This is a genomic window from Pseudoflavitalea rhizosphaerae (assembly GCF_003991355.1).
Classification (GTDB): Bacteria; Bacteroidota; Bacteroidia; order Chitinophagales; family Chitinophagaceae; genus Pseudobacter; species Pseudobacter rhizosphaerae.
The window spans coordinates 1-115,343 of sequence record NZ_RCSU01000009.1; the positions used below are offsets into that span (position 1 = coordinate 1).

A 115,343-nucleotide genomic window follows, 5' to 3' on the forward strand; every position below is an offset into this window, starting at 1 on the left:
ATCTTTCGGCCCTACTTTTTCCTTTTCAAACCGCCTCTCTTGCGAGCGGGGTGCAAAGGTAAGGGACCGCAGTATACTTACCAAATATTCTGTCAGCTTATTTTTCGATTTCCATCGACTTTTCAACTAACCAATACCTGAAAGAACTTGCTGTTTCTCAACGGGTTGCAAAGGTAAGTGGCTATCTCTTCTCATCCAAATCTTTCTTCACTTTTTTACCACCTTTTTTTCTTTCCCCTTTCCGTCTCATCATCGCCATTGCTTTGATTTTGAACGGGTTGCAAAGGTAGATGCTTTTCAAATACTCACCAAATTTTTCTATCACTTTTTTTCATCTTCCCTGCTGCGGGTCAACCCTGAAATCTACAAAGAACTGCTTGTTTTTAAATGGGTTGCGAAGGTAGGCCGTCTGAATATACTCACCAAATTTATTTTGAAATAAATCCGGTTTTCTTTCCGGTTTCCATCTTACCAATCATTTAAAGAACTCCCTGTTTTTTAACGGGTTGCAAAGATAACAGTATTTCATTCATTCCAACAAATAAATTGCAATTATTCTCAAAATAATCCTATTTCCCTGGTATACATATATATTATGAAGCTCATCCCCCTTTCTCATCTTCGCTCTCTCCCTTAAACAACGTATATTGTAGAGTATAAAACCATAGTTATGAAAACCGCAATGCTGATATTCCTGTCCTTGTTGTTTTCTCACCCCTCCTTCAGTCAGCACATACCTGCTGCACAAGTTCCACCGGCAATAACCAAAAGCTTCAGCAGTTATTTCCCCAATACCTCCAAAGTAGAATGGGAAAAGAAAGGGAATCTATATGAGGCTGAATTCAATGTGAAAAGAGCGGACCATAAGGCCCTTTTCGAAAGCAATGGCAAACTCATCGTATATAAGAATGACATTCCGCAATCGCAACTCCCGGCCGCAGTAAAGCAAGCCATCCGTCAACAATATCCAAACTACAGGATCGATGATGTAGAGAGGATCGCCAGAAGAGGTCATGTTTATTACCAGGTAGAATTGAATGGCCAGCCGCAGGACCTCAAACTGGTATTCACCAAAGAGGGAAAACTGGATAATAGTAAGGGCTATTAGGTTTGGGTACCATCCTCCCCAGCAAAGCGGGCGGTATTGTTTTTTAACCCAGATGACTATACCATAGTCATTCATATGGGGCTTAAAGATACTTTACGAAAATTACCAGGTTGCCTGAAGAACACATTCAAGGAGTGGAACAATCGTATGCCTTTTGCCAGCAGCGCTGTCATATCTTATTATACCATATTCTCCCTTCCGGGCTTATTAGTAGTGATGATCAATGTGGCCGGTTATTTCCTGGGCCGCGAAGCGGTTACCAATCAGCTGACCCGTGAGCTGGGAGGGCTGATCGGACAGGATGCCGCCCAGTACATTCAGAATGTTGTGGCTATGGCCAGCAAAACGAAAGATACCTGGATCGCTTCGGTGCTGGGGATTGTCACTCTCCTTTTCGGCGCCACGGGTGTATTTGTGAGTGTGCAGCAGATCTTCAATAATATCTGGGAGATCAAACCAAAGCCGAAAGGGAAGTTCCTGAAACTGATCCGCGATCGTCTCTTCTCATTTGGGCTGATATTAGCGATGGGCTTCATGTTGCTGGTATCTTTATTATTATCTACCCTGCTCAATGTGCTGAGCTCCTGGGTGGCTGGCTATTTATCAGAATCATTCCTGGTGATTTTCAAAATACTGGACCTCGCCTTTTCCATCACGTTCATCACTTTTCTATTTGCAGCTATGTTCAAATACCTTCCGGATATTAAGATCAGCTGGAAAGCAGTTGTCCCCGGCGCGCTCCTGACCTCTGTATTATTTGTGATAGCGAAATTTGCATTGGGATTGTATTTCGGCACCAGCAATCCCGGTACTGCTTATGGAGCAGCAGGTAGTGTGATACTCATTATGCTCTGGGTTTCTTATTCCGGGCTTATCCTGTTGTTTGGCGCAGAGTTCACGAGGGAGTGGAGTAAATGTTCCGGCATGCGCGTAAAACCAACCGATGTGGCTGTCAAAACCGATGCAGCTCATTCAACCGGTTTGGGGAAGAAAGAACTGAAAAATTAATGCCGTTTATTATTTACAAATAACTGTTCGGTTTAGCGGATAACTATGATAATATTGCGGAGAAAATCAAATTCAGCAAACCTTCCAAGTATGCAACGAAAATACAGAAGGCTTTGTCCACTGCTAAAACCCTGCCATGCGAAATTCCTTTACCCTGCTTTGTCTATTTTCCCTATTCCTCACAGGCTGCGTTTCTGAATCCTATTTTCAAAGTCCGATGCACAGCAATAATGCATCCTACAAAACCATCCCGATGCACTCAGACAGTATCGGGTCTGCCACTTATATTGGCGGCAATTTTTTCCCGGGCTTTGCCAATCACAGGTTGAGGGACACGTATTTTGGCGGCAATGCCAGTTTGTTCAGGAGCCACAACTTTGGCAATTTCCAGGGATATTATGGCCTGAATGCTACTGTAGGACAGTATCGCGTGAATTATAACAAGGATATCGATGGAGATCTGCAGACTTCTCCTTATTTCAAACAGGGCGATCATTTCTTCGGAGCGGTTGGTGGTTCCGGAGGCATCAATGTAGTGAGTCCATTCAGAAAAGGAGAATGGCGTGTTCTCGGAGCAGAGTTATCGTATCAGCAGGAGTTTGGCGATTATTACAAATTCAGGAATAAACTTCCGGACTCAGCAGTTCGTTATGTAGATAAAAGAGATCATTATTTTACCTGGGGATTGAATACAGAGATCCTCGGCGATGTTGGCAAAAGCTGGCTGCTCGGATATAAAGCCGCCTACATCATGAACCTCCATACGCTGAGAAGTTACCAATCCGGCAACAGGCTTCATCCTGCCTATTTTTCTCAAACCATTCACCTGTCTCACCTGAATACTACCGGTTATGTACAAATGAATGCCGGAACAAGAGTGCTCAGCCTGCATTTCGGAGTGAATTACAGGCTAGGGAGATAACTTATCAACTAATAATAAAGAACGGGAGCACCTACGCGGACGCTCCCGTTTTCATTGCAAGCCATTGATAAAGCCTTACATTTTTCCTATTATTTCATACTCAGATTGTGTTCTTTCAATATCCTGCGCGTTTTTTCCGCCTGTAATTTCAGCACTTCAGGAGTGCTGCTGCCAGCCATCAGCTCATTGCACATGGATACGATTCTCTCTTTCTGGTAAGAATGGAAGAACCATCCCAATGCTTCCACCACGGTGGTCCTGACACTAAGGTCTTCTGCGGGATCAATAGCCAGGCTGATCAGCTTCGGCACTTCAGAATGGTAATTATAGTTCCTGAAAATGGTGATCTCGGCCAATCTTTCTTTCACGGGTTTGGATTTGTCCATCACCACTTTCATATCACGATTGATCTTGAAGGCTGTATAATCCTGTTGTTTCAGCAGGTATTCCAATTCTTCTTTTCCATTATGCAGGTGTGTATGTTTTGCATAGATGGAGGGTAGCATTTCTTTCACTTTTCTCGTATCCATGAAATCCAGGGCATCCTTTGCCTTACCTGCAACGCGCTTCGAGTGACCATCATTGATATACAATTCTACCGCAGGAACAATCATTTCTTCGCTGCCAATATCGCTAAGCAGGTAAGCTGCCTGGCGGCGTACAAACTCATAGGGATCATTGCAACCGGCCAGCAGTACAGTTTTGAAGTCGGCGTTATTGATCTGCGCAAGACATTTCAAAGCTTCCATTCGTACTACGCCGTAATTTGACTGAAAGTATTTATTACGAAGCATAGCAGACGCAGCAACACCTTTGATACGGAATATTTTTTCCATAGCCAGACACTGAACGTCTGCAGAAGGATGATTCAGTAATGTTTCCCAGTAAGCGGCATTGTTCTTTTGCAGCACAATGGCTTTGTTCAGATCGATGGATTTATTGCCGGCGAAACGGAAAGTTGGATCACCAAAAAGATGAGTTTCCAGGTAGGCCACATGTTTCATCCAGTTGCCGGTCCTGACATTGTATTGCAACAATCCAAGCATCTCGTCTGGCCAGAGGTCCTGCAGCACACCAACGCTGTTGGCAAGCGCCACGATGGTTTTACCGTTGTTGAATGGATAGTATCCCGCCATATAATCATCGAGATGCAATGATCCGGTAAGACAGGCATCCACCATCACGAACCTCGCATTCGGTTGTACATTACGGATATCAGGTATAGCGAAGTCTGTACTGGCGTCGAAAATGGAATCAGCGATCTTCACAGAATCCACAAACGCATCATCCATCCATGCCATCGGCACACCAAGACTTTCCGTGAATCCTTTTTTCGTTTTTTCCACATCTCCACCTTTTCTTTCCGCTGCTGCGCGCACTTTGCTGCGCAGGTATCTTCTGATATTTTCGATACTCGGCTGAGGATTGCTCACATAAGGATAACCGCTCAACAACTGCACATCATCAGAACCATGATCATGGAAGATGGCCATATCCAATTCCTCACGCTGGATCTCGTTCATCAGTGTGAACTTCATATGCATATCCATTCTGAAGTTCATGAACTTGATGGTGTTTCCAGGTTTGAAAAGATCAGGGAACTGTTCGCGCAATGAGATCTGCTCTCCTGCCCAGGCATTGAGCGATTCCGAATTATAACCATGACCGGTATACACGAAGAAATCGTTCAGGGGATTGATCTTGCTTTTTTCAGCCACTACCTTGTTCAGGTAAGCGCGGATCTTTTCTACAGCATTTTCACCTTTCTGAACCGGTGGTTTGATACGTGCGGTATAAATATCCATTTCGATGCGCTGCGGCGAAGTAGGGCTGAGTGCATAATAGAACAGGTTCTTTTGTGCGGAATCCTGTTTCAAAAAATTGAATTGAAGATCAAAATCATCATAGTATCTGTCAGAAGGAACACTGGATGATTTCCAATTCCTGCGCTGGTCCATTTTGAATGCAGAGGTCATATGCTGCGCATCGCGGACCATGGGAACAGGAATATCGCCTACCAGTACAGCGCCTTCCAGTTTGGGCGACTGCGCATACAGTTTTTGCAACACAGTTCTGATCTCATCCGGTTTCGACCAGTTATGGGATACGATATAAGTACCTAGACCTTCTTTCTCTACAGCTTTTTTATAAGCTATGATCTCATTCTTTACACTACCGTAAGTTCCGGCATCAATCACTATGGCAAAGCTGGTAGGGCTGGCGATGCCGGGCTTTTCGATCTGCTGGGCTTCAGCATTGATTGTACCAAGTGCAAAGCAGATGCTCAGTACAGGGATGGAAATTCTTTTACTCATCATTTTTTGTTCTGTTTTATTTTCATCAGGGCAAAATCCAGGATTGTAAACGACCAATGGTTTGAATGGCTTCTGCCTTCAATACTCCAGGTATATCATTGGATGCAGTCAGTTTCCTGCAGGCATCGATGATCAGGGTTTTGTTATAGGAATTGGAAAACCAGCCAAGCGCTTCGATAATATTCTTTCTCAGTTCCACGGGTTCTGACGCATCAGCAATTACCGGCAACAATTGAGGGATCAGCTGATGGTAGTACATATTGCGCAGCAATCTTACTTTCTGGACCCTGGCCTGCTCTGTTGCGTTTTTATTGAGAATACCATTCAGGGTTTCTGCTGCGTCACGTTTACCATTAAGCGCCAGTTTTAGCAGCTCTTCATACTTTCCCTGGTTATCGTATTCAAAACTTAAGGCTGCTTTCTTCACTTCGATTTGTTTCAGCAACTCATCGCTGTTTAATACAGAGAGCGCGCGACCGGCAGTCCAGTTGGTCCTGGCATCATCAGGAAAAGCGATGAGCAGGTCCAGCAGTTGCGGGATAAATTGATCATGCCCGGCTTTGGCGATCCATTCGGCGGATTTGCGTCGAACCAGCTCATAAGGATCATGCAGGGCCTTTCCCGCCACAGCCAGGTAGTTGGCATCACCGGTGAGGCTGAGCAGGCGCAGCGCTTCCATTCTCAGGTTACGGCTGGATGCAGTATCGTAGATCTTCCTGAAAATCGGCGCATATTCTTTGGCGTCAGCTTCGAACATTCTTCTCATAGCCACCATTTGCCATACGATATCTTTTTTCCTCAGCTGTTCTTTCCAGTATCCCGGCGATCGTGTGGCTGCCAGCATTTTATTGATGGATGCGGATTGCGCATGATCGAAATGGTAAGTAGGATCGCCATTCAGGGATGACTCAAGTGTATTGATGATCCTGCTCCATTGCCCTGCCCTGGCGCCATGCTCCAGGAGACCGATATGTTCGATGGTCCATTTGTCTTGCAATACATTGGTAGTATTGCCATGAGCCACCAGCGTTTGTCCATCACCGAAAAGATATGCTGCGGAGATATTATCAGGATGATGAAAAGAACCGTTGTAGCAGGCATTGAAGATCACGATCCTGCTTGCAGGCTTTATATTGGCAATTTCGCTGCTGTAGATATTACCGGAAGCTGCAAAAATAGAATCGGCAATCCGGAGCGAATCATTATCGAGAGCGCCATCGAACCAGTCAAGAGGCACACCGTATTTTTTGATCAGGGCTATTGTTGCCTGTTCTATATCCTGTCCTTTCTGAGCAGCCCTTCGCAGGGAACTGCGGAGGTATTGCCTGATATAAGACAGTGAAAAATCCATATCATCTCCTGAAGGAGGATTATTGATGTATTGTTTTTCGATATCTCCATGTTCAGTAAAAATGGTGAGATCGAGACCGGGTCGTTGTATTTCACTGAACAACCTGTATTTCATTTTCTGGTCCATGGAAAAATGCAAAGCGCGATAACCGTTCGCATTCCTGAACACAGCAGGTAATGATTCCTGCAATGCGTGTTGCTCATGCATCCAGGAAGTAATGCTTTCCGAGTTGTAAGCACCGCCTGTAAATGCGATCATCTGGTCAAGCGGGTTCTTCGTGTTGCGTGCGGCCACAGCCTTATCCAGGAAACGGCTGATCTCCAGCACACGTGCAGCACCGGAGGCATGGCTCATGATCCTGCCGGAATAAAGGTCGGAGCGAATGGACTGCGGCGACGACTCATCCAGTTCATAATAGAACCAGAGCGGGTTCTTATCGTCCTGCCCAATGGCCCTGAACTTCAGGTCTACATCATCATAGAACCTGTCGCTTGCAACGGAGGATTGTTTACGATCGAATTTGATCTCATCCATTTTGAAGGCAGTGGTCATATGCTGTGCATTGCGGACCATGGCAACGGGCACATTACCGATCAGCACCATCCCTTCAAGAGCCGGGTATTTTTTTCGGATATCCATCAACGTATTACGCACATGATCAGGGTCTTTCCAATTTGCGGCCACAGCGTAAACGCCCAGCGCCTCTTTGGATTCCAGCATCTGGCAATACTGACGGAAAGATGGTGATGCCGCTACTTCTTCATCAGTTATAACGGCTATCACAGCATCTGTTCTCAGGGGCCGGGCAAGCAACTGCTGTGCAGCCGCCTGCTGAAAGAAAAAGGGTACGGACCCGAGCAAAAGTTTAAACAGGTGTTTCATTAAGGTTCAGTGGATTTAATAGGTCATGCCAATGGTAAGGCAGGCAAAATTCCTGGACGCGTTGCCCAGCTGGCTGGCATTGATGCGTTTCCAGATATTCCCTTCCGCTTTTACAAACAAAGAGGTTTCTGAACCACGTTTCAGGGGAAAACGGTATTCGGCCGACAGTCCGGCTTTGAACATATCGGATGAAAGCCATTCCTGGTCGGGGTTCAGCAAGCCATCTACCACAATATTGGATTGCAGTCCGGAGGGCACAAAATCGATATAATGATTGAAGCAATCGCGCAGTGCGATATTGGCGCTCCAGATGAAGTTCTTATTATCGGCAAACACAAGGTTTCGTGTAAATGACAACCTGTATTCATTTGCATCCACTGTATTCCTCGATCTCGGATTATGATAACGGTTATCCATACCTGAATAGATAACGGATGCCTGAACTATCCATTTAAAATCATCCTGGAACCTGTCTTTTATCCAACGGTAATGGAATGCTCCTTCATTGTAGAAAGTAGTGCTGAGAATTTCTGAGTTCACGAGTGGCGGCGGCTCCTTCCCTATCGCATCACCATAATGATTGTCCCTTCCATCTCCATCGAATGTTTTCCAACTGGCTTCCCACTGATGGGAGAAAGAACCTGTAAGCAGCGTAGCATTGAGAGTTCCATGGTATTGCTGTTCTGTAAAATCTCCGTATGTCCTTGGCTGCACGGTACCGTCTTCCGCATCTTCTTTCCTGTTGGAATAACCTGCGTCGAAGAGGAGACGGAAATTCTCTTTTTCCCACTGTAGCTGTACTGAACCGCCGAAAGTTTTACCGGAATAATACCGGGTTTCGGAAACGGTCTGGTCGCGGTAATAATACCCGAGCCCTGCAAGCCTGTACCTGTAATGGATATCATCATAGTTGCTGGTGGCAAAACTGAGTTTTTCTTTGTAGAAATTGAAGTTACCGGTTAAGCCCAGTTTCAGTGAGTTGGAAGCAGCCCAGATCAAAGAAGGGTTGAGTGTGATATCATTGGTATAGGCAAGTGGACGTGGATCATTTTGCCTGGCGCCGGTGCCTACTTTATAGCGGATGCCTGCGCCAAGGAAAAGCTTACGGCTATCAGTAACCGGAGTGGAGGCTTTCAGTTCCAGGTCATACAATTGTTTTTTCCAGTCGCCTCCCATCGAATCGGCCACCACATAGGGGTTACGCCTGTAGGGGTCCATTACATCAGACCACCTGATGTCATCATCCCATTTCTGATGGAAAGAAAATTTTCCGTAGAAGGAAGCATTTTGTAACGACTGGTATCTTTCAGAAACAAAATGAAAATCCCTCGCAGTAGTTGGTTGCTGAGGTCTTTTCAGGTCTCCGTCCCCGATAGCTCCGCCGATATAAGTTCTGCCAATTGATGGTACCGGCAGCACAGAAAGACCTGCAGCATTTTGTGAACTGAGCCATGGATTCCGCAATGGCGCCACCTGCAGCTTTCCATTGACGGTACTCAGTGTATCCTGTGCAATTACTGCAGTGCTGCAGAAAAGTGGAAGCAGGTATATGATTCGTTTCAACATAAACTTGGTTTTAAGGGGATGGTTACTGGTGTCTTACAACAGGAGGCTTTACCATATCAAAATCGATCGTGGAATTGTTGAGGTCCTGCAACACTCTCCGGCCATTTTCTATGCGTGCAACGCGACGGCGGATCCCTTCTCCCACATAAGTACCGGAGCAGGATTTGAAACCTGCGTCCAGTGCATCGGGGACCCTTTTGAAATTGCCGGCTGTTGAGTTGGCAAGACAATCCACGGCATCATATACACTATCGATGGGCACTTGCATGAATTGGGAAGCGCTGACAGTACCGGGTTCCGTGAACAATGGGAGGTTGGCAACATCCCTGTGTTTGAAGATCACCATGCCCGGTCCGAATACAGGTGTGAGCCAGTCGAAGCCCACGCTACCGAGATATATGGCCTGGAGGTTGGGAACATCGGCATCGAGATCGCGGTTATCGGCGCGTGGCACATAACTTTCCCATTGAGCATATGCTGTTCCGAGATTTACGGGAGATTTCTCATTACCCAGCGGATCGGTCTGATGATCGATCCCATCCTGTGCAATCACAATGGATTCGCCGGGCTGGATCGGGTGGTCATGACCGTTACCAGGGATCATCCACACATTCTGAAGATACACGAACTGCTGGTCAGGTCTGAATCCCCAGGTCCTGCCAGTGGGTGTTTGCCCGGAACTGCCGCCGGTATTGCCGATACAGAGACTATCGGCATAGATCACACGATCTGTATTGTTGTAGATCTCATAGAACTGATCGGAGAAATAAGCTCCATTGGCAGGTGTTCTTGAACCCGTATAATAAATTTCCTTGAACACAAGCGGTTTCGGGTTGCTGCCATTGAGTGGTATCACTTCTTCGGGCGCCCCTTCCCGTACGATGAACCTGGAAGAGCCATTCACCGGAAAACTGACAGCAGTGCCGATCAGCTCAAGCGCTTCTTCTTCAGAGATCATTTTTGTTGCCAGCGCTGTATAGGTGCCACTGATCAGACCGGGCACATCCACTTTTCCATTTTCATCTGTCAGTACTTCTATCACCTGACCGGTATTGATATTGGTGATGGTGACCGTTACATTACCAGCTTCCCTTTTGGAAAAATGATCGGGATAAGTAGTTGCAATGGCACTGCTCACAGCGGGCAAATCTTTGTACGCCTTACGGCAAGCTCCCAGTAACAGCAGCACTGTTGCGATATATATAAGATGAGTCCTTTTCATGAACTTACTGTTGATAGTTTACAATTTGATGGTGACTTCTGTACCAAAGAACAGATCAGGATTTCTTCTTGAATAATTGGTAGTGTACCTCGTATTGCGCACCAGGGGCTGGTGGCTGAACACATTATTGGCGAAGAAGGCAAAACTGAAATTTGTCCCGATCTCTTTTGAGAGACGAAGATTGAAGAGCCAGACAGGTTTCCATTTTTCCACATTATGAAATCCTTCAGCAAAGCTTTCCACCAATTCGGCCCGGGAGGTTGTATTAGGCCCAGTGTACAATGCATCACGTTCTGCTTTGTCCAGCAGGCGAAAATCACCGGTAGCCCTTGAGATATAGCCGATAGCAACGGAGTCGTAGCCGATATTCCGCTCCCGCTCCATCCAGATGGTCTGAATGGCCAGCGATACCACAAATCTGAACTCAGGGATATTATGGATGATGCGCAGGGTGGAATTGAATCGTTCATTCTTTTTACCACGTCCTTTATCAAAAACTGCGATGCGCTCGGGATCGCGGCCACCATTCTGCTTCTTCAAGATGGTGTAATCTGTTGTCACGGATTTGGATTGCATGTATGCTCCATTCAATACAAAGGAAGTTCGGATAGCATCGATCCGGCCCATATCGAAATCAAATTCGATCCCCCTGTTGGTATTGGTGATGAAGTTCAGCGGCATCATGTAATCCGCGATGTAGTTCACAAAGCTGTCTGTGTTGGTATTCACTTCCGGTTTTTGCCCGGGTGTGGTGGAAATGGTCTTGTACATTTCCAGGGGAATTATCTTCACACTATTGAAGGAGTAATCGAAATCATATCCATTGTTTGTTTTCTCATGATAGGCCATCACTGTAAGCCTTTTTTTCTTTCCCAGGCTCAGGTCGAATCCAACTTCGGCTTTATTCGTTTTCATCACTCGCAGATCAGGGTTCTCTGTATTGAATACCCTGGTGGTCAGATAAACGAGCGATTCATCAGGGTTGGATGAGTACCTGTTGTAATTCACGAGATCGAAATACGCATTCTGCGGATACAGATAGAGTAAGGTGGGCGCTTTGGCGGTGATGCCCCATCCTGCGCGGAGCGTGAGGTTTCTCATCACTTCATAGCTCCAGTTAAAACGCGGTGCAGCCACAGTATTCTTTTTTGTGGTCCAGATACCGGTTGGTTGAATATTATCGAACCGGATCCCTGCCTGGAGCGACATGCGTTTTCCCAGTACATTGGCGATCATCATATCTTCTGCAAAGAAGGCGAGTTGGTTCATCACAGGAATATCTTTGTAAGACCTGGGCCTGAAGCCATTTCCGCCCTGCATGCGTGGAGGCCTGCTCAGATCATAAGTTTTTCCATTGCCAAAATTCGCATCGGTTTTCCAGTCAGCTCCCATCAATACGCGATGATTGAGCCATTTGCCGCGGAGAGAAAATGTATTGGTGATCTTTGCAAAAACATTGAGCGGTTTTCCATCGATCCAAACCTGCGAGAGATATTCTGAAGGAACAAACTGACCTTCTTTTGTCACGTTTTCCATTTCAGTGGAAAGTGGATAAATGGCCCCTGAAATAAGCTGCTGCTGAAATCCTTTCTGTTGTGTGTAATTCACCATCACATTGTATTGCAACTGACGCGCGAACTTTTTCCCGATGTCCCATCTGCCTTCGGAATTGAAACGAAAATTGTAGTCCTGCGCTTTTGTGACGGCCTGTGTTCTTTTATCATCTGGGTCCAGTTTCTGTTCATCCAGGTTCATGGAATAAGTGAATCCCGTATTGGTAGTGAATGGTTTTACCTGGCCGATTTTTTTTGTGTACAGCAAACTACCGGTGAGCCTGTGGTAGCCCCTGTATTCGAAGCGCTGATCATCGAAGGAGCGTGTATAATCGAGGTCTGCGCGCAGGGCATCCCCATTCTTACCGATGCCGAAACCTTTGCTGCCGGAGACTTGCGTGATACGCGGATTGATCCTTGCCTTGATAGACAAGGGCTCTATGCCGGCCTTGGTTTTAATGATCAATGCGCCTGAAGTGAGATCGCCGTGTTCTACAGAAGGCAGGCCCCTGATCACTTCCACCGATTCGATATTGTTGGTGGAGAACTGACGAAGGTCCAGACCGCCGCCGCTGGAAGTGGCAAAGCTGGCATTGGTGCCGCCGGTGCTGGTATTGATGGCCTGCAGGTTGGCGTTATTGGAGATAGGTGCGCCATTGATGACGATGGAAGTGCCAAGGCTGCCCATATTATCAGGTTTTATCTGCCGGATAGCAAACTGGTTGGGTCCATTGAGATCGGGATTGGTGGCGATACCACCAGGCAACAATTGCATTACATCCGAGAGGCTCACGGCTTGCAGGTGCTCTATGGCTGTTTTGGAGATGGTGGATGAAGTGGCGCCATGCCTGTTCTCTTTGGCTACCACCGTTACTTCTTTCAGTCCGAGCGCGTTGGTGCCGAGTTGAAAAATCTGGATACGTTCCCGCGGATCAGCCAGGTTGATATCCCTGTCTTCCCTGATCATGCTCAACCCACTAACGGAAAGGTGTACTCGCGCCACAGGTGCATCATTGAAAATATAAGCGCCATCCTTTCCGGTAACCGCAAACAGACCGTAGGGTGATAATTCAATAGTAGCGCCTTCTACGGGCTTATTGGAGCCTCTTTCCCTTACCACTCCCCGCAGTACTGTAACGGCACTGCCCCTGACAGGTTTTACGGAATCTTCCCGCGCACCTGTTTTGAGAATTAAAGTGTTGGGCTGGTTGCTAGTACTTTTGTTCTCCGCCGGTTTTTTGGATTTTCTTATTGCATAATAATTATTGCCTACGGGAAGGGAGAACAATCCAACCTGGGATAATAATTCATTGAGCACATCCTGTGCTTTTTTGCTTTTTACATCGCTCCAGTTATAATTGACGCGGAGCCCTTCCACTACAGACCTTTCAAAAATGAAACGGGTCTTCTTTTCTTTCGTTAACAGGTCCAGGGCTTCTTTCAAAGATTTCTCTGAGGACTGTGCAAAGCCTGCCGTTACCCCGCATAGGAGTACCAGCAGAAAAATTAGTTTTCTACGCATGCATAGCTGTTTGATATATTGGGTTTATTCAGCCGTACTAAACACCCAGGTCCGGGCATCTGTTTGTCTTACGCGGATATCGAGGATACCCGAGAGCGCAAACAACAGGTCTTTTTCATGGCAAAGCGGCAATACACCATCGATCTTCCGGGAAAGCAGGGTGGTATCATCCACCATCACTTTCTTTCCATAGGTCTTTGTAATGAGATCGATTATTTCGGCAACCGATGTGTTGTTAAGATTATACAGTTTATCATGGTCCGGGCCTTGCAGCACCAGGTCTGATTTCTCCTGATTGAGTTGTAACGATGAACCGTTGATGGTGGCTACTTCTCCGGGTTTCAGCAACATTTCTTTTGCCGACCCTTTCATACGGAGTTTCACTTTTCCTGATTCGAGCTCCACTTCTGTTTTTCCATTCCTGTTCCACACATTGAACACTGTGCCAAGCACTTCAATTTCCAGTTGATCGTTCACATGAACCAGGAACTTTTCGTTATCATTGATTGCGGATTCGTTCCTGTTGAAATGTTTCACTTCAAAATGAGCATCTCCTTTCAGCCAGACTTCTCGCTTTTTTTTACTATTCCATTTTTCATTATACCTGATATTGGAATTGGCACCAAGCATCACTTTGGAGGAGTCCGGCAGGCTGATCAGGCGGAAGGCGCCACGGTTGTCTGTTGTTTCCGAAACCTGGGCGTTACCTGCATGCTGTGTATGGTGCAACCAGATCACCAGTGCGGCCACTCCCAGCATCATCAATACTACTGCGGCTACAGCAGGCCAGCGGATAAGCTTTGCGGAGGAAGTAGCCGGCTGTGATTTTTCGCTCTTCATCACTTCGCGGATGGCTTTCCAGACCAGCCGTTCCCCTTCCGGGTCCTGCAATATTTTTTTCGGACGCAGTTCGCGAATCAGGCCAGCGGCTTCTTCCATTACGGATTGCAGTTCAGGATAACGTTGTTGTACCTTTTTCCAGTGTGCAAGCAGCGCCACGGTATCACCTGTTCCACTGACCCAGTCCTGAAATGCGGGATCCGCCATGAATTCGGCCACACCCCAGTTTGCATATTGCTGTTCAGACATACTCATAAAAGTTCCGGAATAAGGTCCTCTAATAGAAATACAGTGATGGGACGATAATTATCCCAAAAATTTAATAATTATTTTTTAGTAGCAGAGCCAGTAGCAGATCATGAAGAAAATTGGTGTGCTTTCACGCAGTTTTTCGAGGGCCCGGTAGATGAGTTTGTAGGTACCTCCAACCTGCATTTCCAAGATATCGGCGATTTCTTCGTAAGAGAGATTACTGAAAAAGCGGAGCTGGATGGCTTCTTTCTGGCGGGGCGTAAGGGTGCTCAGCATTTCCTGCAGCTTTTGTGCATTATGATGAGCTGTTTCCAGCCGGATGATCTTTTCTTCGCGTGAATCCTGCACCAGGTTGATCTCATCTTCATCAACCGATAATTCTTTCCTGTATTTTTCCTGCAGGGAAAACAGATGGTTCCTGAATGCTTTGAAGAGGTATTGTTTCACATGCGGGGTGGCTGAAAGACCTGCACGGTTAGTCCATAATTTCACAAAAAGTTGCTGAATGGCTTCCCTGGTAAGACTTTGATCGGTTGTTACACGGAAACCGTAATTGAACAAAACAGGGTAATAGCGCCGATAGAGCTGCTCGAAAGCCTGCTCATTTCCCTGGAGGAAAAGTTCCCAACGAGTGGCATCTGCCAATGTATCCGTTAATTCCTGGTTCATTTCTTCCTGCAATTTTACCAAGTTCAGGAGCCGGTTTCAGTAGCGATCGGGAAAAATAGTTGTGCGTTAGGGAAAGGTTTTTGAAAACGGCTGGTAGGTATAAATATATAAAAATTATCCAGTGGATACAGGGAAGATTTATTCAGGCTGGCAGATAATCCAATACAACCAGGCCATTCTTTTTGATGGAACTGTTCACGAGTTTCAGATCAAGCTTGTTTTTTATACCATGAAAAACAGGTGTGCCATTTCCCAGCGCAACGGGATTGATCATGATCTGCCAGGCATCGATCAGCCCAAGATCCGTGAATTGTGTTACAATGCTGCCGCTTCCAAGAATGGTCAGGTCTTTCCCTGGGGTTGCTTTCAGCTCCCGGACCACTTTGCCTATATCGCCACCAATGATCCGGCTATTCTTCCAGTTTGCTTCTTTGAGGGTATTGGAGAAAACGATCTTCTCCGCTTTGTTCATTCCTTCTGCCACTTCAGGCATTTGTTCCATTGCCATAGGCGTGGGCCAGAAACCAGCCATCATCTGCCAGGTCCTTCTACCAAAGAGCAAGATATTATCAGCCTGCAGTCCTGATTTTGCATGATCTGCTTCTTCCGTATCATGAATGTTCCAGCTTATATCTCCGCCTGGTCCTTCAAAAAATCCATTGAGGGTGATAAAATTGAAAACCGAAAGTTTACGCATAATGAAAGGTTTGAAAATATTATCAATGCAATACAGCAGCCAGGTGCATGTACAATAAAAATACCCAATAATACCGGCCTGCGGCATGCTTGACGCAAAAACGCCTCATGAAAGTCGCGATCACACTCGGCCGGTTTGGCAAAGGCGCACTAAGTTTGTGTCATAATCAAAAACAGTAAATCAATAAAACAACAAATATGGAAACGATCAATCAAAAAGCAATAACAGTTCAGGCAACCATCAACGGCAGCGTAGAAAAAGCATGGAAGCAATTCAATGATCCCAAAGCGATCGTAGAATGGGCTACAGGTCATCCCGACTGGCATACGCCAAGTTCCGAGAACGATCTGCGCGTTGGCGGCAAATTCAAAACGAGAATGGAAGCCAAAGACGGCAGTATGGGTTTCGACTTTGAAGGCACTTATACTACCATTGAAGAAAACAAACTCATCGAATACACTATGGCCGACGGCAGAAAAGTGAAAGTGGTTTTTGAAACCGCCGGTAATGGTGTTTTGGTTACAGAAACATTCGACCCGGAAAACATGAATTCAGAAGAAATGCAACGCGCAGGATGGCAGGGAATACTGGACAATTTCAAAGCATACGTGGAATCTCACTAATATTCCCGGCCATATTTTTCAAAGGGGCTTCACCGCTGGGTGCAGGCCCCTTTTCATTGGTTAGCATGATTATGCTATTGGCGCCGGGCCGGCAGAAACTACTTTTGCATCGTTAACATACATACTATGAAAGTAGTCATCATCGAAGAAGAAGTCAACATCGCCAGCCGCCTGCGTGAAGACATGCTGCAGTTGAAAGAACGTCCGGAAAGCATCGATCATTTCACTGATTTTTTCGAGTTCGTCCGTTACCTGAAAATGAACAGTGAGCCTGACCTGTTGCTGGTTGATATTCTCCAGCTCAACAACCGCGCCATGCGTTATCTGCAGGAAGGACATCTCAGCAGTCCGCTTCTTTTCACCAATTCCTACAAGCATACCAGCCTCCGCAAATTTGAACAACAGGATGCATTACCGTCTAAACTGCAGCATGTGCAACTGGCCAAAAGCATCCTGGACCTGAATGAACCCGAAACGCAAGCAGTAACCAGTCATCGCAATTATGGACCAGGCAAACAATTCCAAAGCAGGTTCCTCGTGAGAACAAGGGAGAAACTGATCTCCGTGCGGGCGGAAGATATCGCTGTTTTCTTTGCGGAAGGCAGACTCAACTTCATCAAAACGAAAGACAACAAGAAATATATTCTTCAGCATTCCATTGAAACACTCAATCAGTGTTTGCTCGATCCGCAGAAATTCTTTCGCGTGAACCGGGCCACCATTGTGGCTTTCGATGATATCCGTGAAATGTATTCCTATTTTGGAGGAAGAGTGAAACTGGTGCTGAACACGCCATTCGAAAAAGAAATTATCGTGAGCCGGGATAAGGCAGGTGAATTCAAACGCTGGCTGGGCGAATAAGATATTTTGGACCAGGGTCGGTTTTAGATTCCCGTTTCTTTTTGGAGCGGGATTTTATTTTGGAGTGCCAGTCGCTCGCCTCCGGCGAGTGACTTGTATTCAGTCGCCTCCGGCGACGCAGTGTTCGCCGGAGGCGAACAATTAGAAGTCACTCGCCGGAGGCGAGCGACTGGCCACACCCGACCTTTTTTGTCGGCCCCTGCCACTCCATCGCTATTTGCAAAAAGCGAAAAAACTTTCTTTCTTTGCGGCATGTTTTTCGAAAACAACTATTATTACTATATCGTGATCGGTTTACAGGCCATTTGCGTGGTCCATGCCCTCCGCAGGAACCTGCACCAGAAATGGATCTGGCTGATCGTTTTCCTGCCGGTGATCGGTTCACTGATTTACATTTTTACAGAAATGTTCAACCGACGTCATGTACAGAATGTACAGACGAATTTATCCAGCGTACTGAATCCCGGTGGACAGATCTCCAAACTCGAAGAGCGGCTACGCTTCTCCGATACTTTCAATAACCGCATCGCCCTCGCAGATGCCTACCTGGCCAATAAACAGACCGATAAGGCCGTGAAGCTCTATGAAGGCAGTCTTACCGGCGCATTCACGGAGAATGAACATGTGTGTGGTCAATTGTCGCTCGCCTATTTTGCTCTCAACCGGTTTGAAGATGTAGTGAGCATGGCTTCCAAAATTGTCAATCTTCCGCAATTCGCCAAATCCCGCGTACATGTTATTTATGCATTAAGCCTGGCCTATTGTGGTGAGGAAGAAAAAGCGGAAAAGGAATTCAAACAAATGAACGGACAGTTCGCCAATTACGAAGCCCGTTATAATTACGGCATCTTCCTGGAAAAAGCTGAAAGGAAAGAAGAGGCCATTCAACAGTTCAACCAGATCCTGCACGAATCCACCCACCTGAGCGCCCGGGAAAAAGCCAGTTACCGGGAATGGTTCCAGTTAAGCAGAGACGCCCTCAAGAAATTGACCGCCTGACCACAAGTCGGGCGTTTTTTTTGGTATCTTAACCATCATGAAACATCTGCTATTCACCGGCTGCCTGCTGGCAGTTGTATTGACTGTTGCTGCACAACAGACACAGAAGCCTCCGCTTCATGGCAAACACTGGATGGCCATTACCGGCAAGCCCCTGGCGGCCACTGCCGGAAGTATGATCTTTCAGAAAGGCGGCAACGCCATCGATGCAGCCTGCGCCATGCTGGCCGCCACCTGCACCATGTGGGATGTGCTCAGCTGGGGTGGCGAAACACAGGCCCTCATCTACAATCCCAAAACAAAAAAAGTGATCGGCATCAATGCGCTGGGCGTAGCCCCCACCGGCGCCACCGCCGCGCATTTCAAATCGCAGGGACTTGATTTTCCTCCTGAGTTCGGGCCACAGGCCGCCGTTACGCCGGGAACGCCTGCAGGTCTCTGTCATATGCTGGCAGAATACGGAACCATGAGCCTGAAACAAGTGCTGGCGCCCGCCATGGAACTGGCAGCAGGTTATCCCATAGAAGCGCAGACCGCCAATAGCATCGAACGCGGCAAAGCACGCATCAAAGAATGGCCTTACTCCAAAGCAGTCTTCCTTACTCATCCCGGGGAAAAAAGGGAAGCGCCGCAAGCCGGTGAGATCTTCATTCAGAAAGATTTGTTGGAAACACTCAAAAAAATGGTGCAGGCAGAAGAGGAAGCGCTCAAACAAAGGAAGAATAGAAAAGAAGCGATCTACGCTGCCGCTACCAGATTCTATAAAGGCGATATCGCGAAAGAATTCGTAAGAGGTTGCCAGGAACAGGGCGGTTTGATCACCCTGCAGGACCTCGCCGGTTATAAGGTCCATGAAGAAGAACCGCTTCATACCAATTACAAAGGCATCGATGTTTACAAACTCTCCCAATGGACGCAGGGCCCTATGATGTTGCAGGCGCTCAACATCCTGGAAAACTTCGATCTTAAAAAGATGGGATACAATTCCGCGGAATACATCCATACCGTATACCAGGCTATGAACCTCAGTTTTGCCGATCGTGATTTCTATTATGGCGATCCTTATTTCCCTCCGGAAGAACCCATGAAGGGACTGTTATCTAAAGCGTATGCGCGCCAGCGTGCCGGTCTGATCAGCGCCGATAAGAATGATGCGACGGCAGGCCCAGGTGATCCCTACCCTTTCGAAGGAAAATCGAACCCATACCTTGAGCTGCTCAAAAAAAGAGGACTACTGATCGATACCACCAATCGCTCCAATCCGCAGTTCATGCCTTCACATGATGTGAGGAACAGTTCTGCGTATATCCATTATAGTGAGCTGGAAGATTCACTGTACCACGACCGCCTCTGGCGTGGCACCACCAGCGTGGAAGCAGCCGATGAAAGCGGCTGGGTAGTGAGCATCACACCCAGCGGCGGCTGGGTGCCGGCCTGCATTGCCGGAAAAACCGGTGTTGGCATGAGCCAGCGCATGCAAAGCTTTGTGACCAATCCGGAACTCAATCCATTCAATGTGGTGGAACCAGGCAAACGCCCCAGGGTAACGCTCACGCCTACACTCGCATTGAAAAATGGAAAACCATACTTATCATTCGCGGTGCAGGGAGGCGATACGCAGGACCAGAATTTATTACAGTTCTTTTTGAATATGGTGGAATTCGGCATGACTGTTCAGCAGGCAGCAGAAGCTGCCAATATCAACAGCAATCAACTCTGGCTCTCATTGGGAGGAACAAAGGAAAAAGACAGGCAGCCTCGCGCTGGTCATCTCCTGCTGAAGAATACCACACCGGAACCCGTTCGCAACGCGCTGAAGCAAATGGGTTACACCCTCAGCTTCGACGACAGGACCAGCGGACCGATCAACGCTATCTGGTTCGACTGGGAACACGGCAGTTTCTGGGGCGGCAGTTCCAATCATGGGGAAGACTATGGGATCGGCTGGTAAAATATTTTTTTACTTTTCAGAAGGCTGCTGACATAAGGCTGTCACTCTGCGCTGGTAGGTTTGTATCATTAAAACAAACAACTATGTACCACGCAAAAACACTCCTTACAGAACTGAATAACGAAGCAGCTACCACCCGCAAATTCCTGGCGCTGGTGCCTGAAGACAAATACGACTGGAAGCCGCATCCCAAGAGCATGAGCCTGAAACAACTGGCCTCGCATGTGGCGGAATTACCCGGCTGGACGCATATGGCTCTGACCACCAGTGAGCTTGATTTTGAAAATAACCCTTACACGTACCCGACAGTTGGCAATACGCAGGACCTTCTGAATTTCTTTGATGAGCAACTGCAAAAAGGAAGGACAGAACTGGAGAAAGCAACGGATAATGACCTGCTTCCGATCTGGACGCTCCGCAGCGGCGCCAATATTTACAGTGCCGAATCGAAAGGTGAAGTGATCCGTATGAGCCTTAACCAAACAACCCATCACCGTGCCCAGTTAGGCGTTTACCTCCGCCTTTTGGATATTGCCATTCCCGGCAGTTACGGACCCAGTGCAGATGAAATGGAAGGGTTCCAATTTTGATATTCAGTCCGGAGCCGGTTTTGCAATGGCACGATTTTTTAGATGGACCATGTTAATTTCATCATAAAACAGTACTGTTATGCAAAACTGGCTTCGTACTTTACTGGCAGGCGCCGCAGCCTGGAAATGGGGCGGAGGCTGCGTTGGAACGATTTTACTCTTTATCTTTTTCTATTGGCTGCTCGGCCATTGTTAAGACGGTTTTAATGTAACTACCCTATATTGCGGCCCGTGAACAAACTCGGCGTCCGCCGGGAAAAACATGTTCATGCGGTTACATTGAAAAACGTTTTACATAAAATACAATCGGTTTACCCGCTCTCTGCAGACGCCATGCATTTATTTGTTTCCCACCTGGAACAGGTTAATCTTCCCAAAGGTCATCAGTTGTTCAAGGAAGGCAGAACAGGTTCACAGCTTTACATTATCGAAAAGGGTATTGCACGCGCATTCTCCATGAGAGACAATAAGGAATTTACTTTCTGGTTCGGCATTGAAGGCGATGTTGCCATGAGTTACTATAGCTATATTGCCAACAAACCCGGTTATGAAACAATAGAATTGCTGGAAGATGCTGTATTGTATTCCATTTCCCTCAACAAACTCCAGGAATTATTCACTACCAATATCGAGATCGCGAACTGGGGCCGCAAACTAGCAGAGTTTGAACTGGTGAGAACGGAACAAACCTTCATGATGCAGCAAAGCCTTCCCGCTGCAGTCCGTTACCAACTCTTGCTGGAAAAGAACCCGCAACTGATCCGTCGTGTACAACTTGGTTATATCGCTTCTTACCTGGGAGTTACACAGGTAACGTTGAGCCGTATACGCGCCGGTCAGACAGGAAGCCGTTATTCCAGTTTTATAGCGTTACTCGCTTCATTCTCGGAACCAGCAGGTGCATCACTAGCCATGCTGTAAGATAGGCCAGACCGCAGATCACGAACATGATCATATAACCCACCGTGATATCTCCCTGTCCTTTGTAATATTCGAACAGGTAACCTGCGCACTTGGCAATCAGGATGCCGCCGAGACCACCTGCCATACCACCGATACCGGTGATGCTGGCCACCGCTCTCTTGGGGAACATATCAGATACAGTAGTGAAGATATTAGCGCTCCATGCCTGGTGTGCCGCTGCCGCCAGACCAATGATCAGCACAGCATACCACATACCGAATGATCCTAGGTACTGCGCCAGCATTACAGGCAATACACAGAGCGCATAAATGAACATGGAAGTTTTCCTGGCTTTGAATACAGGCCAGTTCTTTTTGATGAGATTACCAGGCACCCATCCACCGAAAATGCTGCCGATAGCTGCAATAGTGTAAACGATGGCTACCGGTACAGCAATATCTGTATTGGTGAGATCGTATTGTTTCTTCAGGAAATCAGGAAGCCAGAAAAGATAGAACCACCAGATGCCGTCTGTCAAGAATTTACCAAGTGCAAAAGCCCAGGTCTGACGATAGCCCAGCAATTGTCCCCAGGAAATTTTCTTTGCGGCATTCGCTTCTGTTTGTTCCGCTTTTTCATCTTCATCACTGTGGATATAATCGAATTCGGCTTTGCCTAAACGTTTGCTGCGCGCAGGTATTTCGTACAACCAGAACCAGAAGATCAGCCAGATCAACCCTACAGCACCGGTGATCACGAATGCCATACGCCAGTTCAATGCTTCTGCAATGAAGGGCACAGTAAGTGGCGCAATGATGGCGCCGATATTGGAACCGGAATTGAAGATACCAGTTGCGAGTGACCTTTCTTTTTTAGGGAACCACTCGGCCGTGGTTTTGATGGCGGCGGGAAAGTTACCAGCTTCGGTAACGCCCAGCGCTGCGCGGGCCACAAAGAAGCCGCCGGTGCTGCTGATGAAACCGTGGCCAATAGCCGCAATGCTCCAGGCGATCAGGGATACGGCATATCCCATCTTGGTGCCGAGCTTATCTATCAGGCGACCGATGAACATCATCGCAATCGCATAGGAAAGCTGAAATGCTACGGTCAGGTTGGCATAATCAATTTCAGTCCATTTGAATTCTGTTTCCACATAGCCTTTCACAAGGCTGATCACCTGTCTGTCCAGATAGTTGATGGTAGTGGCGAAAAAAATGAGCGTACAGATCGTCCACCTGTATTTTCCTATGACTTGCTGCATGATCGTTCAGGGTTTTGGTTGTGTTGAATGAAAAGATGAAGATTACCTGTTTATCTTACCTCTTTGATAAGCTGTAATGCAGCGCTGGCGGCTGCTGTGAGCTCATCATATTTTTTATCCTCAAGTACAGATCTCGTGATCAGTTTGCTGCCCATGCCCACGGCGCTTACGCCGGATTTGAACCAGGCAGTCAAATTTTCTTTCTCTGCCTCCACTCCACCGGTAGGCATAAAGAGCAGATCAGGGAACAGTTCGCGGATAGCGCTCATGAAACCGGGCCCCAGCAGATTACCGGGAAAGAGTTTGACCAGCGATGCGCCGGCCTGTTCTGCTTTGATGATCTCGGTGGTGGTCATACAACCGGGGATCCAAAGCATTTCTTCCTTGTGAACGGTCTCCGCCACTTCTTCGATCATACCAGGTGCAATAATGAAATCAGCGCCGGATTTGATGAAGGCTTTCGCATCTTTTTTCGTTTTGATGGTGCCGATGCCGAGCAACAGGTCTTTGCATTCCTTGTCGCGAACTTTCAGCATCGCTTCAAAATTCTCCTGCGCAGCCGCACCACGGTTGGTGAACTCCACTACCCTCACGCCACCTGCGTAGAGAGCTTTCATTACGCCGATGCAGGTATCGGGATCCGGATGAAAATATAAAGGGATAAGACCCTGTTCTGTGATCGTCTTCCTGATCAGTTTGTTTTTATCCATGTGCGCTGATTCTTTTTTTAATGGTTTCCATATCCTGGCTGGTGGCATCGCCTTTCTCCATGAGTTTGCCGAAAGCCGCAGCCGCAGCGGTATCAATCACTTCCTGCGGATCATGACGGTGATAAAGCCCGTAAATGAGACCGGCCATGAAGCAATCACCGCTTCCTACTTTGTCTACTATTTTGGATGCTACCAGTTCTGCTGAATGATGCTGATGCCCCGCTGTATCCAGTGATGCGTAATAAAGAATACCGCCATCACCCTGATCGAAGCGGAATGTATTGGCGATCGTTTTTACTTTGGGGAATTGTTTGTGGATGGCGAGCGCAGTTTTGCCGGCATGTTCCAAAAGATCCTGTTTGCTGCCATGCAGGTGGATCTCATGATCTACAGGAATGCCGAGCAATGAATTGGCGGCCCAGATATTGCCCATCACTACATCACAGTACTCTACCAGCGAAGGCATCACTTCCACTGGTTTCTTTCCATATTTCCACAAACTTGCACGATGATTGAGATCGATGCTGACTGTAATGCCTTTGGCAGCAGCAGCTGCGGCGCCTTCGCGGCATACAGCAGCTACCTGCTCTGTGAGCGCCGGACTGATAGCGCTGAAATGGAACCAGCGGGCATCGCGTAATACTTCGTCCCAGTCGATCATTCCCGGCTTGAGTGAACCGAAGGAGGAATAAGCGCGATCATAGATCACACCTCCGTTCTTCAGGTCCGTTCCCTGGGGAAGATAATAGGTTCCGATCCGCTCACCGGAAAAATGGACCGGTTTTGTACTGATCCCTTTCTCTTCTATATGTTCACAGATCTCGCGCGCAAGGTAGTTATCCGGCAGGGCTGTGCTGTATTCCACCGGCACTTCCCATTTGGCAAGCGCCGTTGCTACATTCAGTTCAGCTCCGCCCACAAACACTGGCATGGATGCTTCGTGTATCCATTGCCGGTTGAGCGCCGGAGAAAGGCGCAACAGCAGTTCGCCAAAACAACATACTTTTTTATTCATACTGCAATTAGTCTCGTTTGGTTTACCTGATCTCACTGATGGCAACGGCGTCCATATCAGTGAAAACTAAATTCTCTCCTGCCATTCCCCAGATAAAGGAATAGCTGGCAGTGCCAGCTCCGGAGTGAATGCTCCAGGGCGGTGAGATCACTGCGTCGTGGTTGGCCATCAGCAGGTGACGTGTTTCCGTGGGCTCACCCATAAAATGGAAAACGCGATGCTGTTCCTGCACGTCGAAATAGAAATAGGCTTCCATCCTGCGCGTATGCGTGTGTGCAGGCATGGTGTTCCAGACACTGCCTTCGTTCAGAACAGTAAGGCCCATCACCAGTTGGCAGCTCTTCAGGCCATCGAGGTGAATGTATTTATAGATCGTGCGTTTATTGGCGGTGCTTTGATCGCCCAGGGTTACCGGCGATGCTTCTTCCTTGCTCAGTTTTTTATTTTCATAAGTCTGGTGCGCGGGTGCGGAGAGCAGGAAATAAATGGCCGGGTTCTTCGGGTCATTGCTTTTGAAAGCCACGTCCTTTGTGCCTTTGCCAAGATAGAGCGCATCGAGTTTGCTGAGGGAAAATGATGTTCCGTCAGCAATAACTGTTCCATCGCCACCAACATTGATAATGCCAAGTTCCCTTCGTTCTAAAAAATATTCAGCGCGCAGCTCAGGATGATTAGCCAGTGTAACATTGCTGTTCACAGGCTTGGCGCCACCGAGGATCACGCGATCATAATGGGAATACACCAGTTGCAACTGGTCGTCTTTCATCAGACCGGGCACATGGAAATTATCACGCAGTTGCTGCGTGTTCATGGCGCTGGTCTCTTTTGGACTGTTCTGAAATCTGATCTCCATTTTTCTATTTGTGTTGTTCTTCTTTTCGAAAAAATTATCTGCCCATCCAGCCACCGTCTACGGTGAGAATGGTGCCGTGAACATAGCTACCCGCTTCTGAAGCGAGGAAGATCACAGGCCCTTTGAAGTCCTGCGGCTCACCCCAGCGTCCGGCAGGGATACGGTCAAGTATCGATTTACTTCTTGTTTCATCGGCGCGCAGGGCTTCTGTATTATCCGTTGCGATGTATCCGGGTGCGATGCCATTTACATTCACTCCTTTGCCTGCCCATTCATTGGCAAGCGCTTTCACCAGGGAGCCTAATGCACCTTTGCTGGCTGCATAGCCAGGCACATTGATGCCGCCCTGGAAAGTGAGCAATGAACAGGTGAAGATGATCTTTCCGCTGCCGCGTTGGATCATATCTTTTCCAAATTCGCGCGCGAGGATGAACTGTGCATCGAGATTGATGTTCATCACGGTGTCCCAGTATTCATCCGAATGTTCGGCAGCAGGCTTGCGCATGATGGTGCCTGCATTGTTGATGAGAATGTCTGGTTGAACAGGGCCGCTTTTCACAGCATTGATGAAATCATACACCCCATTCCTGTCACCAAGATTGGCTTTATGTGTATAGAATTTTCTTCCGAGGGCTGTTACTTCTTTTTCAATATCGCTTCCGGGTGCGAGTGAAGCGGACACCCCGATGATATCGGCTCCTGCCTCTGCAAGGCCCAGGGCCATGCCCTTTCCGATGCCTTTGTTACAACCTGTTACCAGTGCGGTTTTGCCGGTGAGGTCAAAATAATTTTTCATAAATCAATTCCTTTCGATTGTGCATGATTACTGTTGTGCTACCAGTGTGGCCTGATCTGCAAACTGCCAGTTGAAATAGTTTTTGGCGTTGTTGTAGCAAATATCCTGCACTACTTTGCCGATCCAGTTGAGATCATTCGGCAATTCACCATTTTCGATCTCTTCTCCAAACAGATTACACAATATACGACGGAAATATTCATGACGGGGAAATGAAAGAAAGCTTCTCGAATCAGTAAGCATGCCTACGAAACGACTTAGCAGTCCCATATTGCTCAACGCATTCAATTGTTTTGTCATACCATCTTTCTGATCCAGGAACCACCAGCCTGATCCCCACTGTACTTTACCGGCAATGGAACCATCATTGAAATTACCGATCATGGTGGCCATCATTTCATTGTCGGCGGGATTGAGATTATAGAGAATGGTACGAGTGAGCTTGTTGTTTTTGTCGAGCCTGTTGAGGAAAGCTGCGAGTGAGCGTGCCTGTGAGAAGTCGCCGATAGAGTCCCAGCCTGTATCCGGACCGAGCTGCTGCAACATGCGGCTATTGTTGTTGCGCAATGCGCCGAGATGGTATTGCTGCACCCATCCCCGCTCCCAGTCCCACTCGGCAAAGATCACCAGCATGGCTGATTTGAACTGTTTTCGTTCCTGCAGTTCCAGTGTTTTTCCACTGCGTACTTTATCGAAGATGGCGCGGAGTTCTGCTTCCGTATATTCTTCCGCATAGATCTCTTCCAGGCCATGATCGGAAACGGAACAGTTCATGCTGGCAAAGAAATCATGTCTTTTCTTCAGCGCCGTGAGATAATCATCAAATGAACCGATATTGGTATTGGCAGCTTTTTCGAGCCTGCCGAGATAATTATTGAATTTGGTGGGATCGTCTACATTCATAGCTGCATCCGGACGGAATGCAGGCAGGATGGGGATTTCAAAGCCATCATTCTTTACCTGCTGATGGTATTCCAGTGAATCCACAGGATCATCAGTAGTACAAATGATGCGCACATCCATTTTGCGGAGCAGGTTACGCACCGAGAAATCAGGCGTATTCACTTTGGCGCTGCTGGCCTCGTATATTTTTTTTGCCGATGCCGGATTGAGGATATCCTTTATACCGAAGTAACGCTGCAGTTCCAGGTGCGTCCAGTGATACAGTGGATTACGGAGTGTGTAGGGAACCGTTTCCGCCCATTTCTGAAATTTCTCCCAGTCGGATGCATTGCCGGTGCAATATTTTTCATCCACACCATTGGTGCGCATGGCGCGCCATTTGTAGTGATCTCCGTATAGCCATACCTGTGAGATATTTTCAAATTGGGTATCTTCTGCAATCTGCTGGGGAGGAAGATGGCCGTGATAATCGATCACCGGCATGTTCTTAGCGAAATCATGGTACAATCGTTGTGCCGTAGCGGACTGGAGCAGGAAATGCTCGTCAAGGAAATTCTTCATATCAATGTTTTTGGTCCCGGCTGATTCACAGATCAGGCAGGTTTTTCATGAAACAACAGTTCAACACCACCAATATTAAAGTCTTTACCCGCTGAAGACTGTTGATCTATTACCAAAATATTATACTTTTTTGGCAAGCTGTAGCTACTGCAGGCCATGTCCGCTTATGCGATCATGCTGTCCGACTGAAAACGGCCGATGAGCTGCTTAGCTCCCTGGTCCAGCAACTGGTTCAGGTAACTGGTAACTGCATCTGAAAATCCGGGCAGGCTGGTAAGGTCTGCGCCCCAGAAATCAGCATCGCTCAATATGGATTGCACCAGTTCCGGCGCTTCCATTTTTTCCCATTTTTCCGCAAACCAGGCGGCGTGATCATCGTTCACCAGGTATTTCTTTCCGAAGCTGGTGCCGTAATATGCTTCACCGTCCCTGGTGCTGCGCATAAAAAGGAGGTGAGCGGCAAAGCCGGCAGCCATCAGCTCAGGTATCGTTCCATTGCGCTCATAATGTTTCAGCAGTACAGGTATATTGCGCATCTTCATTTTGGAAGAGTACTGCATGGTGATGCTGATCCATTGATGATCGATATGCGGATTGCGGTAGCGGTCCAGTACTTTCAGTGCAAAATCCTTTGCCATTTCCAGCGTGAGCCCCTGGTCAGTGATAGCCGGAGCGATCTCCTGCAACATGAGGGCGCTGATCAACTGGTTGAAAGCAGGATTTGCCATTGCTTCTTTCACAGTGCCGAAGCCTGCAAGAAATGCCAGGCCACATGTGAAAGTATGCGAGCCATTGAGCAACCGGAGCTTGAGCTCACGGAACACATTGATGTCCGGAGCGATCACCACTCCCGGGTCCGCTTCGTGGAAAGAAAGAATATGTTTCACTCTTTCGGAACCGGATTCGATTGCCCATAAACGGTATACTTCAGATTTTATCATGAGCGCATCCTTGTAACCGGTAGCTTTTTCCATTTCCTGTTGTTCCAGGGCGGGGAGTTTACCCGGCACTATGCGGTCTACAAGGGAATTGCAGAAATCATTGCATTCATCCAGCCATTTCATGAAGGGAGCAGGCAGGTCGTTGAACACAGCCAGTTGCTGGCAGATCTTCTTGAGTTTGGTGCCATTGTCAGGGATCAGTTCAGTGGGAATGATCACCATACCTTTATTGGGATCGCCATTGAAAGCTTTGTAACGGGCATAGAGGAAGGCCAGGAGTTTGCCGGGGAAGGAACCGGGAGGCACGGCGCGTGTGTCTTCCAGCACCAGTTCGATACCAACTTCGGTGGTATTGCTGACCACGATCTCCATATCCGGGTTCTGTGCGCATTCCAGTATTTTGGGCCAGTCGAACCGCGCAGAGAGCATACGGCTGATGCTGGCATTCACGATATTCTCGGAAACGGTTTCTCCGTTTTCGATGCCGCGTACACAGAGCGTGAACATGCCATCCTGTTGGGCAAAGGCGTCAGAATCCCCGCCCCTGGTGCTTTTCACTACCACCACACGTCCGTTGAAGATGCCTTGTTTATTGGCTTTGTCTATAAAATAATCCGGTAATCCGCGCAACAGAACGCCGGTGCCGAATTGTAATACTCTCTCGGGCAGGTCAAAATAAGACGGTGCCGGAACATTCACTTCGGGCGAAGTAATACTTACAATCGTTTGCCTTGACAGATTCATGGGGCCGTGTGTTTTTTTTGAAATAGGTGAAGAATTCCGGCTTTTCGTTCAGCAAGTGTAAAAAGTTATTCAATACCGACAACTGAATGAACGCGGTTTATTTACGCAAACGTTACCGATGCGGAGTGGAAATGACAGCCTTTATTCAATTGGAAAGGTTGTTGCGAAAGGAGAAAGTAAAGATAGGAGAATCCGGCAGAATCAGGCCCAGTTAGCGGCAGCGCCCACAATATGGGCATCTTCCCCGAGTGTGGCGATGCGTATAGGCAGGTTGATATTCCTTTGTTGCAGGGCTATTTCAAGAGCTGGAAGGAAGAGCCGGTAACTTTTGGCGATATTGCCGCCAATTACCACCACATCTGCAGGATGGGAAGGCAGCACGGTTTCCAGGAAATCTGCCAGATGCCCGGCAAACTCATCGAATATTTCTCCGATGCAGGGGTCCTCCGAAAATTTCTCCACCAGCGCTTTGGTATTGGCCAGCTCAAGTCCAGATTGTAACGCATACCGTTGAACGAACCAGCGTGAGGCCAGCAGATCTTCCGCTATGATTCCTTTGAAAGGCATTCTCCAGAGATCGGCATCCACTACTTTGTTGTGATGGAACCAGGCAGAACCAAGCCCAGTGCCCAGGGTAAGTCCAAGCACACTCTTACATCCGCGTGCCGCTCCTCCGGCGATCTCTCCCTTGAGGAAGCAGAGCGCATCGTTCATCATTCGGATATGTTCCGGCAATACACCCAAACGGGCTGCCAGCATTTCTTTGATATTGAGCCCATAGAGTTGATCATATTTTCCCTGGTCTTTAATATAACAGATCCCCTGCTCATAATCAACGGGGCCTGGCATGGCAATGCCGATCCTGCGATGGCCATTGGCTTCCGGATAATGGGTGTAAGCGGCTTCGATGGCCGGGGCCCATGAGTTGATCACCACAGATGCAGCTTCCTGGGATTGTACCGCCTTTCTGATCAGCGTACCGGGAACAATGCTGCCTGTATGGGGATCCACGAGGGATGCCGTGATATGCGTGCCGCCGATATCCACTCCGGCGATGAGACCTGTATTCATGTATGATTGTATGAAACCTGCTAACTAAAACGTTTTAGCTAAACTGAGGTGAAGATAAAGAAAATATTGAACGCAAGAAGGGAAATATTTTCGGTTATACCACATAGTTATGCACTGACCGGGCATCCTGTTTTATATTTATTTACGGAATAATTTTTTGAAATTTCGATCAATATTTCACTACAAGAAAAACCAATCCTGCATAAAAAATACGCATCAACGCGAAAGAATACCCGAATAAGGTCAAGCGTAATTCACCGTCAAATCCAACCATAATTATTTCACGTAAATTCTATTTTGCCGGTAAGAATATTACCTGTAATCTTGTACCCTGGTTCGCACATTTCTCTTTTAGTAGCTTCACAAAATTGGGATAACGACTATCATCATTCATTAAGGCTCGCGAGGTAAGCGGGAAAATTACAGACCACGGCTCATAGAGCTGCGCGTTACTGGTTATACCGGTTATATATTCACGCATTAGTCGGATCCCCCGCTTCACGTTATCATAATTATTTTCCATTGCAAACATCTCCTGGTGTTCGATGCAATGCATTGTTCTGCCTGCTTTACAGGCGGCCATGTATTGTTATGTCTCCATCAGGGTTTATATCACGTGTTCACTTTGCAACAAAAAAGGCGATAATGAAAGAACAATTCCCTGAGCATTCCGGTTACCCGTATCAACCGGAACCAACCACCGTTAGTGAAACCGTTACAAGTCCGTACAGACCTGCCCCTGACCAGGACCAGGCCATGGTTGAAGAGTTGAGAAACGGCAATTCACAGGCAATGATCTCCTTTTTCAATCTGTACTATGCACCGCTATGTTATTTCGCGGAGCGCATGATCCACGACAGGCAAGCAGCTGAAGATATAGTGGAAGACACATTCATGAAGCTCTGGAAAAAGCATACTGATTTCGCCAGCATTCAGAACATCAAGGCATTCCTCTATATCACCACACGCAATGCCTGCCTGAACCTCCTGAAACAATATCAGCGCGATGCTGTTTCCAGGAAGGAACTGGCTTATCTGAATGGCGACAGTGATGATTTTGTTCTGAACAGTATCATCCGCACCGAAGTAATGGCTGAGATCTACCGGCAGATAGAGAAATTACCTACACAATCCAGGAAAGTTTTGAAGATGAGTGTGTTCGAAAACATGCGCAACCATGAGATCGCTGCGGCGCTGGATGTGAGCATACATACAGTGAAGAACCAGAAGGTGAGAGCGATGCAATTGCTAAGGATGAATATCTGCCGCAATCGATCCGGTACATAAAAAAAATTCACTTTCAATAGTACCGGAAACCGGGTTTGTTGTTTCTATTATTATACTATTTGAAAACAAAATGAAAAACCAAATACTGCTAACGATCGCACCATGAAGAACTCATTCCATTTTTACTATGGTTAGTTTTTATCGCATGTGACTGTTTGGTTGGGTCACAACCGGGGAGTGTTTCTACTCTCCCTCATTTTTCTATGCCTTCTTCCTCTTCCAATTCTATCCTTACCATAATCAACATCAACTTATCATTCGCGGCCTCTCCGGGAGGCCGGAGCCGGTAATCACCGGCTTTCTTTTTAACAAAAAATCCGGGGTACCGGGAATGCCTCAAGTCTTTTTAACCCTCTCATGCACCAGGCATCTTCCTGTTATGTAGACCCTCTGCATCCTGTACATAACTGTCAGACACCCGTTCGGCATGCTAGCTTGCATTCCGGACGCCCGGACTATAAGTTGATAAATGGAAGAGCTGCTACCGGTATCCCATTTGTCCGTTCCGGCCTGAGCCGGAAGCGAACATTTACATACTATTCTTTCCCCTATAAATATCCCATTGATTACAGAACTGCGGTTATGTTTTCGGGATAAAAACTTTCTTTTTTTTGCATTCCTCTAGTACATAATTCCATTCCGGTTGTTTCTATTCATACAGGGTTTCGATTGTGATGATCCGGGGGTTGAAATGTTCAATTCATCATATAAATATTTCCCCATGAACAACCAGCAGGTGGTTGGTTCCTTTCATATAGCCAACCTAATCGTCAGGCACCTCAAAGACCAGTTGACTGACGAAGAACTCAGGGAGCTGCATTACTGGATCAACAGGAATGAAGCCAATTACGAACTATTTGAATTATTGAAAACGACCGGGGCTACCCGCGATGCCATGCAACGTTTACGCACATATCCAGCGGGCGAAGCACTGTTTCGGTTTTTACGAAAACTGAACAATCCCTGAATCATTTATTGCGCTTCATAGCGCTCGGTGGAAATCCCATTCTTTTTTTGAAGGCTGCAGTGAAACTGCTTACATTCTTATAACCTGTTGTAAAAGCAATTTCATGTATCGGTGTATCCGTTTCCGTTAGCAGTGCTCTCGCTTTTTCCATTCTTGCTTCCAGTAAAAAATCAAAAATGGTAACGCCGTACAATTGCTTGAATCCCTTCTTCAGTTTGAAATCATTGATGCCTACCTTATGCGAAAGTTCTATCACAGTAAGCGGATGTTCCATATTCTGCAGCAGGTATTCCCTCGCCTCCCTGATCTTATCGATATCATACTGATGCAGCCTGATATCGGAAGCGCCCGCAGTACCTGGCGTAATACGTGTAAAAGCCAGCAATAACAGTTCCGACACTTTATTGCGCAGGTACAATGTTCTTACCTCTCCCGTGTACTCACTGTAAAGCATATCGCGGATTATGGTGATCATTTCCGGTGTGAGGCTGGTATTGGCCGCACTCAGAAAGGCTTCTTCCCCATTATCAGCACGGTCCAGGAATTGCCGGAGCGCAGGAAAATATGGCGCATACACATCCAGGTAAGTTCTGTGGAAACTGATCGACAACATGGTATATTCCTTTGCATCATCGAAGAAGGCCTTCACTCTCAGCTGAGGGGAACAGAACATATTCAATTGCCCTTCCGACCATTTCATACTATTGTTATCCTGCAGCTGGTAGCGGACATGACCGCGCAATACAATGTGCAGGTTCAGCAAAGGCTCGTCCACCGCTGCTTCCAGGCTGCCGGGTTTTTCAACAGTAATTTGCTGATGCCAGATAGTGAACCAGGGCGTAACGATCTCCGAGAGCAGGATCGTGCCCAGATCAGTCTGCACAAATACCCGGCGGGCTCCCGGCAGGGCCTGATGGCTGGATAAGGCTGGTATTTCCGTGGTAAAAGACATAACTCTCTTACCTCCTGTAGTGAGTTTAACATCCATAGCTGTTCATATTGTCCGTTCCATTACCGGTTAATAGGCAACACGGATCATCATCGTTGTGTAACATTACCATCGAGCAAAAACAGGAAGACCAGGCGAGAGATCTTACGCTACAGGAACCCAGGAGTACAGAGGGAAGAATAGTTGAAGCCGGGATGTGTATCTCACTCCTTTATTCCTGCAGAAATCTCTGCAAGCTGTATGGGTAAAGTTAATCAGCTTTTCTGAGAGAATGCAATAGACAGGAGAATTCACGGGTACCCGTATAAGTGAATACCTATAATACCCGGTAAGTAATTGAGCGTAGCGAAAGGATTTTTTGATAAGCGTAAACTAATTGCCCCTGATCCGGCGCAGCAGCCCTTTGGCCGCCGCCATATCCCAGTTGGTGAAGCGGCCACGCTGGATCACCAGTTCATTATCGTCAGGGTTCTGCATGAAATAATGGAAAACGAAACCAGCCTCAGGATTGTTCCAGCCGATGATCTGCCCAAAACGGAGATCATTGAACACCAGGGTGCTGTCGCCCCATTTTTCCACTGTATAATATCCCTGCGAAAAACGTATCAGCCTGTGAGTATCTTCTTCATCTTTTACAGGGTCCAGCAATTGTTTATTGCGCGGAAAATATGTGAACAGCATACTGGTGTCCCTGTCGAAAACACTACGATAACCGAGGTGGTAACCCGCAGTATCTTCCAGCACCACATACCAGAGCATATTGTTGAGTGGGGTAGGCGTGCTCAGGTACCTGTTCCATTGAATGCCCTGCTGTGCCGCCATCTTTTTCACTTCGCGGTCGGTAGCCGTTTTACTTACCACTCCGAAGCCGAGATAGCACACGCACATCACGATAGACATCCTCACCCAGTTGAGCCTTGCCTGCCTGTTCTTATTTTTCATCACCAGCAGAGCAACAAATGCCACACCAGGCCAGATGCTGAACAGTGGGTCTGCCACGAAGAGCAGATCGAAACCGAAACGGTGATGGCTGAAAGGTTCAAACCAACCTGTACCATACGCATTCATGGCGTCCAGCACCACGTGCACCAGCATCTCCACACTAAAAAATGCAAGCCATTTTTTAAGCGAAATATCATGCGGCCTGTGTACCCTTTCCGCAATGAGCGCCATGAGGGGCGTTACCAGCAAAATGAAAAGAAAGGAATGTGTGAAACCCCGATGTGCGAGAAGGTCATTCACGGGGTTCAACCAGAATGATGCAACAAAGTCAACATCAGGCAGGCTCTGCATCAGAGCGCCCCAGAACATGGCTTTCTTTCCAACCTGTTTTCCTGCAAAAGCTTCTCCGATGCAGGCGCCGAGTACTATATGCGTGAGTGAATCCATAAGCCTTGCTCCAAAAGTAACGGATTATAAGTATATTAGCTGACTAACTGTACACCAATTCACCCTATCCTCCCATGACATTATTGATTGTGTTCTTTGCGTTGCTTGCACTGATCCTGCTGGTCACCTGGGGCAAATGCAACGCCTTCCTCGCCTTCCTGGTAGTTTCCATAGCAACGGGACTTTGTTTGGGAATACCTGCAGACAGGATCACCCGGTCCGTTCAGAAAGGAATCGGCGATACGCTCGGTTCCCTGGTGGTGATCATCATGCTGGGCGCCATGCTTGGTAAACTGGTGGCCGCCAGCGGCGCTGCCAAACGCATCACCGATGTATTGATGAAAGCATTCGGTGAAAAGAATATCCAGTGGGCATTGATGGTCACCGGATTCATCGTAGGCATTCCACTTTTCTACAATGTTGGTTTTGTATTGATGGTGCCGCTGATCTTTTCAGTGGTATACCAATACAAATTACCTGCCGTATATATCGGCCTCCCCATGCTGGCTTCATTATCGGTTACACATGGGTTCCTTCCTCCACATCCTTCGCCTTCGGCGTTGGTTACACAGTTCAACGCCAACATGGGACTGACGCTGTTGTATGGTTTCGTTATCGCTATTCCAACTATAATAGTAGCAGGGCCGGTATTTGCGCGGACTTTGAAAAATATCAACTCTATACCGCTCAAAACTTTTCAGCCGCCGGTATTGAAAGAAAATGAAATGCCCGGCCCCGCCAATAGTTTCCTGAGCTCACTCCTGCCCGTGCTGCTGCTGGCCACCACCGCGTTACTGCCCTTACTGCCTGCCATGCAAAACAGTTTCTGGCCCGCATTGCTGGCCTTTATGGGAGACCCCATCACCGTGATGCTCTTATCCGTGATTGTAGCTACCTTCACCCTGGGCATCGCCAATGGAAAAAGCATGAAGGAAGTAATGGACATCTATGGAGATGCCGTGAAAGATGTGTCGATGATAGTGCTCATCGTAGCAGGCGCCGGAGTATTAAAACAGGTATTGGTAGACAGTGGAGTGAGTGATGCCATTGCGGCACAGCTGCAGAACTGGTCCATTCCCCCACTGGTGCTGGGCTGGCTGATCGCTGCCGTGTTGCGTGTTTGTATCGGTTCCGCCACCGTAGCAGGTTTGACCACGGCCGGAATTGTTGCGCCCACCATTACACAACTGAATGTGGAGCCCAATTTGATGGTATTGAGTATCGGCGCAGGCAGCCTTATGTTCTCACATGTGAACGATGCTGGCTTCTGGCTGTACAAAGAATATTTCAACCTGAGCATCAAAGACACACTCCGATCCTGGAGCCTCATGGAAACCATCGTGGCCATCATGGGACTGCTGGGCGTGCTCCTGCTCAACCTTGTAGTGTAAAAAAAGAAAACAATGACCCATTCCGAACAATCATGGTTTCTGATCAGTGATGCAGACCAGGTAGATTCACCCGCGCTGATCCTCTATCCGCAACGCGTACAACAGAATATCGATGCGCTTATTGGCATGATAGATGATAAACAACGCTTACGCACACACGCAAAAACGCATAAAACAAAAGAAGCTGCCGAACTGCAAATGAAAGCCGGCATCCGCAAATTCAAATGCGCTACCATTGCCGAGGCAGAACTGCTGGCGCAGGCCGGCGTGCCGGATGTACTGCTGGCCTATCAACCGGTAGGGCCAAAGCAGGAACGCTTCTTCAACCTCATCGATAAATATCCCGATACTGTTTTCAGCTGCCTGATCGATAATCCCGGAACGGCCGGAGAACTGTCGGCCCATTTCCTCACCAATGGGAAACTGCTGCCTGTATACATCGATCTCAATGTTGGTCAGAACCGCACAGGCATCGTTCCTGAAAAAGCGCTGGCATTGTATGAAGCGGCTGTTGCATTGCCGGGTATCGAACTGAAAGGCCTGCATGCTTACGATGGCCATATCCATCATCCTGATCTGGAAGAAAGAAAAAAGATAGTGGATGCGGCATATGCACGCGTGGAGGCACTGGCACAATCGTATATTGATAAAGGCTATGGATCACCTATCATTGTGGCAGGCGGCACTCCCGGATTCCCCATCCATGCAAAAAGAGAAAAAATAGAATGCAGTCCTGGTACATTTATTTTCTGGGACAACGGTTACCTGAATGAATGCCCTGAGCAACCATTTGTTCCTGCAGCAGTGCTGCTGACGCGTGTGGTTTCATTGCCGGACGATACTAAGATCTGCGTGGACCTTGGCCACAAATCCGTTTCGGCCGAGAACGAGATTTCTAAACGGGTGTATTTCCTGAATGCGCCGGAGCTGAAGCCGGTCGGACAAAGTGAAGAGCACCTGGTGCTGGAGGCAGGTACAGGTCATGGTTATAAAGTGGGGGATATTCTCTATGGGATCCCGCATCATGTTTGTCCAACCGTTGCCCTGTACGAACGCGGTATTACGGTGGAGAACTCAGTAGTAAGCGGTGCATGGAAGATCGCGGCGAGAGACCGGACCATCGGTATCTGATCTCAGATGCCTGCCACCATCAGGCTGCACCCGCGGATATCACTGTTATCCACGCGCCCCTGCACTTCAAAACTGCCATCTTCATATACTCGTCCCACATCTTCCGTTGCGATGAAGCAGCAGGAATAGATATTGGCCAGATCGATCACATTGATGATACCGGTGCCGGATAGGCGAACATCCAGGGGGTCATCTTCCTGACGGACCCGGATCTGCATCCAGGCCGGTGTATGAAAAATGCCCCCGCCTTTGGAATAGCCCTGCGACAATAGCTCTGTCATACCATATTCGGAATGAACGCAGCTCAGTCCGAATGCAGTTTTGAGGATATCATGCACTTCCTGCCGGGTCATTTCTTCCCTTCGTCCCTTCATCCCTCCTGTTTCCATGATGATGGTATGTTGCAGCGGCATGGGAAATTTCTCTGCAAAATCCAGCAGTCCGAATGTAACGCCAATGAGTAGTGTTTTTTGTTGTCTTGATTCGAGCGATTGCAAGACCTCTGCTAATTTTTCATGTTCGTACAGATAGAATCCGGAATCCGGATGTCCGCTTCTGCGGACCAGGTCATCAGCCATCACCACCAGGGAGGAATTGCTGCGCTCCAGGTAACTCGGCAATAACCCGATGATGCACCATTCATTCACCGGGCCATAGAATTGTTCAAAGGCGAGCAGGAAGCTCTCGCGGTACAGCGCCAGGCTTTTCACGGAATGGCGGCTGTTGATGGTTTGTGTAGTACCACTGCTCATGAAAACCGCTTCCGGTTCAAACGAGGTGGTACGAACATCGCGGGTTTTGAAGAACTGGATGGGCAGGTAAGGTATATCCTCCACCCGCTTCACATCGTCCCCAACTATCTTCAATGCATTTACGTATTCACGGTAAACGGGATTCTGTTCATATTGAAATCGGAACAGTTCCAGGGCCAGCTGATCGAAGCCCGCCTGATCCGTCAAAAAAACTTTATCTTCATATTTAGAATTCATACACTAAGCGTAAGGGACAAAGCCATTAAATTTGTACTCAACCGAGCAATGAATATGCGTAAATTATCATATTACGGCCTTCTTTTTTTGGTTCCGGCCGCCATACTGGTCTGGAGCAGTTGCAGCAAAGATAAGCTGAGATCCAAACCGAGTATCAAACTTAGTTCTATCAGCACCCGCGAATTGCCGAGCCAGAATGATCCCCACCTGATCGTAACCTTCGATTATGCAGATAAAGAAGGTGATGTGGGTGGAGAGAGAGCACTTTGGGTAAAGAAGACCTACCTGAACGAGCGTCAGACAACCTTGCATGAACCCGATAGCTTTTCGCTGGGTGTACCTGTTCCAACTGTTCCACGCATGGACGGTCAGATCGAGGCCCATATGCGTGCTTCCATATTGCACATGGCGCTGGACCCAGGTAATCCGGCTCAACCGGATACTATCAATCTCCGTTTCGTTCTGCGGGATGCCGGCGGCAATACCAGTGACACCCTCGATGCAGGCACGGTTGTGGTGATCCGTTAAAAGATGTTCAGGTACTTATTTCATTTTTTCCTTTTTACCAGCCTGTTTATTTCAGGATGCGCCCTGATGATGGTCCATCAGACCAACCAGTTGCTGCACCTGCAATACGATATTCCCGCTTACCTGCTTTTCGTTTTTTTTTCCACACTCTGCAGTTATAATTTCCATTGGTACCTCACACCCGATATGCCTTCGGAAACACTGCGTATCGGATGGACGCAAAGGAACAAACCTTTGCACCTGGCATTGTTCATTGTGGGATTTGCCGGGGCCGGATGGTTTTTCATTCATTTCATCCAGCATTGGTTCTGGTTGATGGGCTCCGTAGTGCTCACTTTCCTGTATTCAGCACCCAAACTGCAGTTCCCGCCATTCCATCACCTGAGGAAAGTGGCAATCGGCAAAACCATCTTTCTTGCATTCGTGTGGATGTATGTAACTACCTTCCTTCCCATTGCCATAGATGATAATCACTGGGGATTGTCCGCCACCCTGTTCTGCATCCATCGCTTTTTCCTGATCTATGCCATCTGTATCATCTTCGACTACCGCGACCGGTTATACGACCGGCAGCAGGGCATCCGCAGCATGATCACGCATTTCAGTGAAGGCGGCGTGAATGCCCTCTTTGTAGTCTCCCTGCTGCTATTTGCGCTGTCTACCGCCTGGTTTTGTTATCTTCTGCAAACCGGCTGGCTATATTTTGCAGCCCTGCTGGTTCCCGGTATCCTTACCGCCCTGCTCTATCCTTATGCGAAAAAGAATTTCTCAGATTACCTGTTCTACTTCGTTTTGGACGGACTGATGATGCTATCCGCCCTGCTGATGCTAATACTGCCTTCCCGCTAATTCATTATGCACTATCTTTCCGGCTCAAGTAGTGATGCCTATGTTCCAACAATACAAGCTCCCGGTCGCATCGATCATTTACCTTGCCTGCTGCCTGCTGCTTTTCCCTGCTTACCGGTTCATCTTCGATGATGATGGTATGGGCTATATGATGGTGGCGCGCCGCCTGGCGGAAGGCGATTATCACAATGCCATCAACAGCTACTGGAGCCCGTTACATTCCTGGCTGGTACTGCCACTGATCAAATCAGGTATGGCGGAGATCACGGCTTTCAAACTTTCCAATCTTGTTATTGGCCTGCTGATACTGATCCAGGTGCATCGGCTGAGCAACAAAACAGCCTTGAGCGATACGCTGAAAACTTTGCTGCTGCTGGTTTCCATCCCCATCATTATTCATTATGCCATCTTCGAGATAGCTGCGGATGTATTGTTCTGCTGGCTGATACTGGTATACACAGACCTCATCACGGCCCGGGATTTTTACAAACGTCCCGGACTGAACCTGCTTTGCGGTGTGGCAGGCGCCGCGCTCTATCTTGCCAAAGCATACGGCTTCCCATTCTTTGTTGCCCATTTCACCATCATACAAGTGTGGCATTACTTTCATTCCAAAGATGCTGAGAGAAAAAAATGGCTGGTCCGTAACCTTGCGGCCGGCATCGGATGTTTCTTACTGTTATCTGCTCCCTGGATCTGGGTCCTGTACAACAAATTCCATGAGCTCACTATTGGTTATACCGGCAGGTATAACATGAATGTATACCTGTACACCAGGCAATTCACCGCTACAGACCTGGTTGCTCCTCCCCCTTATCCCGATTCTCCCGGAAACTGGGAAGACCCCTGGTTCGATGCCGTGCAAAGGACTCCCGGTGAATTCTATTTCCGTCCGGATATCCTGATCCGGCAGGTCAGACTTTTTCTGACTAATTTCATGGAGGCCGCCTCCTGCTTCAGCCAGCTTTCCTTTCTGGCGCCGGCCATTTTGTTTGGCCTGAGCATCTACTGGTTCTATCAGCGGAACGGGCTTATTTTTCTTTTCTTCCTTACATCTGTACTGTTACCGCTGGGCTACCTGATGGTGCATATCGAAACCAGGTTTCTCTGGGCCGTTGGCCTTCTATTGCTGATCGGCGGCGCGCTCTTGTTACAATCCCTGCTTGGCAGGCTTTATATCCGGGGAACCAGGGCAATAATTTGCTGGGCTGTGTTTTTTGGAAGCTTCCTGATGGCTCCTGTGAACCAGCTCAAGGATGCAGTGGGTGGCAATGCTGCACTTTTTGAACTGGCGGCCTTCGCCAAAGAAAAAAATCTCCGGGGGAAATACCTCGCCTCAGACAATGCAGATTATGATTTCGTTCCCAAACTGGCCTTCCTCACCCGCAGCAGCACCTGGTTACTGACCAAACCCGACTTGCCCTGGAAAGATCATCTCGCCGCCATGCGGAAGCATCATATCAACTACTATTTCTACCGGTATAACAATGCAAGGGAATTGCAGGCGTTTATGCAGGGAGCGCTGTATAAAGCCGCTTACAAAGTGCATGACGCGGGCCTTTACAATTTGCTGATCCTGGAGATAAAATGAGGCGCCGACAGCAGAAAATCTGTACTTTTAATTTTCAGATCACCTAAAAGAAGCATCGAATATGGCGAAAGCATCCAAAGAAAAATCCATTCTCACCGATAAGAGCTTATCATTCCTTCAGAAATACATCAACAATGCCTCTCCCGTTGGCTTCGAAAGCAAAGGCCAGCGACTCTGGCTGGACTATATCAAACCGTATGTAGACACAACCTTCACTGATCCTTACGGAACAGCTGTTGGCGTGATCAATCCCAAAGCACCTTTCAAAGTTGTGATCGAAGCGCATGCCGATGAGATCAGCTGGTTTGTGAATTATATCACACCCGAAGGATTGCTCTACCTCAAACGCAATGGCGGTGTGGACCACCAGATCGCACCCGCGCAACGCGTGATCATTCATGGAAAGAAAGGGCCCGTGAAAGCAGTATTCGGGTGGCCAGCCATTCATACCCGCATCCACAATGAAGGGAAAGAAGCACAACCGAAAGTTGACAATCTCTTCCTCGATTGCGGAGCAAGATCAAAGAAAGAAGTGGAAGACCTCGGAGTACATATCGGCGCTGTGGTCACTTACCAGGATGGCTTTGATGAGATCGCATTCGACTACTATATCGGGCGCGCCTTCGATAACCGTGTAGGTGGTTTCATGATCGCTGAAGTGGCCAGGCTGCTGAAAGAAAACAAGAAGAGCCTGCCATTCGGATTGTATGTGGTGAATGCCGTGCAGGAAGAGATCGGACTGAGAGGCGCGGAAATGATCGCCCGCCGCATTAAACCCGATGTTGCCATCATTACGGATGTTACTCACGATACTTATACTCCCATGATCAACAAGATCATTGAAGGAGATGTTGCCTGCGGCAAAGGGCCTTCACTGGCCTATGGACCTGCAGTGCACAACAAACTGCTGCAACTGGTGCAGGATGTGGCCGAAAAAGCAAAGATCCCTGTTCAGTTGCGTACCGTGAGCCGCAGCACCGGTACCGATACGGACTCATTCGCCTATGCCAATGACGGCTGCCCTTCCGTGCTGATCTCCATCCCGCTTCGCTACATGCACACCACTGTTGAAATGCTGCATAAGCGCGACATTGAACAGACCATCCGTTTGATGTATGAGACCGTTTTGACATTGACTCCGAAAACAAATCTCAGCTACCTGTGATCAATACCATCTTTTTATACCTCGATCCCGGCAGCGGTAGTTACCTGATACAGGCAATTATCGCCGCCGTATTGGGCGCACTCTTCTACTTCAAAAGCTTTTGGTGGAAAGTGAAGGCCTTCTTCTTCAGACCGAAAAAGAAAGATGAAAACGGCCATGAAGATGCCCAGGGAGACATCTGAACGCATAGCCGGGTCCTACAAAGACCCCGGTGGCTTTGTATTCATGGCCGGACAACTGATTTTCCGACAGGTGAATCAGGTCTATGCCACACGCTATGACCACCTCATGCAAAGCGGCCTCTACGAGGCGCTCACTGCCAAACACTGGCTGGTACCCCATGCAGAGATCAACGAAAATCTTACCCATACCAGCGAATGGTACAAGACCCTTCGCCCGGAACCGATCCATTTTATCAGCTACCCTTATGAATGGACAGGTTCGCAACTGCGGGATGCAGGCATTCTAACGTTGCTGATCATGCGAAAAGCAATGGAACATGGCATGATCCTGAAAGACGCCACGCCATACAATGTTCAATTCCATTCCGGCAGGCCTTTGTTCATAGATACCCTGAGCTTTGAATGGTATGATGAATCCAAACCCTGGATAGCATACCGCCAGTTTTGCGAAAACTTCCTGTTCCCGCTGTTACTGGAAAAATATACGGGCATTCCGGTTCATCACTGGCTGACCATGCATCCTGATGGCATTCCCGCCACCACTGCCGCTTCCCTGCTCCCTTTCAGGAGCAGATTCAACGCCGGCGTGTACCTGCATGTTTTCCTGCCGGAATCTGTTGCGCGTAAAAGGAAATCATCATCGAAGGAAATTGGTTTCAGCAAAAATAAAATGCTCAATCTCCTGCAACACCTGGAAAGCATGCTGCGAAAGACCGGCAGGCTGGAAGCAGGCAGCACCTGGAGCAATTATTATGACGAAACTATTTTAGGGCAGGAATACCTTAAAGCCAAGGAGAATATATTCCGCCAGTTATTGTCTTCCACCGAAGCCGATACAGCGCTGGACCTGGGCGCCAATAATGGTTATTTCTCCAGGATCCTGGCCGAAGGTAACAGGCAGGTGATAGCTACCGACTTTGATCATATGTGCATCAGTCACCTGCATGCGCAAACGAAAAAAGAAAAGATCAGGAATATTCTCCCCCTGGTGCTGGACATTGCCAATCCCAGTGCAGCAGGCGGGTTCAACAATACTGAAAGACCGGCCTTTCATCAGCGTATCAAAACAGACCTGGTGACCGCCCTTGCCCTGGTACACCACCTGGCTATCAGCAAGAATATCCCATTACCCAGGCTGGCAGCCTATTTCAATGATATCGCAGCTGAGCTGATCATCGAATTCCCATCCAAAGAAGATGAAAAAGTGCAGTTACTGCTCGCCAACCGGGAAGATATTTTCGATGATTATACAGAATCAGGATTTGAAAAGGCATTTGAAATGTATTTCGATATAAAACAGAAGGTAAAGATACCGGGAGCCCTCAGAACGCTCTATTTTATGAAAAGAAAGTAATAAAATGAAAACAGTATTGAGCAGGCAACCCTGGTTCGTTTTACTGCTGCCTTTATTCTTCGTGTTACATGGGTTTGCCAATAACTTCCATTACCTGAGCTTTCTTGATATTCTGCCGCTGGCTGGAATGTATATTGCTGCCTCGCTGCTCGTTTACTTCATCATCCGTATACCGGTCAGGAATAATATCAGGGCGGGACTGTTTGCATCATTCCTGCTGGCATTTTTCTTTTTTTTCGGTTTTCTCTTTGATACCCTTAAAGCGTATGCGCCTTACCGGTGGATGTATAAATACAGCGTTCTTCTTATCTCTTTTGGTCTCATCTCCATTATTCTTTTCTTCTTTTTCCGCAATTCAAAACGCAACTTCGGCAGAACTGCCTTTTATATCAATCTTTTGCTGATCTGCTATCTGTTGCTCGACACCGGCACTATTCTGTATAAATTCATTTTCGATCCCAACGCAAATGAGAAGGTCACGGCTTCCGGGACTGGTCGCATACCGGATGGGAAAATGAAGCCGGATATCTATCTGCTGCTTTTTGATGCATATGCCGGAAATAAAGCGCTCAGTCAATGGCTTAGCTACGATAATTCGGCCATCGATAGCTTTCTTACCAGCAAAGGGTTCTTTGTGGCAAAAGCCTCTTCCAGCAATTACAAGTTCACCGTATTCTCCATGGCTTCTATGTTGAATATGGATTTTATTCCCTGGTACAAAAAAAACAGCAAGCCTACCCGGGAGGAACTGGTGGATTGCGGCACCATTGTGAAATACGGCAGGGTCACAAAATTCCTTCAAGCCAATGGTTATGAGATCGTGAACAATTCGATATTCGATATAGACAAACACCCCGCCCGGATTAACCAGCGCTTCCTGCCCGTAAATACCAGGCTGATCAGTGAAGAAACCCTGGTCTACCGGTTAGCTGTACACTTCGAATGGTGGTTCAGGAAGCAGCCTGTTCTAAAAAAATTACTCCCTGTAGAATCAAGGGAAGATGAAATAGCAAATATTGAAAGGGCCATAGATATCACTATGAAGGAGCCCACCCGTAAATCCAGAAGGCCTAAATTTATATATAGTCATTTCCTCGTTCCCCACCTGCCTCTCTTTTTCGACAGTACCGGCAAACGGTTACCAGCCGAACACCAGGCATATTCTCCCTATCTGAAAGTTCATTACGACCGATATCTCAGCAACCTGCAATTTGCGAATTTCCTTATTAGAAACATGGTCAACAACATCCAGCAGCAAACCAATAACCAGGCAGTGATCCTTGTGATGTCTGACCACGGGATCCGCTGGCCTTTGCATCCTTCACAGCCTTGCATGGAAAACAATAATATCAATGCTGTATTTTTACCTGGCGGCCAATACGATGGATGGACAGACAGTACCACCAATGTGAACCAGTTCAGGATACTTTTCAATACACTATTCTCTCAACAATATAAATTATTGCCAGACAGCTGCGTACTTATGGGGCATCAGTGAACAAATCCAACTCACATATGAAAGAAAACATCAGCACGAAACCTTATTTCATTTTTCTACTTCCATTGTTCTATGTGCTGCATGGCTATCTTGAGTTTATCGGGTTCGCATCATTCAGCACCCTCCTCCCTTTACTGCTCACTTATTTTGGTTGCATCATCTTATTATGGCTATTGCTGATATTTATTTTCAGGAACAAGATAAAAGCTGCGCTGATGTGCATGGCGGTGGCTGGATTCTACCTTTTTTTCGGGGCCATTTTTGACTTCCTGAAAGCTTATTCACCCTGGCCCTTCCTGTACAAATACAGTGTTCTCCTTATTGCGGGGTTAACAGTAATGATCTGTATTTTCATTTTTCTTCATAAAACAAGTTCAGCACTGAAAAGACCGGTACTTTTCCTGAACCTGCTTTTACTGATTTTTGTTCTGGTAGATCTTGGCCAGGCATTGTTCAATGCTAACCGTACAACAAAACAAATCTGGAAAGGTGCGCCCAATCAGGCAAATGGTATCATACCTGACACAGTGAACAAACCTGATATTTACCTGCTGGTCTTTGATGGATACTCCAGCAGTTTCGGTCTTAAACAGGTGTTTGGATTCGATAACAGCTCATTCGACTCATCCCTTGCAAATCGGCAATTCAGCCTGATCCCCCACAGCAGGAGCAACTATTCCACCACTTCTTTTTCAATGGCATCTACACTCAATATGGACTACCTCTATTGGTTAGACGCCAGCAAATGGATAAAGAAGAAAGATTATGCGCTGAGCACCACACAGCTTTATGACAACAAGGTAATGGGTTTCCTTGTCAACAACGGCTACGAAATTGTCAATCATTCCATTTTCGATATAAAGGGCCATCCATCTATTGTGAACAATGAATGGCGGAGCATTTACAGCAATATCATTTCCGAGGGCACCCTTGGTATGCGCCTGGTGATACAGTTCAGGTGGTGGCTCACCGGAACTCCGGTGATCAACAAACTGCTCCCATTCTTCGCTTTCGAGAACCAGGAACTGAACAACCGGAACAGCCTGGATAATGTAATGAAAGAATCAGAAAGGCAACGGAAAAAGCCCCGGTTTGTTTATGGACATTTTCTCATGCCCCATTATCCTTATTATCGTACCAAGACAGGCTTTCACAGACCACCGGATGAGTTTGATGACGAAGCCTGGTTTGCCGGACCGGACAATTATTACACGGAATATCTGCAGTATACCAATCAGGAAATACTGAAACTGATCGATACCATAAAAAAGAATACGAAAGAACAAGCAGTGATCATTCTAATGAGTGATCACGGGTATCATTATGATGCCCCAGCCGATAAAAAGAAATACGTCTGGAATAACCTGAACGCCTGGTACCTGCCGGAAGGAAAGCCTGTACAGCTACACGACAATATTACCTCAGTGAACCAGTTCAGGATTCTATTCAACTCGCTCTTTCATCAGCAATACCCAATGATGAAAGACAGCCTGATAAGAATATACCATTAACTGCAACCAAAGATGAAAACCTTGCTTCGTACACATCCTTATTTTGTTGCCTTGTTGCCAATATTCTTTGTACTGCATGGATATGTTTCCAATTCACAATACATGGAGTTCAGCAATACACTCCCATTGATGGCAAGTTTACTGGCGGGATCGGGTCTGCTTTTCCTCCTATTCTGGGCCTTACTGAGAAACAAACGAAAAGCAGGCTTAATAACTTTGTATTGCATGGGATACTTTCTGTTCTTCGGCGCTTTCTATGATTTCCTCAAAGCCTGGTCTCCCTGGAGATTCCTTTGGAAATACAGTGTGCTGTTAACAGCTTTCCTGGCGGTGGGCATTTTACTGTTTTTCATTATTCGTCGCTCGAAAAATGATATGAGCAGAACAACTTATTTCTGCAATCTGGTCTTTCTGATCTTCATCGGGCTGGAACTGATCAGGCTCACTGGCAATATATGGACAGGCAAAAAAGATGGTCCTGCTATTGCAAGAGGCCAAATGATCATCCCCGGGGATGTTCACAAACCTGATATTTATTTTTTGTTGTTCGATGAATATTCCTCATCAAAAAGCCTGAAAGAAAAGTATGGGCTCGATAACAGCTCACTGGACAGCTTCCTGGTATTACATGGTTTTAAATTGCTTCCGGACAGTAGGAGCAATTATCCTGAAACCAGCTTTTCCATGGCCAGTTGCCTGAACATGAATTACCTTCCCTGGTTGATGCCAGGCATGGAGATCAGACGTGAGCATTATCAACGCTGCGCAGAGGAGATCCGCAACAATGAAGTGGTACGATCGCTCGAAAGCAATGACTATGAGATCGTGAATCAAAGTGTGTTTGACCTGAAACACTATCCCGCCCCCGTGAACCAGCGATGGCTTAGCATAGACACCAGGCTGATCACAGAAGAAACATTACTGGGAAGACTCTGCTATGAGTTCTACTGGATCTTTAACCGTTACGAATTACTTCGCATGATGCTTCCCGTTTCATCCTATGAAGAACAGATGTTGAATAACAATCGTTGTCTGGCAGGAGTAATGGCGGCCTCCACAATGAAGGCAGATAAGCCACGTTTTATTTACGGCCATTTCTTATTGCCACATTTTCCATTTTATAAAGACAAAAATGGAAAAGAATTACCGGACTCCGTAGTGTACGGCGTTATGCAGGAAAAACTGGATCCATTACCATATTACCTGGAATATGTGCAATATGCCAATCTCGAAGCCAGGAAACTCATTGCCGGGATCCGCGCCAATAATCCTCAGGCCGTTATTATATTCATGTCTGACCATGGTTATCGGTGGAATGTTCCTGTTACAGAAATATCAGATGTCTTCTACAATCAAAATGCTGTTTACTTCCCTTCAGGGCAGTATGGACAATTCTATGACAGCATCACCAATGTGAATCAATTCCGGATTATCTTTAATTCTTTGTTCAATACAAAGTATCCTATATTGAAAGATACCAGTATCGTCGTTCAACCAGAGCTCAACAAGCATTAACTGTTTGTATGAAAAATATCCTCACTGCCCCGATGTTTCTCTCAGGCCGCGAAGCCTTCTGCGTAGCAGCAACAGGCAATATCGTACTCTTCGCCTTTGTGATTATTACGGGCTTTCCTGTTTTTCATTCTGTGGATGATCTCAATATTGCCTGGATCACCGGCGATGGTTTTGGGGCAGGCGCATCCACCTGTCTTCCCTTCCTTCATAACCAGCATTACTGGATTTCTGAACCGGTAATGTGGTTGTTCCGACAATTTCCCGGTGTGAACTGGTTCAGTTGGTCTATGATCTCTACTGAGTTTGCGTCTATGACGGCCATCTTTTATGTAATAATGCGTATTCAGCGCTGGCAACTGGCCGCCATCAATTACCTGGTGTTGTTCATGGTGTACAGTAGTTTTCTATTGTATTACCTGCATGGTTCGTCTACGGCAGTTACAGCCGTCACAGCATCATTATTGCTCTCATGGTTTGCATTCACCGCTCCCAAAAGCAAAACAATATTAATAGCGGCTTCCATTTTTTTTATTACCGGAGCATTGTTCCGCCTGCATGTTGTTTTTCCATTACTGGTGGTGGCAGCCCCTTTCTTTCTTCTGATAAAAGGATGTAAAAAGAAATGGATGGCGGCAGCATTCCTCACAGTTTGCGTTCTCAGTTCTTTTTTGTGCTTCTGGTTGCAGCAGCAACATTATTCAGCTTCCTGCCCCAACTGGCAATCGGAAGAAAATTACAGACAGGCCAAATACAGCAATATCAACTACTATAGGAATGTCAACCTTCCTGCTATGAAGGATTACCGGCAGGAAACTGCATTGCTCGATGCCCTGATCCTCCCCGACACCAGTTTTGTACCCGCAGCCGATCTGCAAAAAATGGCGGAAGCCTCCAGGACCATGATGCCTTCAAATTCTTTCTTCTCAGCAGACACCTGGCGCTGGACTTTCATCAATAACCGGATCTTTATTGCAGCAGCTCTTCTCGCTTTGTGCTTTTCTGCAGGAACCGGTGTAAGATTGCTCAGCACCATCCTTTCTTTCCTGGCAGTGCTGACAATTATCATTTATCTGCAGATCGTAATGAAGTTGCCGGAGTTTATGGTCCCTGCCCTGTTCTTTATATTTTTCTCTTTTTCAGCTACCTGTCTATCTTTCGCCTACCCATTGACGTTACGCTGGAAATTCATTGCCATGATCCTGGCAGGGGCATTGGTTTGCTGGGGAATTCTAAAAATATGGAAAGCCGGCAAACATAACAGAAGCAGCTTTGCGGCATTTGAACAGGTTCATGCGGAACTGGCTGCACATCCTGACAAACTATTTATCAGCACCGGCGATAATGAGCCCTTCTTCTATATTCATGTATTTGCTACACCAGCAAAATATTCATTTCGCAATATTCTTTTGGTGGATCAGCCTTTGAGCCTCCGCAATGCAGCGCTGCTACGGGATTTCGGTTATACCGGCTTTGTAAATGCATTTGAAAATCCACGTATTTTTTTTCGTGGTCCCGCATTACCGGTGATTACACAGTATGTAGAAAATAAGACTTCGAAAAAATATTCATTCAGTGATCCATTGCCTGATTTTAAATTTTCAAGGGTCTGTAAACCAATCCCGGGCAATGTTGTTATTCCTGCTCCAAAATAACCTTTATATTCGCCCTCTCAACACCCTTAAAATAATCTTGATATGATCAGAAACGACTGGACTTTGACCGAAGTGGAAGATTTATACAATACGCCTTTATTGGAATTGATCTACAAAGCAGCTACGCTGCATCGTGAATACAACGATACCGGCGAGGTTCAGGTATGCACCCTATTGTCTATCAAAACCGGCGGCTGTTCTGAAGACTGCGCTTATTGCCCTCAGGCTGCGCGCTACCATACCGGCCTGGATGTTCAGGCACTGATGAAAAAAGATGAAGTGCTGGAGTATGCAAAAAAAGCAAAGGATGCAGGATCCACCCGCTTCTGTATGGGCGCCGCCTGGCGTGAAGTGCGCGATAACCGCGACTTTGACCGTGTGATAGATATGGTAAAAGGCGTGAATGAAATGGGCATGGAAGTTTGCTGCACACTGGGCATGCTTACGGAAGAGCAGGCAAAAAAACTGGCAGATGCAGGCCTCTACGCTTACAATCACAACCTCGATACTTCAGCTGAATATTATGGCGATATCATCACTACCCGCACTTATGACGACAGGCTGAAAACGCTCGACAATGTTCGCAAGGCCGGCGTTTCCGTTTGCTGCGGCGGCATTGTGGGTCTGGGAGAATCCCATGAGGACCGCATAAAAATGCTGCATACCCTGGCTACCATGCCCGAGCATCCTGAAAGTGTTCCCGTGAATGCGCTGGTGCCTGTAAAAGGAACGCCGCTGGAGAATAATGCAAAAGTGAATGTATGGGACCTGGTGCGCATGATCGCTTCCGCCCGCATCCTGATGCCAAGGGCGATGGTGAGACTGAGCGCAGGAAGGACCAGCATGAGCATTGCTGATCAGACACTCTGTTTCATGGCCGGAGCCAATTCCATTTTTGCAGGGGAAAAATTGCTGACCACACCCAATCCAACATTTGATGAGGACATGGCCATGTTCGATCTGCTGGGTCTTAAACCCCGCGAAGCTTTCAAGGGAGAAAAGGAAATGGTACAGCACTAACCCGCAGCCCGGGCCGTAGTGGTTGTAGTGGAGTGGATATTGGTGATCTCTTTGCAGAAATAGGGCTGACCTTCCAGCACCTGAAGGATGGCGGCAATCATTTCTTCGCCGGAGGAATTCTTTGTTACATAACCGTTGGCGCCTGCCTGCATGAGGCCATTAACATAGACCCAATCGGTATGCACTGAAATGCCGATAATGCGGATGTCTTTGGAGAACTCACGGATCTTGCGGGTGGCTTCAATGCCATTCATCGGTTCCATATTGATGTCCATCAATATCACCTGGGGTTGCAGGACCCGGGAAGCCTCCACCACGCGGTGGCCATTTTCACAAACAGCGATCACGTCCAGCCGCGGGTCCCGGCTCAGTAAGAGCCGCCAGGCCTCCCGGACCAACCGGTGATCGTCTGCTATCACGATTTTTATCATGGAACAACTAAATTAAGTAATGCCCAAAAGTTCATTCAAATTGGCGAAAATTCCGTATTTGTTCCCATCAATTTTGGGCAGGTCAAGGAAATATGATAAGGTTCACTAAGGGGAAACGTGTACTGGGCACCCCCTGAACGTTATTTTCCAGTGCCCAGGTAGTCGTTCATCCGGAAACTCAGTCCAAACTGATTGAAGGCGATATTACGCTGGTACCAGCTGCGCGCATACCGGATCTGGAGCTTTTTGAACAGGGCTCCCACACCCAGCGAAAAACCATTCAGCCCATTTCCCTGCGTTCCGGCATTCAGTTCCTTCCTGCGCATATGATTATAGCCCAGGCTCAACTCGATCTTGTCTGTGACATAACACTGGGCCCCGATCACAACATGACGGAACAGTTTGTCGAAGAAAAAATCCTTTCCTTTTCCATTCTGTTCAAAACCATTTTCCGCATTGAATGCCGTGTCTTCATACCGTATATCGAATCTTTGCAAATGCCAGGCCGTAATGGAAAATTGAAGGGGTGCATTGGCTAAACGCTTCGAAATACCCAGTTGCAGGTCGAATGGCAGCTCTTCTTTTTCCGATCCTGCATAGGCTGTCAGCTGTGCTCCCATATTTTTTGCCGCAAATGACGCCTGCCATAAAGATGCCGAATCATAGTAACTGATGCCGATATCCAGCGCCAGCCCGGAAGAGCGATAGATGCCATAAGATGAATGAATGAATTTCAGAGAAGCGCCATAATGCCATTTGTTCAAATACTGCCTGCTGGCGCTGGCCTGAACAACATAATCAACAGGACGGAATTCACCATTAACATTTCCGGAAAGATCTGTCTGCGGCACCGAACCATAATTCATGAACTGCACACCCAGGGCAAAATTGGTATTGAGGGCTTCATGATGATAACCCGCCATCAGGTGATACTGCTGCAAACCGCCTTTCAGTGAATTGAAAGATAACTGCGTTTGTGTGTGCATGTTATTCCTCAATAATGCGGGATTATTGTACGCAAGTCCGATGTCGTTCGTGATCTGTGAAATATTGATACCACCAAGTGCGGTGAGTTGCGGAGCGTTGGGAAGTTTGAGAAAATTGAAGACGGTACTGCCCCCCAATGTTTGGGACCGGAGCTGAAACTGTGCGAACACAGCCATCGATATGAGGAGCCATCGTCTCATGCAGTCTGGGCCAGCGAAAATAGCTATTTACTGCTCAAAAAAAAATTCCTCCATTGACATGGAGGAATTCCTTTAACCCTTAAAACAACCAACATGAAAAAATTTTCAATTGATACTATAAATATAACATGATTAGAGTCCTTTTGTTGGCCCTCCCTGCTCATATAGCGATTAAAATGATATTAAAAAGCCTTTCCCTGAAAAGTAAAATTCCCTGAAAAGCCCTACCACAGCGGGTTCGGGGAATTCAGGGAATTTAATTTATCAATCGTTGGATAAATGTTAAACAAGTGCAAGCTCCAATACCTGCTGCATGGTCTTCACGAAATGGAACTTCATTCCCCTGATAAATTCAGAATCAATCTCCTGAACATCTTTTTCGTTCTGCCAGCAGAGGATGACTTCTTTGAGTCCTGCGCGTTTGGCCGCTAATACTTTCTCTTTGATACCGCCTACTGGTAGTACCTGGCCTCTTAAAGTTATTTCACCGGTCATGGCGAGATAAGATTTCACCTTCCGGCCAGAAAATGCGGAAGCAATGGCCGTCATCATGGTAATACCTGCACTCGGGCCATCCTTCGGAACAGCGCCTTCGGGTACGTGAATATGAATGGTTCGTTTCTCGAACATTGCCGGATCGAGGTCCAGTTTCTTAGCGTTGGACTGCAGGAAAGTAAGTGCCGTAGCAGCGGATTCTTTCATCACGTTGCCGAGGTTCCCGGTGAGCTTGAGCTCTCCCTTGCCTTCACTGAGGCTGGTCTCGATGAAGAGAATATCGCCGCCCACATAAGTCCAGGCCAGGCCAACCGCAACACCGGGCATATTGGCCACCTTATAAATATCATTGCTGTATCTTGGTTTGCCCAGGATCTTTTCTACATCCTTTGTTGTGAGGACGGTCTTTATCTTTTCCTTCATCGCGTATTCCCTGGCTTCATAACGCATGACGCTGGCAAGCAGACGGTCCAGTTCACGCACGCCGCTTTCCCTGGTATAATCCTGCACAATCTTTTCCAGTACTTTATCGCCCAGTTTGAAATTGAATTCTTTCAGTCCGTGCGCCTCCTTTTGTTTGGGTACGAGGTGACGTTTAGCGATCTCCACTTTTTCTTCCACTGCATACCCGCTGAGATCTATGATCTCGAGACGGTCGCGGAGCGCAGGCTGGATATTGTTGATATTATTCGCGGTTGCGATGAACAGCACTCTGCTGAGGTCGTATTCAAGCTCCAGGTAGTTATCGTAGAAAGTATGGTTCTGTTCGGGGTCCAGTACTTCCAGCAAAGCAGAGGAAGGATCTCCGCGGAAGTCATTCCCGATCTTATCGATCTCATCCAGGATGATCACGGGATTGGATGATTTGATCTTACGGATGGATTGTAAAATACGGCCGGGCATGGCGCCAATATATGTTTTGCGGTGACCCCGGATCTCGCTCTCATCATGTACGCCCCCCAAACTGATACGAACATATTTACGCTGGATGGCGCTGGCAATGCTGCGCCCCAGCGAGGTTTTACCGATACCGGGAGGTCCAACAAAACAAAGGATCGGGCTCTTCATATCTCCTTTCAGCTTCAGCACGGCGAGATATTCCAGGATGCGCTCCTTCACTTTCTTCATGCCGAAATGATCTTTGTCCAACACTTTCTGAGCCTTTTTGAGATCATAGTGATCTTCTGTATAATCGGCCCAGGGAAGATCGAGCATCAGATCGAGATGATTGTACACCACAGAATAGTCTGGCGTGGAAGGGTGCATACGCTCCAGCTTCTCGATGCCCTTGCGGAACATTTCTTTCGCTGCCTCAGGCCATTTTTTGGCTTCGGCTTTTTTCTGCATATCCCTGATCTCACGATCATTTGAATCACCGCCCAATTCTTCACGGATACTCTTCATCTGTTGATTGAGGAAGTATTCGCGTTGTTGTTTATCGAGCTCTGTTTTTGTTTTGGTTGTGACCTTGTTCTTCAGTTCTGCAAACTGCAGTTCCCGCTGCAGCAATTGCATCAGCAGGTCTGCACGCGCCTCGATATTGTTCAACTGCAGCAGTTGCTGCTTTTCTTTTAGATCAGTATTGAGATTACTGGAAATAAAGTGGATGAGGAAGGAAGGGTTCTCGATATTCTTCAGAATAATACTTGCTTCTGAAGGAATATTGGGAGAAAGCTGTATGATCTGTGTGGCCAGTTCCTTGATATTGGAAACATAAGCTTCAAAGTCTTCCTGATTCCTGGGCACTTCATCATCCGTTAGCAGTTCCACTTTTGCTTTGAAATAAGGATCTTCAGATACGATGCCTGCCACTTTAAACCGGCGTCTGCCCTGGATGATCACAGTGGTGCCGCCATCCGGCATTTTGATCAGCTTCACGATCCGGGCAACCGTTCCGATATCTTCCAGGTCGGACACAGTGGGATCTTCGATATTGCTGTCCTTTTGCGCAACCACGCCTACGAGCTTGTCAGCTTTGTAAGCATCGTTCACGGCTTTGATACTTTTATCTCTGCCCACTGTGATGGGGAGCACCACACCGGGAAACAATACAGTATTGCGAAGGGGCAACAATGGAAGTTCTTCGGGCACTACCAGTTCTTCACCATTATCTCTTTCGTTCTCGTTCAGGGGAATTATCGGCAGAAAATCCATTTCATCCTCTGCCTGAAAAAGTAAACCGGGTTCTTTCATTACTTCATTTTATCTTATGACAAAATAACACACTCAGCGTGAAATACCTATGATTCTGAATAAGCTGGCTATAGTTCAAGATTAATGCCAAGCGGATAAGCCGGTGATCCGCGGGCAAAAATCAGGTCAAAAGGGCAGGTAACTGTTCAAAGGTTGGTTTCAAAGGTAGCAATTCCTGTAACTTTAGCTCATGTACGAACGCATTCTTCAGAACCTTTCGCGGTTCATCAGCCTCAATCCGGAAGAGACGCAGGTTTTTACCTCGGCCATCAAAGTGAAACAGCTTCGCAGGAGACAGTTCCTGCTACAACCCGGTGATGTAATGCGGTACGAATGTTTTGTTACCGAAGGTTGTTTACGCCAGTACTATGTGGACGATAAGGGAGTGGAACACACGCTGATGTTCGCTTTCGAGGATTGGTGGTCCGGCGACATGTACAGTTTTCTCAGCGGGCAGCCTTCCAAATACAACCTGGAAGCGATCGAGGATTCCACACTCCTGCTCATAGAAAGGCAAAGGCTGGAAGAATTGTACAATGAGATACCAGAGCTGAACCGTTTCTACCGAATCCTGTTGCAGAATGCCTATATGGCCATGAGCGAAAGGATCAATCAAACGCTTACCATGACAGCCGAAGAGCGGTACCATGCATTCCTCCATCGTTACCCGCATTTCGAACAACGCTTGTCATTGAAACATATCGCCTCCTATCTTGGTATCACACCCGAAAGCCTGAGCCGGATCCGCAGCTACAAAAAATAAGAAAAATAGAATAATGTAAAAGCATACATTTGTGATCAAGGAAATGGTGTCTTCCTATTTGAACCGTTCTTCCCAGAACTGATGGCGCCTGCAAATAATAACTGGCCCCGGCCATAAATAAAACTATTGCAGGATGACACAAAGAAAGAATTTCCCCGAGCAGGCAAATATCGCCTTACAATTATTGCACTGGACTTTACTGATCATTCCTGTATCTGTGAGCATCGGCCTGCTGGTAGCATTATTCCTTTGGTTGCTGGACATGGCCACTGTAACCCGGCAGCAGCATATCTGGCTGATCCTGCTTCTTCCCCTGGCAGGTATCCTCATAACCTGGTTGTATACCCGATGGGGTAAGAATACCGATGCCGGCAATAACCTCGTCATGGATGAGATCCATCAGCCTGGCGGTGGAATCCCTGCCAGGCTCACGCCTCTTATCTTATTCACCACGGTGCTCACCCACCTCACCGGAGGTTCTGCCGGCCGCGAAGGCACGGCAGTGCAAATGGGAGGCAGTATTTCTGCACTGTTCAGTAAATGGTATCAACCGGATCCGCAACAAAAACGCATCCTGCTGATGTGCGGCATGTCTGCCGGTTTTGGTGCAGTGTTCGGAACACCCGTTGCCGGCGCCATTTTTGCCATGGAAGTGCTGGCCATCGGCCGTATAAAATATGATGCGCTGATCCCCTGCTTCATTGCAGCAGTGATTGCCGACATTACCTGCTCACTCGCGGGCATACATCATACCCATTACTCCATTCATTTTTCTTCCTCCGGCACCTATGATCTCACAAAGCTGCTTTTATTAGTGAAAGTGATCGTCGCAGGCGCCATATTCGGTCTTGCCGGATTTTTCTTTGCAGAACTCACTCATTTCATAAAAGACAAAAGCAGGCAACTTATCCGCAACAAATACCTGGTACCTGTAACCGGCGCGGCGCTTGTACTTACCATCAGCGTTCTGATCGGCAATTTCGATTACCTCGGTTTGGGTGTCAGCAATCCTGCTCCCGGCAGCGTGAGTATCCAATCGGCCTTTCTTCCCGGCGGCGCCACTCATTTCAGCTGGGTTTGGAAACTCCTGCTCACCGCCATCACCATAGGCATGGGATTCAAGGGCGGCGAAGTGACGCCCCTTTTCTTCATCGGTGCAACACTCGGCAACAGCATCGCTTCCGCCAGCGGCGCGCCTGTTGATCTCTTTGCTGGTCTTGGTTTCATTGCGGTTTTTGCCGCCGCCACCAATACTCCCATCGCCTGCACTTTCATGGGCGCCGAGCTCTTTGGCGCAGGAAATATTTTCTACTTTGCAGCAGCCTGCTTCACTGCCTATTATTTCAGCGGACATACCGGTGTCTATCATGCGCAGCGCGTAGCTGTTACGAAATTCCACCATCAGTTCCGTATCGAAAGATCGCTTCAGCAACTTCGCCAAATCCGGCAGCTCCGGCAAAAAAGACAGGATCGTCCAAATTCTTAACATAGGTCAAGATTATTTCTTAACCTGTGGTATTGGATTCCGCCCCCGTTTGAAGGCAACTTTGTTCCCACAAAATCTTTAAACGATCTTTTATGAAATGGAAATTATTTGCGACCGACAATAGTTACAACTGGTTCATTCTTCGCATAGTGCTCGGCGTTGTGATCCTGGCTCACGGCCTTCAGAAAACATTCGGCTGGTTCGGCGGCTTCGGATGGGAACAAAGCATGAACTATTTCACAGGCCATGTTGGATTGCCATCTGCACTTGCGGCATTCGTGATCCTTATAGAATCACTCGGCGCCTTCCTGCTCATCATCGGCTTTGCCGGACGTATCAATGCCTTCCTCCTCGGCATCGTAATGACCGGAGCCTTCTTTGTTGATCACCGGCACAACGGATTTTTCATGAACTGGTTTGGTAATCAGCCCGGAGAAGGATTTGAGTTCGATCTGCTGGTCTGGGCAATTGCAGCGGTGATAACGATCAATGGAAGTGGGAGATTCTCAATTGATCGAACGCTCGCTCTAAGTTATGACGCTCGCTCGGGGTTATGATAATCAGTCTGTGAAATATACCGGCGCGGGAGGATGCTTGTTGGGCTTTGGATTGGGAAGATGGGGCTGAAGTGCTTTGCCAGACTTCTTCGCTTATATTTCATAGGCCTGATTATTTATAACCCGTCGCTCGATGAACACCAACTCCATCAGTCAATATTGATGGTTGCATGGGGAACCTCTACTTTATAGTGGTTGCATTTATGTGGCATGTTGTTATTGCAGAAGAGAGAGAGAAGAGAAAGAGAATAGTAGAAGAATGTTTTTCAGATTTGAATTCAATAATTGTATTTGATACAGTTTTTTTTACAAGTATGAGTGTTGAGATAATTAATCAGTGAAGCTTTATTCTCTGGTGCTGTAGTTGTAAAGCATAATAAAAGTCAGGTCAATAACTAACGTATTTACTTACGCGTCCCGAAGCTTTCCCCATCCCTCACCACCCAAAATCCATCGTTATTTATTTTATTAGTCAGAGATCAGAGGAATCCGGCATTGCCGGGATTTATTTTTTGTTTTGGTGATTGCTGCTTGCGGAGGGGATGTGGGCGAAGGGCCTTTGAAACATAAGCGAAGAAGCCCGGCAGAGCACCACAGCTCAACCCAACCTACTACAGCAGATCAAACATCCTCCCGCGTTGGTTTGTTTCAACAGCCCTGGCCTGCATCCCCCCGCAAGCGCTCAAAAACAAAAAATCCCGGCAGCCAAAACCACCGGGATCTTCTTCTATAAATAACGTATGGATTTCATCACAAAACCCTCACTCCAACGTAGACTTGAAATCCCTGGTTCTTCCATTTATTACTCGTTCCTACATCATTGATATCGTTCAACCCTATCACATATCTTGCGCCTGCCTTGAATTTGAGCAGGTTGAGCTGCACTCCTGCCAGCAGGGAGAGGTCTCCTTTCTTGAATGCTTCTTTGGTTTCCCCTACCAGGTTCTTGTCCTGGTTCAGCAAAGTGCCGAACTGTGGCCCCACCTGAAAGGCAAACAGGCTGATAGGGCGGTAACTGAAAAGGATCGGGATGCTCAGGTAATTCAGTTTTCCTTTTACATCGCTTACCCCTCCGGGATAGACATTATTGAAATCGGTGCCGGTGCGGAAATTCGTTTGACTGAAAAGTACTTCCGGTTGTATTCCGAACTTATCGATGATATTGATCTCACCGAATGCGCCGATATGATAACCGAACTTGAATTCATCCTTGAATGATTGTCCGTCTACTTTGAAAATATTGGCGCCTGCCTTGAACCCGATATGGAGGCTTTGTGAAAAACTGATCAGTGAGAAGAGCAGTAAGCCAGTGAGCAATACCAGCCATCTTTTTTTCATACATATTGATTTAATGGTGTAAATGAATAGACAAAAATACTTATACAAGTTACCCAATTGAAAGAACATATAGAAAAAAAGCACTGTTTGTTTGACTCACTCTGCCATGCTTTAGATGATCCTCAAACCGAGATACAATTGGAAGCCCTGGTTCTTCCACTTCTCTTTGTTGTCTACATCATTGATGTCTGAGAGACCAATAACGTATCGTCCACCAACCTTAACGCCGCCGAGGTTCAGCTGAACGCCGCCGAGAAGAGAGAAATCACCACTCTTGAATGCTTCTTTTCCGTTCTGAAAAAGGTTTTTGTCCTGGTTCAGCAAAATGCCGAACTGCGGACCTGCCTGAAGGCTCAACACTTTGGCGGGTGAATAGCTCAGCAGTAAAGGGATGCTCAGGTAGTTGAGTTTACCTTTTACATCATCCTGGCCGCCGGGGAACACATCTCCGAAGTTTTCGCCTGACCGGTAGTTCAGCTGGTTCCACATTACTTCCGGCTGGATACCGAACTTGTCTGTGAAATTGATCTCGGCAAAGGCTCCGAGATTGTAGCCGAACTTATACTCTTCTTTAAAACTTTTCCCATCCACCTTAAAAATGTTGGCGCCGGCTTTTACACCGAGGTGCAATCCCTGCGCAATGGAAGCAGAGCTAAAAATGAGTGCCAGGGCTAAAAGATACAGGGTTCTCTTTTTCATACATTGTAATTTGGTTCATACAGAATTTTTCAACTTATATGCCAGTAACATACAAGCCGATGTTAATATAGACTACCAACTATGCATTGTCCCCTATTGGCGGCCTCACATTATTATGCATGCGAAAATTAGAACATATGAAACTTTGGGGATTTTCCTACCCCAAGGTGATCACGGTAATTTCTGGAAGGATACCAACCCGGCCAGGATAACCGATGAATCCGTAGCCGCGGTTGACGTAAAGTTTTTGTGATTCGTTTTCATACAAACCTGCCCATTGTTTGTACATATATTGAACGGGGCTCCATTTGAAACCGGGCAGGTCTACACCGAACTGCATTCCGTGTGTATGGCCGGAGAGCATGAGGTCGATGTCTTTATATTTGGGCACCACTTCTGCATCCCAGTGGCTGGGGTCGTGGCTCATGAGAATTTTGAAGGGGAGTTCTTCTGTTCCGGGATGTGCTTCCGTAAGTTTTCCGTATTTAGGGAAATTGCCTTTGGCGCTCCAGTTCTCGATACCGAGCAGGGCGATCTTGTCTTCTCCCCTTTCGAAAATGATATGTTCGTTCATGAGCAATCGCCATCCGAGCTCACCGTGAACGGCTTTCAATCTTTCCAGGTTGGCATGTTTGGCTTCCTGGGATTCCCATCGTACATAATCCCCGTAATCGTGGTTACCGAGTGTTGAATAAACGCCCATGGGTGCTTTGAGCTGATTGAAAACATCCATATAATCCGTCATTTCGGAGGCGCGGTCGTTCACCAGGTCGCCGGTGAAGAGGATAAGATCAGGTTTTTCTTTCATGATCTTCTCAATGCCATGCATAACCGCTTTTTTGTCCATAAAGCTACCTGAATGGATATCCGAAATATGCACGATCTTCAATCCTTTGAATGCGTTGGGTAGATTGGCGAAGCTGAGCGGAATGCGGTTGATATGGTATTTATACTTGTTGGAGAAGCCGTACAGCAAGGTTCCGAAGAGGGTGCTTCCGGCAGCGAGGCCCAGCCAGCTGAGGAAGGCGGAACGGGTGATGCCATCGGATGCCTGTGTGATCTCGACGGAAGGATTGGAAAAAAGTTTCCCGATCACCCACATTCCGCCGCGGCGGATATCGTCGAGGGCCAGGAAGATGGAAACGATGAGTTTGGCAAAGAACAATCCGACGGTGGTGGCAAAAAGATAGGTGCGGAGCCCGCGCGGCCAGTTATCGAAATTGATGAAGGGCATCATTACCAGTACACCTATGACGGTAATGGAAACGAGCCAGTAAAGAACGATAATGATGAGCCGGGTTTTAGGGGAATGCTCCGGAAGCACTACTTTGATGGCCTGGTAAACATAGATATCGAGGACGATCATGATACCGATGATGACCCACCAGAAACCTGAATTGCGCATTGGATTAGATTTTTTTTGCCTTTGTTAAGAACTTTATTTAACAGTCGAAGCCTGTTTTGGTTGCGATTGTTGGGGCTGAAGCGTATTTTTGCCGTCCTGCCGGCCTGCCGGCACAAATATAACTGGGATTCCCTTGGGCAAAACTAAATTTTGAAGTCTTGCCGAATGGTGACAATTTTACGATCTACTAAATTAGGTACTCTACAATGGCCCGAGTAATTGGAGTTGCAAATCAAAAAGGGGGAGTTGGAAAAACCACTTCTGCCATCAATCTGGCCGCCAGCCTGGCGGTGCTCGAATTCAGAACACTGCTGGTGGATGCGGACCCACAGGCGAACAGCACCACAGGTGTTGGTTTTGACCTGCACAATATCCAGCAGAGCCTGTACGATTGCATGGTGAACGGCACTGCCGCGAAAGATGTGACTTTGAAATCCGAGATCCCCAACCTGGACGTAATTCCTTCCCATATTGACCTGGTAGGCGCCGAAATCGAAATGATCAACTATCCCAACCGGGAGAGCGTACTCAAAGGTATCCTGGAGCCGGTAAAACATGAATATGATTTCATTATTATAGATTGTTCCCCTTCATTGGGCCTGATCACCGTGAATGCCCTCGTGGCAGCCGACAGCGTGATCGTTCCCGTGCAAACGGAATTCTTCGCCCTGGAAGGTTTGGGCAAACTGCTCAATACCATCAAGATCGTTCAAAGCCGTTTGAACACCGCCCTGGTGATCGAAGGCATCCTGATGACCATGTACGATGGCCGTCTCCGCCTCTGCAACCAGGTGGTGAACGAAGTGCGCAAACACTTCGATGAAATGGTGTTCAATACCATCATCCACCGCAATACAAGGATCAGCGAAGCGCCCAGCGTGGGCAAACCCGTGATCCTGTACGACGGGCAGAGCAAGGGAGCCATCAACTACCTCAATCTCGCCAAAGAGATCCTGCAGAAGAACAATATGACCAGGATCAGGCAGGAAGAAAGGATCCTTGAGTAATCCGGGACTAAGCACATCTAACCACCATCTGTAAACGCATACAGTTCATGAGCAAAGAAAAAAAAGATAATAACAAGGAATTGTTAGGTAAGGGCATCCGTTCCCTGTTGCAAAGCATTGACTCAGATTTGAAGACCGGCACCGGTCAGTTGAAAGGAGCAGTTGTGGAAGCAGTCACTACCATGCAAAGGATTCCGGTTGCGGACATCGAGCCCAACCCCAAACAACCCCGCCGTGATTTTGACGAGGCCGCGCTCAATGAACTGGCAGCATCTATCAAACTGCATGACCTGGTACAGCCCATCACTGTATCCGGACTGCCCGGCGGCAAGTTCCGCCTAATCTCCGGTGAACGCCGCTGGAGAGCTTCCAAAATCGCAGGACTGAAAGATGTGCCTGCTTATATCCGTCAGGCCAATGACCAGGAACTGCTGGAACTGGCGCTGCTGGAAAACCTGCAACGCGAAGACCTCAATGCCATGGAAATTGCGCTTAGCTATAAACGTATGATGGAAGAACTCAATCATACTCAGGAGCAGGTAGCGGAAAGAATGGGAAAAGAAAGAAGCACAGTAGCCAATTATATCCGACTGCTGAAACTGCCGCCGGATATCCAGGTGGCTGTTCGCACCAACGTGATCAGCATGGGCCACGCACGTGCTCTCATCAATGTAGACACGGTGGAAACACAGCTTTTCATCTTCAACGAGATAAAGAAAGAAGGGCTTTCTGTACGCCAGACAGAAGAGCTGGTGCGCAAAATGTACAAGGGGAACCAGCCTGTTAAATCTTCGGTAAAAGCCAATCTCCCACCTGCCTATAAAAAAATTGAAGATAATTTAGCCTCGCATTTCAGCACCAAAGTAAAACTCAATCATAGTAAGAAAGGTAATGGAATGATCTCGATTGAGTATTACTCCATCCAGGACCTGAACAAGATCCTGGACCAGATTGGTGTTACTGCCAACTAAGTTCATTTTTGATGATACGTTTTCTTCCTGCAATACTTCTGATATTGATGAGCCCGGCTTTTGCGCAGGCGAAAGCGGTTAACACTGTTCTGCATCCAACAACAAATGGAACTGTTTACCCGCTGCAATGGCGTTTGCACGATGAAGTGGAGCTGGCAATCATTTACTATTGCGATACTGTGCCGGTAGCCAATGAGATCAAAGTGGATTCAGGCAGCGTGCAGGCAGACTCCATCATTCCCGTTAAATCAGACACTGCAGTAAAGAAAAAACACAGTCCGCGTAAAGCCGCCATCCGCTCCGCCATCCTTCCGGGCTGGGGACAGATCTACAATAAGAAATACTGGAAAGTGCCCATTGTCTGGGCTGCCGTGGGGATTCCCGCCGGACTTTTTGTATACAACAAGAACTGGTATGACCGTATCCGTTATGCGCTGGCTGTAGTGGAAAACAGAAGTCAGAACAATCCCGATAGCATGAACAAAGTGCATGAACAACTCAGGCCGCTTGTTCAGCGCGGGCAAAGCACTTCCTTGTTGAATTACAGGAGTGAGTACAGAAGGAATATGGATTATTCCATCCTTTTCGGGCTCCTGCTCTGGGGGTTGAACATTGTTGATGCTACAGTGGATGCACATCTCCGCGACTTCGATGTGAGCGATAATATCTCCATGCGTGTTTCGCCTGCTGTGCTTCCAGGCAATATACCCGGAGTGAGTTTTGTATTTACACTTGGTGCAAATAATCGCACAAAAACTCTACCTTCGCTGCGCTAAAATTGAAGCAGCACCTGAATAGGAACTTATGAAAATCGCACTGATCGGTTACGGTAAAATGGGACAGGCTATTGAAGCCATTGCTTTGCAACGCGGACATGAAGTGGTGTTGAAGGTCTCCATCGAGAACCTGGAAGACAATACTATCGACAATATCCGCAAGGCAGATGTTGCCATCGAGTTCACCGGACCGGAAAGCGCTTTTGATAATATCATCCGTTGCATGGATGCAGGGGTACCCGTGGTAAGTGGTTCAACAGGCTGGCTCAACAGGTATGAAGAAGCCAAAGCTCATTGCACCAAACAAAACGGCTCACTGCTTTATGCCAGTAACTTCAGTGTAGGCGTGAATATTTTCTTTGCACTCAATAAAAAACTTGCTTCCCTGATGACATCCCATCCCGAATACGATGTTCAGATGACGGAAGTGCACCATACCCAAAAATTAGATGCTCCCAGCGGCACAGCCATCACACTGGCCGAACAGATCCTCGGAGAGAACAGCAGAAAATCAAAGTGGGTGAACCACAACAGTGATCAGGCAAATGAACTGGTGATCCTGAGCGAGCGCATAGACCCTGCGCCAGGCACACATATCATCAGGTATACATCCGCCATCGATGATATCGAGATCAAACACACTGCGCACAGCCGTCAGGGCTTTGCCACAGGCGCCGTTCTCGCTGCTGAATTCCTGCATACCCGGAAAGGGATCTTCTCCATGAGCGATGTGCTCGGAATTTGATCCATCACAAATTAATTGTGCGCGGATTTTATCCGCTTTCATTACAATTAATGTTATATTTCAGTAAGGAACGTATCCGGTCCTTTCCTTAACCCCAACCCGGTAATTGAGTACATCTCACCAATTTCATTGTTCGCAGTGTGAGCTATCCGCCAGGCGGTTCCATTTTATCATTAACCCAATAACGTTATGAAAAAACAAGTTGAGGAGCAGGGTACAACAGAAGTGCGGTTAACAGACCGGGAACTGGAAGTACTGAGGTTGATTGAAAAAGAATACAGCAACAAAAAGATCGCAGAAACCTTGTTCATCAGTGAAAGAACAGTGGAAACACACAGGAAGAACATTTTCAGGAAAACCCGGACGGGCAGTGTGATCGGATTGATCAAATATGCTTACGAGCATAAACTGGTCTGATATCCTGCATTCAGAAAATTATTTTATCTTTCTCGCCTCGAAATCAATCCCAAATGTTATCGAAGAAAGCACAATACGCTTTTAAAGCGCTGATGTACATGGCTGAAAAGAAAGATAACCAGCCCGTGCTCATTGCAGAAATAGCCAAAAAGAAGAAGATCCCGCTCAAATTCCTGGAGAATATCCTGTTGGAACTGAAGAAAGCGGAGATCCTGGACAGTAAGAAAGGAAAGGGCGGCGGTTATTTTTTCAAAGTGGCGCCAAAGGATATTTCCATGGCCAAAGTGATGCGCCTGATAGATGGCCCTATCGCCATGCTCCCCTGTGTAAGCCTTTATTTCTACGAGCGTTGTAAAAACTGTGATGAAAAACAGTGCGGCCTCCATGACATGATGATCACAGTAAGGGATGCAACCCTCAGGATCCTGGAAAAGAAATCCGTGGCCGATATTTCCAAACAATAATGTCTACCAATTGTAATTAAAAGCGTACCGGCACAGATCTTGCTACATCTGTCCATCCTTTTTCTTAATTTTGCGCACGAAATCAAACCATTTATATGTCAACAATTTCAAAGTCAACCATTGACTTTTCCTTACCGTATAAAGTGAAGGACATCAGCTTAGCTGAATGGGGCCGCAAAGAGATCCGTCTTGCCGAAGCAGAAATGCCCGGTCTTATGTCTCTCAGAAAAGAATATGGCGCCAGCCAGCCATTGAAAGGTGCGCGCGTAGCGGGTTGCCTGCACATGACCATTCAAACTGCCGTGCTGATCGAAACACTTACGGCCCTTGGCGCTGAAGTAAAATGGAGCTCCTGCAATATCTTCTCTACACAGGACCATGCCGCTGCCGCCATTGCTGCCGCCGGTATCGGAGTGTTTGCCTGGAAAGGTCAAACACAGGAAGAAGCTGACTGGTGCATCGAGCAAACGCTGTTCTTCGGTGCTGCCGATCGCCCCCTCAATATGATCCTGGACGATGGCGGTGACCTCACCAATATCGTTTTCGATAAATACCCTGAGCTGGTTCAGCATATCAAAGGACTCAGCGAAGAAACCACTACCGGCGTTCACCGTCTGTATGAAAGAATGGCGAAAGGCACCCTGCCTATCCCCGCTATCAATGTGAACGACTCCGTTACCAAATCCAAATTCGACAATAAGTATGGTTGTAAAGAGAGCCTGGTGGATTCTATCCGTCGTGCTACCGATATCATGCTTGCCGGTAAAGTGGCTGTTGTTGGCGGATATGGTGATGTAGGTAAAGGTTCTGCCGCCTCCCTCGCCGGCGCCGGCTGCCGTGTGATCGTTACTGAGATCGATCCTATCTGCGCCCTCCAGGCCGCTATGGACGGTTTTGAAGTGAAGAAGATGATCGATGCCGTGAAAGAGGCTGACATCATTGTAACCGCTTCCGGTTGCCGCGACCTGATCACTGAAAAGCATTTCCGTGCAATGAAAGATAAAGCCATCGTTTGTAATATTGGCCACTTCGATATCGAGATCGATATCGCATGGCTCAACAACAACTATGGCAAAACAAAAGATACCATCAAGCCACAGGTTGACCTGTACAATATCGAAGGCAAAGATGTGATCGTACTGGCTGAAGGCCGCCTCGTGAACCTGGGTTGCGCTACAGGACACCCAAGTTTCGTAATGAGTAACTCCTTCACCAATCAGACATTGGCGCAGATCGAACTATGGACCAACCATAAGAACTACGAGAATAAAGTGTATGTGTTGCCTAAACATCTCGATGAGAAAGTGGCACGCCTGCACCTCGGAAAGATCGGTGTTGAACTGGATGAACTGACCACTGAACAGGCTGAATACCTGGGAATTCCAAAAGCTGGTCCTTTCAAGCCGGAACATTACAGGTACTAAAAGAACTTTTTAAATCTGTATACAAAGCCCGGCAATTTCCGCCGGGCTTTTTTGTTTTCCACCATTCACTTCGGATTCCCGAAATCCCTTATCTTGCAAGCCTAACCCTTTATCCAGTTAAATTCTAACCCACTCCCCTTTTAACCGGAAATAACTCACAGGTCCAATATTTTTTTGGAACAATTATGCTTTTGTGCAGAATGTAGCACAGGAATTGATAGAAAAGCAATTATTAATAATCATATATGCGCATTCATTTTGTAAAGAATATTCAGTTCACCAAACTGTTGAAGGCTGAGGGCCGTCTGAGAGAATTCAATTTCCGTAAGCTCGGCGGAGAACAGGAAGGAATATTCACTGTAGATGTTGTTGATGACAGAGGCAATCGTATTCTCTTCAAAATGCAAAAGGAAGACAGCGCCTGGAAGATCATGGAGCAACCGCTTCCCCGTTGGATCTGGGATAATGAAAAGCGTCTTCACGACCTGATTGAAGAAGAATTACAGAACCCTACAGCTTCGCATTTCAGTTAAAAACCGGTAAGTTTATGCCATAATCCTTATGGTCAAATTTACCGCTACGATACAGAAGTTTGAAGAAATGGGCGATAAAACTGGCTGGAGCTATATCAAAATTCCTGCAGCCATCGCCCAACAACTTTCCTCCGAAAGAAAATCATTCCGTGTAAAAGGCAGGCTGGACAAACATGCTATCAATGGCATTTCACTCCTTCCAATGGGCGGTGGCGATTTCATACTGGCGCTGAAAGCAGAAGTGCGCAAAGCCATCGGCAAACAGAAAGGAGCTAAAGTGGAAGTGCAACTCGCGCTGGACAAAGTACCTTACAAGATCAACCAGGAATTGCTGGACTGCCTGGCTGATGAACCCGCAGCACAGCAGCATTTCAATTCCATGCCCCCATCCCACCAGGCTTACTGGAGCAAATGGATCGAAAGCGCCAAAACAGAAGCCACCAAAACAAAACGTCTCACTCAATCCGTGATCGCGCTCGCCAAAAAATTCGATTACGGCCAGATGATCAGATCACTCAAACAAGACCGATAAAACGCAGGGTGTGGCAGAGGCTGACTAAAAAGGTCAAACGCTGAATATCGGGGAGCTCACTCGCTCGCCTCTGGCGAGTGAGGTTTATTTAGTCGCCTCCGGCGACGCAGTGCTCGCCGGGAGGCGAGCGACTGCCACACCCTGACAAAAAAAAGGGCTGTACCTTTGATACAACCCTTTGAATAGTTTCTCTGTCTTATCAATGAGCCGCGGCCCGGTCATTCTTCCTGAATCTCTCTGCAATCAACTTCAACTCATTTTCCTTAAGGGAAGAAGTCTTTTTCAATACATCCACAAAGAAGTCAACCTCTTTTTGTGTGGCGGGGCAACCAACATTCTTTCCCTTTGAATCCAGACTGGCGCCGGCCGGACGCTCCTGTGAATCTGCCAGCAGATTTCCTTTAGGATCCAGTATCACCCAGAATGGAATGCCGAGGTCCGCTGCATGATATTTCTGCAGCAGTTCACTGGCTCCCGGATTTTCATCCTGCTTTTTTGTGGGCGCTTCCTTAACGGTGAGATGTTCTACAACATAGCTTTTGTCGAAGAAGGCTTTCACAGACCGGTCGTTCATGGCAGTGTCCATTTTATGGCACCATCCGCACCAGCTGGCGTGAAAGATCACGAATATATTTTTCTTTTCTCTGGCAGCAGTTTTGTACGCTTCATTGAGAATGTCGGATGCAGGTTTTGCAGACTGGGCATTTGCAACAAACCCCGCAACTGTCATGACTAATACGAATGATAAATGGTGCAATTTCATGGCGTAAAAAAGTTAGGTCTCTAAAAGTAAATAAATTAACTTAAATTGAAAGAACAGCCTGATTTTCCACACTCTGTTAATATGTAAATTTGTATAGAACCTATTCTAAAGATTAGATTTGGAATAGATGGATGGAGTTGGTGAGTATCGCAAGGTACCACTATTGTGAACTTAAACCTGACGCGCTTGACAGACACAATTATCAACCTTGAAACCGTTAACCCTATCGAGTTCTTTGGCGTTAACAACGGCAAATTAGACATCCTCAAGAAAAAATTCCCCCTCTTAAAAATCCTCTCGAGGGGCACTCAGTTAAAATTAAGCGGCTCTCCGGAGCAAGTGGGAAGTGCGAAAGAAAAAATTGAACTCATTGTTCAGTATTTAGAACGCAATGGCCACATGAGCGAAAATTATTTTGAACAGGTCCTTGGCGGCGATGACGCAGAAACGGTGGATCATTTTATTGATCGGCACCCGAATGATGTGCTCGTCTTCGGACCTAACGGCAAAACGGTGCGCGCCCGCACAGCCAACCAGAAACGACTGGTGCAGCAGGCGGAACGCAACGATATCGTTTTCGCCATCGGCCCTGCCGGTACCGGTAAAACCTATACTGCTGTTGCGATGGCAGTACGGGCACTCAAGAACAAGCAGGTGAAAAAGATCATCCTTACCAGGCCCGCTGTAGAAGCAGGTGAAAGCCTCGGCTTCCTGCCCGGCGACCTGAAAGAGAAGATCGATCCATACCTGCGTCCTCTTTACGATGCGCTGGACGATATGATCCCTGCAGACAAACTCGGCTATTACATGAGCACACGTGTGATCGAGATCGCACCACTGGCCTACATGCGTGGCCGTACGCTGGACCATGCCTTCATCATCCTCGATGAAGCGCAGAATGCCACCGACCTGCAACTCAAAATGTTCCTCACCCGTATCGGCGCCAATGCAAAAGCCATCATCACCGGCGATATGACGCAGGTTGACCTTCCCAAGAACCAGCGAAGCGGCCTCGAAAAGGCAGTACGCATCCTGAAAAATGTGGATGGCATCGGTCATATCGAACTGGATGAGGAAGACGTGGTGCGTCACCGCCTCGTGAAAGCCATTATCAAGGCCTACAATCTTGAAGCGGAACAAAACCCGGAACAGTCGACCAACTGGCGCCAGCAGCGTCACAGACTGGACGAAAAGAGTCCCGATTAACCTTTTTGATCTCCCATATCAGCCCGCCGGCCAAAAGCCCGCGGGCTTTTTTCTGCCCCTTTTTCGCCTATTCGCCTACAACCGTTATTTTTGTACATTATGATGAAATATCTTCTATTACCCGTTCTGGCCCTTATCTGCTGGAGCTGCAATCAACAGGACAGCTATACGAAGGCTACAGACGCCCAGGATGCAGGCAGGGAGTTCATCCGCGCCTCACTGGACGGAGATCTCAAAAAAGCAAAATTCTACCTGCTGAAAGATTCCGCCAACCTGGACCTGCTGGACACCTGGAAGAGAAAACATTATGATCAGCTCAGCCCTGAAGACCGCCGTCAATACCGGGACGCCCAGATCAGGCCCGTGAGCATTGAACCGGTCAACGATTCACTGGTGAACTACGTATACACCAACAGCTTCAAGGAAAAAGACACTACCGTACTTGCTGTTGTGAAAGTAAATGATGAATGGCTCGTTGATTTTAAACAGGTGCATAGCTTCAAACATTAAGCCCTGCTGATATATAGCCCTCCACCATCTCTGCGATTGCTTATGAAAATTTATCCGGCTTTCAATGTCAATTAAGCTGCGTTGCAGCCCGTATTTATAAACTGAAGAAGATAACCTAAGAAGTAGTATGTTAACTGTTTCCCATCCATGGCATGGCGTTCCTTATGGAGACAATGCCCCCCGTGTAGTAAATGCTGTGATCGAAATTCCTCAGGGCTCCAGGGCCAAATATGAGATCGATAAAGAGAGCGGCCTCCTGAAACTGGACCGCGTGATCTATTCCTCTTTCTACTATCCCTGTAACTACGGATTCATTCCGCAGACATATGGTGATGATAAGGATCCACTGGACATCCTGGTGATCACCTCACTGCCCGTGCAGGCACTCTGTATCATGGAAGCTAAAGTAGTTGGCGTAATGCAGATGATCGATAACGGAGATGGCGACGATAAGATCATTGCCGTGGCAGCCAACGATCCCGGCGTGAACCACTATAACAATATGGAAGAACTGCCTCCTCACTTCTTCAGTGAGTTGCGTCACTTCTTCGAAGAATACAAAAGACTGGAAAACAAAAAAGTGATCGTTGAGGAATTTGGCGATAAATCCACTGCCCTCAAAGTGATCCAGGAAGCCGTTGAATCTTACAAAGAACATTTTCGTAAATAAACACGATGCGCTAACTTTCACTGATTGAACTTACAAACTCGCAATATGGCAACCCAGGAAATCATCACCCTGGCGGTGATAGGACTGGCTGCCGGTATTCTCAGCGGATTGATAGGTGTGGGAGGAGGCGTTATCATGGTACCGGCGCTGGCATTCTTCATGCATTATTCACAGCACCAGGCTCAGGGCACTTCATTGGGTGTGCTGACCCTGCCTGTGGCGGCGCTGGCTTTTTTCAAATATTATACGGAATGTAAAAAGATGGGCACGCCCATCGAACCCAAAGTGGTATTGATGCTGGCCGCAGGATTTGCCATTGGCGGACTCATCGGCAGCAGCATGGCCGTGAAGATCGATAAAGACATGCTCAAAAAGATCTTCGGTGTGATCATGCTGTATACTGCATTCAAACTCTTCGGATGGGACCTCCTCATCATCCGCTGGGTGAAAGCATTGTTCTAAATTTTCTCGAAATATCTCCGCACCATCCTCAGCTTATGCGTTCGCTGTCCGGTTTCCGCATGAATGATGCCTGCATTATCGATCTTGTCTATCCGCACTTTTCCCGAAGCATGAATGATCTCTTCCTGGTTCAGCATAATGCCCACATGCGTGATCCTGCCTTCATCGTTATCAAAAAATGCAAGGTCTCCGCATCGCGCTTCCTGCAGAAAACCAACCAGGCTGCCCTGCGTGGCCTGCTGGTAAGCATCCCGCAATAATTTATAGTTGAAGAAACGAAAAACCGATTGGCTGAACCCGCTGCAATCGATACCGAATATGGACCGGCCACCCCAGAGGTAAGCAGTATTCAGATAGCGCATAGCCCTGGCCGTGATCGCTTCTGCAGAAACAACGGCTGTGCCTGCATGCCAGGGACTGGCCAGTTGATATCGAAGTTTGTAATGTCCCAACTGCAATTCCTCGCCGGCAGGCGCAATCACTACGGCTCCCATTGGCACATGCGCCTCCATACCGTTGATGAGTACACGATCTGTATAATCCCCCACCAGAACCTGGCTTTGCTGATCACCGGGCAATTTTGCCATCAACTCCAGCTGGCTGCGCTGACACCATCCTTCATAATCATCATACAATGTTTTGAGTTTGATGAAGTCCTTTCGCTCCTCCAGCACTTCACCGCATTCGCCCAGTAACAACTGGCTCACCATCTCGCTGCGATGACTATCGGTTGCCCGAAGGGGTGATACCGGGACTATACAAACAGCGTATTGCATAAATGTATTTTTTACTAAGCTAATAAATTCTCAGCAACGGAGTGCGGCCAGTCAGCCAGTCGCTCGCCTCCGGCGAGTGACTTCTATTTAGTCGCCTCCGGCGACGCGGTGTTCGCCGGAGGCGAACCAATACGGGTCACTCGCCGGAGGCGAGCGACTGGCTGACTGGCCGCACTCCCTTATGAAATTTTTGCCGCCCTGCATCATATCAGGGAAAATAGCTAATTTTCAGACGGTGAACCAGGACCAATTTGCACATATCACAGACCAGGAATTACTCGGTAAATACTATGCCGGGCAAAACAACTATTGGCTTGGATTACTCCTGCAAAGGTATACCATGCTGCTCTTCGGTGTGTGCATGAAATACCTGAAGAATGAAGAGGAAGCCCGTGATGGCGTACAGCAGGTATTCCTCAAAGTGATCCAGGAACTGCCAAAATACAAAGTGGACTATTTCAAATCCTGGCTCTACATGGTAGCCAAGAATTATTGTCTCATGAAACTGCGCTCCAAAAACGGCAAGACCACCGAGATCAAAGAGACCATGGTGGCCACACCCGCGGAAGACAGCAGCATGCAGAACCACCTGGAAAAAGACCGTCAGCTTGAATTGATGAGCGAATCCCTGGATGAACTCAGCAAAGAGCAAAAACTCTGCGTAACTTTGTTCTATCTCGACAAAAAAAGTTACCAGGAGATTGCCGACCAGACAGGCTTTTCCATGATGCAGGTAAAAAGCTATATCCAGAACGGAAAGCGCAACCTGAAAATAAACATGGAAAAGAAACTAAAACATTAGATAAAGGCGGGATAACCGAAAACAATGAGCCGCGACCTGTTCAACATATTATCGAATTCAAACAAAGACATCGACAATCAAAAGTTGATGGATTACCTCGCAGGCAAACTGTCCGAGCAGGACAAGCATGAAGTGGAAGCCTGGATGCTCGATAATGATTTCGAGAATGAAGCCATCGAAGGATTGCTGCAGGTGAACGGTAATAAGAAGATCGATAATTACGTTGACCAGCTCAACAAGGACCTCAATCAATACATTCAGAAAAAGAAGAAACAGCGCGAGAAGAGAAAGATCCAGGATGCGCCCTGGGTATATATTGCCATTGTGCTCATCCTGCTGCTGGCAGTGGTGGCCTATATCGTGATCAAAAAATTAAATACGCCTTAGTAATTCACTTTTCCTGGCAGCTGCGCATATTCCTCAAATAGTTTTATCGCATCGTTCCTTCCAAACTCATTCATCAGGATCTGCCTGGATTCATATGGCAGTGTAAGTTCTTCGTAAATGAAGGAATCGTCAAAACCCGCCTGTTGGGCATCGTGGCGATTAGCCGCAAAGAATACGCGTTTCGGTCTTGCCCAGTAGATGGCGCCAAGACACATGGGACAAGGCTCACAGCTCGTGTACACTTCACAATCTGTCAACTGAAAACTGCCCAGATTTTTGCAGGCATCGCGGATAGCCACCACTTCTGCATGTGCAGTTGGATCATTATCACCTATCACGGAATTACACCCCTTTCCCACGATCTCTTCTCCAAGTACGATCACGCAGCCAAAAGGTCCGCCTTTCCCCTGCAACATGCCCTCCCTGGCCATATCAATGGCTGCCTGCATAAATCGCTGTTCCCTTGTGTTCATATCCGGATCTTTGACTCAAATGTACAAAATCGAAGAAAGCCCTATCTTGTATATTATTAAATGTACATCATGAAGAAATCTCTATCCTTATTCTTTTCCCTGCTGGTCATCCTTTCCCTTCAGGCGCAGCAGATCAGTTATTCAGTTTCTTTTCCCAATATCACGCATCACGAAGCACAGATCAGTCTCAACGTAACCGGCATCGGCACCAAGCAAAAGACGGCCGTCTTTCGTATGAGCCGATCTTCACCCGGGCGTTATGCCACCCATGAGTTCGGAAAGAATGTATACGATGTAAAAGCCTTCGGCAGGAACAACAAACCACTCACCGTTACGCGTATTGAGGGTGATGTGTACGAAGTTCAGCATACAGACGGGCAGATCCGCCTCGAGTATACGCTCTATGCCAATCATCCGGACGGCACATATGCCGGGATCGATGCCACCAGCATCCATTTCAATATGCCCGCCGCTTTCATGTGGATCAGGGGATATGACAAAACACCCATCGCTATCAAATTCAATATTCCCGAAGGCAAGCAATGGAGCATCGCCACGCAACTCAAGCCTACCAAAGACTCCACGGCTTTCACTGCACCTGGCCTTCAGTATTTCATGGACAGTCCCACAAAAATTGGCTCCCTTACCTGGAAGGAATGGTCGCTCACCAACCCTTCCGGTAAATCATACAGGATCCGGTTCGCATTCGAAGGCAATAGCTCAGACAGCCTGCTCACTGCATTTACCAATAAAGTGAAACGCATCACAGAGCAATCGATGGCGGTATTTGGTGAACTGCCCGATTTCGATTACGGCACCTACACATTCATTGCCAGCATCAATCCCTGGGTGAAAGGCGACGGAATGGAGCATCGCAATTCCACCGTCATCAGCATACCCATCAATTTTGATGGCAACAATGAATTGCTGGGTGTATTCGCACATGAATTCTTTCACTGCTGGAACGTAGAACGCATCCGCCCGAAAACGCTGGAGCCTTTCAATTTCGAAAAAAGCAATATGAGTAATGAGCTTTGGTTTGCTGAAGGCTTCACCCAATACTACGGCGACCTGCTCACTGAGCGCGCCAGCTGCATGACTGAGGATGACTACCTCCGCGTAGTATCCGGCCTCATTAACACTAAATCAAATACACAAGGCGCGAAGCGCTACTCTCCCGTGGAAGTGAGTCGTCATGCCGTTTTCGTTGATGCCGGAGTTGCCATCGACAAAAGCAATTATGTGAACATGTACACTTCCTATTATCCGTACGGAGCCGCTATAGCGCTGGCCCTGGACCTGGAATTGCGCAGCCGGTTCAACAACCTAACACTCGACAATTACATGACTGCTGTCTGGAAGAAATCCGGCAAAACAGAGATCCCCTACAATGTAGATGGTTTGCAGGATGTACTGGCCCAGCTAACGGGCAGCAAACAGTTTGCTTCCGGTTTCTTCTCCAAATACATCAAAGGACATGAACCTCTCGATTATGCACCGCTTCTCGAAAAGGCCGGGCTCTTGCTCAAAAAAGCCAATGAAGGGAAAGCCTGGATTGGAAACGTTCAATGGAAAGATGGCGCCAATTCGCTCACCATTGCTTCCAACAGTGTGAATGGTACGCCGCTCTATAATGCCGGCCTTGATGTAGATGATCAGATCCTCTCCCTGAACGGCAAGCCGCTTCGCAAGCAATCCGATCTCACCGGGCTCCTGAAATCTCACAAACCCGGCGACAAGCTCGACATCGAGTATGAACATCGTGGCAACAAGACCAGCACGAAAATTATTTTGGGTGAAAACCCTGCATTCATCGTGGTGCCTGCTGAAAAACCCAGTGCTGCATCGATTGAATTCAGAAAAAAATGGCTGGGCAGCCGGTAGCCGATGAGTGGGGTAGGCCGTTGAGGGGTATGAGAAAGCGGTCTGGGAAACAAACCAGCGCGGGAGGATTTTTTTGAGCTGTGGTTGGTTGGGTTGGGCTGAAGTGCATAGCCGGGCTTCTTCGCTTTTGTTTCCAAGGCCCGTTTCCCATACCCCTTCACCGGCCCGATCCCCGGGATGTGCAGCAGTTTGATTCAGACTGCTGCATTTTTTTACTGAATTATTTTATTTCAACTTTCTACTTTTTGATTGGCAATTGCAAGGAACTAATGTGATTTCTTCCAGTGATCACATTGCTACCATTCTCTCTTGCTAAACTGGCTAAGCAATGATCCATAGTTTTTCAATGTGCTTTCTGCATGCAACTATTGAATTATCAGATTAGATTTTATGTTTTGATCAGCATTCAATAATTCCTGCTGATTACTTCGTCTTTCTATTCCTTGCTGGCCATTCATCTGCATCCTGCCGCTTTTTCCCCTCTCCTCCTTTTCACGCAGTGCGCTAAAGATCAGCAGCGGAGCGGCTTTCACTATACCTGCCGCTCTTGCATATCCCAGTGGTTCATCTTTTCCTTAAAATGATTCATTGAAGCGGCGCAGAATCATTAACCCTGTCAGTGTTGAACATTGAAGCACAGCCTTTTTGTTTCAACCAATAATGGTGAATAAAATTCATCATGGAGCTGCCCCAATTTTGATGCACCTTCAGATTGCATTCAAAGCGCGGGGATATGGATTACGCGCCCTGGAAACATAAGCGAAAAAGTCCGGCACAGTACAATAGCCTAACCCAACCAACCACAGCTCAAAAAATATTCTCCCGCGCTGGTTTGTTTCCCAGCGCACAATCCATATCCCCCGCTTTGAAAAAAGAAGAGCCGCCCATCACTGAGCGGCTCCCCAAAAAGTATCAACCATTTTATTGGTATTGAATATAAACCGGCTGCGGTTTCAACTTCAGCACTTCCGCCGGCGTCATGATCCTGCTTCCCTTTTCTCTAAAATCATTTTTATAGAAAAGCTTGAACCCAGTATACTGTACCGGCTCAGGATACAGGAAAGAGCGGTAAGTGCTGATCTTACGCGCCTGCGCACCCCACCCGTCCATGTCCATGATGATCTGGGTCTCCGGACGCAGCTTGATGTTCTTGTAGTTGGTCACCATTGGTCTTGTGAAGCGGTGAACTACCAGCATTTTGGGAGGCAGGTTATTTTCTTTCACAAGTTTGGCGAGATATTCAGTGGTGTAGTTGATATCCACAGCATCGAATGATCCGATCACGGAGCCTGGTTTTTTGCCGGTTTTCATGGAGAACTCAGGATCGATACCGAGATGCACATGCGGCATTTTCAGGTATTTCTCTAACTGGGGTACTTCAGCCTGCAGGGTGCTGAGGCCAACCTGGATATCGATGAACACGAGTGCATTGATCTTTTGAGCCATCACAAGGATTTTGTCTATCTCTTTGTGAGGCATTCTGAGACGGTATTTACCATCGGCACCTGCGCTTCCCTGGGCCGTTACTGCAATGTAATGCAGTGCAGGTATTACTTCCATACTGGTGTCGGCGGCATGCCAGTTCTTCACTTCTACCTGTAGTTTGGCGAGCATTTCCTTTTCCGGCAGTTCACCCAGGATACCCATTCTGGTGGAGTACAGGTTGCCATAGAAAGCGAGTACGCGTTTGAAGGGAAGGATTGCACCAGGGAGCGGGTAATCTGTTTTTACTGGCCATCTGCCGGAGGTATCGCCATTGGCCATGTATTTGAGTTTGGCATCGTAGAGGGCCGTATCCAGAACGGCAGTTGCCGGAGCTGCAACTGGCCTGGCTGTATCCGTATCATGTTTGGTAACGGGAGCGGCCTGAACTTCGGCGGCTACGCCACGAGTACCAGGTTTACATCCATTGAACACGAAAGCTGAGATAAAGGTAAGGGCGATGGCTGCCTGCAGCCAGGAGGTTCTTTTCATAAGTTATTGAAGTTTTGAAAGCTCGGATCAGCGCTGATTATTTTGTTGTTGATGAATTAAGTCCGCAAAGATCAGCGCTAATACTCAAAAAAACGTGCCAGTATCGAAAATATTTTGCATCTGAAATTTAACTTGTAGCTGGCAGGGGATAAACGTAACTTTATATGGCATAATTCTTTCAATCGTTCTTATAAAAATTACTGCCATGGGTACGCTTCAACAAATCCACAACTGGAGCTTAACGCATCACCCGCGCTGGCTGGTAGTCATCCGGGTTGCACTGGGATTATGTTTATTCATCAAGGGCTATTCCTTTATGATCAACTCAACAGAACTGGATCTCCTGTTACAGAACAGCCGCCTGGCAGCACAAAATGATGCCATATCCATCTTTGTAACCTGGGCGCATTTGCTGGGTGGAGTGATGATCATTGTGGGATTATTCACCCGCTGGGCTGTAGCGCTTCAAATCCCCATTCTGTTGGGTGCACTGATCTTCATCACCACGCAACAGGGAATCTTCGCAGCAGGGTCTATGTTCCCGCTTACGATTGTAACTTTTCTGCTGCTGGTATTTTTCCTGGTGGAGGGCAGCGGTCCCATTTCACTGGACCATTTCTTTAAGCATCACCAGGCCTAACCCATTTTGAATGAAGAGACTTATTCTCCTTCGTACACCACGCCGGAGGTAGGTGTTTCATGCAGTTCCAGCCGTTTCATGGCCGGGATGGAGGGTTTCAACTGGTCCCAGATCCAGACAGCGATCAACTCGCAGGTGGGATTGGAAAGGCCGGGGATATTATTGAGACATTTATGATCCAGGGTGGCCACTACAGGTTTGATGATCTTCTTCAAAATTGCAAAGTCCATCACCCATCCGAGTTGCGGATCTGGCTTGCCTTCGATCCAAACGCGAAGTCGATAGGTATGGCCATGCATTTCTTTGCATTTATGTCCGTCCGGTACATTGGGTAAGAAATGGGCAGAATCGAATGTGAACTCTTTATAGATGAGCATAGAATAGAATGTGAGGCAAAGGTACAATAATGCGATACATAAGTTTTATGACGTGGCCTAGTAAGTTCTACTTATTGCTTCAAAAAACAAGACGGGCATTATCCGATTTTGTTTATCAGAACCTAAATAACCCTATTTTGCAGCTCTCTAAATCAAACCTTATATCTTATGCGACTTCGATTTCGTCCTGCTTTTTTTATACTCCTTATTTTTTCCTTGGAAGGAACCGCGCAATACATCCCTTATAAAGCTTATCTCAGCGCATCCGGCCCATTTGGCCAACCTCATATCCGGTATCAATATACAGACAACATGTTATACTCAGCCACCTCCAGATTTGCAGTCACTTATACTTCATCCGGAACGGTTAATCCAGACGGGTTATTCGATGGGGCCTATGACGGGCAACCCTGCATTATTCCAGTTGGTACTACGGCAGTATTCAGCATCGATTTTACAGGAAAACAGGGAACTGCGTTAAGCTATCCCAGAGGCAAGGTCCAGCTCCATTTCTATTCCGGGGGAGTACCTGCATCAGTATCAGGCAGGATGATGAAATCTGATGGTACCTGGTATGATATAACAGGCTGGATAAATGTATCCACCGTAGTCAACAATGCTGTCTGGGAAGGTACCACATCCGGAGTATACACAGGCGCACAGATTCTGGAAATTACAGTGCAAGCCCCCGCAGGTGGAAATGCCAGTCTAACTGAGATCGAATATATCCAGAACAGGCCATTGGCATTAAATGGCCTGGTGACTAAATTCAATAATCAAATACTCTACAAGAATTTTGAATGGAGGGATGTAAATAACACACAGGTGGCATTCATAAGAAATGATGGCAATGCCTCATTCAAAGGAATAGGTGTAAACACACTCAATCCTACCGTTGCACTTCAGGTAACAGGAAATTCCATTATCAGCGGCCACACAACTCTCGGATCTCTTACTATCGCTACCAATGCTGTTGCTGGAAGGGTTTTCACCTGCAATGCCAGCGGATTAGGCACCTGGCAGGATCTTCCAGCCGGTTCCGGCAGCGGATGGACTCTCACTGGCAATAGTGGCACTACAGAGAACAAGCTCGGCACTACAGGAGCAGTTGATTTGCCTTTCATTACCAACAACACAGAAAAAATGCGCATCACAAAAGATGGTAATGTCGGTATTGGGATTACATCATTTGACGCTAATTATAAACTGCATGTAAACGGAAATATCCGCGCAAGAAAAGTAAGAGTAGAAAACAATAATTGGCCCGACTATGTATTCAAAACAGACTACCCACTCATGTCACTCGCAGAACTGGCTGCATTTATAAAACAGTACCATCATCTCCCTGAAATACCTTCTGCCACTGAAGTTCAGAAATCAGGAATCGATTTGGGTGCGAACCAGGCTACATTGCTGAAGAAAATAGAAGAACTCACTTTGTACATCATCGAACAGCAAAGCAAACTGGACCAACAGCAGGATGCCATCAAACAACAAAACCAGCGGATTGAGCAACTGGAAAAGAAATTGAACAGTTCCCCACAATAACCCTCCATCAAAGAGGCTGCCTCATGCGGCAGCCTCCCGATCATTGAGCTGAGATCAAATAGAAGAATATTTATTTGTGAAGTGTGATCTTACTCAGGTTCGTTTCTTTTCCTGCTGTCACTTCCACACCGGTAATGGTAGTATCACTGTAACCATTGGAAGCATTCACAAATACCGTATAAGTGCCTTGTTTCAGACCGCGGGCCTTCCACAGACCATTATGCCAGGGCAGCGCATAGGCTGTATCAGATTCGTTGTATACGCTGATCACGGGCCATGCATCCTTCGGCTCGATACGGCCGGACACGGATCCTGTGGCTTTCACTGTGAAGAGATGGATAACGGGCTTCAGGTAGAAGACACCATCGCGAACGCGCACCACGGAACGGGTAACATCAAAGTCAAGCCATAAACGGAAACGATCAGGCTGGTATTCATCCCAGTCGCCCCCTTTCACGGAGATCAGAATGGTAGACGAAAGGCCCGGCCAAAGTTTCAGCGGATAAGTGGTACTATCTTTCATCAGCGAATTGTTCTCTCCCAGTTCGATCTTGATAAGGCGTACTTTCCCTTTGGGAATGATGCCATTCGCCAGCAGGGTATCTGTACCGTTGCGCAGGGTCAGCAGGTCATATACACCCGGCTTGATCTCCAGTGATTGCCAGGTAACACAATCATTGCGGTCATCGTCCCAGTCGTGATGATTACCCCGACCGTTATTGTCATCATCATCGTCATCATCATCTCCCCTGTTGTCTTTTGAACAGGTGTCTAATAGTATTTTCACAGATTTGATATCTACCATTACATGATCGAAGAAACCGGGATCATCGGTGAGATAGAGACTAACCTGTTGTGAGCCCGGAGGAAGCGGTTGCTGTTCCGTGGAATCGCTTTTGGAACAAGCATAGAACACAAGTGAGGCCAATACGATAACCGCCCCAAAACCATACAGTTTTGACAGTTTCATACGAAGTTTTTTATGTGGTTTAAATGAAGTTCCAACCATAAAAAAAACAAATCCTGTGCCTGATCCGGTTTTGGTGGAAAACTAATAATAATGGAATAATGAGAAAATGGACAAGATTATTAGTCTACCAATTTGGTAGACTAATAATTTCGCTGTAATATTGTACTGTCATTCACAAGCAACACAATGTCTTTGCATGAAAACATTACCTGCATATCAATGGCTGATAGCCGTTCCGGCGCTGATCTTCAGCACTACGGAGATATACCCCGGCAAGCCGGCTGAGATCAGTGGACAGATCATTCATACTGAAACCGGCCAGCACATAGAGAATGCCTATGTGTATATCGTTTCGGGAGAAGAAGAGAGTTTGACAGACAAAAATGGAAGGTTTTCCATCACCACCTGGCAAGAATTGCCTGTTACGCTGGTGATTGAACATCCGCAGTACAAGAAAAAGAAAGTCCGCGCTACCGATGCTTCACAAAAACAGGTGATCAAACTGGAGCCCAAAGGTCAATAACCAGTCTTAGTCTGCCGAATCGTTTCCGATGCATTAACCAACGAATAGCCATTGTATGAAGTTCAACCTATTGGCATTTGCTGTACCGTTCTTTGTTTTATTCATGACCATTGAATTCCTGGTAGCGAGAAAAAAGAAACTACCCTATTTCAACCTTCATCATTCTGTAGCCAATGTTAGTATAGGCATTGCCGAAAGATTACTGGATGTTTGGGTAACAGGCGCTTTCTTTTTCTTCTATGATTACCTGCAAACAAATTTTGGATTGTTTGAAATAAAGGCAGGCATCCTCACCTGGATACTGTTGTTGCTTTGTACGGATTTTTGCTGGTACTGGTATCACAGGTTGGCGCATGAAGTGAATGTTTTCTGGGCTGCACATGTGGTGCATCACCAGAGTGAGGATTTCAATTATACGGTGAGTGCGCGCATCACCGTGTTCCAGGCCTTTATCAGAACAGGTTTCTGGGCCATACTGCCACTGCTGGGATTCCCGGCGCTGATGATCACCAGCCTTTTGCTGGTGCATGGGCTCTACCCGTTTTTCATCCATACCCGGCTGATCGGTCAACTGGGCATCCTGGAATATATACTGGTAACGCCATCGCATCACAGGGTGCATCATGCGAGCAATGAACAGTATCTCGACAAGAATTATGGAGATCTGTTCATCATCTGGGACAAGCTCTTCGGTACTTTTCAAAAAGAAGAAGACAATGTGGAGATCAAATACGGGCTCACCAAACCATTGAACAGTTACAGTTTTCTCTGGCAGCATATACATTTTTTTGCAGAGCTCTGGTATGCTGTCCGCCGCACCAGCGGCTTCCTGAACAAACTGAAACTGGTTTTCGGAAAGCCTGACCTGGTGGATCCTGCTGCCCGCGAAGCGGTGGAAAAAAAATTCAACATCTTTCATTTGCCACTGGCGGTTGAACAGCGATTGAACAGGTACGTGATCTGGCAGATCGTACTCAGTATGGCATTGCTCTTTGTATTCATCCTGTTTGAACATTACCTGCCATTAACGCAGCAGGCGCTGATTTCACTGGGACTGATCCTCACACTGATCAATTGCGGCGCCATCATGGAACAAAAGAGATGGGTGTTCTACCTGGAATTTTTTCGCTTACTCACGGTGGCCATCGGCCTTGTGATAGCATATCCCGCAGGATGGCTGAGTGTGTTGCTGCTGTTGGTAACGCTACTGTTGATCAGGTATTTTGAAACGATCCGCGATCATTATCTCTTCTGGGTTTACCAGCGCAGACAATAGTTCTTACAATCGATACGAGTTACGTGGCCGAGTGGCGAGGCGGAGGTACGCAAGACCTTTTACGGTGGTTCGAGTCCACCCGTAACTGCTATTTGCATCGGTTCAATATCATTGAGCCCCAGGGCGATGTTTCTACTTCGCCCTTCAAAAAAATTGTGGCAGCCATAGCCACCCCGGATTCAACTCAGTGTTTTTTTCATATGGCAAGCAATCGTTGATGAGAGGCAGTGTTTCCACACTGCCTTCTTTTTTTACCAGGGTTTTGCCGATAAAAATTTTTGATTATATTGATATGTATATTTAAGAGGTGTTTATGTATAGGAGGGTGGCACAATCTTTAGAAGAATCCTACGGTTATGGCAACTATAATTCAATGGCGGATCGGCTGTTCCGGCTTTCACTACCGCGAGTGGAAAGACCTTTTTTACCCTCCGGAAACACCACAGCGCAAATGGTTTGATTACTATTGCACCAGGTTCAACACACTGGAACTCAACTACACTTTCTACCGATTTCCACAGGTAGCGCCCCTGGAAAGCTGGTACGACAAAAGTCCACCTGGTTTCAATTTTTCCATCAAAGCACCAAGGCTTATCACACATTTCAAGCAATTCAAAGATGTACGCCCATTGCTGGACGACTTCTACAATGTTGCAAAAGAAGGCTTGAAAGATAAGCTGGGCCCCGTTTTGTTCCAGTTTCACCCCAAAACAGTCTACTCTCCCTACCTGCTGGAAGAGATACTGGCGCAGTTGGACCAGGAAGTGAACAATGTACTTGAATTCCGGGACATCAGCTGGTGGCGGGAAGATGTGATACAACAACTGGCGGCCCAGAAAGTAGTGTTCTGCGGCGTAAGCCACCACCGGCTTCCGGAAACGCCAGTCATCAACGGGCCACTGGTGTATTATCGCTTTCACGGTGTACCCATCCTGTACAAAAGTGAATATTCCACAGCGTTCCTTGACGAAGTAAGTGAAACCATCAGCGCCAACGGACAGGTGCGCGAAGCCTACCTCTACCTGAATAATACAGCAAAGGGGCATGCTATCAAGAACGCTTTGTATTTACAGGAAAAACTGATGAATGGATAGAATATTACACTACAAAATTTAAGACTGTCAATTCGCAACAATGATCTCAGGTCTCTTGATGATCTGTGTATTGTATTTGAATTTGATATTTGTATTGAAGTCAACACGCCAATGTGATCCATAATAATTGGCGCGGGGAAAATAATGCGCTTTCAGTTCCAGCGTTCCGAAGATCAGACTTTCGTTCCTGGCTCTCAAACCCGCGCCAACACTCTGATACAGATCGCTCTGCTTTATGCTTTCGTAAGGCGGCGTCATCAAAGTAAAATTGGCGAAAGCAAATGGAGCGAAGCGAAAATTGATGAAGTTCCAGGGACTGAAAAATACAGATTCCCCTTTCAGCGTTGCCCGCATATCGCCACCGATATTGCGGCCATTGTACAGCTCACGGATGCCAAAATTACTTTCCAGCCAGAGGTCTTCATTCAACACTTTGTTGATCTGTCCTGTGATACCAACGTTGATGAATGTACGTTGTTTCCACCTCGGGCCCATCGTACGGAGCCGGCTGAAAAAATCCAGGTTGGCCAGGATGTCCACATCTTCCAATGTATTCTTATTCCAGAATCCACCGGCACGGAAAGTAAAATTCAGGTAGCTTTCCTTTTCCGTAAAATAATTACGGCTCACATCCAGCCCCATGTAAGGTCTTTCCAGCCCATGCTTTTTAGTCCAGCCAGCAGTGGCTGTTACATCCATCCCTTCCGGAAGGTCCTCCGACCTGCCGAAGCCGTAGATATAGCGGGTCTTATAGAAGTTTTGCCCGAAGATGGACAATGAGCCCAGCACTCCATACATATCCGCAAACTGGGCATCGTAATGAACTTTGAAAGAATCAGGGATCAATTCAAATCTTTTCTTCATCAGCCGCAGACCGAGGATCGTCCGCAAACGTCCGTCCTGGTTCTTCTCTTTCACCAGCTTGAATGCACCTGTATTCCATCCCATCCACGCATCGTAGTTATAATATTTGTAAGCGAATCCTCTCTGATAGATTGAGTCTGGAATATACTGGTTCTCCGTTTCATGCCATGCCAGTTCTGCTGCATAGGTAAACTTCGTATACTGGTTAACGAGAGGTCTGATGAATTTTGTATAGAAGGTGGTTTCCTCATCCCTGCCGCTGTTCAAACCGTCTGCAAAGTTCTTGTACCCCACATATCCATCGATAAACGAACCTGCGATATTCCGTTTGATGAATTCCATACCATACCCTACCTTATCCACGCGGCGGGTATCGTATAGCACTGAACCCAGCAGCCGGTCGCCCCATCCGCCGAGATTATCCTCCCTGGCGCTCACATCGAAACTCTTCATATTCCGCAAATGGAGAGAGCCGCCGATACTCAATACATCTTTTGTAAGCACTATCACATCCACTGAATCATAACTGTTCTCTGCCGGTTCAATGATGATGCGGGCATCCTGCAGATAGGTTTGGTCGCGCAGATGTCTTTCATTATCCGCCAGCAGATATGGATCTATCCTGTCGCCCGGGTGGAAGAAAAGGTTATTGCGTATAACATATCCTCTCGTCTTATGGTGGAAGCTATTGGCCAGCCTGGTGAGCCAGCTCTTGTATACTTTGCTTGTATCGTTGATGGCAGTACCGAAATCAAGTCCCTTCATCGTAACCTTTCGGATCACCCGCTTATCGTAAATACTGAACACCAGGTCATTCCTGATCGGTGTGAGAGCAGCAATATTTTCACGCAGGGTATCACGGAGAAGGTTACGCGCCAGCTTACCCAGCAGCCCCTTTCTTTTGAGGATGAAACTATCGATCCCCGGCTTTGGAGGTAGTGTATCGGACCTTTTCACTCTTACGGGCTTAATTGCCGTATCTGCAGAGCTTTTGTGAGCTTTCTCCCTGCCCGACTGGGCATGAAGAGATGCAACCAAGCCGCCCGGCAGGACCCCGGTACAACAAATGATCATAATCAAAACGCAAATCCTCATGTATTCCTGCCTTATATACGGCAAAATAAGACTTTAAGAGGAAAGTGGTGGGGTTGTTAGGAATGCATTAACAGGGGGGCGCAAAGGGATATGAACGCGCGGCTGGAAAACAAACCAACGCAGTTGGGGGATTATTGGGATGTGGATTGGTTGGATGGGACTGAAGTGCAGAGCCAGGCTGTTGAGCTTTTGTTTCCAAGGCCGCCTGTTCATATCACCTTTGCGCCCTCTACACCCTGAATAGGCCAGGTTAATGCAATCCTAACAATTGAGTGGAGGACGGGGGATACTTCGAAGAGTAAGTTGAATAGCAGCTTTACAGGTAAGATTTCTGGATTCCTCCTGATTCGGTTCTATCTGAATGAATGTGATTGACTCATTACTGTAAAATCAGAATGCGCTATCTTTTCATTGCATGGTTTGAGCAGAAAAAAATGCAAAAGAAAAGAATGAGAAAAATAGAAATCAGTGACTGGTTAAAGAAGCAGGAAACTTTGGTGCAGCATTATGAAGAGAAAGCTCGAAGCATCGGAATATTTGTGTAGCACCTTCATTGTGATCGGGCCGGGGAAGGGATATGGCAGGAAGGGCCTTGAAAACAAAAGCGAAGAAGTCCGGCTCTGTATCTCAGCCCAATCCAACAAGCCAAAAGCCCCAAATCCTCCAAATGCGTTGGTTTGTTTTCTCAGCCCACCCTGCCATATCCCTCCCCGGCCAACAACACACAAAAAAACCTGATCAATCTGATCAGGCTCTCTGTTTTACTGTTGATTTCTTTTTTCCGGAAGAAGCCAACGCATCATCGATGGCTTTGGAGAGACCAGGCAAGGTGATCTTGCCGGTATATAGTTCGTTATTGATGAAGAAGGCAGGAATGTCCCTGATGCCTTTATCGAGGCCTTCAAGCAGATCATTTCTGACCGTCCATCCGTAAAGTGAATCCACCAGCTTCGGAAGAAAATTCTTGTCCATTGCGCCTGCTTCGCGTGCATATTCCCGTAAGCTGATACTGCCCAATTGGGTACGATGCGCAAAGAGCAGGTTATGCATCTCCCAGAATTTTCCTTCCTGCGATGCTCCTACACAGGCTTCAGCAGCCTTTTGCGCACGCTGATGCACCTGCGTGAGCGGGAAGTGACGGAAATTGAACTTCACCCTGCCATCGTATTGCTCCATGATCTTCTTCACGATCTCGTGGGCTTTAGCACAGGCTTCGCTCTCATAATCCCCGAATTCCACCAGGGATACGGGCGCATCGATAGCGCCCACCCAGATGTCCTTGGGAGGTTTGATCTCGATCAATTTGGGTTTATTGTTTGTTGCCATAGTATTGTTTTCTCCTTTTTTTAACATTCACAGGACCGGCAACAGTTGGTTTGGTGTGCTTGAATTATAACATTTATTAAGATGATGTTGTTCAGGCAGTAGTTGCATAAAAAACAGAATGCCACCCCGCAACGGCGGGATGACATTGCATTTCAGTACTTAAGGCTATTTATTTGGAAGCCGCTTTTTCTTTCTTATCGTCAGACGGCTTTGCACTGGTCTCATTCCGGAACACCACTACTCCATCGAAAACATCTATCAGTACAGGATGGGTCTTGTCTACATCCCCGGCCAGGATCTTACGGCTCAGCTGGTTCACGATCTCTTTCTGGATCAGCCTTTTCAGCGGCCGCGCACCAAACTGAGGATCGAAACCATTCTCTGCCAGGTAATCGATGGCGTAATCACTGAACTGAAGATTGATACCATTCTGGGCCACCAGCTTTTTCAAATTATTCAGCTGAATATTGATGATCCCCTTGATCTCTTTTTTCAACAATGGCTGGAACATGATGATCTCATCCACACGATTCAGGAATTCAGGACGAATGGTTTCCCTGAGTAACCCCATCACGTCATTCTTTGCTTTCTCTGATGCTTCTTCGCGGTTCCTTTCATTCACATCTTCATACGCTTCCTGAATGATATGGCTGCCCAAATTGCTGGTCATGATGATGATAGTATTCTTGAAATTCACTACCCGACCTTTATTGTCTGTAAGCCTTCCATCGTCCAATACCTGTAACAATATATTCCACACATCAGGATGCGCTTTCTCGATCTCATCCAGCAGCACTACACTGTAAGGCTTGCGACGCACAGCTTCCGTGAGCTGACCGCCTTCGTCATAACCTACATAACCCGGAGGCGCCCCTACAAGACGTGATACAGAATGTTTCTCCTGGTACTCACTCATGTCTATACGGGTGAGCATGCTTTCATCGTCAAAGAGAAACTCGGCAAGGGCTTTCGCCAACTCCGTTTTACCCACACCGGTAGTACCGAGGAAGATGAAAGAACCGATAGGCTTCTTCGGGTCCTGCAGTCCTGCACGGCTTCTGCGGATGGCATCAGCAACGGCAGTGATGGCTTCTTCCTGGCCCACCACACGCTGGTGAAGATGCTCTTCCAGCTGAAGGAGTTTTTCCTTTTCACTTTGCAGCATGCGGGTAACAGGGATGCCGGTAGCTTTAGCTACATTCTCTGCAATATCTTCTGCATCCACTTCTTCTTTCAGCATTCGTTTTTCGTTGATGCCCGCAAGTTCTTCTGAATATTTTGCAATGATCTGCTCCTGCTCTTTCACTTTGCCGTAGCGGATCTCAGCCACTTTACCATAATCTCCGTTGCGTTCAGCGCGTTCTGCTTCCTGTTTCAGGGTTTCGATGCTGGCTTTGGCGCTCTGTACTTTTTCTACAATCTCTTTTTCCTCTTTCCATTTCGCGCGGAGCGTATCGCGTTCCACACTGAAATTGGCGATCTCTGTATTGAGCTCTTTCAGTTTCTCTTCATCGTTCTCACGCTTGATGGCTTCACGCTCGATCTCCAACTGACGGATCTGGCGCTCCATACGGTCCAGTTCCTCGGGCATGCTGTTCATCTCCAACCGCAGCCTTGCGGCGCTTTCATCGATCAGGTCGATGGCTTTGTCCGGCAGAAAACGATCGGTGATATAACGATGCGATAATTCCACCGCAGCAATGATGGCTTCATCCTTGATGCGCACATGGTGATAGGTCTCGTACCTGTCTTTCAATCCGCGCAGGATGGAGATAGTATCTTCAACAGTGGGTTCTTCGATCATCACTTTCTGGAAGCGGCGTTCGAGAGCCTTGTCTTTTTCAAAGAATTTCTGGTATTCGTTGAGTGTGGTGGCTCCGATGGCTCTGAGCTCGCCGCGTGCAAGTGCAGGCTTGAGAATATTGGCTGCGTCCATTGCCCCTTCACCGCCACCGGCGCCTACCAGGGTATGGATCTCATCGATGAACAGGATGATCTCCCCATCGCTGCCTGTCACTTCCTTGATCACGCCTTTCAGTCTTTCTTCAAATTCTCCTTTGTATTTCGCGCCGGCAATAAGCTGCCCCATATCGAGCGCATAGATGATCTTGGACTGCAGGTTCTCGGGTACATCACCATTGATGATGCGGTGTGCAAGTCCTTCAACGATGGCAGTCTTACCCACACCTGGCTCACCTACCAGGATCGGATTGTTCTTGCTGCGACGGCTGAGGATATGCAGTGTTCTGCGGATCTCTTCATCGCGACCGATCACCGGATCGAGCTTACCGGCACGCGCCAGTTCATTGAGGTTCTTCGCGTATTTATTGAGCGCGTTGAATTGCGTTTCCTGTGTCTGGCTCTTGATGGTATCGCCTTTGCGCAGGTCTTTGATGGCTGCAACAAGTCCATTCTCTGTGAGACCAGCATCTTTCAGGAGCTTCGACGCATTATCGCTGCCCTGTAAGATGGCCAGCAACAGGTGCTCCACACTCACGAACTCATCACCGAATTGTTTGAGTACGGCGCCTGCACGCAATACGGCATTGTTGGCATCACGACCGATCATCTGGGCCGGCGTAACGCCACCACTTGTTTTGGGTAAACGGTCGATGCTCTCCTGGAGCTTGGTGTCCAGCACATTCACCGTTACATTATTTTTTTTCAGCAAATAATCAACAGGCGAATCTTCCTGGTCGAGCAGGCTCTTGAGCAGGTGCTCCGTTTCGATATTCACACTATTATTATTGAAGGCGATCTGCTGCGCCTGCGCAATCGCTTCCTGTGCTTTGATAGTAAAATTGTTCAGATTCATATATTCCCTCCTTTTCGTTACCCGAAACTTGTGCGTTTCAAATAACTTTATTATTGTTACAAACGATACACCAAGGCCCTAAATCCCGCAGTTATGTCATTAAAAATCAAACGAATCTGTCTCATATGCAGTCTGGCTGCATCTTTCCTGCTATTGTTGCAGTCTGTTAAAGCCCAGGATACAGCCGCCATCAGTTCCTTTCTCATCAAACAGCAAAAGACCATCGGCAAAGCAGTGGCATTGGTTTGGAAAGATGGTAAAATCGTTTACCAGAAAGAGTTAGGCGCCGACTTCAATGCCAAAACACAGGCGCCAATTGCAGCATCCAGCCAATGGCTCACGGCAGCAGTGGTGTTGACCTTTGTGGAACAGGGTAAAATATCGCTGGATGACCCGGTAGGTAAATATCTCCCCGAATTCAACAGATACATGAAGAGTTACCTTACTGTACGGCAATGCCTGATGCATCTCACCGGATTTGAACGCGACAAGGGGTTGAGTACAAAGGTAGCATTTGGACGTAAATACCAAACCCTGGAAGACCAGGTAAATGCGCTCGCATCAAAAGAGATCACGGCCAATGCAGGAGAAGAATATTTCTACGGCAGTTATGGCCCCGCTATTGCTGCCCGTGTGATCGAAATAGTTGGAAAGAAACCTTTCGAGCGACTGGCCCAGGAACGCATCTTCCGTCCCTGCAAAATGCGCGCTACCAATTTCGGATTTGCCGGCGGATGCCCCAATCCCGGTTTCGGTGCACAATCTACCGCCAATGATTACCTGAACTTTCTCATCATGCTGCTCAACGGCGGAACTTTTGAGGGGAAGAAAATATTGGGAGAAGAAAGTATCAAAGAAATGCAGCGCATGCAACTCGGCTCAGAACCTGTCAAATACCAACCGGAAGCCGTTGCAGGTTTTGATGTAAGCTATGGGAATTATGTACAGGAAAAAGATGCTTCCGGTAATGCACAAGTGCTCAGCAGTCCTTCCCTGACCGGCACCTGGCCTTATATCGATCTTTGCCGGAAATATGCAGCAATACTTTTTGTGGCTGAAGCCAGGAATGAAGTGAAGAAAGATCTCGCTATTCAATTCAAAGAAAAAGTGGAAGAAGCTATCGGCAGTTGTAAGTAAAAAACTCGGAGTGCTGGCAGTCGCTCGCCTCCCGGCGAGTGACTTATATTTGTTCGCCTCCGGCGACCAGTCAGGTGCTGCACCCGATTGGTTCGCCGGAGGCGAGCGACTGCCATACCTTGTTGATCTTACCAGAATCTCACATAGATAGCTGCAATCAATCCCAGTATCACCAGGATCATGGCCATCATTCCAGGCGTAACCCGAAACATGCTTCTGTCGTATTGCGTTGCTTTTGGATTGTTCTTACTTCCCGGATCAAGCAGGGAAATAGCAGCCATCGCGGCAACTGTGATGAAGAACACCCAGCCCATGCTGGTAAGGAAGGGGATCTCATAGATGCCTTTGTTATCCGGGTTTGGATAAGCTGTGTACATCCATGTTTCATTACCGAACCATTGCGGCAGGTAACCATTGAAGATCACGCTCAGCAGGAAGCCTCCTACAATGCCCACTACGGCTGCCAGCGAAGTGGTCCGCTTCCAGAAGAAACCGAGCAGGAACACCGCGAAAATACCGGGCGATACAAAGCCTGTGTATTTCTGAATGAAGTTGAAGCCGCCTTCTCCACCGATATTGAGCCAGTCGTTCCAGGTGAAGAGGATGGCAATCACCATCGCCAGTAAAACCGTGAGCCTTCCAATCCAGACCAGTTTCTTTTCGGAAGCATTGGCGCTTACATATTTCTTGTAAATATCGAGCGTGAAGATGGTAGAGATACTATTGGCCTTACCTGCCAGCGATGCAACGATGGCCGCCGTCAATGCAGCCATGGACAAGCCTTTCAGTCCTTCAGGAAGGAAGCCTAACACTGCCGAGTATGCGTTATCGGCTTTTACATGTCCGTCGATATTCATGGCTTGTGTAACATCTGATTGCCCGCTCGTATACAAAACATAGGCTGCAATACCTGGCAGCACTACGATGATCGGCATCATCACTTTAAGAAAAGCGGCAAAGATGATACCCCTGCGCGCAGTATTGAGATCCGCGCCCAGCGCACGTTGCGTGATATACTGGTTACAACCCCAATAGTTCAGGTTGGCGATCCACTGACCACCCAGCAGCATCGCAATACCAGGCAGGCTGAGGTAATTCTTGATCTGAGCTTCTGAAGCCGTTTCCGTGGGTTTGTCGAATATCATATCGAAATGCTCAGGCGCTTTCGCAAACAATTGGTTGATACCGGCCAGCAGGTCTTTGCCATAACCGAAATGCTCACTCACTTTGGTAAGGGCCAGGTAAGTGGCAGCCAGACCGCCGATCACCAGGAAAACCACCTGGATCACATCGGTATAACCGATCACTTTCATGCCTCCTAACGTGATCACCAATGCGAAAATGGCCAGGAGGATCATGATCAGGTGGAAGTTACCGCCACCCGAAAGATTATTGATGGCGATGGCGCCGAGAAAGAGAATGGATGTAAGATTCACAAAAACATACAGGAAGAGCCAGAAGATAGCCATCAGCAATGCCACATGCTCATTGTATCGTTGCTTCAGGAATTGCGGCATGGTGAAAATGCGGTTCTTCAAATAGATAGGCATGAAGAAAACAGCCACAATGATCAGCGAGATGGCGGCCAGCCATTCGTAAGCAGAAATGGCCAATCCCATCGCAAACCCGCTGCCGCTCATTCCGATGAACTGCTCAGCGGAAATATTGCTCGCGATCATGGAAGCACCGATCGCCCACCAGGTGAGTGATCCTTCTGCGAGAAAAAAACTTTTGGTATCATTTTCTTTGGATTGACGCTTGCGGTAAACCCAATAGCCATAGCCGGCAACAATGAGGATGTAGATGAGAAATACGATGATATCGCCAGTCTCCAGTTTATTCTTCATAAAAGCAATTCGTTAAGGAGTGAAGGAACTAAAGTAGGAAAAACTGGCTGATTTATGCAAACGATTACATAAAATATTTGTTCAGTCTTATTGGCACTGGATTAAGCGCTGTGAACATAGCCTGAAAGCGTGTAACTTGCAGGTGCTGGTAAGCCTGATGAATTCCATAGACAAAAATACCCTGCTGATCAAACAGACCGCGTCCCGGCTTGGTTTCAGCTTTTGCGGCATTGCAAAAGCAGTTCCGCTCGACGAAGATGCGCGTCGCCTGGAAGCCTGGCTCAACCAGGGCATGCAGGGGAATATGAAGTATATGGAAAACCATTTCGAGCTGCGCGTGGATCCCTCACGCCTCGTACCCGGCGCCCGCTCGGTGATCACGCTGCTGATGAATTATTATCCCGCCCAGTTGCAGCAGGAGGAAACTCCCAAAGTTTCCAAATATGCTTTCGGAAAAGATTATCACGAAGTGATCCGCGCCAAACTGAACCAGTTGCTGGCCGCCATGAACCAGGAGATCGGCGCAGTAACAGGAAGAGGATTTGTAGATTCTGCACCGGTGATGGAAAGAAGCTGGGCGCAGCGAAGCGGCCTTGGCTGGATCGGCCGGAACGGCAATCTTATCAATAAACAACAGGGCTCATTCTTTTTTATCGCCACGCTGATCGTTGATATACCACTGTTATATGATGATCCCATTGCGAAGGATTATTGCGGCACCTGCCGCAAATGCATTGATGCCTGTCCTACCGGGGCCATCCATGAAAACAAAGTGATCGATGGCAGCAAATGCATTTCTTATTTCACCATCGAACTGAAAGAAATGATGATCCCGGAAAACATGCAGGGGAAATTCGATAACTGGATGTTCGGCTGCGATACCTGCCAGGATGTTTGTCCATGGAACCGGTTCTCGGTTTCCAATACCGAGCCGGAATTCACGCCCATACCGGAATTGCTTGAATTCTCCTTACAAGACTGGCAGGAACTCACGGAAGAGAGTTTCAAAAAGATCTTTCGCCATTCACCATTGAAGCGCGCGAAGTTTGAGGGCATTCGCCGCAACCTCCGCTTCCTTCAGCAATAAGCTTTCTCTATTTTCTCAGGAAGAATTTCGCTCCCAGTCCAAATGACCAGAGATGCTGTCCATTGGAAAGATCACTGGTGATCAGGTTGCTCAACTGGTACTTGATTGTAGGTCCGATCCAAACCGGATGTTTACTTTCACTGAACAGCTCCAGGTTTACACCGGCTGTGATGCCTGCCTGTACCTTATTGAAGTAATCGTAGTCTTTATAATAAACATCGTTATTACCGTCGTAATGGAGAGCATTGGTGGAAAGCAGTTTGGCTATGGATAAACCACCATCTACGATGATGGGCAATGCTGCTTCATCACCGGTAACACGCCAGTGGATCTTCACGGGGATCTCGAGGAAATGATATTTGTTGGTGTATTCCTGTTGTTGCGGTGGTCTTGGGTAACTGGTAGTGGCAAGTCCTCCGCCCACATTGAGGGCACTTCTTCCCTGGTAGTAATCGCTTACTACCTGGTCATAATTGGCATTGCTCACGGAGATCGCGGACTTCATGAATTGTCCAACATCAGTTTTCATACTGAAGTAACTGTACTGCACTCCTGCAGATATGCTGATGCGCTTGTTCAATTGTTTCTGAACGAAACCACCGGCAGACCAGGACATACCGGATTTCAATTCGGAAGGTTTGTTATCCGGGAATTGCGTGAATCCTGCCGGGCCGCCATATAAATTCTGATTGGGAGGCGCGGGGCTGGCCATGGCGAGATCTTCAGGCTCGTTGTTCTTCTTGCTGAGCAGGCTGAAAGGACTGCCTTTGGAAATATGTGAAGCGCCGCCCTCTGCAACGATACCGAAACTCCAGGTGGCGGGTTTCCGTGCAGGCTTCGGAGGTTCAGGCATTGGTTTCTTCTTATTTTTTGGAGCCTGCGTTTGGGCCAGGTCAAGTTTCTTTGGAGCAGCAGGATTGCTTCCGCTTACTTTGGATGAATCTACTGAAACCTGTTTGGGATCAGTATTTCCAATCACGATTCCAAATTCATCAGTCAGGCTATCCGACTTCGGAGCGGGCTCATTTATAGCAACAGTACTTGCTGCAGGCTGCTCATTTTGCTGCACAGGAGCCTTTTCCGGACTGCCGGATGATTTGCGTGGCGGCTTATTGCCCCGGTTTGCTGCAATGGTGCCGGACAGATCAGTAGAAGGCTTGCTTACTTTCCTGCCTTCGTTGCCAGCATTATTGGTTTTCGGAACTGATACTATTCCTTTTTCCGGTTGTACGGCACTGTTAGTAACAGCGGTCGCATTATTTTCCGGAGTAAATGCGTTGCGTTCACCGGCATTTTCAGGTGCGGGCTGCGATGCAGGAAGATCAGTGTTGTGCGCAGCAGGTATAGACTGTTTAGGGGTGATAGTATTTGCTGATGTTGCGGCTGGCCCGGCAACGGATTTTTTCTCACTGTTGCTGGCAGTGGTATTGGTGGATTCAGAAGTGTTCTTATCGGAATACGTTTGAGTAGAGTTCAGTTCAGAAGCGGTGAATTTATTGTTGTTGGATTGGGCATCAAAATAGAAATAGCCGCCTGCGACTATGCAGAGCAAAAAAAGCGGTAACCAAAGGACCACTCTCCTGCGGCGTCGTTCCTTGCGGATACGCTTATCCACTTTTGTCCAGACAGCATCAGACGGGCGCAACTTCAGTTGCTCCATTTTCTGCTGCACCTGTTTCTCAAAATCATGGTCGGACATACGATTCAGTTTTTGTTGCTTCCAGGTTGTTTTTTTTAAGCCAGGTTATCAGTAATGCGCGGGCACGCGCATATTGAGATCTGGATGTTCCTTCATTGATGCCCAGGATCTTTCCGATCTCCACGTGTGAAAAACCTTCCACCGCGTGCATATTGAAAATTGTCTGGTAGCCGGTTGGCAATTGCCGGATCAGCTCAGCCAGGTCTTTCGCATTGAGTAATACTTCAGGATTATCGTCCGATACCGGATGCAGGCCGGGATCTGTATAAGCCAGGTCGTGCTGGTAGCGGCTGTTCTTTTTGAGAAAGTTAAGCGCTGTATTCACCATGATCCTGCGGATCCATCCCCCCAGTTCTCCTTCCGATTTGAATTGTCCGAGATGGGTGAATACCTTGATAAATCCTTCCTGCAGCACATCTTCTGCGTCGGCCATGGACTTGGTATAGCGATAGCATACCCCTAACATCCCCTCGGCAAAATGCTCATAGAGTTGTCGCTGGGCATCAGGGCGGCCCTTCAAACATTCTTTTACCAGCCTGCTATAGTCCATCTTTCAAGTATAACCATGACACAAATCAGGATGCAGGCGTTGCATCCCCTTTCTTTTTTGGGGCGATTGGATCACTTACCTTTGGATAATGAACACTGAATCGCTGATAACCAGGGATAAAAAGGTGATCTGGCATCCCTTTACACCGCAAAAGTATATGCCAGTTCCCATTCCAATTGTTAAAGCTTCGGCCACCCTTCTCCAGGATGCAGATGGCCGGACTTATATAGACGCTATCAGCAGCTGGTGGGTGACTCTTCATGGTCATGCCCATCCCTATATCGCTCAAAAGATCTTTGAACAGGCCAGTACCCTGGAACAGGTGATCTTTGCCGGCTTTACCCATGAGCCCGCCATCCGGCTGGCGGAGCGAATCCTGGAAATCCTTCCTGGCAACCTTTCCCGCGTATTTTATTCAGATAATGGCAGCACTTCCACCGAAGTGGCCCTCAAAATGAGCGTCCAGTACTGGTGGAATAAGGGCGAAGGGAAAAAGAGAAACAAAATACTTGCCTTCAATAATTCCTATCACGGCGATACGTTTGGCGCCATGAGCGTGAGCGACCGCTCCGTGTTTACGATGGCATTCCAGGATAAACTCTTCGAAGTGATCTTTATCGATGCGCCGGGATCTGCCAACACATCATATGATCTTCCCTGGGAAGAGATCGCCTGTTTCATTTACGAGCCCCTGGTGCAGGGGGCAGGTGGTATGAAGATGTACAGTGCGGAAGGACTGGACCAGCTCATTAGCCTTTGTCAACAACACCAGGTGATCTGCATTGCCGATGAAGTGATGACTGGTTTCGGGCGTACCGGCAGGCTCTTTGCATCTTCTTATATGAACAATGAGCCTGATATCGTTTGTCTCTCCAAAGGTCTGACCGGCGGCACTATGCCACTGAGCATCACCGCCTGTTCATCCAAAGTGTATGAAGCCTTTGTGGAAGAAGATTTACTGAAGACTTTTTTCCACGGACATTCCTACACGGCCAACCCTATCGCCTGCGCGGCCGCCCTGGCCAGCCTGGACCTCCTGCTGAAGCCTGAGTGCGCTGAACAAATGGGAAATATCCATCAACAACACCTCGTATTCAGTCAGCAATTGCAACAAAGCGGTCACCCTATCCGTAATATAAGAGTGCTGGGCACCATCATTGCTTTTGAGATCGATAAGGGTCGCGATGAGTACCTGAACAATATCAGCAAACTGATCACACAGCAGGCGATGGAGCAAAACGTTTATCTAAGACCGTTAGGGAACACCCTGTACCTGATGCCGCCTTATTGTATTACTGGTGAAGAATTGAATACTGTTTATAAAGTAATATTGAACATTCTCACAACGCTTGCAGGCTGATCAAAATTGAACTATTTTACGAACAGAGAGCTGGCAGTCGCTCGCCTCTGGCGAGTGACTTGTATTGGTTCGCCTCCGGCGAACACTGCGTCGCCGGAGGCGACTAAACATAAGTCACTCGCCAGAGGCGAGCGACGGCCAGCTCTCCGAAATGTTCATTAATCTTAAACACAAATGAAATCAATAGTACAATTAGCCATACCTTTTTTGTTGACCGGCCTTTTCAGCTGTGCGGAGAAGCCCAGGCCCGCGGCCGAATCATCCAGCAATATCCCGGTGATCCTGGAAGGGAAACGGGTAGATGTATCGCGATTGTACACAAAGAACAAAGAGAACCTGATCGAATCTTTATACCAGGAACTGATCAGTAAATCTGAAGAACTGAAATCCATCGATGCAGAAATAAAAACACTGAACCAAAAGCAGCAGCAGTCGCTGGACAGCTTCCGCCTGTTCAACGACAAGAACCAGTCTTATTACGAGTCTGCGAAACTCAATATCAATAATATCAAAGACTCCATCTTCCGCAAAAAAGTATTGGCGTTGGTGAATGAAAGTCTGAAAGAATACAATAACAAGACAGCGCCACACCAGGAGCTGGACAGCCTGATGACCCGCAAGACCGCTACCATCAACGATCTGTATATCCTCCTGAAAGTAGTGACCACCCTGCCCGCCATGCATATTTTCCAGCAGGAGAGACTGCCTGGCACCGCTGCTTCAGAACTGTTCAATAAACAGCTCGACAGTTTGCAGACCCGCCTGGATTCCCTCACCCAAAAACTGCCATAGTTTATTATGATCATGGCCTCCGTACCATCATTACAGTTTTACATTTTCCGGCACTTAAATATAAAGCTCATATGGTACATCGCATCCTGTCCGTTCTTATCCTCACATTCACTACCACTGCTCTCTGCGCGCAGTCAAATAGCAGCAAAAACTTTGCAGTGATAGCCTATTACACCGGCAATGAAAAAGAGATCGATGAGTACCCGGTTGATAAACTCACGCATATCATTTTCAGTTTTTGTTATTTGAAGGACAATAAGCTGGTGACCGGCAGTCCGGATGCAGCTGCAAGGATCAAGAAACTTGTATCGCTGAAAAAGAAATATCCTGCACTGAAAATATTGTTATCGCTAGGTGGATGGGGTGGTTGTAAGGATTGCTCTGAGAGCTTTTCTACCGCAGCAGGCAGAAATACTTTTGCTGTTTCCGTAAATGAAATGCTGAAAAAATACAATGCTGATGGCATCGATCTCGATTGGGAATATCCTGCCATTGAAGGTTATCCCGGTCATCCATACAAACCGGAAGACAAAGGAAATTTCACAGAACTGGTGCTGGCGCTTCGTAAAGAGCTGGGTGAAAAGATGGAGATCAGTTTCGCTGCGGGTGGCTTCACCAAATTCCTGCAGGAATCTGTAGAATGGGATAAAGTGATGCCTTTGCTGAACAGGGTAAACCTCATGACCTACGATCTCATCAATGGCTATAGCCCTATAACCGGACATCATACGGGATTGTATTCAACAGATATACAGATCGAGTCCACTGATCATGCTGTCAGGTACCTGGATTCAATAGGAGTACCTAAAAATAAAATGGTGATCGGAACGGCTTTTTATGCGCGGGTCTTTGAAGGAGCCGACAGTCTGCACAATGGTGTGAACCGTCCGGCAAGATTCAAAAGTTTTGTTCCTTACAAGCAGTTGTTGAAGGAATACACAATCAAAGATGGATTTGTACCTCACTGGGATGAACAAGCGCAGGCGCCTTACAGTTACAATTCTGCAAAGAAATTATTTGCCACCTATGATGACCTGCGCTCCATCCGTCTGAAAACAAAATATGCCATCAGTCAGGGACTTAATGGCATTATGTTCTGGGAATTGACGCTGGATGTTCCGAAGGGCGGATTGCTGGATGAAATTGACAAAACGAAAAAAGAGATGATCACTGAACGATAGATCAGTGCTGCTTCTCCACCATCTTCTTCAGTTTGTCAAGCGACTTCTCCATGGGCGGCCCCAGTTGTTTATCGAAAATGATGCTTCCTATTTTTTCCCAGGGATACCAGCGGAGATGGAAATCGAAATACCATTGCACGGCAGTAACGCCATTAAAGTTGAAGCAGGCCATACCAGACAAGATATCACGACCACTTTGCTGGTGCCAGGTAGTGAGCACACTGTCTGTTTTTACACCCGTTCTCACAATCTGCACCTGGTCTGAGTAAAAACCATTTTCCTCATATTTCACATCCTTGTATTCGGCATTGTCCAGCATCGTATTCCAGCTTTTCCAGTTCCGGATATCTGCCAGTTGAGGCATCACAGAATCCACCGGCGCATCGATATTGATGGCGCGGCTTACCCGCACATGCGAAGGGATCAAAAGGCTCAGAAGAAAAATTACAATGAAGATGACCGCGAAACTGATAATGGCCAATTTTATTAATCGCATATAAAAAAGATTATTCCCACTTGAATGTTTTTACTGCCAATGCATAGGCTACAACAGCCCATCCCAGCAGGATGGCCAGCTCGCTTCCACATTCCCAGATATGCGCGCCTTCAAAAGAGATCTTTCTCATGGCATCGTTCATGGCAGTAAGGGGAAGGAATTGCAACACTGGTTGTAAAAAAGCAGGCAGTAAAGTTTTTGGAAAGAAAGTGCCCGACAAAAAGAATTGCGGGAACATGAACAGGTTCGCGTACACGGGGATCACATGCTGGTTCTTTGCCAGGCCGCTGATAGTATAACCGAATCCCATAAATACCACTACCCCCATCAAACAGAGCAGCATCATTTCCAGGAATGTCACAAATCCATGCGCGAGTGTAAAATTATACAACAACACACCAAATACGATCAGGATCACAGCGGTCATCAATTGAAAGATGATCCTGGCAAGGCTTTCGCCTAAAACGATATATAGTCTTTTGATAGGAGTAGAGAAAAGTCTTTTGAGTACAAGCGTTTCACGGAAAGAAAAGAAAACGAATGCCACACCAAATACAGCTGTTCCCATGAGTGAGAAACCGAGCATTCCGGGAAGATAGAAATCGATCATGCGGTATTGGCGGCCCTCTATTTTTTCGGAACTGATGGTAGCATAGGTCTTCTGACGTGGAGTGATCATGTCATTGGTCTTGTTGATCACATTTTCGAGAACCCCCTGCAGTACAGGCAGGTCTTTCATCCCTGCTGAAGTTGTTTTGAGATGTACATCGAAGTTTGATTTACCGCCAGGGGTTTCTTTCACTTCAATCAGCGCCACGATCCTTCCTTTCATCAACCGGTCCTGCAACTCAGCCTCAGTACCGGTTTCTACTTCAATACCCGGCACAAGACCTCCATTGATAGCCTGGTATACTATATTATTGGTATCACTATTCTTCGTAAACGCAACATCCAGAGAAATCCCCCTGTTCCCACCGATTGCTCCAAAGATGGTGATCAGTACGATCGGGAAGAACAAACTGAAGAATACGGCCTGCGGACTTTTGAGAATTCCTTTGAAGCTGGCTTTTGTAATAGCCAGCATGGCTTTGACCTGACTATATGGTTGTGACATAGAGCCGCAAAACTAAGCGCTTTCTCCCGAAATAAAAGTGATGATTTTACTCAACCACCAGTTCGAAAGGCATCCGGGCCTGGGCCCTGCCGCTCATGTTTTTCGTTTTCTTGATTTGCTGGTATACGCGGTATCCATCTTCTCCCAGTTCCTGGCGGAGTGCCGCCTGGGGCGCCTGCTCTTTTGAGCCAAGGATCATATCGAGGAGACTTTTTTTATCGGGATACTCACGGAGACGGTAATTTGTGATCTTCGCCATACGCGCAGCGCAGGCGATGGCCTGGTCCAGACCACCGATCCTGTCAACCAGCCCCAGCTCCACAGCTTTGCTGCCGATCCATACACGGCCCTGCCCAACACTGTCAACGTATTCAATGCTCAGCTTTCTGCCTTCCGCTACGCGGGATTTGAAAGTGTGGTAGGTACTGTCTACATCATTCTGGAGGAATCGTTTCTGCGATTCGCTGAGTGGTTTGAAAACGTTCAGACCATCTGCATCGGGAGATGTTTTCACGCCATCGAAAGTAACGCCGAGCTTATTATTGAAAAATCCCTGCATATTGGGAATGAGGGTGAACACGCCGATAGACCCTGTGATGGTATTGTGTTCTGCAAAGATGCTGTCTGCATTGCAGGCCAGGTAATAACCGCCCGATGCAGCCACATCACCGAAGCTCACGACCACCGGCTTGTCAGCCTTCGCAAGTGTGAGCTCGCGCCAGATCACTTCACTGGCCATGGCACTGCCGCCGCCTGAATTGACACGGAACACAATTGCCTTGATATCCTTATCCAGCCTTGCTTTCCGCACCAGTGCGCGGTAGCTTTCACCGCCGATGGTTTGATTTTCCCCTTTCCCATCGATGATATCGCCCTGGGCATAGATCACAGCAATTTTGCTTTTTCCACTTTTCTTGTAATCAACCGCCTTCATGTATTTACCAACAGTAATGAAATTGAGCTTATCATATTTACCGGAGCCGGTGCGTTGCTTGATCTCATCCTTCACTTCATCGTCATATTTCAATCCATCCACCAGCCCATATTTCAATGCATCATTGGCGCTGCGGATAAGATTTTCATTGGCATAACGATGAAGAGTAGCCGTATCCAGGTTCCTGGCTTCCGCGGTTTGCTGCAAAAGTTGTTCGTAAAGGCCATTCATCAGCTCGGTGGTCTGCTGACGGTTGGCATCGGTCATTTTTGTTTCACGGAAAGGTTCTGTAGCGCTTTTGAATTTTCCTGCGTAGAAGATCTGGGGCTGGATATCGAGCTTTTCCAATGTTCCTTTGAAGAACAGCAGCTGCATCACATACCCCCTCCAGTCTACCCCACCTTTGGGATTGCAGTAGATCTTACTGGCCACATTGGCCACACGATAACCACCCTGGGTGATCACATCGCCATAAGCTATCACGAATTTGTTGGCGGACTTAAAATCAGCAAGCGCCTCGCGGATGGCTTCACCGGTGGCAAAACCATTGACATTGCTGCCGCAGTGGAGATAGATGCCTTTCACAGCTGAATCGGATTTTGCATGACGGATCACGCGGAGCAGATCATAAAGGGAAGGTTTTCCCTTACCATCTGTAATTTCCGCGATCGGATTTTCTTCTGCAATTTCCATGAATTCATCTTCCAGGTTCACCACCAGTATGGCTTTACCGCCAACTGCCGGCCTTTCAGAAGAAGCCAGGCTCCCCGCTATGCCAAACAGCATAAAGAACGCGGCTACTGTGAACACGATCAACGCCAACAGGCTTGCGAGGAATATTTTAAGAAAGCTACTCATTTACAATAGGGTTTTAAGCAAAATTCTTTGATATTTGAACCTTGAGCAAGTGCAATATATGAATAAAGCGTATTTACTGATAGGCGGCAATATGGGCAACAGGGTTGAACAGCTTCAAACGGCGGTTGACCTCATCAGGCAAAGGGCCGGACAGGTGGAACAGGTTTCTTCTCTCTATGAAACGGCCGCCTGGGGCAAGACAGACCAGCCTTCCTTCCTCAACCAGGCACTGCTGGTGTATACAAAACTGGAACCATTGCCCTTGCTGAAAGAATTGCTCTCCATCGAGCTTGAAATGGGAAGGGAGCGGCTTGAAAAGAATGGGCCCCGTACCATCGATATCGATATTATCTTTTATAATGATACCATCATCAATGAGCCAGGACTGCTGGTGCCGCATCCGGCCATGGCGCAACGACGCTTTGTGCTGGCGCCGCTTGCCGAGATCGCGCCGCACCTGCAACATCCGCAACTGAAGCAAACCATGATCGGATTGCTGGACGCCTGTACAGACCCGCTGCCTGTTGCCAGGTTCAACTGATCATTATTTTTACTTTTCCACATCGCCTCACCAATCCTTTTTTCTGCAGGCAATTGTTTTATTTTGACGCTCATTCCATGAAATATCACTTCATTACTATCGAAGGCAATATCGGCGCAGGTAAAACAACCCTGGCCCATTTACTTGCCAAGAAATACGATGCCAGACTGATCCTCGAAGCATTTGCGGACAATCCCTTTCTCAGCAAATTCTACGAAAACCCCAGCCAGTTTGCTTTTCCGCTGGAACTATTCTTCATGGCAGAGCGATACAAACAACTGAAAGAGCTGATCCAATCGCGGGATCTTTTCAATACCATCACCATCAGCGATTATCTCTTCACCAAATGTTTGCTATTCGCCAAAGTGAACCTGCCCGAAGAGGAATTCAGGCTCTACCAGAAATTGTTCGATATCATCCACCAGCAATTGATCCAACCGGATATCCTCATCTACCTGCATGCACCTGTTCAGAAATTGCAGTCGAATATCAAAAGACGTAACAGACCGTATGAGCAGAATATCCCGGATGATTATCTTTTCAATATCCAGCAGACCTATACCCAGTATATCAAGCAGCACAATATCACAACCCTCTTCATCGATGCCAGCAATGCAGACTTTCTCGGTAACGAGAAACACCTGCAGGTGATCACCGATGCACTGGAAAAAGATTACGGTCCCGGTCAGCATTATTTCACTCTGCCATAACCGATTATTCCGGTACAACTGTATTTTTGTAAAATGGAATCAGGAGACAGAGGCCCGGAAAATTCCTTCGAAGTACTTAAGATCAAAGAATTCCGGTTATACATCATACAGCGCTTCTTTTTTACCATGGCTATGAGAATGATCGCCACTGTTGTCTGGTGGCAAATGTATCTCATCACAAAAAACCCGCTGGCGCTGGCTTTTATCGGGTTGTCCGAAGCTGTTCCCGCTATATTATTGTCGTTGTACTCAGGGCATGTGGTTGACAAGACCGATAACCGGAAGCTGATGCTTATCACCATTCTGCTCTATGTGGTTTGTGCAGTCGCATTGCTCACCATCACTATTCCTTCCGTAGAACAATCCGTTGGCAAACATTTCATACAGTATTCCATTTATGTGATCATCTTCAGCACCGGTGTGATCAGGGCTTTCCTGGGGCCGGTCACCAATGCTATCATGGCGCAGATGGTGCCCAAATCACATTTACCCAGCGCCGTTACCTGGAGATCCGGCACCTGGCTGGGCGCTTCTGTTATCGGCCACGCATCCGCCGGTTTCCTGATCGCCTATGCAGGTTATACCAACACTTTTGCACTCATCATTTTTTATATACTCATCTCGGCCACGGCTGCATTTTTCATTTCTGCCAAACCACCACAGCACAATAAAAAAGGACAGAAGACCTGGGAAAGTGTAAAAGAAGGATTGAAATATGTAATGGGAACGAAGGAATTGTTAGGTGCGATGGCGCTGGACCTGTTTGCAGTACTGTTCGGAGGCGCCGTAGCCATGATCCCATTCTTTGCCGGCGAGATCCTTAAAGTAGGCGCTATCGGTTTCGGATGGCTGAATGCCGCTACCGATATCGGCTCTGCGCTGGTGATCGTTTATCTCACAATATTCCCGCTGAAAAAGAACCAGGGTAAACTGTTGTTGTTTGCAGTGGCAGGATTCGGGATCTGTATCATCACATTCGGATTGAGCACTATTTACTGGCTGAGCTTTGTGGCGCTGTTACTGAGTGGCGTACTGGATGGTATCAGTGTAGTAATTCGCGGCACTATCCTGCAACTCAAAACGCCTGATGAAATGCGCGGCCGCGTTTCTGCCATCAACAGCATGTTCATCAATTCGGCAAACGAAATTGGAAGCTTCGAAAGCGGTGTTGCTGCCAAACTGATGGGAGTGGTCCCCTCCGTCCTCTTCGGCGGTGCAATGAGTGTATTGGTTGTGGTCGGCGCCTGGATCAAAGCTCCAAGCCTGCGCAAATTCCAATATTAATTTTTGCTGTGATAGCATATCAGAGTGTGCCCAGTCGCTCGTCTCCGGCGAGGATCATTCCATCACTTTCAGGCAGCCTCTCTCACAAGCGGGCACACCCGGCACACGCAACTATTTCCCGTTCGCCACCAGCTTCTCCATGACATAAAACACAGCCGGACAAAATTCCGCATTCTTCAGCGTAAGTTGAGGCCGCTTGAGGATCACATCTTCATCGGTATAAGGAAAACGATGACAGTCAGAAGGACGATCATCATAAATACTGCAATAATTATCGGCTCCTAAAAACGGGCAGGGAGTTGACTTCACCACATAATCCCCCTCTTCATCCAGTTTGAGATAAGTATCGATGAATGCGCTCTCCTTCATTCGCAGCAGCTTACTGATGCGTTTGATATCAGGAGTTTTGAATCGCGGGGAATAGTTCTTGCAACAGGCAGCGCATTGCAGACAATCGATCTGGCTGAAAGCTTCTTCATGCAGATCAGGCAATTGCTTCAGCGTTTTGTTCTTGTCCGCCGATTTGAGAAATTGTTTGTACAGTTTCTGGTGCTCTGCAGAACGCTTCTTCCACTGCATTTTTTCCAGCGCCTCTATTGAATGTCCGTTTCCAAAAAGGGGTTTAGCCACCTGATGATCAATTAAAAAATGGTTAATATGAAACTGCCTGCAAAATTACTGACAAATAATTCATAACATGGTATTTAATTTGAATATCACGTACTATGAATACGCTTCAACAGCAATTCCTTACGCTGGTATCAACACCTTTCTATGTGATCATCATCGGGATCGAGATCCTGTTGAGCAGTCTTCATCATACCCAATCTTATCATTGGAAAGATTCCGCCCGCAATTTTGCACTCAGTATACTAGGGGGTCTCACTGATTTATTGATGCGCGCTGTTTCACTTGCTGTAATGAGTTTCTGTTTTGCGCATGCACTGTTTACGCTTTCACATTCCTGGATCTATTGGGTGGTCCTTGTATTTGCCGTTGATTTCCTTCACTACTGGCTGCACCGGCTAAGCCATACCAGTCGCTTTTTCTGGGCTGTTCATGTGAACCATCATTCCAGTTCGCATTTTAATTTCACTACCGGTTTCAGGGCTGCCGTATTTGAACCTTTATATCGTTTCCTATTTTTTTTGCCGCTTCCCCTGGCAGGTTTCCAGCCCATCGATGTGCTGCTGGTGTATTCCATCCTCGAGATCTGGGCCATCTGTACACATACAGAAAAAGTAAAACGACTGGGTTGGCTCGAATACATTTTCGTTACACCATCACACCATCGCGTGCATCATGGTTCCAACATAAAGTATCTGGATAAGAACATGGGATCTGTTTTTATTTTCTGGGATAAATTGTTCGGCACCTTCCAACAGGAACTGCCTGCCGGAGAATATGAGCCCATCCGTTACGGCCTCACCAGTCCGTTAGAAGATCAATCCATCCCATCGCTTGTATTGCACGAATGGCGGGGCATCTGGGCCGACCTTAAAAGAAAGGACATTACATGGAAACAAAAAATCCAATATGTTTTCCGCGCTCCCGGATGGAGCCATGATGGCAGCAGAAAGACCAGTGAATCACTAAGAGAATGTGAAAAGGTTGGCAAATATGAATAAGCCGACTATTTTTGCCGCAGTGGAAGCCATAAGAGAACAAATACTGATCCTGATCAGCACCCCTGTTTATCTAATCATCATCGGTGCTGAAATTCTGTTGAGCAATTACCGCCACCGCAAAGCCTATACCTGGAAAGATACAGGTGTAAATGTTTACCTGATGCTGATGAATGGCGCGCTTGACCTGCTGTTCCGCGGCGTGTATCTGGTGGTGTTGGATTATTTCTATCGCCACCAGGTCTTCAACTTCGATCACGTTATCGTGTATTGGTTCATGTTAGTACTGCTGGAAGACTTCCTTTATTACTGGCTTCATCGTTTCGATCATGAGGTCAGGATTTTCTGGGCCGTGCATGTAACGCATCATTCTTCCGAACTTTTCAATTTCACGGTTGGGTTCAGATCCTCTGTATTCCAGCCGCTCTATCGTTTCATCTATTTCATTCCACTTGCACTGATGGGCTTCTCGCCGCTGGATATCATCTTCATCTATTCAGCCACGCAGATCTGGGGCATCTTTGTGCATACCGAATTCATCAAAAAGATGGGATGGCTTGAACATATACTTGTTACGCCTTCGCACCATCGTGTGCATCATGCCAGCAATCCAAAATACCTGGACAAGAACATGGGCATGTTCCTCATCATCTGGGATAAGATCTTCGGCACTTTCCAGGCCGAGCTTCCGGAAGCCGAATACCAGCCGATCAGGTACGGGCTCACTACTCCCCTCCAAAAAGAAACACCTGTTACAGTAGTGTTCCATGAATGGAGCAGCATCTGGAAAGATATCACCCGCACAGATATCACCTGGAAAGAAAAATGGAACTACCTCTTTGGACCTCCCGGCTGGAGCCACGATGGCAGCCGTCTTACCAGTGAAGAGATGCGTGCTGAAGAAGATGCACAGGCTGGTAACTCCACCGTATTGCGCTGACTGGTAGCTAGTTCTGTGCAGCAGTCCAGGCGGCTCGCTGGCTTCATATGGCGGTGTTGAAGGCTATCTGAAACACCCATTTTTCCCCAATAAATTCACCAGCTCAACAAACAGCTGTTAGTGTGACAGAATCCGCGTAACTTTGCAGCCTCTTTTTAGCGCTATAAAAGTTTATCAACTACATTATATGAATCTGTTCGAACAACAAAACGCTGAATTTATCAGCCGTCATATCGGGCCCAATGAAGCAGAGACGAAGCAAATGCTCTACACAATAGGCGAACCAAGCCTCGAGAGCCTCGTAAGCAAAACCGTCCCCCCGGGTATTCGCATGAGCAAACCGCTCAGCATCCCGCCTTCCATGAGCGAATATGAGTACCTGCAGCATATCAAGGAGATTTCCCTGAAGAACAAAGTGTTCAGGACCTATATCGGGCAGGGTTATTACGATACCATCACACCCAGTGTGATTTTACGTAATGTGTTTGAAAATCCAGGCTGGTATACCCAATACACGCCTTACCAGGCAGAAATTTCCCAGGGTCGCCTGGAAAGCCTGCTGAACTTCCAGACCATGGTGAGCGACCTTACAGGTCTCCCCATCGCCAACGCCTCCCTCCTGGATGAAGGCAGTGCGGCAGCAGAAGCCATGACTATGTTCTTCAACGCCCTCAACAGGGACCATGATCATATCACACGTCCTAAATTCTTTGTTGACCAACATACTTTCCCGCAAACGATCGATGTGATCATCACCCGCGCAACGCCCGTCGGCATTGAAGTGGTAACCGGAGATTACAAGACGGCGGAAATCGACAATACTTATTTCGGCGCGCTGGTGCAGTACCCCAACGATAAAGGCTCTGTGGAAGACTACCGCCAGTTCATCAGCAAAGTGCACGCTGCAGATGCTTACGTGGTAATGGCAACAGACCTGCTGGCGCTCACACTGCTCACGCCTCCCGGCGAGCTCGGCGCTGACGCTGCCTGCGGTTCCGCCCAACGCTTTGGCGTTCCTCTCGGATTCGGCGGACCACATGCCGCTTTCTTTGCCGTAAAAGATGATTTCAAAAGATCAATCCCAGGCCGTATCATCGGTGTTAGTATCGATGCACAGGGCAACCGCGCACTGCGCATGGCCCTCCAGACCAGGGAGCAACATATCAAACGCGAAAAAGCTACCTCGAATATCTGTACTGCACAAGCGCTCCTCGCCAATATGGCCGCGATGTACGCAGTATTCCATGGCCCGGAAGGACTGAAGAATATCGCCAAACGCGTTACCATCCTGGCCAATGCACTCAGCGAAGAACTTGCTGCTGACGGATACGATGTAGTGAACAGCAATTTCTTCGACACCGTAGTGATCAAAGTGAAAGATGCTGCCGCCATCCGCGCCAAAGCAGAAGCCGCACAGATCAATTTCCGCTACTTCAGCAACAACGAGATCGGAATCTCCGTGGATGAAACCACTTCCCTCTCCGATGTGCTGGATATTCTCCTGCTGCTTGATCAACCTAATGATCACAATGTTGCCGGGTTCAGTATCAGTGATGATGCAGGTCTCTATCATCTGCCATCTTCACTTACCCGTACCTCTCCTTTCCTCACGCATCCTGTGTTCAACACGCACCACAGCGAAACACAGATGATGCGTTATATCAAATACCTCGAGAACAAAGACCTTTCCCTCAATACCAGCATGATCTCCCTCGGCAGCTGCACCATGAAACTGAATGCAGCCAGCGAGATGATCCCTCTAAGCTGGAGCCACTGGGCAAAGATGCACCCCTTTGCACCGGTTGATCAAACGCAGGGTTACTACCAGATCGTTACTGAGCTGAGCGACTACCTCTGCAAGATCACTGCATTCGATGCCTGCAGCCTGCAACCCAACAGCGGTGCGCAGGGCGAATATGCGGGACTGTTAGTGATCCGCGAATGGCACCGTTCACGCGGCGAAGGTAATCGCAACGTAATGCTGATCCCCATCTCCGCACACGGCACCAACCCTGCATCAGCAGTGATGGCAGGCATGAAGGTGGTAGTAGTGAAAGCGCTGGAGAATGGTTATATCGATGTGGAGGACCTGAAAGCAAAAGCCAACCAGTACAGTAAAGATCTGGCAGGTATCATGATCACTTATCCCAGCACTTATGGTGTGTACGAAGAAACAGTGAAAGAGATCACCAGCATCATTCACGAGCACGGTGGTCAGGTGTATATGGACGGCGCCAACATGAACGCCCAGGTGGGCCTCACCGCGCCTGGCCTGATCGGTGCTGATGTTTGTCACCTCAACCTGCACAAAACCTTCGCCATCCCTCACGGCGGCGGCGGTCCCGGCATGGGCCCCATCTGTGTGAAAGAGCACCTGGCGCCATTCCTGCCCGGTCACGTTACCCTGGAAAATGGTAAACAGGCTACTCATGCAGTGAGTGCAGCGCCATTCGGCTCCGCAAGCATCCTGCTGATCAGCTACGCTTATATCCGCATGCTCGGTTACTCAGGAACGAAAGCTGCTACCGAATACGCGATCCTCAATGCCAACTACATGCGTTCACGCCTGCAGGGTGAGTATGAGATCCTCTATCTCGGCAGCAACGGCACCTGCGCACACGAATTCATCATCGACCTCCGCCCCTTCAAGAAATCTGCCGAGATCGAAGCGGAAGATGTAGCCAAACGCCTGATGGATTACGGCTTCCACGCGCCTACGCTCAGCTTCCCTGTTCCCGGTACGATCATGATCGAGCCTACAGAAAGTGAAGACAAAGCCGAGCTGGACCGCTTCTGCGACGCTATGCTGAGCATCCGGGAAGAGATCCGCTCTATCGAAGAAGGTAAAGCCGATAAGAAAGATAACCCGCTGAAGAATGCGCCACATACACAGCATGTAGTGATCAGCTCCGACTGGAACCGCAGCTACAGCCGTGAAACAGCTGCATTCCCACTCCCATATGTAAGCGAAAGCAAATTCTGGCCTAGTGTAAGCAGGGTAAACAATACGCATGGCGACAGAAACCTGATCTGCACCTGCGAGCCTGTTTCATCTTATGCTGAAGCGGAAGCAAACTAAGAAATAGAAAATTAGATACAGGAGGCACGCCGGTATGCGTGCCTCTTTTTTATTTCGAAGTGCCGGCGCCACGAACTGTATTGGAAACCCGGCTATTCTTCGTCAAGCAATATTTTGATCATGGCTTTGTGGCCTGTCATGAATCCGTGGAAGATCTTGAAGTTCTCCGTTTCAGTAAAGGAGGTTTTGTTGATGCCATTTTCAGTCAACTCATAGATGGTTGCATGAGGATAGGCCAGTATGATTGGAGAATGTGTTGCAATGATGAACTGCGCGCCTGCGCCAATCAGTTCATGCATTCTCGTCAGCAGGGCCATCTGCCGCGTGGGCGATAAGGCTGCTTCAGGCTCATCCAGTATATAAAGCCCATCGCCTGTGAACCGGTTCATGAAAAGCGCCCAAAAAGATTCACCGTGAGATTGCTCATGCAATGAAACGCCTCCATAACTATTGATCAGTTTCGCTCCCCTACCTTCTTTATCCAGGTCTTCCAAATTGGTAGCAAGATTGAAAAAACTCTCGCTGCGCAGGAAAAAACCATCCCGGTGTTTCGCCCCCCTGGCCAGCGTGAAATAATTGTGCAATTCGGAATGAGAAGCACGTGTGGCAAAATTAAAATTCCTGGAACCGCCTTCCGGATTGAACCCATATGCCACAGCAATAGCCTCTATCAGCGTTGATTTTCCCATTCCGTTCTCACCTGACAGATAGGTTACGCGGGGATGGAACTTAAGCGATTTCAAATGCCTGAGCGCAGGAATAGTAAAGGGGTACTGATTGGGAGTTGATACATTCTCCCGGTTATAAATAAGCTCCCTGATACCTTTGATTGACTGCACCATTGCCGGATTTTTATTTGAATCAGAAATTCAACCCTGAAGATAGTAAAATACATACCGCCATTGAATGGACCACCAATACAAAGGCCACCTCTGATGAGATGGCCTCTTTTTCGGGTAAGCCTTACAAAAGTTCATTTACAAAATAAGATGATTTCCGGGCTTGTTGATCACACAGAAAGGGTACTCCCTACCCAAAGCGTTGAGCCTGTCTACGATCTCTTCACCTGGAGGCGGTACATTCCTCACTTCGGTTAACCCTGACTGTTGAATCTGCAATGTACCGGATAATTGTTTCGCACTCTTTGGAGCTCTCCTCAACGGGGTTCTGTTAATGGCTGCCAGGCTGTTTGCTTTGTTTCTTTTCATGACCCATAAGATTTAACGATGAACGGATTAATTTTCCTTCATTTTTCTCACAAGCGTGCAATCGGACACATATAGCAAGAATCTTATGTTGAGTTCCAGGCAGGTACAGGGGTGTTACACAAAATCGCGGGAGCTGCTGAAAAATTATAACACTATAAAGATACTGCAAAACTTGCCCGTTCAACGCGTGTTCATTAAAATTTTACACAAAAAAAATAATTGGTATACATAACACCTGCATGCAATTTTAGAACCAACAAAATCCTGATCTTTGTAATCCCCCTTCCCCGTATTCTTCACACATTAAATTGCAGCTTATGGCCCACATCATACAACTGGCCGGCATTTCAGGAAGTTTACGCAAAGGCTCTTTCAATACAGCCCTGCTTCATGCAGTACATCGTATGCTACCCGACCATATGAAGATGAATATCCTTTCCATTGCTGATATACCGCTTTACAATGCAGACCTGGACTGGCCCGCCGTTGCTGAAAGGCCTGCGCCTGTTGCCCGCTTCCGGGAAGACCTGGCTAACACAGATGCAGTACTGATAGTATCACCGGAATACAATTACTCCATACCCGGAGGATTGAAGAATGCGATCGATTGGGCTTCACGTGGAGAGGACTCCCCATTGCTGGGGAAACCTGTCGCCGTAATGGGAGCAACTCAGGGTCTTTGGGGAACAGTGCGGATGCACCTGGCTTTCCACCCGGTTTTCCAGTTCCTCAATATGAAACCACTTTTCCGCCCTGAAATACTCGTAGCAAAAGCTAAAGACAAATTCGATGCAGAGCTCCGGCTCAGCGATGAGCCCACCATCCAGCTCATACAGAAACACCTGAAAGCTTTCAGCGATCATATCCTTCACTCCCAAATGCAGGTAAGCTTCCCCAATCCACAGGCATAAGTTTTTTTCAACTCATTTAAAATACAGGACATGAAAAAAAATAAGCAAAACGAGAGTAAAGAAAATACTCCTGACAAAAAGAAGAACAACGCCGCAGAAGAAGATAAGTCCAGGGAATCCGCCGAAGATCCGGACACCATCGATCTCCCGGATGTAAAAGACATCCCCGGCCAGGAACATATCCGTCCGCCAAAAATGAAAGAGTTCCGCGATACCACCATTTCCTCCTCCGATGAAGAAGGTGATGATATTTTCAATGATGACGATGAACTGCTGGATGAGGACAGCAATATCAGTCCCGAAGAACTGGAGTTACTGGATACCGCCGGTGATGATGATCCCGATGATGAACGCATTCGCAATGCCCGCCTCGATGAAGTGGACAATGACGGCGATGCCCTCAACGAAGAATCTGATCTTGGTGGTGATGACCTGGACGTACCAGGCGCTGACGAAGATGATGCAGACGAAGCCA

104 protein-coding genes and 1 riboswitch (1 of these 105 running past the window's edge) are annotated in these 115,343 nt (G+C 47.4%); of the genes, 61 read left to right on the plus strand and 43 right to left on the minus strand.

Annotated features, from left to right (window positions below; translation table 11 throughout):
* Positions 1-670: 670 nt before the first annotated feature.
* From D9Y29_RS15905 to D9Y29_RS15915, 3 genes are all read left to right on the plus strand, one after another.
* Positions 671-1,108 carry a PepSY-like domain-containing protein gene (locus D9Y29_RS15905; protein WP_127129944.1) on the plus strand — a complete coding sequence of 146 codons (438 nt, stop codon included), beginning with the start codon at positions 671-673 and terminating at the stop codon, positions 1,106-1,108.
* 75 nt (positions 1,109-1,183) lie between these two features.
* Positions 1,184-2,116: a YihY/virulence factor BrkB family protein gene (locus D9Y29_RS15910; RefSeq protein ID WP_127129946.1), complete on the plus strand. Its 933-nt coding sequence runs from the start codon at positions 1,184-1,186 to the stop codon at positions 2,114-2,116.
* Between the two features lie 136 nt (positions 2,117-2,252).
* Positions 2,253-3,038: a hypothetical protein gene (locus D9Y29_RS15915; protein WP_127129948.1), complete on the plus strand. Its 786-nt coding sequence runs from the start codon at positions 2,253-2,255 to the stop codon at positions 3,036-3,038.
* An 89-nt stretch (positions 3,039-3,127) separates the two neighbouring features.
* On the opposite strand, the gene D9Y29_RS15920 is transcribed toward D9Y29_RS15915, so the two are convergent.
* The 8 genes from D9Y29_RS15920 to D9Y29_RS15955 form a co-directional block, all read right to left on the minus strand.
* Positions 3,128-5,356, minus strand: a complete 2,229-nt coding sequence (locus D9Y29_RS15920) for a HEAT repeat domain-containing protein (protein WP_127129950.1) — start codon at positions 5,354-5,356, stop codon at positions 3,128-3,130.
* A gap of 22 nt (positions 5,357-5,378) precedes the next feature.
* On the minus strand, positions 5,379-7,586 hold the full coding sequence (locus tag D9Y29_RS15925) for a HEAT repeat domain-containing protein (protein WP_127129952.1): 2,208 nt from the start codon (positions 7,584-7,586) through the stop codon (positions 5,379-5,381).
* A gap of 15 nt (positions 7,587-7,601) precedes the next feature.
* Positions 7,602-9,152 (minus strand): DUF6850 family outer membrane beta-barrel protein, encoded by a 1,551-nt coding sequence (locus D9Y29_RS15930; protein WP_127129954.1) that lies wholly within the window; start codon positions 9,150-9,152, stop codon positions 7,602-7,604.
* Between the two features lie 22 nt (positions 9,153-9,174).
* Entirely contained in the window at positions 9,175-10,374 is a 1,200-nt protein-coding gene (locus D9Y29_RS15935; protein WP_127129956.1) for a DUF4876 domain-containing protein, read from the minus strand.
* A gap of 18 nt (positions 10,375-10,392) precedes the next feature.
* On the minus strand, positions 10,393-13,449 hold the full coding sequence (locus D9Y29_RS15940) for a TonB-dependent receptor (RefSeq protein WP_127129958.1): 3,057 nt from the start codon (positions 13,447-13,449) through the stop codon (positions 10,393-10,395).
* A 24-nt stretch (positions 13,450-13,473) separates the two neighbouring features.
* The gene (locus D9Y29_RS15945; protein ID WP_127129960.1) at positions 13,474-14,544 is read right to left on the minus strand and encodes a FecR family protein; all 1,071 of its coding nucleotides are present in this window, start codon (positions 14,542-14,544) and stop codon (positions 13,474-13,476) included.
* 78 nt (positions 14,545-14,622) lie between these two features.
* Positions 14,623-15,210 carry an RNA polymerase sigma factor gene (locus tag D9Y29_RS15950; RefSeq protein WP_127129962.1) on the minus strand — a complete coding sequence of 196 codons (588 nt, stop codon included), beginning with the start codon at positions 15,208-15,210 and terminating at the stop codon, positions 14,623-14,625.
* A gap of 142 nt (positions 15,211-15,352) precedes the next feature.
* Complete coding sequence (locus D9Y29_RS15955; protein WP_127129964.1) at positions 15,353-15,907, minus strand: dihydrofolate reductase family protein; 555 nt, start codon at positions 15,905-15,907, stop codon at positions 15,353-15,355.
* Positions 15,908-16,104: 197 nt separating this feature from the next.
* Between D9Y29_RS15955 and D9Y29_RS15960 the strand changes: the two genes are divergently transcribed.
* From D9Y29_RS15960 to D9Y29_RS15985, 6 genes are all read left to right on the plus strand, one after another.
* Positions 16,105-16,530, plus strand: a complete 426-nt coding sequence (locus tag D9Y29_RS15960) for an SRPBCC family protein (protein ID WP_127129966.1) — start codon at positions 16,105-16,107, stop codon at positions 16,528-16,530.
* Between the two features lie 126 nt (positions 16,531-16,656).
* The gene (locus tag D9Y29_RS15965; RefSeq protein WP_127129968.1) at positions 16,657-17,391 is read left to right on the plus strand and encodes a LytR/AlgR family response regulator transcription factor; all 735 of its coding nucleotides are present in this window, start codon (positions 16,657-16,659) and stop codon (positions 17,389-17,391) included.
* Between the two features lie 252 nt (positions 17,392-17,643).
* Positions 17,644-18,390, plus strand: a complete 747-nt coding sequence (locus D9Y29_RS15970; protein ID WP_127129970.1) for a PLDc N-terminal domain-containing protein — start codon at positions 17,644-17,646, stop codon at positions 18,388-18,390.
* Positions 18,391-18,427: 37 nt separating this feature from the next.
* Positions 18,428-20,341, plus strand: coding sequence for a gamma-glutamyltransferase family protein (locus tag D9Y29_RS15975; RefSeq protein ID WP_127129972.1), 1,914 nt, complete (start codon positions 18,428-18,430; stop codon positions 20,339-20,341).
* Positions 20,342-20,424: 83 nt separating this feature from the next.
* Positions 20,425-20,931, plus strand: coding sequence for a DinB family protein (locus D9Y29_RS15980; RefSeq protein ID WP_127129974.1), 507 nt, complete (start codon positions 20,425-20,427; stop codon positions 20,929-20,931).
* 279 nt (positions 20,932-21,210) lie between these two features.
* Positions 21,211-21,852 (plus strand): Crp/Fnr family transcriptional regulator, encoded by a 642-nt coding sequence (locus tag D9Y29_RS15985; RefSeq protein WP_206513806.1) that lies wholly within the window; start codon positions 21,211-21,213, stop codon positions 21,850-21,852.
* Here the strand turns inward: D9Y29_RS15985 and D9Y29_RS15990 are convergent.
* The 8 genes from D9Y29_RS15990 to D9Y29_RS16025 form a co-directional block, all read right to left on the minus strand.
* On the minus strand, positions 21,794-23,095 hold the full coding sequence (locus tag D9Y29_RS15990) for an MFS transporter (protein ID WP_127129976.1): 1,302 nt from the start codon (positions 23,093-23,095) through the stop codon (positions 21,794-21,796). The two genes, D9Y29_RS15985 and D9Y29_RS15990, sit on opposite strands and share 59 nt — an antisense overlap.
* Positions 23,096-23,145: 50 nt before the next feature.
* On the minus strand, positions 23,146-23,805 hold the full coding sequence (locus D9Y29_RS15995; protein WP_127129978.1) for a beta/alpha barrel domain-containing protein: 660 nt from the start codon (positions 23,803-23,805) through the stop codon (positions 23,146-23,148).
* Positions 23,798-24,820, minus strand: coding sequence for a sugar kinase (locus D9Y29_RS16000; RefSeq protein WP_127129980.1), 1,023 nt, complete (start codon positions 24,818-24,820; stop codon positions 23,798-23,800). Before D9Y29_RS16000 ends, D9Y29_RS15995 begins: the two co-directional genes overlap by 8 nt.
* A gap of 22 nt (positions 24,821-24,842) precedes the next feature.
* Positions 24,843-25,673 carry a 5-dehydro-4-deoxy-D-glucuronate isomerase gene (gene kduI, locus D9Y29_RS16005; RefSeq protein ID WP_127129982.1) on the minus strand — a complete coding sequence of 277 codons (831 nt, stop codon included), beginning with the start codon at positions 25,671-25,673 and terminating at the stop codon, positions 24,843-24,845.
* A 34-nt stretch (positions 25,674-25,707) separates the two neighbouring features.
* A complete protein-coding gene (locus D9Y29_RS16010) occupies positions 25,708-26,469 on the minus strand; it encodes an SDR family NAD(P)-dependent oxidoreductase (protein WP_127129984.1) in 762 nt (253 codons plus the stop codon).
* A 27-nt stretch (positions 26,470-26,496) separates the two neighbouring features.
* Positions 26,497-27,933, minus strand: coding sequence for a glucuronate isomerase (gene uxaC / locus D9Y29_RS16015; protein WP_127129986.1), 1,437 nt, complete (start codon positions 27,931-27,933; stop codon positions 26,497-26,499).
* Positions 27,934-28,097: 164 nt separating this feature from the next.
* Positions 28,098-29,618: a tagaturonate reductase gene (locus D9Y29_RS16020; RefSeq protein WP_127129988.1), complete on the minus strand. Its 1,521-nt coding sequence runs from the start codon at positions 29,616-29,618 to the stop codon at positions 28,098-28,100.
* A 201-nt stretch (positions 29,619-29,819) separates the two neighbouring features.
* Positions 29,820-30,689, minus strand: coding sequence for an ROK family protein (locus D9Y29_RS16025; protein WP_127129990.1), 870 nt, complete (start codon positions 30,687-30,689; stop codon positions 29,820-29,822).
* A gap of 645 nt (positions 30,690-31,334) precedes the next feature.
* Between D9Y29_RS16025 and D9Y29_RS16030 the strand changes: the two genes are divergently transcribed.
* Both D9Y29_RS16030 and D9Y29_RS16035 read left to right on the plus strand, forming a co-directional pair.
* Positions 31,335-31,976 carry an RNA polymerase sigma-70 factor gene (locus tag D9Y29_RS16030; RefSeq protein WP_164735435.1) on the plus strand — a complete coding sequence of 214 codons (642 nt, stop codon included), beginning with the start codon at positions 31,335-31,337 and terminating at the stop codon, positions 31,974-31,976.
* Positions 31,977-32,697: 721 nt separating this feature from the next.
* A complete protein-coding gene (locus D9Y29_RS16035; RefSeq protein WP_127129994.1) occupies positions 32,698-32,943 on the plus strand; it encodes a hypothetical protein in 246 nt (81 codons plus the stop codon).
* A 1-nt stretch (position 32,944) separates the two neighbouring features.
* Here D9Y29_RS16035 and D9Y29_RS16040 read toward each other — a convergent pair whose 3' ends face one another.
* The gene (locus D9Y29_RS16040; protein ID WP_127129996.1) at positions 32,945-33,931 is read right to left on the minus strand and encodes a helix-turn-helix domain-containing protein; all 987 of its coding nucleotides are present in this window, start codon (positions 33,929-33,931) and stop codon (positions 32,945-32,947) included.
* A gap of 333 nt (positions 33,932-34,264) precedes the next feature.
* Positions 34,265-35,281 (minus strand): metal-dependent hydrolase, encoded by a 1,017-nt coding sequence (locus D9Y29_RS16045; protein ID WP_127129998.1) that lies wholly within the window; start codon positions 35,279-35,281, stop codon positions 34,265-34,267.
* Positions 35,282-35,355: 74 nt separating this feature from the next.
* On the opposite strand from D9Y29_RS16045, the gene D9Y29_RS16050 reads away from it, so the two are divergent.
* Positions 35,356-36,672 (plus strand): gluconate:H+ symporter, encoded by a 1,317-nt coding sequence (locus tag D9Y29_RS16050; protein WP_127130000.1) that lies wholly within the window; start codon positions 35,356-35,358, stop codon positions 36,670-36,672.
* Between the two features lie 12 nt (positions 36,673-36,684).
* The gene (locus D9Y29_RS16055; protein WP_127130002.1) at positions 36,685-37,803 is read left to right on the plus strand and encodes a D-TA family PLP-dependent enzyme; all 1,119 of its coding nucleotides are present in this window, start codon (positions 36,685-36,687) and stop codon (positions 37,801-37,803) included.
* A gap of 2 nt (positions 37,804-37,805) precedes the next feature.
* Here D9Y29_RS16055 and D9Y29_RS16060 read toward each other — a convergent pair whose 3' ends face one another.
* Entirely contained in the window at positions 37,806-38,792 is a 987-nt protein-coding gene (locus D9Y29_RS16060; protein WP_127130004.1) for a LuxE/PaaK family acyltransferase, read from the minus strand.
* Positions 38,793-38,846: 54 nt separating this feature from the next.
* On the opposite strand from D9Y29_RS16060, the gene D9Y29_RS16065 reads away from it, so the two are divergent.
* The 11 genes from D9Y29_RS16065 (at position 38,847) to bioB (ending at position 51,657) form a co-directional block, all read left to right on the plus strand.
* On the plus strand, positions 38,847-39,320 hold the full coding sequence (locus D9Y29_RS16065; protein WP_127130006.1) for a hypothetical protein: 474 nt from the start codon (positions 38,847-38,849) through the stop codon (positions 39,318-39,320).
* Positions 39,321-39,323: 3 nt separating this feature from the next.
* Entirely contained in the window at positions 39,324-40,169 is an 846-nt protein-coding gene (locus D9Y29_RS16070) for a UbiA prenyltransferase family protein (protein ID WP_127130008.1), read from the plus strand.
* Positions 40,170-40,209: 40 nt separating this feature from the next.
* Positions 40,210-41,760 carry a hypothetical protein gene (locus tag D9Y29_RS16075; RefSeq protein ID WP_127130011.1) on the plus strand — a complete coding sequence of 517 codons (1,551 nt, stop codon included), beginning with the start codon at positions 40,210-40,212 and terminating at the stop codon, positions 41,758-41,760.
* A 61-nt stretch (positions 41,761-41,821) separates the two neighbouring features.
* Positions 41,822-42,925 carry a M42 family metallopeptidase gene (locus tag D9Y29_RS16080; protein ID WP_127130013.1) on the plus strand — a complete coding sequence of 368 codons (1,104 nt, stop codon included), beginning with the start codon at positions 41,822-41,824 and terminating at the stop codon, positions 42,923-42,925.
* Entirely contained in the window at positions 42,922-43,107 is a 186-nt protein-coding gene (locus D9Y29_RS16085) for a hypothetical protein (RefSeq protein WP_225980072.1), read from the plus strand. The genes D9Y29_RS16080 and D9Y29_RS16085 overlap by 4 nt, the downstream gene beginning before the upstream one ends.
* Positions 43,088-44,461 carry a class I SAM-dependent methyltransferase gene (locus tag D9Y29_RS16090; protein WP_127130015.1) on the plus strand — a complete coding sequence of 458 codons (1,374 nt, stop codon included), beginning with the start codon at positions 43,088-43,090 and terminating at the stop codon, positions 44,459-44,461. Before D9Y29_RS16085 ends, D9Y29_RS16090 begins: the two co-directional genes overlap by 20 nt.
* Positions 44,462-44,465: 4 nt before the next feature.
* Positions 44,466-45,959, plus strand: a complete 1,494-nt coding sequence (locus tag D9Y29_RS16095) for a sulfatase-like hydrolase/transferase (RefSeq protein WP_127130017.1) — start codon at positions 44,466-44,468, stop codon at positions 45,957-45,959.
* 17 nt (positions 45,960-45,976) lie between these two features.
* Positions 45,977-47,470, plus strand: coding sequence for a sulfatase-like hydrolase/transferase (locus D9Y29_RS16100; protein WP_127130019.1), 1,494 nt, complete (start codon positions 45,977-45,979; stop codon positions 47,468-47,470).
* A 12-nt stretch (positions 47,471-47,482) separates the two neighbouring features.
* The gene (locus D9Y29_RS16105) at positions 47,483-48,985 is read left to right on the plus strand and encodes a sulfatase-like hydrolase/transferase (protein ID WP_127130021.1); all 1,503 of its coding nucleotides are present in this window, start codon (positions 47,483-47,485) and stop codon (positions 48,983-48,985) included.
* A gap of 8 nt (positions 48,986-48,993) precedes the next feature.
* Positions 48,994-50,637, plus strand: coding sequence for a hypothetical protein (locus tag D9Y29_RS16110; protein ID WP_127130023.1), 1,644 nt, complete (start codon positions 48,994-48,996; stop codon positions 50,635-50,637).
* A 42-nt stretch (positions 50,638-50,679) separates the two neighbouring features.
* Positions 50,680-51,657 carry a biotin synthase BioB gene (gene bioB / locus D9Y29_RS16115; protein ID WP_127130025.1) on the plus strand — a complete coding sequence of 326 codons (978 nt, stop codon included), beginning with the start codon at positions 50,680-50,682 and terminating at the stop codon, positions 51,655-51,657.
* Here bioB and D9Y29_RS16120 read toward each other — a convergent pair.
* The 3 genes from D9Y29_RS16120 to lon all read right to left on the minus strand — a co-directional run bounded on the left by D9Y29_RS16120 (position 51,654) and on the right by lon (position 55,963).
* A complete protein-coding gene (locus D9Y29_RS16120; RefSeq protein WP_127130027.1) occupies positions 51,654-52,088 on the minus strand; it encodes a response regulator in 435 nt (144 codons plus the stop codon). The two genes, bioB and D9Y29_RS16120, sit on opposite strands and share 4 nt — an antisense overlap.
* A gap of 140 nt (positions 52,089-52,228) precedes the next feature.
* Positions 52,229-53,275, minus strand: a complete 1,047-nt coding sequence (gene porQ, locus D9Y29_RS16125) for a type IX secretion system protein PorQ (protein ID WP_127130029.1) — start codon at positions 53,273-53,275, stop codon at positions 52,229-52,231.
* Positions 53,276-53,557: 282 nt separating this feature from the next.
* Entirely contained in the window at positions 53,558-55,963 is a 2,406-nt protein-coding gene (gene lon / locus D9Y29_RS16130) for an endopeptidase La (protein WP_127130031.1), read from the minus strand.
* Between the two features lie 190 nt (positions 55,964-56,153).
* Between lon and D9Y29_RS16135 the strand changes: the two genes are divergently transcribed.
* The 3 genes from D9Y29_RS16135 (at position 56,154) to D9Y29_RS16145 (ending at position 58,769) form a co-directional block, all read left to right on the plus strand.
* Positions 56,154-56,726 carry a Crp/Fnr family transcriptional regulator gene (locus D9Y29_RS16135; RefSeq protein ID WP_127130033.1) on the plus strand — a complete coding sequence of 191 codons (573 nt, stop codon included), beginning with the start codon at positions 56,154-56,156 and terminating at the stop codon, positions 56,724-56,726.
* Between the two features lie 30 nt (positions 56,727-56,756).
* A riboswitch (Fluoride riboswitch) is annotated at positions 56,757-56,824 on the plus strand.
* Positions 56,825-56,859: 35 nt separating this feature from the next.
* Positions 56,860-58,212, plus strand: a complete 1,353-nt coding sequence (locus D9Y29_RS16140) for a voltage-gated chloride channel family protein (RefSeq protein ID WP_127130035.1) — start codon at positions 56,860-56,862, stop codon at positions 58,210-58,212.
* A 92-nt stretch (positions 58,213-58,304) separates the two neighbouring features.
* Positions 58,305-58,769, plus strand: coding sequence for a DoxX family protein (locus tag D9Y29_RS16145; protein ID WP_127130037.1), 465 nt, complete (start codon positions 58,305-58,307; stop codon positions 58,767-58,769).
* Positions 58,770-59,519: 750 nt separating this feature from the next.
* On the opposite strand, the gene D9Y29_RS16150 is transcribed toward D9Y29_RS16145, so the two are convergent.
* From D9Y29_RS16150 to D9Y29_RS16160, 3 genes are all read right to left on the minus strand, one after another.
* Positions 59,520-60,107, minus strand: a complete 588-nt coding sequence (locus D9Y29_RS16150; protein ID WP_164735436.1) for a porin family protein — start codon at positions 60,105-60,107, stop codon at positions 59,520-59,522.
* Between the two features lie 111 nt (positions 60,108-60,218).
* A complete protein-coding gene (locus D9Y29_RS16155) occupies positions 60,219-60,806 on the minus strand; it encodes a porin family protein (RefSeq protein WP_127130041.1) in 588 nt (195 codons plus the stop codon).
* A gap of 157 nt (positions 60,807-60,963) precedes the next feature.
* On the minus strand, positions 60,964-62,211 hold the full coding sequence (locus D9Y29_RS16160; RefSeq protein ID WP_127130043.1) for a metallophosphoesterase: 1,248 nt from the start codon (positions 62,209-62,211) through the stop codon (positions 60,964-60,966).
* Positions 62,212-62,417: 206 nt separating this feature from the next.
* Between D9Y29_RS16160 and D9Y29_RS16165 the strand changes: the two genes are divergently transcribed.
* From D9Y29_RS16165 to D9Y29_RS16205, 9 genes are all read left to right on the plus strand, one after another.
* Positions 62,418-63,218 (plus strand): ParA family protein, encoded by an 801-nt coding sequence (locus D9Y29_RS16165; RefSeq protein ID WP_127130045.1) that lies wholly within the window; start codon positions 62,418-62,420, stop codon positions 63,216-63,218.
* Between the two features lie 47 nt (positions 63,219-63,265).
* On the plus strand, positions 63,266-64,189 hold the full coding sequence (locus D9Y29_RS16170) for a ParB/RepB/Spo0J family partition protein (protein WP_127130047.1): 924 nt from the start codon (positions 63,266-63,268) through the stop codon (positions 64,187-64,189).
* A gap of 11 nt (positions 64,190-64,200) precedes the next feature.
* Entirely contained in the window at positions 64,201-64,965 is a 765-nt protein-coding gene (locus tag D9Y29_RS16175; RefSeq protein ID WP_127130049.1) for a DUF5683 domain-containing protein, read from the plus strand.
* Between the two features lie 28 nt (positions 64,966-64,993).
* On the plus strand, positions 64,994-65,710 hold the full coding sequence (dapB, locus tag D9Y29_RS16180; protein ID WP_127130051.1) for a 4-hydroxy-tetrahydrodipicolinate reductase: 717 nt from the start codon (positions 64,994-64,996) through the stop codon (positions 65,708-65,710).
* A 189-nt stretch (positions 65,711-65,899) separates the two neighbouring features.
* Entirely contained in the window at positions 65,900-66,127 is a 228-nt protein-coding gene (locus D9Y29_RS16185) for a response regulator transcription factor (protein WP_127130053.1), read from the plus strand.
* 53 nt (positions 66,128-66,180) lie between these two features.
* On the plus strand, positions 66,181-66,591 hold the full coding sequence (locus D9Y29_RS16190; protein ID WP_127130055.1) for an RrF2 family transcriptional regulator: 411 nt from the start codon (positions 66,181-66,183) through the stop codon (positions 66,589-66,591).
* A 95-nt stretch (positions 66,592-66,686) separates the two neighbouring features.
* On the plus strand, positions 66,687-68,015 hold the full coding sequence (gene ahcY / locus D9Y29_RS16195) for an adenosylhomocysteinase (RefSeq protein ID WP_127130057.1): 1,329 nt from the start codon (positions 66,687-66,689) through the stop codon (positions 68,013-68,015).
* A 245-nt stretch (positions 68,016-68,260) separates the two neighbouring features.
* Entirely contained in the window at positions 68,261-68,548 is a 288-nt protein-coding gene (locus D9Y29_RS16200) for a hypothetical protein (protein ID WP_127130059.1), read from the plus strand.
* A 28-nt stretch (positions 68,549-68,576) separates the two neighbouring features.
* Positions 68,577-69,080, plus strand: a complete 504-nt coding sequence (locus D9Y29_RS16205; protein WP_127130061.1) for a YdeI/OmpD-associated family protein — start codon at positions 68,577-68,579, stop codon at positions 69,078-69,080.
* Positions 69,081-69,279: 199 nt separating this feature from the next.
* On the opposite strand, the gene D9Y29_RS16210 is transcribed toward D9Y29_RS16205, so the two are convergent.
* Positions 69,280-69,843: a thioredoxin family protein gene (locus D9Y29_RS16210; protein ID WP_127130063.1), complete on the minus strand. Its 564-nt coding sequence runs from the start codon at positions 69,841-69,843 to the stop codon at positions 69,280-69,282.
* A gap of 186 nt (positions 69,844-70,029) precedes the next feature.
* On the opposite strand from D9Y29_RS16210, the gene D9Y29_RS16215 reads away from it, so the two are divergent.
* The 4 genes from D9Y29_RS16215 to D9Y29_RS16230 all read left to right on the plus strand — a co-directional run bounded on the left by D9Y29_RS16215 (position 70,030) and on the right by D9Y29_RS16230 (position 72,691).
* Complete coding sequence (locus tag D9Y29_RS16215; RefSeq protein WP_127130065.1) at positions 70,030-71,049, plus strand: PhoH family protein; 1,020 nt, start codon at positions 70,030-70,032, stop codon at positions 71,047-71,049.
* 99 nt (positions 71,050-71,148) lie between these two features.
* On the plus strand, positions 71,149-71,559 hold the full coding sequence (locus D9Y29_RS16220; protein ID WP_127130067.1) for a hypothetical protein: 411 nt from the start codon (positions 71,149-71,151) through the stop codon (positions 71,557-71,559).
* Positions 71,560-71,686: 127 nt separating this feature from the next.
* Complete coding sequence (locus D9Y29_RS16225) at positions 71,687-72,229, plus strand: inorganic diphosphatase (protein ID WP_127130069.1); 543 nt, start codon at positions 71,687-71,689, stop codon at positions 72,227-72,229.
* A gap of 45 nt (positions 72,230-72,274) precedes the next feature.
* A complete protein-coding gene (locus D9Y29_RS16230; RefSeq protein ID WP_127130071.1) occupies positions 72,275-72,691 on the plus strand; it encodes a sulfite exporter TauE/SafE family protein in 417 nt (138 codons plus the stop codon).
* On the opposite strand, the gene D9Y29_RS16235 is transcribed toward D9Y29_RS16230, so the two are convergent.
* On the minus strand, positions 72,688-73,467 hold the full coding sequence (locus D9Y29_RS16235) for a C40 family peptidase (RefSeq protein WP_127130073.1): 780 nt from the start codon (positions 73,465-73,467) through the stop codon (positions 72,688-72,690). The two genes, D9Y29_RS16230 and D9Y29_RS16235, sit on opposite strands and share 4 nt — an antisense overlap.
* 235 nt (positions 73,468-73,702) lie before the next feature.
* Here D9Y29_RS16235 and D9Y29_RS16240 point away from each other — a divergent pair, with 235 nt between their 5' ends.
* Complete coding sequence (locus tag D9Y29_RS16240; RefSeq protein WP_241237957.1) at positions 73,703-74,269, plus strand: RNA polymerase sigma factor; 567 nt, start codon at positions 73,703-73,705, stop codon at positions 74,267-74,269.
* 24 nt (positions 74,270-74,293) lie between these two features.
* Positions 74,294-74,656 carry a hypothetical protein gene (locus D9Y29_RS16245; RefSeq protein ID WP_127130077.1) on the plus strand — a complete coding sequence of 121 codons (363 nt, stop codon included), beginning with the start codon at positions 74,294-74,296 and terminating at the stop codon, positions 74,654-74,656.
* Here the strand turns inward: D9Y29_RS16245 and D9Y29_RS16250 are convergent.
* Entirely contained in the window at positions 74,653-75,129 is a 477-nt protein-coding gene (locus D9Y29_RS16250; RefSeq protein WP_127130079.1) for a nucleoside deaminase, read from the minus strand. The two genes, D9Y29_RS16245 and D9Y29_RS16250, sit on opposite strands and share 4 nt — an antisense overlap.
* Positions 75,130-75,198: 69 nt before the next feature.
* Between D9Y29_RS16250 and D9Y29_RS16255 the strand changes: the two genes are divergently transcribed.
* Complete coding sequence (locus tag D9Y29_RS16255; RefSeq protein ID WP_127130081.1) at positions 75,199-77,013, plus strand: M61 family metallopeptidase; 1,815 nt, start codon at positions 75,199-75,201, stop codon at positions 77,011-77,013.
* 921 nt (positions 77,014-77,934) lie between these two features.
* Here the strand turns inward: D9Y29_RS16255 and D9Y29_RS16260 are convergent.
* Entirely contained in the window at positions 77,935-78,987 is a 1,053-nt protein-coding gene (locus D9Y29_RS16260; RefSeq protein ID WP_127130083.1) for a hypothetical protein, read from the minus strand.
* 205 nt (positions 78,988-79,192) lie between these two features.
* Here D9Y29_RS16260 and D9Y29_RS16265 point away from each other — a divergent pair, with 205 nt between their 5' ends.
* A complete protein-coding gene (locus D9Y29_RS16265) occupies positions 79,193-79,627 on the plus strand; it encodes a DoxX family protein (RefSeq protein ID WP_127130085.1) in 435 nt (144 codons plus the stop codon).
* Between the two features lie 20 nt (positions 79,628-79,647).
* Here the strand turns inward: D9Y29_RS16265 and queD are convergent, their stop codons facing one another.
* Positions 79,648-80,004, minus strand: a complete 357-nt coding sequence (gene queD / locus D9Y29_RS16270; RefSeq protein ID WP_127130087.1) for a 6-carboxytetrahydropterin synthase QueD — start codon at positions 80,002-80,004, stop codon at positions 79,648-79,650.
* A gap of 312 nt (positions 80,005-80,316) precedes the next feature.
* Here queD and D9Y29_RS16275 point away from each other — a divergent pair, with 312 nt between their 5' ends.
* Positions 80,317-81,552 (plus strand): hypothetical protein, encoded by a 1,236-nt coding sequence (locus tag D9Y29_RS16275; protein ID WP_127130089.1) that lies wholly within the window; start codon positions 80,317-80,319, stop codon positions 81,550-81,552.
* 70 nt (positions 81,553-81,622) lie between these two features.
* Here D9Y29_RS16275 and D9Y29_RS16280 read toward each other — a convergent pair whose 3' ends face one another.
* A complete protein-coding gene (locus D9Y29_RS16280; protein WP_164735437.1) occupies positions 81,623-82,522 on the minus strand; it encodes a DUF4382 domain-containing protein in 900 nt (299 codons plus the stop codon).
* 196 nt (positions 82,523-82,718) lie between these two features.
* Between D9Y29_RS16280 and D9Y29_RS16285 the strand changes: the two genes are divergently transcribed.
* The 3 genes from D9Y29_RS16285 to D9Y29_RS16295 all read left to right on the plus strand — a co-directional run bounded on the left by D9Y29_RS16285 (position 82,719) and on the right by D9Y29_RS16295 (position 85,415).
* Positions 82,719-83,045, plus strand: a complete 327-nt coding sequence (locus tag D9Y29_RS16285; RefSeq protein WP_127130093.1) for a carboxypeptidase-like regulatory domain-containing protein — start codon at positions 82,719-82,721, stop codon at positions 83,043-83,045.
* A gap of 55 nt (positions 83,046-83,100) precedes the next feature.
* Positions 83,101-84,321: a sterol desaturase family protein gene (locus tag D9Y29_RS16290; RefSeq protein WP_127130095.1), complete on the plus strand. Its 1,221-nt coding sequence runs from the start codon at positions 83,101-83,103 to the stop codon at positions 84,319-84,321.
* A gap of 356 nt (positions 84,322-84,677) precedes the next feature.
* On the plus strand, positions 84,678-85,415 hold the full coding sequence (locus D9Y29_RS16295; RefSeq protein WP_241237958.1) for a DUF72 domain-containing protein: 738 nt from the start codon (positions 84,678-84,680) through the stop codon (positions 85,413-85,415).
* 27 nt (positions 85,416-85,442) lie between these two features.
* On the opposite strand, the gene D9Y29_RS16300 is transcribed toward D9Y29_RS16295, so the two are convergent.
* The 3 genes from D9Y29_RS16300 to clpB all read right to left on the minus strand — a co-directional run bounded on the left by D9Y29_RS16300 (position 85,443) and on the right by clpB (position 91,515).
* A complete protein-coding gene (locus tag D9Y29_RS16300) occupies positions 85,443-87,236 on the minus strand; it encodes a BamA/TamA family outer membrane protein (protein ID WP_127130097.1) in 1,794 nt (597 codons plus the stop codon).
* A gap of 885 nt (positions 87,237-88,121) precedes the next feature.
* Positions 88,122-88,700, minus strand: a complete 579-nt coding sequence (locus D9Y29_RS16305; protein WP_127130099.1) for a DsbA family protein — start codon at positions 88,698-88,700, stop codon at positions 88,122-88,124.
* Positions 88,701-88,869: 169 nt separating this feature from the next.
* The gene (gene clpB / locus D9Y29_RS16310) at positions 88,870-91,515 is read right to left on the minus strand and encodes an ATP-dependent chaperone ClpB (protein WP_127130101.1); all 2,646 of its coding nucleotides are present in this window, start codon (positions 91,513-91,515) and stop codon (positions 88,870-88,872) included.
* A 93-nt stretch (positions 91,516-91,608) separates the two neighbouring features.
* Here clpB and D9Y29_RS16315 point away from each other — a divergent pair, with 93 nt between their 5' ends.
* Positions 91,609-92,652: a serine hydrolase domain-containing protein gene (locus tag D9Y29_RS16315; RefSeq protein ID WP_127130103.1), complete on the plus strand. Its 1,044-nt coding sequence runs from the start codon at positions 91,609-91,611 to the stop codon at positions 92,650-92,652.
* A 128-nt stretch (positions 92,653-92,780) separates the two neighbouring features.
* Here the strand turns inward: D9Y29_RS16315 and D9Y29_RS16320 are convergent, their stop codons facing one another.
* Entirely contained in the window at positions 92,781-94,499 is a 1,719-nt protein-coding gene (locus tag D9Y29_RS16320) for a sodium/sugar symporter (RefSeq protein WP_127130105.1), read from the minus strand.
* Positions 94,500-94,641: 142 nt separating this feature from the next.
* Between D9Y29_RS16320 and queG the strand changes: the two genes are divergently transcribed.
* A complete protein-coding gene (queG, locus tag D9Y29_RS16325; RefSeq protein WP_241237964.1) occupies positions 94,642-95,586 on the plus strand; it encodes a tRNA epoxyqueuosine(34) reductase QueG in 945 nt (314 codons plus the stop codon).
* Positions 95,587-95,593: 7 nt separating this feature from the next.
* On the opposite strand, the gene D9Y29_RS16330 is transcribed toward queG, so the two are convergent.
* Together D9Y29_RS16330 and D9Y29_RS16335 are read right to left on the minus strand one after the other, a co-directional pair.
* A complete protein-coding gene (locus D9Y29_RS16330; protein ID WP_127130107.1) occupies positions 95,594-97,285 on the minus strand; it encodes an outer membrane beta-barrel protein in 1,692 nt (563 codons plus the stop codon).
* Positions 97,272-97,835 carry an RNA polymerase sigma factor gene (locus tag D9Y29_RS16335; RefSeq protein ID WP_127130109.1) on the minus strand — a complete coding sequence of 188 codons (564 nt, stop codon included), beginning with the start codon at positions 97,833-97,835 and terminating at the stop codon, positions 97,272-97,274. The genes D9Y29_RS16330 and D9Y29_RS16335 overlap by 14 nt, the downstream gene beginning before the upstream one ends.
* Before the next feature lie 88 nt (positions 97,836-97,923).
* Here D9Y29_RS16335 and bioA point away from each other — a divergent pair, with 88 nt between their 5' ends.
* The 3 genes from bioA to D9Y29_RS16350 all read left to right on the plus strand — a co-directional run bounded on the left by bioA (position 97,924) and on the right by D9Y29_RS16350 (position 101,168).
* Positions 97,924-99,195: an adenosylmethionine--8-amino-7-oxononanoate transaminase gene (gene bioA / locus D9Y29_RS16340; protein WP_127130111.1), complete on the plus strand. Its 1,272-nt coding sequence runs from the start codon at positions 97,924-97,926 to the stop codon at positions 99,193-99,195.
* A 174-nt stretch (positions 99,196-99,369) separates the two neighbouring features.
* The gene (locus D9Y29_RS16345; RefSeq protein WP_127130112.1) at positions 99,370-99,987 is read left to right on the plus strand and encodes a hypothetical protein; all 618 of its coding nucleotides are present in this window, start codon (positions 99,370-99,372) and stop codon (positions 99,985-99,987) included.
* Between the two features lie 71 nt (positions 99,988-100,058).
* A complete protein-coding gene (locus D9Y29_RS16350) occupies positions 100,059-101,168 on the plus strand; it encodes a glycoside hydrolase family 18 protein (protein ID WP_127130115.1) in 1,110 nt (369 codons plus the stop codon).
* 1 nt (position 101,169) lies between these two features.
* Here D9Y29_RS16350 and D9Y29_RS16355 read toward each other — a convergent pair whose 3' ends face one another.
* The 3 genes from D9Y29_RS16355 to sppA are packed head-to-tail and all read right to left on the minus strand — an operon-like array spanning position 101,170 to position 104,570.
* The gene (locus tag D9Y29_RS16355) at positions 101,170-101,664 is read right to left on the minus strand and encodes an SRPBCC family protein (RefSeq protein ID WP_127130117.1); all 495 of its coding nucleotides are present in this window, start codon (positions 101,662-101,664) and stop codon (positions 101,170-101,172) included.
* Positions 101,665-101,674: 10 nt separating this feature from the next.
* Complete coding sequence (locus tag D9Y29_RS16360; RefSeq protein ID WP_127130119.1) at positions 101,675-102,778, minus strand: ABC transporter permease; 1,104 nt, start codon at positions 102,776-102,778, stop codon at positions 101,675-101,677.
* A gap of 46 nt (positions 102,779-102,824) precedes the next feature.
* Positions 102,825-104,570 carry a signal peptide peptidase SppA gene (gene sppA / locus D9Y29_RS16365; protein ID WP_127130121.1) on the minus strand — a complete coding sequence of 582 codons (1,746 nt, stop codon included), beginning with the start codon at positions 104,568-104,570 and terminating at the stop codon, positions 102,825-102,827.
* 58 nt (positions 104,571-104,628) lie between these two features.
* On the opposite strand from sppA, the gene folK reads away from it, so the two are divergent.
* The 3 genes from folK (at position 104,629) to D9Y29_RS16380 (ending at position 107,105) form a co-directional block, all read left to right on the plus strand.
* Entirely contained in the window at positions 104,629-105,111 is a 483-nt protein-coding gene (gene folK / locus D9Y29_RS16370; RefSeq protein ID WP_127130123.1) for a 2-amino-4-hydroxy-6-hydroxymethyldihydropteridine diphosphokinase, read from the plus strand.
* A gap of 77 nt (positions 105,112-105,188) precedes the next feature.
* Positions 105,189-105,821: a deoxynucleoside kinase gene (locus tag D9Y29_RS16375; RefSeq protein ID WP_127130125.1), complete on the plus strand. Its 633-nt coding sequence runs from the start codon at positions 105,189-105,191 to the stop codon at positions 105,819-105,821.
* Between the two features lie 33 nt (positions 105,822-105,854).
* Positions 105,855-107,105, plus strand: a complete 1,251-nt coding sequence (locus tag D9Y29_RS16380) for an MFS transporter (protein ID WP_127130127.1) — start codon at positions 105,855-105,857, stop codon at positions 107,103-107,105.
* A gap of 111 nt (positions 107,106-107,216) precedes the next feature.
* Here the strand turns inward: D9Y29_RS16380 and D9Y29_RS16385 are convergent, their stop codons facing one another.
* Complete coding sequence (locus tag D9Y29_RS16385; protein ID WP_241237959.1) at positions 107,217-107,735, minus strand: YkgJ family cysteine cluster protein; 519 nt, start codon at positions 107,733-107,735, stop codon at positions 107,217-107,219.
* A 95-nt stretch (positions 107,736-107,830) separates the two neighbouring features.
* On the opposite strand from D9Y29_RS16385, the gene D9Y29_RS16390 reads away from it, so the two are divergent.
* The 3 genes from D9Y29_RS16390 (at position 107,831) to gcvP (ending at position 112,749) form a co-directional block, all read left to right on the plus strand.
* The gene (locus tag D9Y29_RS16390; RefSeq protein WP_127130129.1) at positions 107,831-108,733 is read left to right on the plus strand and encodes a sterol desaturase family protein; all 903 of its coding nucleotides are present in this window, start codon (positions 107,831-107,833) and stop codon (positions 108,731-108,733) included.
* Positions 108,726-109,670 (plus strand): sterol desaturase family protein, encoded by a 945-nt coding sequence (locus tag D9Y29_RS16395; protein WP_241237960.1) that lies wholly within the window; start codon positions 108,726-108,728, stop codon positions 109,668-109,670. The genes D9Y29_RS16390 and D9Y29_RS16395 overlap by 8 nt, the downstream gene beginning before the upstream one ends.
* A 187-nt stretch (positions 109,671-109,857) precedes the next feature.
* Positions 109,858-112,749 carry an aminomethyl-transferring glycine dehydrogenase gene (gcvP, locus tag D9Y29_RS16400; protein WP_127130131.1) on the plus strand — a complete coding sequence of 964 codons (2,892 nt, stop codon included), beginning with the start codon at positions 109,858-109,860 and terminating at the stop codon, positions 112,747-112,749.
* A gap of 92 nt (positions 112,750-112,841) precedes the next feature.
* Here gcvP and D9Y29_RS16405 read toward each other — a convergent pair whose 3' ends face one another.
* Together D9Y29_RS16405 and D9Y29_RS16410 are read right to left on the minus strand one after the other, a co-directional pair.
* Complete coding sequence (locus tag D9Y29_RS16405; protein WP_127130133.1) at positions 112,842-113,591, minus strand: AAA family ATPase; 750 nt, start codon at positions 113,589-113,591, stop codon at positions 112,842-112,844.
* A 135-nt stretch (positions 113,592-113,726) separates the two neighbouring features.
* A complete protein-coding gene (locus D9Y29_RS16410) occupies positions 113,727-113,957 on the minus strand; it encodes a hypothetical protein (RefSeq protein WP_127130135.1) in 231 nt (76 codons plus the stop codon).
* A gap of 317 nt (positions 113,958-114,274) precedes the next feature.
* On the opposite strand from D9Y29_RS16410, the gene D9Y29_RS16415 reads away from it, so the two are divergent.
* Both D9Y29_RS16415 and D9Y29_RS16420 read left to right on the plus strand, forming a co-directional pair.
* Positions 114,275-114,868 carry an NADPH-dependent FMN reductase gene (locus D9Y29_RS16415; RefSeq protein WP_127130137.1) on the plus strand — a complete coding sequence of 198 codons (594 nt, stop codon included), beginning with the start codon at positions 114,275-114,277 and terminating at the stop codon, positions 114,866-114,868.
* Positions 114,869-114,898: 30 nt separating this feature from the next.
* A protein-coding gene (locus D9Y29_RS16420) for a hypothetical protein (protein WP_127130139.1) crosses the window boundary here: on the plus strand, positions 114,899-115,343 show its 5' portion. Its footprint extends 86 nt past the window's final position; 445 of the gene's 531 nt are visible here — the first part of the coding sequence; the start codon lies at positions 114,899-114,901; the stop codon falls past the right edge of the window.

Bases quoted from the DNA above. Each gene is read 5' to 3' on its own strand.
- D9Y29_RS15905 (WP_127129944.1), top strand. From the start codon at position 671: ATGAAAACCGCAATGCTGATATTCCTGTCCTTGTTGTTTTCTCACCCC.
- D9Y29_RS15910 (WP_127129946.1), top strand. From the start codon at position 1,184: ATGGGGCTTAAAGATACTTTACGAAAATTACCAGGTTGCCTGAAGAAC.
- D9Y29_RS15915 (WP_127129948.1), top strand. From the start codon at position 2,253: ATGCGAAATTCCTTTACCCTGCTTTGTCTATTTTCCCTATTCCTCACA.
- D9Y29_RS15920 (WP_127129950.1), bottom strand. From the start codon at position 5,356: ATGATGAGTAAAAGAATTTCCATCCCTGTACTGAGCATCTGCTTTGCA.
- D9Y29_RS15925 (WP_127129952.1), bottom strand. From the start codon at position 7,586: ATGAAACACCTGTTTAAACTTTTGCTCGGGTCCGTACCCTTTTTCTTT.
- D9Y29_RS15930 (WP_127129954.1), bottom strand. From the start codon at position 9,152: ATGTTGAAACGAATCATATACCTGCTTCCACTTTTCTGCAGCACTGCA.
- D9Y29_RS15935 (WP_127129956.1), bottom strand. From the start codon at position 10,374: ATGAAAAGGACTCATCTTATATATATCGCAACAGTGCTGCTGTTACTG.
- D9Y29_RS15940 (WP_127129958.1), bottom strand. From the start codon at position 13,449: ATGCGTAGAAAACTAATTTTTCTGCTGGTACTCCTATGCGGGGTAACG.
- D9Y29_RS15945 (WP_127129960.1), bottom strand. From the start codon at position 14,544: ATGAGTATGTCTGAACAGCAATATGCAAACTGGGGTGTGGCCGAATTC.
- D9Y29_RS15950 (WP_127129962.1), bottom strand. From the start codon at position 15,210: ATGAACCAGGAATTAACGGATACATTGGCAGATGCCACTCGTTGGGAA.
- D9Y29_RS15955 (WP_127129964.1), bottom strand. From the start codon at position 15,907: ATGCGTAAACTTTCGGTTTTCAATTTTATCACCCTCAATGGATTTTTT.
- D9Y29_RS15960 (WP_127129966.1), top strand. From the start codon at position 16,105: ATGGAAACGATCAATCAAAAAGCAATAACAGTTCAGGCAACCATCAAC.
- D9Y29_RS15965 (WP_127129968.1), top strand. From the start codon at position 16,657: ATGAAAGTAGTCATCATCGAAGAAGAAGTCAACATCGCCAGCCGCCTG.
- D9Y29_RS15970 (WP_127129970.1), top strand. From the start codon at position 17,644: ATGTTTTTCGAAAACAACTATTATTACTATATCGTGATCGGTTTACAG.
- D9Y29_RS15975 (WP_127129972.1), top strand. From the start codon at position 18,428: ATGAAACATCTGCTATTCACCGGCTGCCTGCTGGCAGTTGTATTGACT.
- D9Y29_RS15980 (WP_127129974.1), top strand. From the start codon at position 20,425: ATGTACCACGCAAAAACACTCCTTACAGAACTGAATAACGAAGCAGCT.
- D9Y29_RS15990 (WP_127129976.1), bottom strand. From the start codon at position 23,095: ATGCAGCAAGTCATAGGAAAATACAGGTGGACGATCTGTACGCTCATT.
- D9Y29_RS15995 (WP_127129978.1), bottom strand. From the start codon at position 23,805: ATGGATAAAAACAAACTGATCAGGAAGACGATCACAGAACAGGGTCTT.
- D9Y29_RS16000 (WP_127129980.1), bottom strand. From the start codon at position 24,820: ATGAATAAAAAAGTATGTTGTTTTGGCGAACTGCTGTTGCGCCTTTCT.
- kduI (WP_127129982.1), bottom strand. From the start codon at position 25,673: ATGGAGATCAGATTTCAGAACAGTCCAAAAGAGACCAGCGCCATGAAC.
- D9Y29_RS16010 (WP_127129984.1), bottom strand. From the start codon at position 26,469: ATGAAAAATTATTTTGACCTCACCGGCAAAACCGCACTGGTAACAGGT.
- uxaC (WP_127129986.1), bottom strand. From the start codon at position 27,933: ATGAAGAATTTCCTTGACGAGCATTTCCTGCTCCAGTCCGCTACGGCA.
- D9Y29_RS16020 (WP_127129988.1), bottom strand. From the start codon at position 29,618: ATGAATCTGTCAAGGCAAACGATTGTAAGTATTACTTCGCCCGAAGTG.
- D9Y29_RS16025 (WP_127129990.1), bottom strand. From the start codon at position 30,689: ATGAATACAGGTCTCATCGCCGGAGTGGATATCGGCGGCACGCATATC.
- D9Y29_RS16030 (WP_164735435.1), top strand. From the start codon at position 31,335: ATGAAAGAACAATTCCCTGAGCATTCCGGTTACCCGTATCAACCGGAA.
- D9Y29_RS16035 (WP_127129994.1), top strand. From the start codon at position 32,698: ATGAACAACCAGCAGGTGGTTGGTTCCTTTCATATAGCCAACCTAATC.
- D9Y29_RS16040 (WP_127129996.1), bottom strand. From the start codon at position 33,931: ATGGATGTTAAACTCACTACAGGAGGTAAGAGAGTTATGTCTTTTACC.
- D9Y29_RS16045 (WP_127129998.1), bottom strand. From the start codon at position 35,281: ATGGATTCACTCACGCATATAGTACTCGGCGCCTGCATCGGAGAAGCT.
- D9Y29_RS16050 (WP_127130000.1), top strand. From the start codon at position 35,356: ATGACATTATTGATTGTGTTCTTTGCGTTGCTTGCACTGATCCTGCTG.
- D9Y29_RS16055 (WP_127130002.1), top strand. From the start codon at position 36,685: ATGACCCATTCCGAACAATCATGGTTTCTGATCAGTGATGCAGACCAG.
- D9Y29_RS16060 (WP_127130004.1), bottom strand. From the start codon at position 38,792: ATGAATTCTAAATATGAAGATAAAGTTTTTTTGACGGATCAGGCGGGC.
- D9Y29_RS16065 (WP_127130006.1), top strand. From the start codon at position 38,847: ATGCGTAAATTATCATATTACGGCCTTCTTTTTTTGGTTCCGGCCGCC.
- D9Y29_RS16070 (WP_127130008.1), top strand. From the start codon at position 39,324: ATGTTCAGGTACTTATTTCATTTTTTCCTTTTTACCAGCCTGTTTATT.
- D9Y29_RS16075 (WP_127130011.1), top strand. From the start codon at position 40,210: ATGTTCCAACAATACAAGCTCCCGGTCGCATCGATCATTTACCTTGCC.
- D9Y29_RS16080 (WP_127130013.1), top strand. From the start codon at position 41,822: ATGGCGAAAGCATCCAAAGAAAAATCCATTCTCACCGATAAGAGCTTA.
- D9Y29_RS16090 (WP_127130015.1), top strand. From the start codon at position 43,088: ATGCCCAGGGAGACATCTGAACGCATAGCCGGGTCCTACAAAGACCCC.
- D9Y29_RS16095 (WP_127130017.1), top strand. From the start codon at position 44,466: ATGAAAACAGTATTGAGCAGGCAACCCTGGTTCGTTTTACTGCTGCCT.
- D9Y29_RS16100 (WP_127130019.1), top strand. From the start codon at position 45,977: ATGAAAGAAAACATCAGCACGAAACCTTATTTCATTTTTCTACTTCCA.
- D9Y29_RS16105 (WP_127130021.1), top strand. From the start codon at position 47,483: ATGAAAACCTTGCTTCGTACACATCCTTATTTTGTTGCCTTGTTGCCA.
- D9Y29_RS16110 (WP_127130023.1), top strand. From the start codon at position 48,994: ATGAAAAATATCCTCACTGCCCCGATGTTTCTCTCAGGCCGCGAAGCC.
- bioB (WP_127130025.1), top strand. From the start codon at position 50,680: ATGATCAGAAACGACTGGACTTTGACCGAAGTGGAAGATTTATACAAT.
- D9Y29_RS16120 (WP_127130027.1), bottom strand. From the start codon at position 52,088: ATGATAAAAATCGTGATAGCAGACGATCACCGGTTGGTCCGGGAGGCC.
- porQ (WP_127130029.1), bottom strand. From the start codon at position 53,275: ATGAGACGATGGCTCCTCATATCGATGGCTGTGTTCGCACAGTTTCAG.
- lon (WP_127130031.1), bottom strand. From the start codon at position 55,963: ATGAAAGAACCCGGTTTACTTTTTCAGGCAGAGGATGAAATGGATTTT.
- D9Y29_RS16135 (WP_127130033.1), top strand. From the start codon at position 56,154: ATGTACGAACGCATTCTTCAGAACCTTTCGCGGTTCATCAGCCTCAAT.
- D9Y29_RS16140 (WP_127130035.1), top strand. From the start codon at position 56,860: ATGACACAAAGAAAGAATTTCCCCGAGCAGGCAAATATCGCCTTACAA.
- D9Y29_RS16145 (WP_127130037.1), top strand. From the start codon at position 58,305: ATGAAATGGAAATTATTTGCGACCGACAATAGTTACAACTGGTTCATT.
- D9Y29_RS16150 (WP_164735436.1), bottom strand. From the start codon at position 60,107: ATGAAAAAAAGATGGCTGGTATTGCTCACTGGCTTACTGCTCTTCTCA.
- D9Y29_RS16155 (WP_127130041.1), bottom strand. From the start codon at position 60,806: ATGAAAAAGAGAACCCTGTATCTTTTAGCCCTGGCACTCATTTTTAGC.
- D9Y29_RS16160 (WP_127130043.1), bottom strand. From the start codon at position 62,211: ATGCGCAATTCAGGTTTCTGGTGGGTCATCATCGGTATCATGATCGTC.
- D9Y29_RS16165 (WP_127130045.1), top strand. From the start codon at position 62,418: ATGGCCCGAGTAATTGGAGTTGCAAATCAAAAAGGGGGAGTTGGAAAA.
- D9Y29_RS16170 (WP_127130047.1), top strand. From the start codon at position 63,266: ATGAGCAAAGAAAAAAAAGATAATAACAAGGAATTGTTAGGTAAGGGC.
- D9Y29_RS16175 (WP_127130049.1), top strand. From the start codon at position 64,201: ATGATACGTTTTCTTCCTGCAATACTTCTGATATTGATGAGCCCGGCT.
- dapB (WP_127130051.1), top strand. From the start codon at position 64,994: ATGAAAATCGCACTGATCGGTTACGGTAAAATGGGACAGGCTATTGAA.
- D9Y29_RS16185 (WP_127130053.1), top strand. From the start codon at position 65,900: ATGAAAAAACAAGTTGAGGAGCAGGGTACAACAGAAGTGCGGTTAACA.
- D9Y29_RS16190 (WP_127130055.1), top strand. From the start codon at position 66,181: ATGTTATCGAAGAAAGCACAATACGCTTTTAAAGCGCTGATGTACATG.
- ahcY (WP_127130057.1), top strand. From the start codon at position 66,687: ATGTCAACAATTTCAAAGTCAACCATTGACTTTTCCTTACCGTATAAA.
- D9Y29_RS16200 (WP_127130059.1), top strand. From the start codon at position 68,261: ATGCGCATTCATTTTGTAAAGAATATTCAGTTCACCAAACTGTTGAAG.
- D9Y29_RS16205 (WP_127130061.1), top strand. From the start codon at position 68,577: ATGGTCAAATTTACCGCTACGATACAGAAGTTTGAAGAAATGGGCGAT.
- D9Y29_RS16210 (WP_127130063.1), bottom strand. From the start codon at position 69,843: ATGAAATTGCACCATTTATCATTCGTATTAGTCATGACAGTTGCGGGG.
- D9Y29_RS16220 (WP_127130067.1), top strand. From the start codon at position 71,149: ATGATGAAATATCTTCTATTACCCGTTCTGGCCCTTATCTGCTGGAGC.
- D9Y29_RS16225 (WP_127130069.1), top strand. From the start codon at position 71,687: ATGTTAACTGTTTCCCATCCATGGCATGGCGTTCCTTATGGAGACAAT.
- D9Y29_RS16230 (WP_127130071.1), top strand. From the start codon at position 72,275: ATGGCAACCCAGGAAATCATCACCCTGGCGGTGATAGGACTGGCTGCC.
- D9Y29_RS16235 (WP_127130073.1), bottom strand. From the start codon at position 73,467: ATGCAATACGCTGTTTGTATAGTCCCGGTATCACCCCTTCGGGCAACC.
- D9Y29_RS16245 (WP_127130077.1), top strand. From the start codon at position 74,294: ATGAGCCGCGACCTGTTCAACATATTATCGAATTCAAACAAAGACATC.
- D9Y29_RS16250 (WP_127130079.1), bottom strand. From the start codon at position 75,129: ATGAACACAAGGGAACAGCGATTTATGCAGGCAGCCATTGATATGGCC.
- D9Y29_RS16255 (WP_127130081.1), top strand. From the start codon at position 75,199: ATGAAGAAATCTCTATCCTTATTCTTTTCCCTGCTGGTCATCCTTTCC.
- D9Y29_RS16260 (WP_127130083.1), bottom strand. From the start codon at position 78,987: ATGAAAAGAACCTCCTGGCTGCAGGCAGCCATCGCCCTTACCTTTATC.
- D9Y29_RS16265 (WP_127130085.1), top strand. From the start codon at position 79,193: ATGGGTACGCTTCAACAAATCCACAACTGGAGCTTAACGCATCACCCG.
- queD (WP_127130087.1), bottom strand. From the start codon at position 80,004: ATGCTCATCTATAAAGAGTTCACATTCGATTCTGCCCATTTCTTACCC.
- D9Y29_RS16275 (WP_127130089.1), top strand. From the start codon at position 80,317: ATGTTATACTCAGCCACCTCCAGATTTGCAGTCACTTATACTTCATCC.
- D9Y29_RS16280 (WP_164735437.1), bottom strand. From the start codon at position 82,522: ATGAAACTGTCAAAACTGTATGGTTTTGGGGCGGTTATCGTATTGGCC.
- D9Y29_RS16285 (WP_127130093.1), top strand. From the start codon at position 82,719: ATGAAAACATTACCTGCATATCAATGGCTGATAGCCGTTCCGGCGCTG.
- D9Y29_RS16290 (WP_127130095.1), top strand. From the start codon at position 83,101: ATGAAGTTCAACCTATTGGCATTTGCTGTACCGTTCTTTGTTTTATTC.
- D9Y29_RS16295 (WP_241237958.1), top strand. From the start codon at position 84,678: ATGGCAACTATAATTCAATGGCGGATCGGCTGTTCCGGCTTTCACTAC.
- D9Y29_RS16305 (WP_127130099.1), bottom strand. From the start codon at position 88,700: ATGGCAACAAACAATAAACCCAAATTGATCGAGATCAAACCTCCCAAG.
- clpB (WP_127130101.1), bottom strand. From the start codon at position 91,515: ATGAATCTGAACAATTTTACTATCAAAGCACAGGAAGCGATTGCGCAG.
- D9Y29_RS16315 (WP_127130103.1), top strand. From the start codon at position 91,609: ATGTCATTAAAAATCAAACGAATCTGTCTCATATGCAGTCTGGCTGCA.
- D9Y29_RS16320 (WP_127130105.1), bottom strand. From the start codon at position 94,499: ATGAAGAATAAACTGGAGACTGGCGATATCATCGTATTTCTCATCTAC.
- D9Y29_RS16330 (WP_127130107.1), bottom strand. From the start codon at position 97,285: ATGTCCGACCATGATTTTGAGAAACAGGTGCAGCAGAAAATGGAGCAA.
- D9Y29_RS16335 (WP_127130109.1), bottom strand. From the start codon at position 97,835: ATGGACTATAGCAGGCTGGTAAAAGAATGTTTGAAGGGCCGCCCTGAT.
- bioA (WP_127130111.1), top strand. From the start codon at position 97,924: ATGAACACTGAATCGCTGATAACCAGGGATAAAAAGGTGATCTGGCAT.
- D9Y29_RS16345 (WP_127130112.1), top strand. From the start codon at position 99,370: ATGAAATCAATAGTACAATTAGCCATACCTTTTTTGTTGACCGGCCTT.
- D9Y29_RS16350 (WP_127130115.1), top strand. From the start codon at position 100,059: ATGGTACATCGCATCCTGTCCGTTCTTATCCTCACATTCACTACCACT.
- D9Y29_RS16355 (WP_127130117.1), bottom strand. From the start codon at position 101,664: ATGCGATTAATAAAATTGGCCATTATCAGTTTCGCGGTCATCTTCATT.
- D9Y29_RS16360 (WP_127130119.1), bottom strand. From the start codon at position 102,778: ATGTCACAACCATATAGTCAGGTCAAAGCCATGCTGGCTATTACAAAA.
- sppA (WP_127130121.1), bottom strand. From the start codon at position 104,570: ATGAGTAGCTTTCTTAAAATATTCCTCGCAAGCCTGTTGGCGTTGATC.
- folK (WP_127130123.1), top strand. From the start codon at position 104,629: ATGAATAAAGCGTATTTACTGATAGGCGGCAATATGGGCAACAGGGTT.
- D9Y29_RS16375 (WP_127130125.1), top strand. From the start codon at position 105,189: ATGAAATATCACTTCATTACTATCGAAGGCAATATCGGCGCAGGTAAA.
- D9Y29_RS16380 (WP_127130127.1), top strand. From the start codon at position 105,855: ATGGAATCAGGAGACAGAGGCCCGGAAAATTCCTTCGAAGTACTTAAG.
- D9Y29_RS16390 (WP_127130129.1), top strand. From the start codon at position 107,831: ATGAATACGCTTCAACAGCAATTCCTTACGCTGGTATCAACACCTTTC.
- D9Y29_RS16395 (WP_241237960.1), top strand. From the start codon at position 108,726: ATGAATAAGCCGACTATTTTTGCCGCAGTGGAAGCCATAAGAGAACAA.
- gcvP (WP_127130131.1), top strand. From the start codon at position 109,858: ATGAATCTGTTCGAACAACAAAACGCTGAATTTATCAGCCGTCATATC.
- D9Y29_RS16405 (WP_127130133.1), bottom strand. From the start codon at position 113,591: ATGGTGCAGTCAATCAAAGGTATCAGGGAGCTTATTTATAACCGGGAG.
- D9Y29_RS16410 (WP_127130135.1), bottom strand. From the start codon at position 113,957: ATGAAAAGAAACAAAGCAAACAGCCTGGCAGCCATTAACAGAACCCCG.
- D9Y29_RS16415 (WP_127130137.1), top strand. From the start codon at position 114,275: ATGGCCCACATCATACAACTGGCCGGCATTTCAGGAAGTTTACGCAAA.